At 63.5% G+C, this 115343-nt stretch carries 107 protein-coding genes, 2 tRNA genes and 2 pseudogenes (1 of these 111 running past the window's edge); 52 read left to right on the top strand and 59 right to left on the bottom strand.

Translation table 11 applies throughout. The annotated features are described in order from the left end of the window. From C476_RS10035 to C476_RS10025, 3 genes are all read right to left on the bottom strand, one after another. Positions 1–2104: the 5' portion of a UvrD-helicase domain-containing protein gene (locus C476_RS10035; protein ID WP_008012472.1), read on the bottom strand. 590 nt of this gene lie to the left of the window's left edge; 2104 of the gene's 2694 nt are visible here — the first part of the coding sequence; it begins with the start codon at positions 2102–2104; its stop codon lies off the left edge, out of view. A 542-nt stretch (positions 2105–2646) separates the two neighbouring features. Further along, positions 2647–2721, bottom strand: a tRNA-Glu gene (locus C476_RS10030). A gap of 115 nt (positions 2722–2836) precedes the next feature. Beyond that, a complete protein-coding gene (locus C476_RS10025; RefSeq protein WP_008012470.1) occupies positions 2837–4033 on the bottom strand; it encodes a helix-turn-helix transcriptional regulator in 1197 nt (398 codons plus the stop codon). A gap of 176 nt (positions 4034–4209) precedes the next feature. On the opposite strand from C476_RS10025, the gene C476_RS10020 reads away from it, so the two are divergent. After that, the gene (locus C476_RS10020) at positions 4210–4788 is read left to right on the top strand and encodes an MBL fold metallo-hydrolase (protein WP_008012469.1); all 579 of its coding nucleotides are present in this window, start codon (positions 4210–4212) and stop codon (positions 4786–4788) included. A 32-nt stretch (positions 4789–4820) separates the two neighbouring features. Here the strand turns inward: C476_RS10020 and C476_RS10015 are convergent, their stop codons facing one another. From C476_RS10015 to C476_RS10005, 3 genes are all read right to left on the bottom strand, one after another. Then, positions 4821–5651, bottom strand: coding sequence for a hypothetical protein (locus tag C476_RS10015; RefSeq protein ID WP_008012467.1), 831 nt, complete (start codon positions 5649–5651; stop codon positions 4821–4823). Continuing rightward, a complete protein-coding gene (locus C476_RS10010; RefSeq protein WP_008012466.1) occupies positions 5648–5914 on the bottom strand; it encodes a DUF5827 family protein in 267 nt (88 codons plus the stop codon). Before C476_RS10010 ends, C476_RS10015 begins: the two co-directional genes overlap by 4 nt. Before the next feature lie 70 nt (positions 5915–5984). Then, positions 5985–7115: an RNA ligase gene (locus tag C476_RS10005; protein WP_008012464.1), complete on the bottom strand. Its 1131-nt coding sequence runs from the start codon at positions 7113–7115 to the stop codon at positions 5985–5987. A 112-nt stretch (positions 7116–7227) separates the two neighbouring features. Here C476_RS10005 and C476_RS10000 point away from each other — a divergent pair, with 112 nt between their 5' ends. Further along, entirely contained in the window at positions 7228–7914 is a 687-nt protein-coding gene (locus tag C476_RS10000) for an RNA ligase partner protein (RefSeq protein ID WP_008012463.1), read from the top strand. Positions 7915–7926: 12 nt separating this feature from the next. Here C476_RS10000 and C476_RS09995 read toward each other — a convergent pair whose 3' ends face one another. Further along, complete coding sequence (locus C476_RS09995) at positions 7927–8760, bottom strand: UbiA family prenyltransferase (RefSeq protein ID WP_008012460.1); 834 nt, start codon at positions 8758–8760, stop codon at positions 7927–7929. Between the two features lie 264 nt (positions 8761–9024). Here C476_RS09995 and sucC point away from each other — a divergent pair, with 264 nt between their 5' ends. The 3 genes from sucC to C476_RS18950 all read left to right on the top strand — a co-directional run bounded on the left by sucC (position 9025) and on the right by C476_RS18950 (position 11362). Then, positions 9025–10173 carry an ADP-forming succinate--CoA ligase subunit beta gene (gene sucC / locus C476_RS09990; protein WP_008012458.1) on the top strand — a complete coding sequence of 383 codons (1149 nt, stop codon included), beginning with the start codon at positions 9025–9027 and terminating at the stop codon, positions 10171–10173. Continuing rightward, on the top strand, positions 10173–11045 hold the full coding sequence (sucD, locus tag C476_RS09985; RefSeq protein ID WP_008012457.1) for a succinate--CoA ligase subunit alpha: 873 nt from the start codon (positions 10173–10175) through the stop codon (positions 11043–11045). Before sucC ends, sucD begins: the two co-directional genes overlap by 1 nt. A gap of 164 nt (positions 11046–11209) precedes the next feature. Continuing rightward, entirely contained in the window at positions 11210–11362 is a 153-nt protein-coding gene (locus C476_RS18950; RefSeq protein WP_008012456.1) for a hypothetical protein, read from the top strand. A 46-nt stretch (positions 11363–11408) separates the two neighbouring features. On the opposite strand, the gene C476_RS09980 is transcribed toward C476_RS18950, so the two are convergent. Further along, entirely contained in the window at positions 11409–12407 is a 999-nt protein-coding gene (locus tag C476_RS09980; protein WP_008012455.1) for a midas domain-containing protein, read from the bottom strand. Positions 12408–12675: 268 nt separating this feature from the next. Between C476_RS09980 and rbcL the strand changes: the two genes are divergently transcribed. The 7 genes and pseudogenes from rbcL to bioD all read left to right on the top strand — a co-directional run bounded on the left by rbcL (position 12676) and on the right by bioD (position 20418). Beyond that, positions 12676–13926: a type III ribulose-bisphosphate carboxylase gene (gene rbcL, locus C476_RS09975; protein ID WP_049911711.1), complete on the top strand. Its 1251-nt coding sequence runs from the start codon at positions 12676–12678 to the stop codon at positions 13924–13926. Between the two features lie 110 nt (positions 13927–14036). Next, complete coding sequence (locus C476_RS09970; protein ID WP_241430483.1) at positions 14037–14534, top strand: hypothetical protein; 498 nt, start codon at positions 14037–14039, stop codon at positions 14532–14534. 112 nt (positions 14535–14646) lie between these two features. Continuing rightward, positions 14647–16173, top strand: a complete 1527-nt coding sequence (locus C476_RS09965) for an amidase (RefSeq protein WP_008012452.1) — start codon at positions 14647–14649, stop codon at positions 16171–16173. Positions 16174–16240: 67 nt separating this feature from the next. Next, a pseudogene (locus tag C476_RS09960) lies at positions 16241–17255 on the top strand (biotin synthase BioB). A gap of 27 nt (positions 17256–17282) precedes the next feature. Further along, positions 17283–18341, top strand: a complete 1059-nt coding sequence (locus C476_RS09955; protein ID WP_008012451.1) for a hypothetical protein — start codon at positions 17283–17285, stop codon at positions 18339–18341. 158 nt (positions 18342–18499) lie between these two features. After that, positions 18500–19723, top strand: a complete 1224-nt coding sequence (locus tag C476_RS09950) for an aminotransferase class I/II-fold pyridoxal phosphate-dependent enzyme (protein WP_049911706.1) — start codon at positions 18500–18502, stop codon at positions 19721–19723. Further along, complete coding sequence (gene bioD, locus C476_RS09945) at positions 19720–20418, top strand: dethiobiotin synthase (RefSeq protein WP_008012449.1); 699 nt, start codon at positions 19720–19722, stop codon at positions 20416–20418. Before C476_RS09950 ends, bioD begins: the two co-directional genes overlap by 4 nt. Positions 20419–20429: 11 nt before the next feature. On the opposite strand, the gene C476_RS09940 is transcribed toward bioD, so the two are convergent. From C476_RS09940 to C476_RS09925, 4 genes are all read right to left on the bottom strand, one after another. Beyond that, positions 20430–20627: a hypothetical protein gene (locus C476_RS09940; protein ID WP_008012448.1), complete on the bottom strand. Its 198-nt coding sequence runs from the start codon at positions 20625–20627 to the stop codon at positions 20430–20432. Between the two features lie 206 nt (positions 20628–20833). After that, positions 20834–22315 carry a replication factor C large subunit gene (locus C476_RS09935; protein WP_008012446.1) on the bottom strand — a complete coding sequence of 494 codons (1482 nt, stop codon included), beginning with the start codon at positions 22313–22315 and terminating at the stop codon, positions 20834–20836. Between the two features lie 43 nt (positions 22316–22358). Further along, positions 22359–22739 carry a type II toxin-antitoxin system VapC family toxin gene (locus tag C476_RS09930; RefSeq protein ID WP_008012444.1) on the bottom strand — a complete coding sequence of 127 codons (381 nt, stop codon included), beginning with the start codon at positions 22737–22739 and terminating at the stop codon, positions 22359–22361. After that, entirely contained in the window at positions 22740–22970 is a 231-nt protein-coding gene (locus C476_RS09925; RefSeq protein WP_008012443.1) for an AbrB/MazE/SpoVT family DNA-binding domain-containing protein, read from the bottom strand. A gap of 375 nt (positions 22971–23345) precedes the next feature. Between C476_RS09925 and C476_RS09920 the strand changes: the two genes are divergently transcribed. Beyond that, positions 23346–24860 (top strand): hypothetical protein, encoded by a 1515-nt coding sequence (locus C476_RS09920; RefSeq protein ID WP_008012440.1) that lies wholly within the window; start codon positions 23346–23348, stop codon positions 24858–24860. A gap of 936 nt (positions 24861–25796) precedes the next feature. Here the strand turns inward: C476_RS09920 and C476_RS09910 are convergent. The 3 genes from C476_RS09910 to C476_RS09900 all read right to left on the bottom strand — a co-directional run bounded on the left by C476_RS09910 (position 25797) and on the right by C476_RS09900 (position 29646). Beyond that, complete coding sequence (locus C476_RS09910) at positions 25797–27140, bottom strand: hemolysin family protein (RefSeq protein WP_008012437.1); 1344 nt, start codon at positions 27138–27140, stop codon at positions 25797–25799. A 228-nt stretch (positions 27141–27368) separates the two neighbouring features. Continuing rightward, a complete protein-coding gene (locus C476_RS09905; RefSeq protein ID WP_008012435.1) occupies positions 27369–28004 on the bottom strand; it encodes a metal-dependent hydrolase in 636 nt (211 codons plus the stop codon). A gap of 73 nt (positions 28005–28077) precedes the next feature. After that, positions 28078–29646, bottom strand: a complete 1569-nt coding sequence (locus C476_RS09900; RefSeq protein ID WP_008012432.1) for an ABC1 kinase family protein — start codon at positions 29644–29646, stop codon at positions 28078–28080. Between the two features lie 185 nt (positions 29647–29831). On the opposite strand from C476_RS09900, the gene C476_RS09895 reads away from it, so the two are divergent. Next, positions 29832–30542, top strand: coding sequence for a helix-turn-helix domain-containing protein (locus C476_RS09895; protein WP_008012429.1), 711 nt, complete (start codon positions 29832–29834; stop codon positions 30540–30542). A gap of 186 nt (positions 30543–30728) precedes the next feature. Here the strand turns inward: C476_RS09895 and C476_RS09890 are convergent, their stop codons facing one another. Then, a complete protein-coding gene (locus tag C476_RS09890; RefSeq protein WP_008012426.1) occupies positions 30729–31592 on the bottom strand; it encodes a 2-oxoacid:ferredoxin oxidoreductase subunit beta in 864 nt (287 codons plus the stop codon). Continuing rightward, positions 31589–33346 (bottom strand): 2-oxoacid:acceptor oxidoreductase subunit alpha, encoded by a 1758-nt coding sequence (locus C476_RS09885; protein ID WP_008012424.1) that lies wholly within the window; start codon positions 33344–33346, stop codon positions 31589–31591. The genes C476_RS09890 and C476_RS09885 overlap by 4 nt, the downstream gene beginning before the upstream one ends. A gap of 262 nt (positions 33347–33608) precedes the next feature. On the opposite strand from C476_RS09885, the gene C476_RS09880 reads away from it, so the two are divergent. Both C476_RS09880 and C476_RS09875 read left to right on the top strand, forming a co-directional pair. Beyond that, positions 33609–34247 (top strand): ferredoxin--NADP reductase, encoded by a 639-nt coding sequence (locus tag C476_RS09880; protein WP_008012422.1) that lies wholly within the window; start codon positions 33609–33611, stop codon positions 34245–34247. Between the two features lie 162 nt (positions 34248–34409). After that, positions 34410–35279: a hypothetical protein gene (locus tag C476_RS09875; RefSeq protein ID WP_008012421.1), complete on the top strand. Its 870-nt coding sequence runs from the start codon at positions 34410–34412 to the stop codon at positions 35277–35279. A gap of 27 nt (positions 35280–35306) precedes the next feature. Here the strand turns inward: C476_RS09875 and mce are convergent, their stop codons facing one another. The 9 genes from mce to C476_RS09820 form a co-directional block, all read right to left on the bottom strand. Beyond that, positions 35307–35693, bottom strand: coding sequence for a methylmalonyl-CoA epimerase (gene mce / locus C476_RS09870; RefSeq protein ID WP_008012419.1), 387 nt, complete (start codon positions 35691–35693; stop codon positions 35307–35309). A gap of 184 nt (positions 35694–35877) precedes the next feature. Continuing rightward, complete coding sequence (locus tag C476_RS09865) at positions 35878–36273, bottom strand: hypothetical protein (RefSeq protein ID WP_049911705.1); 396 nt, start codon at positions 36271–36273, stop codon at positions 35878–35880. Between the two features lie 274 nt (positions 36274–36547). Continuing rightward, positions 36548–38233: an acyl-CoA mutase large subunit family protein gene (locus C476_RS09855; RefSeq protein ID WP_008012414.1), complete on the bottom strand. Its 1686-nt coding sequence runs from the start codon at positions 38231–38233 to the stop codon at positions 36548–36550. Between the two features lie 88 nt (positions 38234–38321). After that, positions 38322–38651, bottom strand: coding sequence for a hypothetical protein (locus tag C476_RS09850; protein WP_008012412.1), 330 nt, complete (start codon positions 38649–38651; stop codon positions 38322–38324). Between the two features lie 91 nt (positions 38652–38742). Then, positions 38743–39327 (bottom strand): GNAT family N-acetyltransferase, encoded by a 585-nt coding sequence (locus C476_RS09845; protein WP_008012409.1) that lies wholly within the window; start codon positions 39325–39327, stop codon positions 38743–38745. 416 nt (positions 39328–39743) lie between these two features. Next, positions 39744–39947: a hypothetical protein gene (locus C476_RS18715; protein ID WP_008012408.1), complete on the bottom strand. Its 204-nt coding sequence runs from the start codon at positions 39945–39947 to the stop codon at positions 39744–39746. Beyond that, on the bottom strand, positions 39944–40876 hold the full coding sequence (locus C476_RS09830) for a M48 family metallopeptidase (RefSeq protein ID WP_008012407.1): 933 nt from the start codon (positions 40874–40876) through the stop codon (positions 39944–39946). The genes C476_RS18715 and C476_RS09830 overlap by 4 nt, the downstream gene beginning before the upstream one ends. Positions 40877–40993: 117 nt before the next feature. Continuing rightward, a complete protein-coding gene (locus C476_RS09825; protein ID WP_008012406.1) occupies positions 40994–41920 on the bottom strand; it encodes a hypothetical protein in 927 nt (308 codons plus the stop codon). Positions 41921–42060: 140 nt separating this feature from the next. Beyond that, positions 42061–42714: an HAD family hydrolase gene (locus C476_RS09820; protein WP_008012405.1), complete on the bottom strand. Its 654-nt coding sequence runs from the start codon at positions 42712–42714 to the stop codon at positions 42061–42063. A gap of 208 nt (positions 42715–42922) precedes the next feature. Between C476_RS09820 and C476_RS09815 the strand changes: the two genes are divergently transcribed. Next, entirely contained in the window at positions 42923–44110 is a 1188-nt protein-coding gene (locus tag C476_RS09815; protein ID WP_049911702.1) for an MFS transporter, read from the top strand. Positions 44111–44179: 69 nt separating this feature from the next. Here C476_RS09815 and C476_RS09810 read toward each other — a convergent pair whose 3' ends face one another. The 5 genes from C476_RS09810 to grpE all read right to left on the bottom strand — a co-directional run bounded on the left by C476_RS09810 (position 44180) and on the right by grpE (position 50582). Continuing rightward, positions 44180–44923, bottom strand: coding sequence for a hypothetical protein (locus C476_RS09810; RefSeq protein WP_008012403.1), 744 nt, complete (start codon positions 44921–44923; stop codon positions 44180–44182). Between the two features lie 91 nt (positions 44924–45014). After that, the gene (locus C476_RS09805) at positions 45015–45848 is read right to left on the bottom strand and encodes a ZIP family metal transporter (protein ID WP_008012402.1); all 834 of its coding nucleotides are present in this window, start codon (positions 45846–45848) and stop codon (positions 45015–45017) included. A gap of 164 nt (positions 45849–46012) precedes the next feature. Continuing rightward, a complete protein-coding gene (dnaJ, locus tag C476_RS09800; protein ID WP_008012401.1) occupies positions 46013–47191 on the bottom strand; it encodes a molecular chaperone DnaJ in 1179 nt (392 codons plus the stop codon). A gap of 108 nt (positions 47192–47299) precedes the next feature. Continuing rightward, complete coding sequence (gene dnaK / locus C476_RS09795) at positions 47300–49240, bottom strand: molecular chaperone DnaK (protein ID WP_008012400.1); 1941 nt, start codon at positions 49238–49240, stop codon at positions 47300–47302. A 337-nt stretch (positions 49241–49577) separates the two neighbouring features. Further along, on the bottom strand, positions 49578–50582 hold the full coding sequence (grpE, locus tag C476_RS09790; protein ID WP_008012399.1) for a nucleotide exchange factor GrpE: 1005 nt from the start codon (positions 50580–50582) through the stop codon (positions 49578–49580). A gap of 242 nt (positions 50583–50824) precedes the next feature. Here grpE and C476_RS09785 point away from each other — a divergent pair, with 242 nt between their 5' ends. Then, a complete protein-coding gene (locus C476_RS09785) occupies positions 50825–52261 on the top strand; it encodes a DEAD/DEAH box helicase family protein (protein ID WP_008012398.1) in 1437 nt (478 codons plus the stop codon). Between the two features lie 39 nt (positions 52262–52300). Here the strand turns inward: C476_RS09785 and C476_RS09780 are convergent, their stop codons facing one another. After that, positions 52301–52873, bottom strand: coding sequence for a diadenylate cyclase (locus C476_RS09780; protein ID WP_008012396.1), 573 nt, complete (start codon positions 52871–52873; stop codon positions 52301–52303). 201 nt (positions 52874–53074) lie between these two features. Between C476_RS09780 and C476_RS09775 the strand changes: the two genes are divergently transcribed. Together C476_RS09775 and C476_RS09770 are read left to right on the top strand one after the other, a co-directional pair. Continuing rightward, the gene (locus C476_RS09775) at positions 53075–54646 is read left to right on the top strand and encodes a DUF790 family protein (protein WP_008012395.1); all 1572 of its coding nucleotides are present in this window, start codon (positions 53075–53077) and stop codon (positions 54644–54646) included. A 110-nt stretch (positions 54647–54756) separates the two neighbouring features. Further along, positions 54757–55209, top strand: a complete 453-nt coding sequence (locus C476_RS09770) for a response regulator (protein ID WP_008012394.1) — start codon at positions 54757–54759, stop codon at positions 55207–55209. A gap of 34 nt (positions 55210–55243) precedes the next feature. On the opposite strand, the gene C476_RS09765 is transcribed toward C476_RS09770, so the two are convergent. Continuing rightward, the gene (locus C476_RS09765; protein WP_008012393.1) at positions 55244–55471 is read right to left on the bottom strand and encodes a DUF5795 family protein; all 228 of its coding nucleotides are present in this window, start codon (positions 55469–55471) and stop codon (positions 55244–55246) included. Positions 55472–55729: 258 nt separating this feature from the next. Further along, on the bottom strand, positions 55730–56527 hold the full coding sequence (locus C476_RS09760) for a helix-turn-helix transcriptional regulator (protein WP_008012392.1): 798 nt from the start codon (positions 56525–56527) through the stop codon (positions 55730–55732). Between the two features lie 144 nt (positions 56528–56671). Here C476_RS09760 and C476_RS09755 point away from each other — a divergent pair, with 144 nt between their 5' ends. After that, positions 56672–57001, top strand: a complete 330-nt coding sequence (locus C476_RS09755) for a hypothetical protein (protein WP_008012391.1) — start codon at positions 56672–56674, stop codon at positions 56999–57001. Positions 57002–57114: 113 nt separating this feature from the next. Here the strand turns inward: C476_RS09755 and C476_RS09750 are convergent, their stop codons facing one another. Next, positions 57115–57897, bottom strand: a complete 783-nt coding sequence (locus C476_RS09750) for an MOSC domain-containing protein (protein WP_008012390.1) — start codon at positions 57895–57897, stop codon at positions 57115–57117. Between the two features lie 226 nt (positions 57898–58123). Beyond that, positions 58124–58378, bottom strand: a complete 255-nt coding sequence (locus C476_RS09745) for a HalOD1 output domain-containing protein (protein ID WP_008012389.1) — start codon at positions 58376–58378, stop codon at positions 58124–58126. 386 nt (positions 58379–58764) lie between these two features. Between C476_RS09745 and C476_RS09740 the strand changes: the two genes are divergently transcribed. After that, positions 58765–60867 (top strand): PQQ-dependent sugar dehydrogenase, encoded by a 2103-nt coding sequence (locus tag C476_RS09740; protein WP_008012387.1) that lies wholly within the window; start codon positions 58765–58767, stop codon positions 60865–60867. Between the two features lie 17 nt (positions 60868–60884). Here the strand turns inward: C476_RS09740 and lrp are convergent, their stop codons facing one another. Next, positions 60885–61340, bottom strand: coding sequence for an HTH-type transcriptional regulator Lrp (gene lrp, locus C476_RS09735; protein WP_008012385.1), 456 nt, complete (start codon positions 61338–61340; stop codon positions 60885–60887). 415 nt (positions 61341–61755) lie between these two features. Then, positions 61756–61830 (bottom strand) — tRNA-Glu (locus C476_RS09730). A gap of 339 nt (positions 61831–62169) precedes the next feature. On the opposite strand from C476_RS09730, the gene C476_RS09725 reads away from it, so the two are divergent. Together C476_RS09725 and C476_RS09720 are read left to right on the top strand one after the other, a co-directional pair. Further along, complete coding sequence (locus C476_RS09725; protein WP_008012384.1) at positions 62170–62907, top strand: fumarylacetoacetate hydrolase family protein; 738 nt, start codon at positions 62170–62172, stop codon at positions 62905–62907. Positions 62908–63000: 93 nt separating this feature from the next. Further along, on the top strand, positions 63001–63705 hold the full coding sequence (locus tag C476_RS09720; protein WP_008012382.1) for an MBL fold metallo-hydrolase: 705 nt from the start codon (positions 63001–63003) through the stop codon (positions 63703–63705). A 26-nt stretch (positions 63706–63731) separates the two neighbouring features. On the opposite strand, the gene C476_RS09715 is transcribed toward C476_RS09720, so the two are convergent. The 7 genes and pseudogenes from C476_RS09715 to C476_RS09685 form a co-directional block, all read right to left on the bottom strand. Next, positions 63732–64040, bottom strand: a complete 309-nt coding sequence (locus C476_RS09715) for a hypothetical protein (RefSeq protein WP_008012380.1) — start codon at positions 64038–64040, stop codon at positions 63732–63734. 142 nt (positions 64041–64182) lie between these two features. Next, positions 64183–65274 carry a DNA topoisomerase IV subunit A gene (locus C476_RS09710; RefSeq protein WP_008012378.1) on the bottom strand — a complete coding sequence of 364 codons (1092 nt, stop codon included), beginning with the start codon at positions 65272–65274 and terminating at the stop codon, positions 64183–64185. Next, a complete protein-coding gene (locus C476_RS09705) occupies positions 65271–67724 on the bottom strand; it encodes a DNA topoisomerase VI subunit B (protein WP_008012376.1) in 2454 nt (817 codons plus the stop codon). Before C476_RS09705 ends, C476_RS09710 begins: the two co-directional genes overlap by 4 nt. A gap of 118 nt (positions 67725–67842) precedes the next feature. Further along, positions 67843–68246 (bottom strand): annotated as a pseudogene (locus C476_RS09700) (DsrE family protein). Between the two features lie 78 nt (positions 68247–68324). Next, entirely contained in the window at positions 68325–69767 is a 1443-nt protein-coding gene (locus tag C476_RS09695; RefSeq protein WP_049911710.1) for a dihydrolipoyl dehydrogenase, read from the bottom strand. Positions 69768–69874: 107 nt separating this feature from the next. Next, complete coding sequence (locus tag C476_RS09690) at positions 69875–70879, bottom strand: hypothetical protein (protein ID WP_008012370.1); 1005 nt, start codon at positions 70877–70879, stop codon at positions 69875–69877. Then, on the bottom strand, positions 70876–71202 hold the full coding sequence (locus C476_RS09685) for a hypothetical protein (protein ID WP_160162898.1): 327 nt from the start codon (positions 71200–71202) through the stop codon (positions 70876–70878). Before C476_RS09685 ends, C476_RS09690 begins: the two co-directional genes overlap by 4 nt. Positions 71203–71304: 102 nt before the next feature. On the opposite strand from C476_RS09685, the gene psmA reads away from it, so the two are divergent. The 4 genes from psmA to gyrA all read left to right on the top strand — a co-directional run bounded on the left by psmA (position 71305) and on the right by gyrA (position 77269). Then, positions 71305–72045, top strand: coding sequence for an archaeal proteasome endopeptidase complex subunit alpha (gene psmA, locus C476_RS09680; RefSeq protein WP_008012366.1), 741 nt, complete (start codon positions 71305–71307; stop codon positions 72043–72045). Then, positions 72038–72733 (top strand): archaeal proteasome endopeptidase complex subunit beta, encoded by a 696-nt coding sequence (gene psmB, locus C476_RS09675; protein ID WP_008012364.1) that lies wholly within the window; start codon positions 72038–72040, stop codon positions 72731–72733. The genes psmA and psmB overlap by 8 nt, the downstream gene beginning before the upstream one ends. Before the next feature lie 110 nt (positions 72734–72843). After that, positions 72844–74775: a DNA topoisomerase (ATP-hydrolyzing) subunit B gene (gene gyrB, locus C476_RS09670; protein WP_008012362.1), complete on the top strand. Its 1932-nt coding sequence runs from the start codon at positions 72844–72846 to the stop codon at positions 74773–74775. Positions 74776–74782: 7 nt separating this feature from the next. After that, complete coding sequence (gene gyrA / locus C476_RS09665) at positions 74783–77269, top strand: DNA gyrase subunit A (RefSeq protein WP_008012361.1); 2487 nt, start codon at positions 74783–74785, stop codon at positions 77267–77269. A 112-nt stretch (positions 77270–77381) separates the two neighbouring features. Here gyrA and C476_RS09660 read toward each other — a convergent pair whose 3' ends face one another. Next, positions 77382–77915 (bottom strand): Rrf2 family transcriptional regulator, encoded by a 534-nt coding sequence (locus C476_RS09660; RefSeq protein ID WP_008012358.1) that lies wholly within the window; start codon positions 77913–77915, stop codon positions 77382–77384. Positions 77916–78166: 251 nt separating this feature from the next. Beyond that, positions 78167–78853: a metal-dependent transcriptional regulator gene (locus C476_RS09655; RefSeq protein ID WP_008012356.1), complete on the bottom strand. Its 687-nt coding sequence runs from the start codon at positions 78851–78853 to the stop codon at positions 78167–78169. A 132-nt stretch (positions 78854–78985) separates the two neighbouring features. Here C476_RS09655 and rocF point away from each other — a divergent pair, with 132 nt between their 5' ends. Beyond that, positions 78986–79906, top strand: coding sequence for an arginase (gene rocF, locus C476_RS09650; RefSeq protein WP_008012355.1), 921 nt, complete (start codon positions 78986–78988; stop codon positions 79904–79906). 109 nt (positions 79907–80015) lie between these two features. Beyond that, complete coding sequence (locus C476_RS09645; RefSeq protein ID WP_008012354.1) at positions 80016–81185, top strand: NAD(P)/FAD-dependent oxidoreductase; 1170 nt, start codon at positions 80016–80018, stop codon at positions 81183–81185. Positions 81186–81202: 17 nt separating this feature from the next. Here the strand turns inward: C476_RS09645 and C476_RS09640 are convergent, their stop codons facing one another. After that, positions 81203–81739 (bottom strand): acyltransferase, encoded by a 537-nt coding sequence (locus C476_RS09640; protein ID WP_008012352.1) that lies wholly within the window; start codon positions 81737–81739, stop codon positions 81203–81205. Positions 81740–81871: 132 nt separating this feature from the next. Here C476_RS09640 and C476_RS09635 point away from each other — a divergent pair, with 132 nt between their 5' ends. Then, on the top strand, positions 81872–82210 hold the full coding sequence (locus C476_RS09635) for a DUF7344 domain-containing protein (protein ID WP_008012351.1): 339 nt from the start codon (positions 81872–81874) through the stop codon (positions 82208–82210). Positions 82211–82217: 7 nt separating this feature from the next. Here C476_RS09635 and C476_RS09630 read toward each other — a convergent pair whose 3' ends face one another. Beyond that, entirely contained in the window at positions 82218–83012 is a 795-nt protein-coding gene (locus C476_RS09630; RefSeq protein WP_008012348.1) for an Nmad3 family putative nucleotide modification protein, read from the bottom strand. Between the two features lie 196 nt (positions 83013–83208). Between C476_RS09630 and C476_RS09625 the strand changes: the two genes are divergently transcribed. From C476_RS09625 to C476_RS09615, 3 genes are all read left to right on the top strand, one after another. Then, on the top strand, positions 83209–83943 hold the full coding sequence (locus C476_RS09625) for an MBL fold metallo-hydrolase (protein ID WP_008012347.1): 735 nt from the start codon (positions 83209–83211) through the stop codon (positions 83941–83943). 297 nt (positions 83944–84240) lie between these two features. Beyond that, a complete protein-coding gene (locus C476_RS09620) occupies positions 84241–87573 on the top strand; it encodes an MMPL family transporter (RefSeq protein WP_049911709.1) in 3333 nt (1110 codons plus the stop codon). Further along, a complete protein-coding gene (locus C476_RS09615; RefSeq protein ID WP_008012341.1) occupies positions 87570–88349 on the top strand; it encodes a TrmB family transcriptional regulator in 780 nt (259 codons plus the stop codon). Before C476_RS09620 ends, C476_RS09615 begins: the two co-directional genes overlap by 4 nt. 23 nt (positions 88350–88372) lie before the next feature. Here C476_RS09615 and C476_RS09610 read toward each other — a convergent pair whose 3' ends face one another. Further along, complete coding sequence (locus C476_RS09610) at positions 88373–89440, bottom strand: mRNA surveillance protein pelota (protein ID WP_008012339.1); 1068 nt, start codon at positions 89438–89440, stop codon at positions 88373–88375. A 196-nt stretch (positions 89441–89636) separates the two neighbouring features. Here C476_RS09610 and C476_RS09605 point away from each other — a divergent pair, with 196 nt between their 5' ends. The 3 genes from C476_RS09605 (at position 89637) to C476_RS09595 (ending at position 92476) form a co-directional block, all read left to right on the top strand. Further along, positions 89637–90872, top strand: coding sequence for an MFS transporter (locus C476_RS09605; RefSeq protein WP_008012337.1), 1236 nt, complete (start codon positions 89637–89639; stop codon positions 90870–90872). A 146-nt stretch (positions 90873–91018) separates the two neighbouring features. Beyond that, positions 91019–91645, top strand: a complete 627-nt coding sequence (locus C476_RS09600) for a hypothetical protein (RefSeq protein WP_008012334.1) — start codon at positions 91019–91021, stop codon at positions 91643–91645. Positions 91646–91912: 267 nt separating this feature from the next. Further along, a complete protein-coding gene (locus tag C476_RS09595; protein WP_008012332.1) occupies positions 91913–92476 on the top strand; it encodes an HTH domain-containing protein in 564 nt (187 codons plus the stop codon). A gap of 160 nt (positions 92477–92636) precedes the next feature. Here the strand turns inward: C476_RS09595 and rqcH are convergent, their stop codons facing one another. Further along, the gene (rqcH, locus tag C476_RS09590; RefSeq protein ID WP_008012330.1) at positions 92637–94805 is read right to left on the bottom strand and encodes a ribosome rescue protein RqcH; all 2169 of its coding nucleotides are present in this window, start codon (positions 94803–94805) and stop codon (positions 92637–92639) included. A gap of 198 nt (positions 94806–95003) precedes the next feature. Between rqcH and C476_RS09585 the strand changes: the two genes are divergently transcribed. Both C476_RS09585 and C476_RS09580 read left to right on the top strand, forming a co-directional pair. Then, on the top strand, positions 95004–95645 hold the full coding sequence (locus C476_RS09585; RefSeq protein WP_008012329.1) for a hypothetical protein: 642 nt from the start codon (positions 95004–95006) through the stop codon (positions 95643–95645). Positions 95646–95816: 171 nt separating this feature from the next. Further along, on the top strand, positions 95817–96362 hold the full coding sequence (locus C476_RS09580; RefSeq protein ID WP_008012327.1) for a hypothetical protein: 546 nt from the start codon (positions 95817–95819) through the stop codon (positions 96360–96362). Between the two features lie 21 nt (positions 96363–96383). Here the strand turns inward: C476_RS09580 and C476_RS09575 are convergent, their stop codons facing one another. Further along, complete coding sequence (locus C476_RS09575; protein WP_008012325.1) at positions 96384–98045, bottom strand: tRNA uridine(34) 5-carboxymethylaminomethyl modification radical SAM/GNAT enzyme Elp3; 1662 nt, start codon at positions 98043–98045, stop codon at positions 96384–96386. A 173-nt stretch (positions 98046–98218) separates the two neighbouring features. Between C476_RS09575 and mbhE the strand changes: the two genes are divergently transcribed. From mbhE to mnhG, 7 genes are read left to right on the top strand one after another with little or no spacing between them, the layout of a single operon-like run. After that, on the top strand, positions 98219–100648 hold the full coding sequence (gene mbhE / locus C476_RS09570; protein ID WP_008012323.1) for a hydrogen gas-evolving membrane-bound hydrogenase subunit E: 2430 nt from the start codon (positions 98219–98221) through the stop codon (positions 100646–100648). After that, positions 100645–101109: an MnhB domain-containing protein gene (locus C476_RS09565; protein WP_008012321.1), complete on the top strand. Its 465-nt coding sequence runs from the start codon at positions 100645–100647 to the stop codon at positions 101107–101109. Before mbhE ends, C476_RS09565 begins: the two co-directional genes overlap by 4 nt. Continuing rightward, positions 101106–101459: a sodium:proton antiporter gene (locus C476_RS09560; RefSeq protein ID WP_008012318.1), complete on the top strand. Its 354-nt coding sequence runs from the start codon at positions 101106–101108 to the stop codon at positions 101457–101459. Before C476_RS09565 ends, C476_RS09560 begins: the two co-directional genes overlap by 4 nt. After that, entirely contained in the window at positions 101456–103105 is a 1650-nt protein-coding gene (locus C476_RS09555) for a Na+/H+ antiporter subunit D (protein ID WP_008012316.1), read from the top strand. Before C476_RS09560 ends, C476_RS09555 begins: the two co-directional genes overlap by 4 nt. Then, the gene (locus C476_RS09550; RefSeq protein ID WP_008012313.1) at positions 103105–103710 is read left to right on the top strand and encodes a Na+/H+ antiporter subunit E; all 606 of its coding nucleotides are present in this window, start codon (positions 103105–103107) and stop codon (positions 103708–103710) included. Before C476_RS09555 ends, C476_RS09550 begins: the two co-directional genes overlap by 1 nt. After that, positions 103703–103993, top strand: a complete 291-nt coding sequence (locus tag C476_RS09545) for a monovalent cation/H+ antiporter complex subunit F (protein ID WP_008012310.1) — start codon at positions 103703–103705, stop codon at positions 103991–103993. The genes C476_RS09550 and C476_RS09545 overlap by 8 nt, the downstream gene beginning before the upstream one ends. Further along, on the top strand, positions 103990–104364 hold the full coding sequence (gene mnhG / locus C476_RS09540) for a monovalent cation/H(+) antiporter subunit G (RefSeq protein WP_008012309.1): 375 nt from the start codon (positions 103990–103992) through the stop codon (positions 104362–104364). Before C476_RS09545 ends, mnhG begins: the two co-directional genes overlap by 4 nt. A gap of 6 nt (positions 104365–104370) precedes the next feature. Here the strand turns inward: mnhG and C476_RS09535 are convergent, their stop codons facing one another. The 3 genes from C476_RS09535 to C476_RS09520 all read right to left on the bottom strand — a co-directional run bounded on the left by C476_RS09535 (position 104371) and on the right by C476_RS09520 (position 107793). Then, positions 104371–104841, bottom strand: coding sequence for an SHOCT domain-containing protein (locus tag C476_RS09535; protein WP_008012308.1), 471 nt, complete (start codon positions 104839–104841; stop codon positions 104371–104373). 474 nt (positions 104842–105315) lie between these two features. Then, positions 105316–107439 (bottom strand): DHH family phosphoesterase, encoded by a 2124-nt coding sequence (locus C476_RS09525; protein WP_008012306.1) that lies wholly within the window; start codon positions 107437–107439, stop codon positions 105316–105318. A gap of 90 nt (positions 107440–107529) precedes the next feature. Beyond that, the gene (locus C476_RS09520) at positions 107530–107793 is read right to left on the bottom strand and encodes a hypothetical protein (protein WP_008012305.1); all 264 of its coding nucleotides are present in this window, start codon (positions 107791–107793) and stop codon (positions 107530–107532) included. A gap of 112 nt (positions 107794–107905) precedes the next feature. On the opposite strand from C476_RS09520, the gene C476_RS09515 reads away from it, so the two are divergent. The 5 genes from C476_RS09515 to C476_RS09495 all read left to right on the top strand — a co-directional run bounded on the left by C476_RS09515 (position 107906) and on the right by C476_RS09495 (position 111379). After that, a complete protein-coding gene (locus C476_RS09515; protein ID WP_008012304.1) occupies positions 107906–108634 on the top strand; it encodes a metal-dependent hydrolase in 729 nt (242 codons plus the stop codon). 107 nt (positions 108635–108741) lie between these two features. Beyond that, positions 108742–109137, top strand: coding sequence for an OsmC family protein (locus tag C476_RS09510; RefSeq protein WP_008012303.1), 396 nt, complete (start codon positions 108742–108744; stop codon positions 109135–109137). Between the two features lie 107 nt (positions 109138–109244). Further along, positions 109245–110324, top strand: a complete 1080-nt coding sequence (locus tag C476_RS09505; RefSeq protein WP_008012300.1) for a ComEC/Rec2 family competence protein — start codon at positions 109245–109247, stop codon at positions 110322–110324. Then, the gene (locus C476_RS09500; RefSeq protein ID WP_008012298.1) at positions 110321–110608 is read left to right on the top strand and encodes a DUF3006 domain-containing protein; all 288 of its coding nucleotides are present in this window, start codon (positions 110321–110323) and stop codon (positions 110606–110608) included. Before C476_RS09505 ends, C476_RS09500 begins: the two co-directional genes overlap by 4 nt. 231 nt (positions 110609–110839) lie before the next feature. Next, on the top strand, positions 110840–111379 hold the full coding sequence (locus tag C476_RS09495; RefSeq protein WP_008012297.1) for a gamma carbonic anhydrase family protein: 540 nt from the start codon (positions 110840–110842) through the stop codon (positions 111377–111379). A gap of 4 nt (positions 111380–111383) precedes the next feature. On the opposite strand, the gene C476_RS09490 is transcribed toward C476_RS09495, so the two are convergent. Further along, entirely contained in the window at positions 111384–112406 is a 1023-nt protein-coding gene (locus C476_RS09490; RefSeq protein WP_008012296.1) for an amidohydrolase family protein, read from the bottom strand. A 128-nt stretch (positions 112407–112534) separates the two neighbouring features. Next, the gene (locus C476_RS09485) at positions 112535–113767 is read right to left on the bottom strand and encodes an HD domain-containing protein (protein WP_008012295.1); all 1233 of its coding nucleotides are present in this window, start codon (positions 113765–113767) and stop codon (positions 112535–112537) included. 109 nt (positions 113768–113876) lie between these two features. Here C476_RS09485 and C476_RS09480 point away from each other — a divergent pair, with 109 nt between their 5' ends. Beyond that, entirely contained in the window at positions 113877–114092 is a 216-nt protein-coding gene (locus tag C476_RS09480) for a hypothetical protein (RefSeq protein ID WP_008012294.1), read from the top strand. Here C476_RS09480 and C476_RS09475 read toward each other — a convergent pair. Next, on the bottom strand, positions 114065–114826 hold the full coding sequence (locus tag C476_RS09475; protein WP_008012293.1) for a tRNA-dihydrouridine synthase: 762 nt from the start codon (positions 114824–114826) through the stop codon (positions 114065–114067). The two genes, C476_RS09480 and C476_RS09475, sit on opposite strands and share 28 nt — an antisense overlap. A gap of 1 nt (position 114827) precedes the next feature. Further along, the coding region (locus C476_RS09470) for a 2-phospho-L-lactate transferase CofD family protein (protein WP_193788159.1) at positions 114828–115343 on the bottom strand (516 nt) is incomplete at its 5' end.

The raw sequence follows: 115343 nt of genomic DNA, 5'->3' as shown, positions 1-115343 counted from the left end.
CGTGAGCGGTACGTATGTCAACACTATCTGGAAGCGATTTTTTGAGGGAGTAGTAGAATGATGGGTCAGCATCTTTCTGTCGGAGAAGTACTTGCGTTTCTTCAGGTGAATACGGGGATTCCTGAATTAACGACCTTATCTTACGCTCCATTGACTGATTAAGTTTGTGCTCAAATGTGTCACAACCCAAGTGGTGGATCTGAACGGGATCACCACCCGGTAGACCGGATGGTTCTTTTTCAGTTCGGATATCGTTATTCTTGATCAGGGCGTTGCTCGCATCGACAACTGATTCAGGACATCGGTAATTATTTTCGAGTCGAGTATCTTCGAAAGCGTCAAAATCTGCTAATAGTGGGTTGTCGTCTGTAAAGATTTCTTCAGGTGTTATATCAATCTCATCGTATTTACCGGCATCAAGCTCGTCTCCGAAGTTGATAAATAGATCCGGCCGGGCACCTTGGAACCCGAAGATACTCTGCCAGTCGTCGCCAACACCGAAAGTCCTTACATCCTGTCGTTGTTTGGCGAGTTCCTTGACTACGCCGAACTGCACTCGGTTCAAATCCTGCATCTCGTCGACGAAGAGATACGAATACAAGTTGTTCTCGTCAACATCCCCCTCTCGAAGGAGGTCTCTAGTAAGTACTACTGACCCATGGAAATCAGTCTTCGTCCTATTATCAAACACTTCATTGAATTTCCTGTAGGCTGCAATCGAGAGTCGCGCAAATTCCTCAACACCCTCGTCCAAATCTTCGCCTTCTTCTTTGAGATATGATTCAACCTCATTTTTTGTCTGAACGGGGTTCCACTCACGAACTCGAGCTTGGTTGATGAACTCAGAGACCTTCTCTACAATATCGTGGTAGAGAACCTTCCTGTCGTATACGTAGTCTTTGAGGTTGCGGCCACTCAAGCGATTGGAAAGGTCAACACCCACCTGTTGAAGTTCATTTTCGAGGGTTGTTTGGACAGCATTAGCAAACCGAGCCTTGGTTTGTTTTCGCTTCCAATTTAAATCATCGCTTGGGCGATGAAGAAGGTTTTCGCCGTCAAGAACAATGACTGTCTTGCCTTCAGGATCATTATCCAGTTTCGGATTCGAGGAGAAGAGTTGGCGTATCGTCTCGGGTCGTTCACTGTGAATATTCCGATACTGAGGTCGATCTTCACGGGTCTCTTCAGAAGTGCAGTACTGAATATAGAGACGCTCTCCCTGCACAGGTTCGACAAGTTCAAAGTCTAAAATAGATCCACCAGATGGAGATGAAGCCCATTCGATATGCGTTTGATAGTCGTACTCTAATCCGAGCGTCGTAAGAAGTTGTGCAATCGACTTATGGGCAATCCCTTCCTCAGGAATGGTGTCTAACTGAACCTCTTCTCCTTGTATCGTTACTGTTGATTTCGCCGCATGTGACTCATAGACTCCGTCCACAACATCGATGTCGTTCGGATCATATCGATCATCCTTCCACGTACTCATGAAGGATTCGTAGGTTGCTTCGAGTTCCTCGTCGTCTTGTATATCGCGCCATATCCGGGCAATCTCAGTAGTTTTGGCTTCTCCAACGACAAATTCCAAATCGCTGTACTGGTTCTCAGCTATCGACTTGCTGTATGAATTGATCGTCCTCACATCGACACCCGTAATATCGAACGTCTCCTCAAGTTCCTTCTGCATCTCGTCACGTCCATTGCGAGTGAAAGTGAACGCTAATAGATCACTCGCAGATACGTCGTTAAATTCAGAGAGAATAAAGTGAACTCGGCGGCCGAATGTGGTTGTCTTCCCGGTTCCTGCAGCCGCATTCACTCGGTTAAAGTTGTCATTTGCAAAGATTGCCCGAAACTGTTGATGTGTATGGGAGTGGGCCGGATCATCGAAGAAGTCATTGAGTTCAGACCCGTGCTTCTTTTTCATGTGATCAATCCACTCTGCGTTGTACGTGGAACGACGTTCTATGAACTCCAATACCGCTTGAAGATCCTCCTCTAGTGTCTTTGCTGCATCAAGAACCTGTTCTTCGTAGCACCCACTTTCATCCAACAACGGTTCCAATCGCGCTAATGCTTCAGACGCAGTCTCGTATTTGTTCAAAGCTTCGTAAATCGTGAGGTAGTCCGTATACTCCTCAGTGTATTGTTTCTTCCATTCGATCAGCTTATTTGTCGTTTCAATGATTCCTGTTTCCCTATACCCTGAAGAACTACTTCTGGATCGATTGATCCAGTCGTAGAACTTGAAGAGAACAACCCACGGATAAACGCCAAAACCCGGTTCATCGATACGTTGCCCGACGAATCTTCAGGCAATAAGCATTTTCAAACCAGAATATATTCGAGGGGTTGGATATCGTATCACAGATACAGAACGGTATCCCCAGCTGATTATTTTATTTATCTATATTATTAAAATAGAGTATGAACAGATGACAGCACTAGCGGATGCAACACTGCTACAGCACTCTCGAGCAGCGTCTAGCAGTGGAAATTGAGGGGATAGCGAGGTTATACAAGAGATAGTAAACGGTCGCTATCGGTACGATCCGACGATGATAAACGATGTTTATTTCACACCGTGACAAATAATTCAAGTAGCGGTGAACGAGTTTAGCCGATAGAAGGGCCGTAAATGAGGAATGCTCCGACAGGGATTCGAACCCTGGTCATTGCCGTGAGAGGGCAATATGATTGGCCGGACTACACCATCGGAGCGGGCTTCGTCTTCACTCAATCGTAGAGCGGTGTTATGTTTAAGGATTCCGTTTCAATCCTACAGTGGGAGGGGGTCGCATGAGATAACGTATCAGCGCTAGTATATTGTCGGTTGTCACTCCTCGAACGGTGACTTCGTGGCCTCGGGCTCGAAGCCCTCGAGGCTGATGATGTTTTCGCGGCCGACGCGGAGTTTGCTGATGGTGCCCTCATCTTCCATATCCGAGAGCAGCATGCTGACCTTGGATTTCGACCAGCCGGTTTCCTCGACGATGTTGACCTGTTTCATCCGCCCGCCGTTCTCGCGGATGAGTTTGACGACGCGGTCTTCGTCCGTCAGGAGTTCCTCGTCGGCGATCGAGTCGGTTTCCTCGGGGGGTTCGCCGGCCGCGTCGGCGGCAGCTGGTGCGGGCTGTGCTGAGTCGGGTGGTGACTCTCCGGTGGCGGGTTTGCCAGCGCCGGGCCCGTACCGTCGATACCAGATTACGGCTGCGGCGGCGAGGCCGAGACCGAAGAGGGCTCCGAGGAGAGGCAAACCGGGACCGCCGCCTATAGCTGTAATCAGTCCCGTGTCGGTACTCCCAGGACGGTCGAACACGGCACGGGGACGGCCGTCGATGAATCCCCGTTGACCGCTCCACTGAACGGACTCCGCGTCTTCAATCGAGTCCCCGGCGTACTGCCCGTCGGCAGGTTCGATCGATTGGAACGTGAGATCACCGCCGGCCTCGATGACGATTTCCTGATTCGACTCGAGAAAGACATCGTTGAAGACGTCACCGACGATAATTCGGTCCGCGTCGACGGCTGCGAACCGCTCCCACGTAAAAGACATTTCGACGACACCCATCGTCGTGAATCGCTCTTCGACCTGCGCGGAACGGCGGAAATTCGTCGCTTCCATCTCCCGGCCGGTTTCCCGTTGTCCGGACTCGACCATCAGACGCGACTGGTTGGTAAATCGGTCGTAGAAGTCCGTCTCGTTGGCCTCGAACTCCTCGGCGAAGGCTTCGAAGTTCTCTCTGGCAGCGGTCGCGTTGTCTTCGTTTGCGAACACCTGTTCGTACCGGAAGGTCCACGTCGCGCTGCCGTTTTCGTGAACAGTGATCTCGAACGTCGTCTTGTCGAAATCCTGGGCTTCCTGGGCGGCGAACTGGTCGCCATCCGGTGGGGTCGCCATCGCCGCGGGGTGTGTCTCCGCGGTTGGCGAAGTGATCGGTCCAGTGTCGGCCACCGCGATCGGTGCGCTGACCCCGGCGACGAGCGTAAGGACGACGAGAACGACGAATCCGACGGAGGCCGGCCGATTCATTCGTCTACTCACTACGTGTCGGAGCTAAAAATGCTTGTGAATAGCGAGATGGCTGGTAGAAACGGTCGATACTAGCTGTACACGTACGATGAGTGTCGCCTCGCTCGCTTGCGGCGGTTCCCGACACTCCGACCTGTGTCGATACCCACAAATCGATCGACTGTGTAGCAGGCCTCATGATCTCGAATCTCGCACAGGGTGTGCAGGCGTTTACTAGCAACGTCTTTCTCGTTACCGGTGACCGGCCCGTCCTCGTCGATACGGGCGCGAACTTCGACGCCGTTGCAGCCGTCTCCGATCGCGTCGACGACCTCGAGGCAGTCATCCTGACCCACACCCATCGCGACCACGTCGGGAACCTCGCGGCAGTCAAGGAGGCATTCGACGTCGACGCGTGGGGGTACGACACCGCGGTCGACGGCGTCGACCACGCAATCGCGGACGAGGAGACGGTCCAGTTGGGCGATCACGACTACGTCGCGCTGCACACGCCCGGACACAAAAACGACCACCTCTGCTTTTACTCGGCGGAGGCGAGCGTGCTGTTCGCGGGCGATCTGATCTTCCAGAACGGGAGCTTTGGTCGCACCGACCTTGAGGAAGGCGACCGACCGACGCTGATCGAGAGTATCGACCGCGTACTCGAGTGGATCGATCCCGACCTCGAAGAGATGCACACGGGCCACGGGCCAAGCGTGACCAACGACCCCTACGGCCACGTCGAACTCTCGGCGCAGATGGCACGCCAGACGTAGGCGCGTCGCCCGACAGAGAGACTGTCCAGCAATCAGACCTGTCTGGCGGCGTCGAGAAACGTATCGTACGCGTCCGCGTACGCGCGAGCGATCCGTATGGGATCGTCCCGCTGTTCTTTGCCAAGGGGCGGTAATCGCACGCGCTCGAGCGGGTCGAGATAGTCGAGGACGTCGGGGACGCGCTTCTCGATGGCCCCGTCTCTCGGGCTCGAGCTGGCAATCTCGCAGGCTCGACAGTAGCGGTCGCCGTCGTAGACGCGCACGCGGCCGGGTTCGACGGCTGCGACGGCGGCGATCTGCGCTGGATCGAGCGACGACAGCGGAAGCGCGATATCGCTGTAGGACTCGACGACGGCGACGTCCGTGTCCTCGATCTCGGTAGCCAGACGGTCGAACGCGGGGACGTACTCCCGCTCGGCGAGGTCGTTGAACTCCGCGACGGCCTCGACGGGAACGGCGTCGGAAAGGGGGAGCGCGTCGGCAACTGCGTCCGGAACCTCGGCGGTTGCATTGCGGACGAACAACGCATCCTCTGGGTCGCGGCCGATCCGGTCGACGACGAACTCTCGGTCGGTCCGGCCGAGCAGGCCGCTGCCGCCGCCGGGGCTAGGCTGCCAAAGTCGGTGGACAGGGTTGAGCCGCTCTGGCGATCGGCCGCGGCCGTCGGCCGCCGAGAGCCGCGCCGCGTCTTTCCCGTAGAGTCGCCCGTCGGCGAGGGCACGTCGGCAGTCGTCGTGGTCGAACCAGAAGTCGTTGCCGGCGCGGGGTTTGTAGCCAACCGCGCCGGTGCGCTCGAGCAGGCCGGCCGAAAACGTCGTCTTGCCGGCGTCGACGCGGTCGGCACCGACCACGAGGAGGATCATTCTTTCAGGCCGTAGTAGCCGGGTTCGTCCTCGTCACGGGGTTCGGCGACCACGAGGTCGTCGGCGTTGGTCATGATCCACGGGATCGCCCAGTCGAGCAGGATGTCCTCGGTCTCGCGGTCGATGTCGGCGTCTGGCTCGAGACCCTGGAGCAGTCGTGCGATCTCGTAGACGGTGTACATCTGGTCGTCCTCGAGCAGTTCCGCCGGCGTGTAGAAGTCACACGGCGGGAGGTTTTCGAACTCGGATTTGGGAACGGGCATACACGTCCGTACCGGCGGCCGGTGCCTAAAGGGTTCGTTCGCGCTCGAGGGCGAGTGGTGTGACCCACCGTCACTCGTCTCGCGTCCCGCCCTCGAGATAATGGGCGATGCGGTCCCGACTTGATTCGGCTACCTTGACGAACTCGACGACGCGCTGGCCGTCTTCACGACGATCTGACTCGAGCTCGATCGTCATCGACTGGTCGTGTAGATGGTCGAACAGCGCGTCGATCGAGTCGGCGTCGCCCCTGACCGTGTGTCGGTGGCCGATCGTCTCGCCGTCGTCGACGTCCTGAATGGCCTCGACCATTGGAACGAGGATCGACTCACCGAGGTCGTGTGCGCGCTCCTGGAGTCGAGCCTCGTCTTCGTCGAACTCGGCGGCCTGAAACGCCTCACGGATGAGCCGCGAGAAGACGAAATCCCGGCCGTGGTCGAACGGCAGCGAGAAGGCGTAGGCGAGTTCGTCGTGGTGCTGGGCTTCGGTCGTATACTTGACCATCGCGTCACCGGGTTCCGATTTCATCACGACGCCCTCCCGACCCGCCGCGTCGAGTTCATCGATGGCGTCGCGGACCAGCTCGGCGGCGGCGGTATCCGGCGGTGCCCGTCCGAACAGTCGCGGCTGGTTGAAGTCGTACGTTTCACAGATCGCGCGGCGATCGACCACGGATAGCGGGTTGCCCGACTCGCGGTCGCGAACGCCGAAAACGCGGAAGTCGTGGGTATCTACCCCCTCGTAGTCGGTGGTCGTGTAGGGTGTTTCCGGCCCGATGAGTTCGGCACAGAGGGTCTTCTCCGGATGCTCGTCGAAAAACCCCTCGAGCGACAGCAGCTTGCGCGCCCGCGCGGTCGTGTACGGACAGACGTAGCCGCTTCTGGTAAACGCAAGCGGCTCGCCGACGTCGGCGATTCGGACGTTGAACCCGTCAAGTTTCTCCTCGACGGCGACGGTCTCGGCGTCCTCGAAAAACGACGGAACGCCCGGCTCGAGCACGAGCAGTCGCGGGATGCTCGGATACCCCCTGATAACGGTCTCGGCGTCCTCGACGATGACGGTCCCGCGCTCGAGGCCGTGGCGTGCGTCCGTCAGGACGTGGTAGGTCCGACCGTCGAACGACCGTTGCTCGAAGTGCTCGAAGAGGTCGGCCGGCTCGTCGGTCGTGGCCCCGAGGCGCTCGAGGTACGCGTCGTGGTCCATATATCGACTCTCGCCGTTCATCGGCAAAAACACCGGGCCGGCCCCCGCTCGGATCGGCGGCTGCCGTCCGCACGGGGTGAGGTCTATGTGGCTCACCGTCCAATCGAGACGTATGCCCGGCGACCTCCCGCGCCAGCGGTTCGTCCTTGACACCTCGCTGTTTATCACCGAGGAGATCCGCCGCGACGACGAGTCGCTCGAGGCGGCCGTGCTCCGCCTGCTCGATCTCGTCTCGACCGCGCGCCTCGAGCTCAATATCTCCTGTTACGTACCGCCGTCGATCCATGACGAACTAGGGACGATGTTGCGCGAGCGCGACGTCGACGACGCCGTGTTCTCGCGGCTCGACACCTGGGTCGTCCGCAAGAGCCCCGACCGCTACGGCGTCACGATTCCCGCGAACGTCGTCTACAACTTCATCGACGAGATGAGCGATCGGGTCGACCGCGGCTTGCGGGTCTCGGAAGAGGCCATCCGCGAGGTCGAACAGCTCGATCCGGCTGATCTTACGCGTGACACCGATGACGGCGAACGGGAGGCCTACATGACCGAAGCTGATCGCGTCCTGTCGAATCTGCGTGATAAGTACCGCCGAGCGCTCCGACAGGGCGTGCTCGACTCCCGCGAGGATTTCGACTTGCTCATTCTCGCGCGCGAGCTCGACGCCGGCGTCGTCACGGAGGACCGGGGCATCATCTCGTGGGCCGACGAGTTCGGCCTGCGCTACGTCCGCGGCGGGCAGTTCCCGACGCTGCTCGAGGAGTACCTGCGGGCGACTGGCGTCGCAGACGACGACTAAGCGGGAGCAGCGTCACCAGACGAGCCACTCGAGTGCGAGCACGACCGCGGCGAGGAAGACGTGTTCGCCGTCGACGACGAACCCGTAGTACAGCGGGCCGCGGTCGGGGGTCGCAAACGGGATGTATGCGCAAACGTAGGCGTTCATCGCGAGCACGGCGAGAAACCGTCGCGGGATCGTCCCCGTCACCACGAGTGCGACGACCACCGTGGCGACGACGATGGTCGCACCCAGCGACCAGACGCGCGTCGCGTGCGGGCCGAACTGATTCGGGACCGTCGGAATGTCCTCTTCGCGGTCGCCCTCGATGTCTTTGATGTCGAAGATCACCGCGGCGATGGTGATCATGACCGTCACGTAGGCGAACATGAACAGGACCGAAAGCGACCAGAGCTGATCGTAGTAGTAGCCGATGCCAAGGGGGAGTGCACCCCACGCGAGGCCGACGAAGAGGTTCTTCACGAGGAAGACCTGTTTGATGCCACCGACGGAGTACAGCAGTGCAACCGCAAGGGGGAGCAAGAGATACGCCGCTCCCGAAAGCCCGAGCGCGACGGCGATCCCAATCGCGGCGACGTAGAGTGTGATCCCGGCCGTCAGCCAGACACGGCCGTACCGCTTCGTAAACGCCGCGCGATCCGGGACGTTTTGTTCGTCTTCCGCGAGGTCAGTAAACCGGTTGACGGTGTAGACGAACATCGTGGCCGCGAAGACGATAAACAGCGGCAGGGCTTCGAGTGGCAGGTCCGCGAGGACGGCGGTGGTGACGACGACGCTGAGCGTGGCCAGCGAGATAAAGAGGTTGCTGTGGACCAGAAACCGGAGCACGGTCGTGATCGACGACATCCACCCCGAGGGTCGACAGGTTGCGGTAGGGTTTGTCACGGGGGAGCCCCGAGTGGCCCTAGGGGAAGCCGAACTTTGAATGCTGTGACAGACCGGCCCATATCAGTGCTACCCCGTTCGTGGACCGGACTGTATGGATGGCACGCGCAGGCGATCGTGGATGGTAAATCGTGAACGATCCACGGGAAGAGCCCCCGAATGCGTGTCAGTGGCGAGCGGAAACTGGCAGGATTTAAGCAAGGGCGGAACGGCCCTTCGAATGGTATGAAATTACACGAGTACCAGGCGAAGCAGGTCTTCGCCGATGCCGGGGTACCGACGCCGGACTCGCAACTCGCGTCCGACGTCGACGGCGTCGTCACCGCGGCCGAGGAGATCGGCTATCCAGTCGCGGTCAAGGCGCAGGTACAGGTCGGTGGTCGAGGGAAAGCCGGCGGGATCAAACTCGCCGACGACGAAGACGAAGCCCGCGAGGCAGCCGAATCCATTCTCGGAATGGACCTCAAAGGCTACCACGTGGACCGCGTCCTCGTCGAGGAAGCGGTTGACTTCACCGACGAACTCTACGTCGGGATCACGATGGACCGCGGCGAGGGCAAGCCCGTCGCGATGGTTTCGACGAAAGGCGGTGTCAACATCGAAGAGGTCGCCGAGGAAGATCCCGACGCGATCGCCCGCGAGCACATCGATCCCGCCTTCGGGATGCACCCCTACCAGGCCCGCAAGGCCGTCTACGACGCCGGTGTCGACCAGTCGGTCGCCCGTGACGTCTCGAGCGTCCTCACCACGCTCTACCAGCTCTGGGACGACAAGGACGGCGCAGACGCCGAGATCAACCCGCTGATGGTCACGAGCGATGACGACGTCATCGCGGCCGACGCCGTGATGAACATCGACGAGGACGCGCTGTTCCGCCAGCCCGAACTCGCCGAGATGGAAGAGGAAGCCGCCGGTGGCGACGAACTCGAGCAGAAGGCAGACGAGTACGGCTTCGACTATGTCCGCCTCGAAGGCAACACGGGGATCATCGGCAACGGTGCCGGCCTCGTGATGACGACGCTGGACCTCGTCGACTACTACGGCGGCGAGCCCGCCAACTTCCTCGACGTCGGTGGCGGCGCGAAAGCCGACCGGATCGCGAACGCACTCGACATGGTCTTCTCCGACGACAACGTCGAGAGCGTCGTCTTCAACATCTTCGGCGGTATCACCCGCGGCGACGAGGTCGCCAAAGGGATCAACGAAGCGCTCGAGCAGTTCGACGAGATCCCCAAGCCAGTCGTCGTGCGGCTGGCCGGCACCAACTGGGAGGAAGGTATGGAAATTCTCAACGAGGACCTCGTGACGGTCGAACAGACCCTCGAGGATGCAGTTCAGCGTGCTGTCGAGTACGCTGAGGAGGTGAGCGAATAATGAGCGTACTAGTCGACGACGACACGCGCGTCGTGGTACAGGGCATCACCGGTGGGGAAGGGAAGTTCCACACCGAACAGATGATGGAGTACGGCACCAACGTCGTTGCCGGTGCGGTCCCCGGCAAGGGCGGTCAGGAAGTCAGCGGCGTGCCAGTTTACGACACGGTCCACGAAGCAGTCGAGGAGGAAAACGCCGACACCTCGGTCATCTTCGTCCCGCCGGCCTTTGCCGGCGACGCAATCTTCGAATCGCTCGACTCCGGACTCGACCTCGCGGTCGCGATCACGGAAGGCATCCCGACCCAGGACATGGCCCGTGTCAACAAGCGCCTGACCGAAACCGACACGCGGCTCATCGGCCCGAACTGTCCCGGCCTCATCACCCCCGGCGAGGCCAAACTCGGCATTCTCCCTGGTAACATCTTCTCGGAGGGGAACGTCGGTCTCGTCTCCCGCTCGGGCACCCTGACCTACCAGGTCGTCGACAATCTGACCAACCGCGGCATCGGGCAGACGACCGCCATCGGCATCGGCGGCGACCCGATTATCGGCACCAACTTCGTCGACGCCCTCGAACTGTTCGAGAACGACCCCGACACCGACGCGATCGTTATGTGCGGTGAGATCGGTGGCGAAGACGAGGAAGAAGCCGCCGCGTTCATCGACGAGCACGTCGACACGCCGGTCGCCGGCTTCATCGCCGGCCGCACCGCACCGCCAGGCAAGCGCATGGGCCACGCCGGCGCGATCGTCTCCGGCTCCGGTACCGGCACCGCCGAGAGCAAGATCTCGGCGCTCAACGACGCCGGCGTCCCCGTCGGCGACACCCCCGAGGAAGTCGCCGACCACATCGAAGAGTTCCTCGCGTAACAGAGCCGATCCACTCGAGGCGGTCCGTACGCGACGGTTCTGACTGATCGCCTCTCGTTTCTCTCTGTTTGACACCATTCACAAGCCACAGCGTCTGAACACAACGACGACCCGTCGCTCGCCCGCAGGGCGATTCATAACTGTGTCAGCCGTCAGTATTGGCTATGCCCGTCTGGCTCGAGTGTGACACCTGCGGCGACGAACAGACGATTCCAGACCGGGACGACACACCCGGCGGCGGTACGCGCTGTCCCGTGTGTGGCGAGCGACCGTTTACCGTTCGGCGAAAGGGACTTGCGTGGCATCCAGATCCATGATCGGCGAGAAGAGCACGGGCGAATGTCGGGTGTGTGGGCAGGTCGGCTAGAACAGTCCGCCGAGCGTCTCGCGGAGTTTCGAGAGCGGGCCGGCGGAGTCGTCAGATCGCTTCGGGTCGGTTTCGGTCGCCGGGTCGTCGGTATCGGATTCGGACGCGGTGTCGTCTTCGTGTTCGAGTTCTGCGTCGTCATCCTCGAGTTCGAGCGCTGTATCGTCGTCTGCCTCGGCTTCGACGGGTTCGTCCTTGTCGGTCTCGACGAGTCCATCCTCCTCGTCTTCACCAGCTGTGTCGGACTCGACGCCTTCGTCCTCGACGGCCTCGTCACTCGAGTCGATATCAACGGGTTCGTCCTCGACGGACTCCTCGCTCGAGTTCCGTTTCTGCTCGAGAGTGTCGTCGGAACCCGAATCTGACGTCGATGGAGGAGACTCGATCTGTGTATTGTCAGTAGCTGTTTCCACAGCATCGGGAGCGGACGCCGTCACAGCGTCGTCGGCTTCGGTCTCGCTGTCAGTTATGGGGTCAGCGTCGGTCTCGCTCGAGTCCGGTCGGTCGTCGGTGTCGCTTGTGGCCGACTCGTCCGTCTCGAGAACGTCGTCGTCCGCATCGATATCGCTGTCGGGCTCGGCTTCTTCCGCATCATCCGCGTCGGGATCGACCCAGAGAAACTCACTGTCGCCGTCTTTCGAGCGACCGGTAAGCAAGAGAGCAGCGAGTTCGTCGTCGTCAGCCAGCAGGTCGTCGTCGACCACCTCGTCGGGCTCGGGGTCGGGTTCGTCTGCACTCGCGATGATGTCGTCCGGGCTCTCGTCAGCGAGGATATCGTCGGTCCCGTCCTCGTCGCCAACGTCGGTCTGAAGCTGGTCGAAGACGTCGGCTGCCGTTTGCTCGTCACCGACATCGGATTCGTCCCCCTCGGCGGTCTCGGTCTTCGTATCGTCCCCTGACTCGCTATTCGATTCGATCTCCCCGAAGAGGTCCGCGCTCGAGCCCACGTCGAACCCAGAATCGCCCGCCTGTGTGTCTATCGTACTATCTGTCATGCGCTCGCTCTATAGTAGTGGATTATCACGAGTATTTAATTTTTGGAATTTTTCCAGTCCGATCAAATTATATCGATGACGTATTAGTCTACTGGCCGCCAGCGGGGGAGAGCGGGAGCGGAGGTTGACAAACGCCCAGCAGAACGGCATCGCAGCAGTCGATCCAGCGAATCAGCCGTCGTGTGTGCGAGCCGCCGTCGACCGACCCCAGCCGACTGACGATCGGCACAAGCCCTATTAGTCGACGCGGTGAATGCGATTCGGTACCATGACTGGAATCGAGTACGACGACTTTCTAGACCTCGAGTACGAGCCTGCGGCGACGGACCTGACTTGTGAGTTTACGATCGATCCGGCCGCGGACATGTCGATGGAAGCCGCAGCGAGTCGGGTCGCTTCCGAGTCCTCGAACGGCACCTGGGCAGCGCTCCACGTCGACGAGGACGAACTGAAGGATCTCGGTGCGGTGGCCTGCGAGATCGACGGCTCCGAGATCACCGTCGCCTATCCAGCGGCGCTGTTCGAGGCCGGCAGCATGCCCCAGATCCTCTCGTGTATCGCCGGAAACATTCTGGGGATGAAAGCCGTCGACTCGATTCGGCTCGAGGATTGCCACTGGCCAGAATCGATCGTTAGTGGCTTCCTGGGGCCGCAGTTCGGGACGAGCGTCGCCAACGAAAAACTCGATGCCGGTGAGCGACCGGTACTGGCGACGGTCCCGAAACCAAAAGTCGGCCTCTCGACTGCAGCCCACGCCGAGATCGGCGAAGAGGCGTGGCTGGGTGGTGTCGACTTGCTGAAAGATGACGAGAATCTCACCGATCAGGAGTTTAACCCCTTCGAGGACCGCCTGACGGAGAGCCTCGCGGCCCGCGACCGCGCACAGGAGGCCACCGGCGAGCGCAAGGACTACCTCGTGAACGTGACCGCCGAGACCACCGAGATGTTAGAGCGCGTCGACCTCGTGGCCGAACACGGCGGCGGCTTCGTCATGGTCGACGTGATCACCGCCGGCTGGGCGGCCGTCCAGAGCGTCCGCAAGCGATGTGAGGAGCACGGACTGGCGATTCACGCCCATCGCGCGATGCACGCCGCCTTCGATCGGCTCGAGCACCACGGCGTCTCGATGCGGGTCATCGCCCAGATCGCCCGCCTCTGTGGCGTCGATCACATCCACACCGGGACTGCGGGGCTTGGGAAACTCGCAAACGAGGACACGCCGGGGATCAACGAGTGGCTCACCGGCGAGTGCCACGGGCTAACGCCCGTGTTGCCGGTCGCGTCCGGCGGACTCCATCCCGGCGTCGTCGACCAGCTGCTCGAGGCGCTCGGCACCGACATCATCGTCCAGGCCGGCGGTGGAATCCACGGCCACCCCGACGGCACCCACGCGGGCGCGAAAGCGCTCCGCCAGTCCGTCGACGCGTCGATGGCGGGCGAGTCACTCGAGGACTACGCCGACGACCACCCGGAACTGGCGACGGCCCTCGAGAAGTGGGGTGCGGAGACGCCGCGGTGATGCCGTCGGAGTGGCTGAAACGCCCGGCTGCCGGCCAGTAACACTCACGTAACTAGACATTCGTCTAGAATTTAGATAAATACATATAAATATGGCTGAGAGATACTGTAATGGCATATAGACAGTCACAGCGTGGTGGGAGTCCGTCGCCGACGACGGTCCTTACGACGGTGACGGCTGCCCTGATTGCCGGGGCGGCGCTCGGTGGTGTGTTACACGCGACCGGCAGTCTCCGATCGGTGGCCGGCGTCTACGGCCTCGAGGGGGTGGTAAACGAGTGGACGCTGGTCTTCTGTCACAGCCTCGTCGCGGGTGGTCCGTTCGTCGCGCTCGTCACCCGGCTTTCGCGAGGCCGCTACGTCCCGCGACCGCTCGCCGAGAGCTATCGAAATCCGTTTCTCGGGGCCTGTCTGGGCCTTTCCTACGGCGTCGTCCTCTGGGTGGCCGTCGTCGCCTACGGTGGCCCGCTTCTGCTCGGGGTCGCTACGGCACGTCCGTATCCGGTTCCTGTCGAGCACTGGGGGAGTTTCGTCGGACTGTCGACGTTCGGGGCCGTCTTCGGCGCGTGGTATCCGCTGCTCCAGACGTTCTTCGACGAGGGACGCTGATTGCGGTCGCCGGTTGGTGTGTATTTCACTCTCAGCGGGTGATCCGATCAACCCTCGAGCGTCGACAGTCCGGCGAACCTTTTTGTCCATTGTTATCGATCACCGTGATCGTATGTCAGAATCGCCACCGAACGTCCAGCCGCCGACGCCGGCGGAGATCCGCGAGTACGCACGACGCCATCACATCGACCTGACCGACCAGGAGGTCGAAGACTTCGAAGCCGCCATCGCCGAGACGCTATTGGGCTACGAGCGATTGGATCAACTTCCTGACTATCGACCCCGTGTCGAATACACCGACCGCGATCCCGGCTACCGGCCGGGACCCGACGAAGATCCGCTCAACGCCTTCGTCACGAAGTGCGAAGTAACGGGCGCAGACGACGGCCCGCTCGCGGGCTACGAGGTTGGGCTCAAAGACAACGTCAATCTGGCCGGCGTTGAACTGACGGTCGGGTCGAAGCTCTTCGAGGGCTACGTTCCGTCGACCGACGCGACGATCGTCACGCGACTACTCGACGCCGGTGCGACCATTACCGGGAAACTCAACATGGAAGACATGGCGTTTTCCGGGAGCGGCGAACTCTCCGCGACCGGGCCGGTACTGAATCCCGTCGATTCGGACTACATCGCGGGTGGGTCGTCGTCGGGGTCGGCAGCGGCCGTCGGCAACGGCGATGTCGACGTTGCCATCGGCGGCGATCAGGGCGGCTCGATTCGAATCCCCGCCGCGTGGAGCGGCCTCGTCGGCCACAAGCCCACGCACAGTCTGGTTCCGTACACTGGAATCGTTGGTCTCGGTCGCTCGTTCGACCACGCCGGGCCGATCTGCTCGACGGTCGACGACTGCGCACGAGTGCTAGACGTGATCGCCGGGAACGACGGTCTCGACCCACGACAGGGCGTCGTCCCGACCGACGACTACAGAGAGGTGCTCTCGGACGATCCGTCGGACGTGACCGTCGGCGTTATTAAGGAGGGGTTCGGACACGAGGTCAGTGAGTCGGGCGTCGACGACACCGTTCGCGACGCGCTCACCGCGTTCGAGGACGCCGGCGCGACGGTGACGGAGGTCTCCGTGCCGATGCACCTCGATGGGCTCACCATCTGGAACGCCATCGCACTCGAGGAGACGGCCGCGACGGTCGACAGTGAGGGCGTCGGCCACTACGGGAAGGGCTTTTACGATACACAACTGGCCGACGCGTTTGGGCGAGCACGGCGGTCGGATGCCGACGACTATATTACGACGTTGAAACTCACGCTCGTTCTCGGGGAGTACCTCGCAGACGAATACCGCGGCCACTACTACGCGAAAGCGCAGAATCTCAGCAGAAAACTGGCCGAGGAGTACGACGACGCGCTCGCGGATGTCGACGTCCTCGCGATGCCGACGACGCCACAGACTGCCCACGCGGTCGACGAGTCGATCTCGCGCCTCGAGGCCATCGACCGTGCGCTCAACATGCTCCACAATACGGCACCATTCGACGTGACTGGTCATCCGGCGACGTCGGTGCCCGCCGGGACGGCGGACGGACTACCAGTCGGACTCATGCTAATCGGGGAACGCTTCGACGATGCGACGGTGCTCTCGAGCGCGTATGCGTTCGAACAGCACATCGAAACCGGCCTGTAAGCGGCGAACGATCACGGGATCGTGACCGTCCAAAAACATTATATACTCGTTAACCGCCATTCTGAGTGTGGTTTACGAGACTGGAAACGAGACGGTCGACGACGCACTCGAGCGGGTCGTGGCCGGCGAGCGACTCGATCGGACCGACGGGCTGGCGCTGATGGCCCAGCCGGTCGACGTCCTCGCCGAAGCCGGCGCAGCCGTGCGCGATCACTTCGGTGACGGCACGGTCGACGCCTGCTCGATCGTCAACGCGAAAGCGGGCAACTGCGCCGAAGACTGTGGGTTCTGTGCGCAGTCGGTCCACTTCGACACCGGCATCGAGACCTACGGCTTCCTCGGCCCGGAGAAGGTCCTCGAGGCCGCGAAACGCGCCGAACGCGACGGTGCACAGCGCTTCGGGATCGTCGTCGCGGAGAAAGGCGTCTCGAAAGAACACCGGCCCGAGGAATGGGCGGAGGCTGTCTCTTATACACATCTCTGATGGCGCGNCAGAGATGTGTATAAGAGACAGCTACTTCCCCGAGATCGTCGACACCCACAGTTTCGAAGACCGGGTGCAGACCCTCGAGGTCGCCAAGGAGGCCGGCATGGACCTCTGTGCCGGCGTCATCCTCGGGATGGGCGAGACCCCGACCGACCGTGTCGAGGCTGCGATCGCGTTACAGGACATCGGCATCTCCTCGCTGCCAGTGAACGTCCTCAACCCGGTCGAGGGAACGCCGCTGTACGAGCAAGGTGTTAGCATCTCGACCGAGGAGATCGTGAAGACGGTCGCGGTGTACAAACTCCTCCATCCCGAGTCACGGGTCCGCCTGACCGGCGGCCGCGAGGTCAACCTTGCACCCGACGAGCAGCACCTGCCGCTGGAAGCCGGCGCGGATGGCCTGCTCACCGGCGACTACCTCACGACCGAGGGGCAGTCGCCCGGCGAGGACATCGAGATCATCGAACGCGCAGGACTCGAGCCCAACCAGGAGACCAACGACTTCGATCCCGACGAGGTGAAGGCTCGCCACAGCGACGCCGCGGAGTCGACCGAGCCAGCAGCGAGTACAGGCGCAGAACCGAGCGACGACTGATTCAATAGACGACATACCACGATAATCATGGACGAAGTTACGTTTGCGGTACTCGGAACCGGCGGTATCGGCCGACGAGCACTCGAAGTGAGCCAGCACAAAGACGCCCTGACGCCCGTCGCGGCGTGTGACCGCCACGGGGTCGCGATCGATTTCGACGGCCTCGACGTCGACGAACTGCTCGAGGCAACCGAGGGCAACATTGATAATGAGGTTGCAACTGACGGCGGAGCGGACGCGACGGCCGCCGAAGGCGGCGTCAAACAACACGGCGAAGAGCTCGGTGTCGTCGCCTCCGAGCAGGCCCGTCCCAGCGCGGATTCGATTCAGGACGTCATCGATCACGGCGACGAGATCGACGCCGTCCTGCTTGCGCTGCCCAACTACGAACACGACTTCATCCCACGGACCGCCGAGCGGTTCATCGAGGGAGACTACTCCGGGGTCATGATCGACGTGCTCAAGCGCTCGCGCGTGATCGACATGCTCGACGACCGCCGTGAGGCGTTCGAAGACGCCGGCATCACCTTCATCTGTGGCGCGGGCGCGACGCCCGGCCTGCTGACCGGCGCGGCGGCGCTGGCCGCCCAGTCGTTCGTCGAGGTCACCGACGTCGACATCCACTGGGGTGTCGGCCTCAAATCCGGCTACGAGGACAATCGCGGCACCGTCCGCGAGGACATCGCCCACCTCCCCGACTACGACATCGAGACCGCTCGGGAACTCTCCGAGGAGGAGATCGAAGCGATCATCGACGACCACGACGGCGTCATCGAGTTCGAGGACATGGAACACGCCGACGACGTGCTCCTCGAGCGTGCGGGCGTCTGCGACGCCGAAGACGTCACGGTCGGTGGCGTCCTCGACGTGTACAACGACGAGAAGCCGACGACGACTACCGTGCGTGTTACTGGCCGGACATTCGATGGCGAGACCGCGACGAACACCTTCCAGCTCGGTGATGAGACGAGCATGGAAGCGAACGTCAACGGGCCTGCGCTGGGCTATCTGAAAGCCGGCGTGCGACGGAACCGTGCCGGAGAGTACGGCGTCTTCGGCCCCGCCGAACTGATGCCCGGCTTCTGACGACACCGCGACGAGCTTTTCGATCGCTTCGATGAGACGAATACACATGCTGACATGGAACCGTCGCGTCCCGGCGACGAGCCGACCGAACCGAGCCGAACCAGTCGATCGATCCGAATCGTGAGAGTCAAACCGTGGCGCTGAGTCCGTTTAGCCGAATGGCCGACCGTGGGTTCGACCTCGAGGAGCGACTCGAGACCCTCGAGGAAAACGATCTGAAACGCTCGCTCTCGCCCGTCGATCGGGTCGCCGAGCGCGGCTACTTCGCCGAGCCCTCGGGCGGCGACCTGCCCGTGCTCGATTCGGCGGAGGCGCTTGTGTTTGCCTCGAACAACTATCTGGGGCTGACGGACGACCAGCGGGTCCAAGACGCCGCTCGGCAGGCTGCCGCGACCGTCGGTACGGGTGCCGGGGCGAGCCGGCTCGTTACGGGCGATACGATGGTCCACCGGGACCTAGAGCGGCTGCTCGCCGAGACGAAAGGAACCGAGCGCGCGCTTGCCTTTTCCTCCGGCTACGCCGCGAACGTCGGAACGATCACGGCGCTCGAGCCCGATGTCGTCTTCTCCGATAAATTGAATCACGCGAGCATCATCGATGGCTGTCGACTGTCGGGTGCCGAGACCGTCGTCTACGACCACTGCGACGCGGCGAGTCTCCGGTCGAAGCTCGCGGAGCGAACCGACCAAGCAAGACGGGACGGCCGCGATCCGGCCGACGAAGCTTGGCTGATCGTCACCGATTCGGTGTTCAGCATGGACGGCACCGTCGCTCCGCTCACGGCGATCTGTGATGCTGCCGAGGAATACGGCGCGTGGGTGATGGTCGACGAGGCCCACGCGACCGGCCTCTACGCGAACGGTGGCGGCGTCGTCCAGGCCGAAGGCCTCGAGGACCGGGTCCAGATCCAGCTGGGGACGCTCTCGAAGGCGCTGGCCAGTCAGGGCGGCTATGTCGCCGGCAGTACCGAACTGATCGAGTTACTGATCAACGATGCGCGCTCGTTCGTCTTCTCGACCGGGCTCGCGCCGCCGGCGGCCGCCGCCGCAAGCGAGGCATTGCATATCGCTCGCCACAGTGACGTTCGCGAGCGCCTCTGGGAGAACGTCGCACATCTTCGCGACGGGCTGGAGTCCATGGGCTTTGAGGTATTGGGCTCCTCGCAGATCCTGCCCGTGCTCGTCGGCGACCGACAGGATGCACTCGCGCTCGCGGACGGTATCCGCGAACGAGACGTCGTCGCGCCGGCGATTCGGCCGCCGACGGTCCCCGAGGGAACCAGTCGAATTCGCGTCGTCCCGATGGCAACGCACGATCAGGACGACGTCATCGGCTGTCTCGAGGCGTTCCGTGCGGCTGGCGAGGAGGTCGGGGTGCTGTGACCGCGACCCAACCGATCGCCGTCGTCGGCACCGGCACTGGCGTCGGAAAGACAGTCATCACGGCCGGGCTCACGCGCTTGCTTCGCGAGGCTTGCCATGATGCGCGGGCGATCAAGCCGGCCCAGACGGGTCATCCACCCGACGACGATGCGGAATTCGTCGCCACGGCCTGTGACGATCCCGATGCTGCGACCTGCCCCCGCTATCTCGAGCCGGCGCTCGCTCCACGGGTTGCAGCTGAGGTTGCCGACGAATCTCTCTCTTACGAGACGATCCGCGCGGCGTGCGAACGCGAAATCGACGCGACTGCAGTCCCGATCATCGAGGGCATCGGCGGCCTGCGGGTACCACTGGCCGGCGACCACGAGGTGATCGACCTCGTCGCCGATCTCGAGGCCGCGGCGGTCGTCGTCACTCGGTCGGGGCTGGGGACGCTCAACCACACCGCGCTTTCGATCGACGCCCTCGAGGCTCGCGGGATCGATATTGTCGGCATCGTCTGCAACGAGTACGCCGGCGAGACGGTCGCAGAGCGGACTAACCCCGCCGAACTCGAGCGGATGACCGGCTACGCGGTCGAGACGGTGCCGCCGCTGGCTGATGGCGGCACTGCGGATCCACGTACGATGGCTATCGGCGTTGGAGAGGCACTGTTGCCGGCGTTCCGTGAGTTACTCCCGGTAGAAACCAACTGATGGGTCCACCCTCAGGCCGACGGCGCTGGTCGCTCTTCGTCGACTGTCGACTGCTCGCTCTCCGATGGCAGTGGCCTGTCCTCGACGTGGCCGTCGACGAGGTGTGACACTACTTCGGACTTCCGATGCTCGACCTCGAGGTGAACCCGGAGGTCGGTTCGGTCGGTGTACGTTTCCGTACAAAGCGGGCAGCGACGTGGTTCTGTCATTCAGGCGGTCACCAACAGCCACTCTCACCGTTCACCGATGTAATAGTGTCGATTGGTAAGGAATCATTTACTTTCGCACCGAATATAATCGGAAATCGTGCCCTACTCGGAACTGTCAGACACCACGGTCACAGATCGATCGAACGCGAGAGACATGCGCCCACACGGACTGTTTGAGTATCCAGAGTCTCGATAGAACCGCTGGCTCACATGAAGTCGCCCAGTCCGGATTGATCGCCATCCGGTTCGTCGGGTGCTGTTGCGTCTGCAGACGCCGCCGATTCATCTGCCGGCGTATCGTCCGCCGATGTAGCAACCGTCCGCTGTCCACTATCGTCATCGTCGGTCGAGTCGTCGGTATCCCCACTCGAGCGTTCGGTCTCGAAGAAGGCGTTGCCCGAGTGTTCGACTGCCTGCTCGGCTTTCAGATCGGCGGCGTCCTCGACGATCGACGCGACCTTGTTGGTGTCTTTCCCGCTGCCGGTAATAAACGAGACCTCGGCTTCGTCGAGGTCGTAGGCCGCCGCCATCCGGACGGTCAGGTCGCGGTTCCGACAGTGGTGGGTCATCGTCGACAGGAACGGAAGGATCTCGCGGCGGACGGTGGCGACGCTTGCGCCTTCGCGCTCGGCGATGCGTTCGGCGATCGAATCACGGGTATTCCGGGTTCCCTTGGTGCGGCCGAGTTTCGACCAGTAACTCGGTGGGCCGTAGCGTGTCCAGCCGCCTTTGGAGCCGCGTCTCGAGGCGGCGACGCCGGCGGTCATGTTGTCCGTTGCGTATCGCCAAAACGAGTAGTCCTGTGTCGCTCGGACCCGACCAAGCCAGCGGTCGGCGTTCGAGAGGAACTCGTAGGCGTCGGCCAGCTCCGCGCCCTCGTAGTCTTTCGGGACGTTGTCCTCGATCCAGTTGAGCATCTCGTCGGGCGTTTCGTCGACATCATACGAGGCCCGCAGCGCGCCCTCGGCGTCTTTCTCCTTGATCAGGTCGTCGAGGAAGTCGAAGATCCCCTCGGTGGTGTCACGCTCGCTCGTAACCACGTCCTCGACGGTCAACCGCTCGGTTTCCTCGGCGACTGCCTGCAGGTCGTTGACCGCCGAGCGAAGGTCGCCGCTGGTCGACTCGGCGATCTTCGCTAAGGCTTCCTCTTCGAACTCGATATCCTCACGCCGACAGATATCTCGCAGGACGGGCACGATCGAGCGCTTCGAAACGTCGCGAAACTCGATCGTCTCACAGGCGTTTCGCAGCGATTGGCTCATGTCGTAGAACTCGTTTGCCACGAGCACGATCGGCTGATTGGCGTTCTTGACGACACGGGTCACCTCCCGCGAGCCGCCGTAGTCGGCGTTCCCGTGAAAATTGTCCGCCTCATCGAGGATGACCAGCCGCCGGCCCGCCTCGCCGCCAGTCAACGTGCCGCTTTTGGCGGCCTCGCCGGCGATCCGCTCGATGACGTCCGCCCCGCGGCTGTCGCTGGCGTTGAGCTCCATCACGGGCCAGCCCATGTCAGCGGCCAGCGCGTGGGCAGCGGAGGTCTTCCCGACGCCGGGGCTGCCGTGGACGATCACCGACTGCCGGTGGTCGTCCCAGGTTTCGGCCCACTCTTTCAGCTGGTCGCGGGCCTTGTTGTTGCCGCGTACCTCCGACAGCGTCGTCGGTCGGTACTTCTCCGTCCAGTCGGTCATTGCATCGTGGTAGGGATGAGCCGCGTTTAGTGGTTGCGGAGCCTCACTCCTCGTGCTCGTCGACCGTCTTCAGGTCCAGACGGGATGTGACATCCTCGTACGTCTCGTCGCTTGAGACGATGGTCTCTCCATTCGATTCAACGAGGTGAAGTGCGTCGAACGGTGTGAACCCGTGGTCTTCCACATATGTCGCCGCCGTAACGACCGTCTCCACATCACCACGTACCTCAACGAGGTTGGCAGCGTTCGAAACGACGCGTTCGGTATCACGTTCCTCGCGGTAGGCGACCATCAGGAGTTCGATGAGCGTAAACTGCGATGTCCATAACTCGTCGCGGTGCTCTCGGTATATCGACTCGGCAGCGTCGCCGAGCCAGTCATCGTCCTTAATCAGCGCGAGAAGGAAATCGGTTTCCGCATACATCTATCGTCCGGCCTCATCGAGCGCTGCTTCACGTGCTTCTTTACGAAGTTCGCCGGCCGACTTCTCGACGTCCGCGAATTCGTCCCTGAGTGCCTCGAGCGGGTCGTCGGCGACAGGAATCAATTTGAGCCCATCAGGAAGCTGCACGACGTGATATCGGTCCCCGTATCGCTCTCGGACCTCCTTTGGGAGCGTGAGACGACCACGGTCGTCCAGCGCTACGTCTGACATACCTTGATGTTCGGTGGGCGAAAATAAAAACATTCCCCTAATTTATCGGGATACCCATCAGTGGGTGCAGCTACCGAGCTCGTCCACTCGTTCGCAAATAGCGATTACCACACTCGGTACATCGAATCGACATCATATTCTATTGACTTTTCCGTCCAGTCGGTCATTGCACCGTAGTTGGTGTGTTCGGCGTTTAGGGATTGTGGAGCGTCACTCCTCGCCGACCGTTCTCGAGTCGAGGCGAGGGCTGACCCTGCCGCTGGCCAGTCGTTTCGTGCGCCACTGTCAGAGCGCACCGAGGTCGTAGCGGCGGGCACCGCACGCGGCGTGATCGCACCCTACTTCTAAGCGACTGGGGCGGCTTTGTACAAGCTGATGGCGGATCGCATCGAGCTCGTCAGGCGCTCGCTTCGGGACGCGACGCGGAGCGAGTTCGACCAACGCGTCGACGAGCAAGCCGCTCGTCTCACCGATGCCCTCCGCGCGGGTCGGCTCGACAACCCCAGCTTCGCTCTCGGGTTCGAGCTCGAGGCGTACGCCGTCGACGACGATCGGCGGCTGGCTCGCGTGCCCGATTCCGTCTTCGAGGGACCCGGTGAGAAGGAACTCGGTGTGCACAACGTCGAACTCAATACCAGTCCGTCCCGGTTCGACGGGACGGGAGCGCTCGCCCAGGCCGCCCAGCTCCGGCGCCAATATCGACACATTCAGCAGGCGGCCGAGCGGGCGGACGCGGAGATCGTTTTAGACGCTATGTGGACGATCCCACCCCAGGGCGGAACACAGGCGTACCTCGGGGCGGTCCGCGAGCGTGAGAAGGTCACGATCGCCGAAAACATGACGCCCTCGCCTCGCTACTACGCGATCGACAATGACGTTCTAGAGCGAACCGAGGGGGCGATCACGCTGACCGTACCGGGAGCCGAGCGTCAGCTCCCATCGATCCTCTTCGAGTCGCTGACGAGTTCGATCCAGCCCCACGTCCAGATTCCTCACGCCGAATCGTTCTCCGACTATCACAATATCGCCGTTCGGACGCTCGGCCCAGTGCTTGCGTTAGCGACGAACTCGCCGCTCCTGCCGCCAGATCTGTACGATGTCGCGGACCCGTACCACCTGCTCGAGGAGACGTATCACGAACTCCGGATCCCGGTGTTCGAACAGTCGATCAACCAGGCCTGGAAGAAGGTTCGCTTCCCCGAGGAGATTGGGAGCGCAGTCGACACGATCGACAAACTCGTTGCCGATCCGACGTGTGCACCGTTTCTCCGCGAGTGGCTCGAAGCCGGCGACCGCGAGACGTTCCCGGATCGGTTCTGGGAACTCAACCACAAGCGGGGGACTTACTGGCGGTGGCTCCGCGCCGTCGTCGGGGGCCAGCCGGTCGGTCAGGGCGACCACTGGTCGATCCGCATCGAATACCGGCCCCTGCCCACGCAGCCGACGATCGTCGAAAACGTCGGATTGCAGTGGCTCGTCGCCGGCCTCGTTCGGGGCCTGTGTGTGGCCGACCACCCGCTCGCGAGCCTCGATCGCGACGCGGCCGAACGGAGCTTCTACAGTGCCGTCGAAAACGGGCTCGACGCCGACCTCGCCTGGATCACCGCTAACGGCGATCGAACCACCGATCGAACCGTGATCTATGAGGAGGTCTTCGAGTTCGCTCGTCGCGGCCTCCGTGAGCAGGGCGTTCCCGACGACGCACTCGAGGCGTATCTCGCCCCGCTCGAGACGCGCTGGACCGACCGGTTAACTCCGAGTCGGTGGAAGCTAACCCGCGTCGCCGACCACCTCGACGCTGGGATGCAGTTTACCGACGCCGTCCACGAGATGCAGACCGAATACATCCGTCGGTCGGGGGTCGGTGACCCGATCGGAGAGTGGCCTTGAGCGCGATCCCGTCAGCGACGGATTTGAAGCACGTCGACTCGTCGCCAGTGCTCGGCGTGTGCCCGCCTCTCGAGGATCCTACCGAGGGCGAGGAGCGTGTACGCCTTACCCGTCGTCGGGCGCGAGGTCACTGAGACAGTCGCTGGCGTGTGGGTTTTCGTGTGTCGGAGTAACTCGCTCGTAGTCAGCTCGCCGGGTCGTCAGCGACGAGATGACCGTTCCGTCGCTGCCGTATTCCGATATTTCGACGACGATCTCGCCGTCGCGCTCCCGGACGGTCGAGCCATCGGCGATCTCGAAGACGACCGTTCCCGAAAACGGGGCGTCGACATCCGTTCCGAAGACAACACCGTCCTCGAGGAGGGTATTGCCGTAGAGCCCATCATCGTAAAATCCTGTACTCGCCAGGGCGACGTCGCCGTCCTCGAACGACCCGGTTACCGTGGCTCGAGTACAGGAGTCGAACGCCACGTCCCGTTTCGAATCGGAGGTCCCATCACCGGGATCATCCGACTCGTCGGTTTCCGCGTCGGTCTTGCTCCTGTCTCTTATACACATCTCTGANGGATCATCCGACTCGTCGGTTTCCGCGTCGGTCTTGCTCGAACCGTCGGAACTCCCATCAGTGTCGCTCGAGTCGGTGGTCCCTACACGACGCTCGTCAGAATCGGTCGCTGCATCAGTCGAATCTCGCGGTTTGGTGGCGTCGCCCGTCCCGTTCCCGCCGCTCGAGTCGGTGCGATTCGTGTCGAGACAGCCTGTCAATCCGACGCCGATACCTGTCGCGCCGATGAACGTCCGGCGATCCATATCCCGTCCAGTCCGCCTTGCACCATAAAATGTCTGGGAAGTGTTACTTTCGATTACAGTCATCAGATCGGACGTGACTGTCCAGGGTGTCAACCAATCGACTCGAGCCGTCGATCACGGGCTGGCTCAGTCCGACGACTCCTCGGCCTCGGCCGTCGCCTCGTCGACGATCACGCTCGCGATGCGGGTTCCCTCGACGGCGTCGATGGTCAGCTCGTAGCCGTCGGCTTCGATCGCGTCACCGATCTCAGGGGCGCGACCGAGGCGGCTCAACACCAGTCCGCCGATCGTGTCGAACGCGTCGCTCTCGAAGGTCGTCTCGAGTTCCTCGTTGACATCGGTCAGCGAAACGCTGCCGTCGACGGCGTAGCGGCCGTCCCCGAGGTCGTCGATCGAGGGCTCCATCTCGGCGACGTCGAACTCGTCTTGGATCTCGCCGATAACGACCTCGACGACGTCTTCGCTCGTCAGGATCCCCTCGAAGGCACCCCACTCGTCGATGACGACGGCCAGTTGCACGTTCCGCCGGCGAAACTCCGTCAGGACCTCGTCGATCCGGCGGGTTTCCGGGACGAAGATGACGTCTCGAGCGAGGTCCCGCGCGGTCGGCTCGGCCTCGGTGTCGTCGGCCGTTTCGATCGCGTGGAGCACGTCTTTCGCGTGGACGAAGCCGATCACCGGGTCGTCGGCGTCCTCGTCGACGATGGGAAACCGGGTGTAGCTCCCGCTTGCGGCGACGGCTCGTAGCTCCGAGAGGGGCATATCGGCGCCGACGGTGACGACGTCGGGGCGGGGAACCATCACCTCGCGGGCGGGCGTCTCGCCCAGGTCGAAGACCGACTCGATCATCTTGACTTCGTCCATGTCGACGGCCCCCTGCTGGCCCGACTGCGAGACGATGCGGATTATCTCCTCGGGACTGTGGCTTTCGTCGCGCTCGGAGGCCGGCGCGACGCCGATCAGTCGTGTAAAGAAGTTTGCCGTACCGTTGAAGACGACGATCCCCGGGATGAAGATGTAGTAGAAGAACTTCATCGGCGCGGCGACGAGCAGCGCGATCCGCTCGGCATCTGCGATCGCAAGCGTCTTCGGCGCGAGCTCTCCGAAGACGACGTGCAGGAAGGTGATAACGCTGAATCCGATTGCGATCGAAACGAGATGGAGCGAGCTCGCGGGAAGGAGCGAGCCGAGCACGGGTTCGAGCAGCGAGGCGATGGCCGGTTCGCCGACCCAGCCAAGCCCCAGCGAGGCGATCGTGATCCCGAGCTGGGTCGTCGCGAGGTAGTCGTCTAAGTTCTCCTCGGCTTCTTGGACGAGCTTTGCCGACGACCGCCCCTCCTCGACGAGCGTTTCGATCTGTGTCGATCGAATGCGGACGTATGCGAACTCCGCGGCGACGAAAAAGCCGTTCAGGAAGACCAGAAAGAGCGCAAAGAGGAGCCGCCCGACCGAGAAGGCGAGGTCTACCATCGTCCGATCACCGTCGGTCGTATACGTCCTGATACCATCGCTGGGTCGGTCGCGAGCCGTATTCCGTGCTCGAGCCGCTGGCTTCGACTATCCGATTCGACAGCGCGAGAGACAACAGTCGGCGGCGAGGCAGACACAGTCGCCCGTGCGCCGGCAGACGCAATCATACGCGCACTTGGCACACCACTTACAAAACGGTAGCGCTGACAGTTGGCGACCGCACGCCGGTTATCGGTTTTCGACGATGCGGACGAGAACCGCCGCGAAGCCAGCAACAGTGAGGACGAACCGTTCGCCGGTTGCTGCGATCGGGAAGATTCGCTCGACACCGGTCGCAGGCTCATCACGGGTCGGATCGAATCCCGTCCGGTAGTGTGTGTTCTCGGTCGTCCCGCGGACCGTCGACTCGGCGACGCCGCCGGACTCGAGTTCGACGAACGTCTGGACGAGTCCGCGCTGGTCGGTCACGAGCAGCGTCCCGGAGAGGTCGTAAAACCGGTCGTGAAGCGGCCAGAAGAGGTTGACGCCGTTGAAAAAGGCGTCGAACAGGACGTGTGCGAACAGCAGCGCCGCCAGCGTGACCCACGCGACGCGCGGGGCGGCGTCACCCCACCGCCTTCGGACGAGCGACTCCTCGCGGATCACACCGTCCCACAGCAAGAGAGCAGCGGGGACGAGGACGATCCAGACGTTATGCAACGCCGCCCGATGCGTTCCGGGAACGACGATCCCGAGTAGCGTATCGAGATCGAGGAGCGCGCTCGAGCCCATCACGAACAGAATCGCACGGGTATCGAACGCGTCGGCGAGCAACGCAGCCCCGAGCAGTCCGGCGAACGCGACGTGGACGACGGTCGATGGCACGTGCAGGCGACTCGAACCACGAGGGCTTGACTGTTGGGGCGGCGGCACGTGACCGAGAGCTGGCGTCTGACAGTCAGCGATGGCGTCGCTTGCGGACGTACTGGCCGAGAAACAGGAATCCGAGCAGTCCGGCCGCGATCGCGAGCGATCCCTCGTGGAGGGTCAACACGGACGCGGTGACGAACAGCGCCCCGGCGACGATGGCGTAGCCAACAGCCGGATCACCGCCGCTGGTCGGCTCAACGGGGTCGGTCCGGACGACGAGGTCACCGCGCTCGAGTTGGCCGAAGACGGTGTCGAAGCGGGCCGGTGCCCGCGCGATGACGGGCAGTGACTCGCGCAGATCGCCGCGTACGTCCGACAGCAGCGTCTCGAGTTCGCTCTCGATAAAGCCGTGATCGACGAGAAACGAGCGTGTGACCTCGAGAAAGTCGAAGTCGGGATCGAGGGTGCGACAGACGCCCTCGCCGACCGTGCCGACGCGCATGAGCAACATCACGTTCGGCGGAATGCGAAATGGGAACTCGTGGAGTCGTGCAAACAGTTCGGTGATGATCTGTCGCCAGGTGATCTCCGAGCGACCCTCGAGACTCTCGATGACCAGCTCGAGCACCCGTCGGACCTGAACCCGATCGACCGCCGGGTCGAGCACCTCGAGCGCGATGAGCGTGTTCAGGAGGCTATCGACGTCGCGACGGACGAGGGCCCGGTAGAGCGCCGTGATATCGGCTTGTTCGTTAGCCGTGAGCCGCTGGCTCATGCCGTAGTCGTAGATGACGAGCCGGCCGTCGCCAGTCACCGAGAGGTTGCCGGGGTGGGGGTCCGCGTGGAAGACGCCGTCGACGAGTCCCATCTTCAGGTAGGTGCGGGCGATCAGCGTCGCCATCTCGGTGGGGCCGGTACCGGCATTGGCCAGCGCGCGCTCGTCGGTGATCTTCTTGCCCTCGACGTACTCCATCGCGACGACGCGCTCCGAACACAGGTCGGGATAGGTGTCGGGGACGACGATCCGATCGTCGTCGGCGAAGTTGTCGTCGATCTCCGCCATGATCGACGACTCCCGCGCGAAGTCGAGTTCCTCGAGAATGATGTCCTCGAAGTCACCGGCGAGGTTCTCGATCGAGTAGCGCTGGCGCTCGTCGGCGAGCAACAGAAGCAACGGGACGAATCCCCTGATGACCCGCAGATCGCGCTCGATCATCGGAACGATCCCCGGCCGCCGGACTTTCAGGGCGATCCGCTCGCCCTCGTATTCGGCGGTGTAGACGAACGCCAGCGAGCCGCCGGCGACCGGCTCGAGCGTCTCGAGATCGATGACGTCCTCGAGTTCGGCTTCGACGACAGTCATCGGATCGCCGCCTGCCTCCTCTGGGACCTCGTCCTGTAGCGTCGCGAATTCCTCGACGTACGTCGGCGGCACGATGTCCGGTCGCGTCGACAGCACCTGGCCGACTTTGATGAACGCCGGCCCGAGATCCAGCATCGTCTCTGTGAGTTGCTGGGCGCGATCCCGGTGGACTGCGGTTGAGACCTGCCGGGATGGCCCGAACAACAGAAACCGCCGTCTGTCCCTGAGAAACGCGATCGCGAGGGGAAAGAACCGAAGGAGAACCTGAACGTACCGAAGATAGTAGCCCCTCATCGGTCGTCGAATCCGGCCACCTCGATCGGACGCTCGTCCATACGTCGTGTTCGAACACTAGATACAAATACGTCAGTGCTCCGGCGGGTGATACCGTCGGGGCGATCAGTCGCCGCGATGGCGGCAGGTATTGGACCGCAACCAGTCTCCGGTAGCTACTTGAGTCGACCGGATGACCGACGGGTATGAGCGGGCGTGGACCGAAACGGGAGCTCGCGGAGAAGATTGCCGGGGAGATCACGCTAAGTGACGACCCCGGCGCGACGCTGCGCAAATGGCGCACCGACTTCGACATCTCACAGACCGATCTCGCGGCCGAACTCGACGTCTCGTCGTCGGTCATCTCCGACTACGAGAGCGGTCGCCGGGAAAGCCCCGGCATCGGCGTCGTCGGCCGACTCGTTGAGGGATTGCTCACAATTGACGAGCGACGTGGCGGCGAACGCATTCGACAGTACGGCCGCGTTCTCTCTGCCGGTTTCGAGAGTGACGTCGTCTACGACCTCCGAGAGTACGCCACCTCGATCCCCCTCACACGACTGTACGACGACCTCGAGGCCACCGAAGTCGCCGCGGGCAGCACCGATCGCGTCAGCGGCCATACCGTCATCGACAGCATCGAGGCGATCACCCGCCTCTCGAGCGAGGAGTTCTTCCGCCTCTACGGGCAGAGCACGAACCGCGTGCTGGTGTTTACCGGCGTGACCCGTGGAGAGTCGCCGCTCGTGGCGCTGCGGGTCGTCAATCCGACGCCCAACGCGGTCATCCTGCATGGCATCGAGGAAGCCGACCTCTGGGATCACGCGGCCGACCTCGCGCGGATCGACGGCTACTCGCTTGCCGTCACGAACGCGCCGCTCGACGACATGCTCGAGTATCTCGTCAGCCTCGAGTAGTCACGGGGCACCGCGAGACATTGGTTTTGAAGTCTGGATCGATGGGCCCGAGTGTGCAGTGACAGTAACCGGCAGTAGCGACACGCTGTCGGTCGACCACTGGACGAGCGACTGGCTGTCGTCGACTCGAGTACGTCGCGAAAAAACGGCTGAACGAGTCAGTACCGACGGACGCGACCGGTCGCCTCAGTAGAACTCGCGGACGAGGTCCATCGCGTCTTCGGGCGCACCGTCGGGGATTTCGGACATGTCCTCGGTGACGCCGTGTTTCTCGTGGTACGGGACGGAGTTTTCGTCCTGGTACATGACGCCCTGGTACTCCTTGTCGCTGTCGAGGATGACTTCCTTGGCGGCCTCGTAGTCGGTCGGGTCGTGGTCTTCGTCCTCGAGGTCGACTAAGTTGTCGCGGAAGTAGTCGTAGGTGTCGACGTCGTTGAACGTGACACACGGGCTAAAGACGTTGACGAAGCCGAAGCCGTCGTGTTCGATGGCCTTCTGGACGATTTCGGCGTGGCGCATCGCGTCAGAGCTGAAGGACTGGGCAATAAAGGACGCGCCGGAGGCAAGCGCCAGTGCAAGCGGGTTGACCGGCGGCTGTTTGGTGCCTTCGGGGGTCGTCGAGGTCTCGAAGTCGGACCGCGAGGTCGGCGAGGCCTGTCCCTTCGTCAGCCCGTAGATGCGGTTGTCCATGACACAGTAGGTCATGTCGACGTTCCGGCGGACGGCGTGAACGAAGTGCCCGGCACCGATCGAGTAGCCGTCACCGTCACCACCGGCGACCATCACTTCGATGTCGGGGCGGGCCATCTTGACGCCAGTGCCGACCGGGAGCGCACGGCCGTGGACCCCGTGGAGGGCGTAGCTGTGCATGTAGGTCCCGATCTTACCGGAACAGCCGATCCCGGCCACCACGAAGGTGTTGTCGGGGTCGTTGCCGGTGTTCGCGAGGGCTTTCATCATGCCGTTCATCGTCCCGAAGTCGCCGCATCCAGGACACCAGGTCGGCTGCTTGTCGGATTTGAAGTCGGTGAATCGTACGTCGGAGCTCATTGTGCTGGCACCTCTTCGGAGAGTTTCGCGGTAATCTCGTCTGCGAGTTCGTCCGCCTTGAAGCGGACGCCGGTGTATTTGTTAATGCGTTTCACGCGGGTAAGCACGTCGTGTTCGATCAGGTCGGCGAACTGGCCCGTCGCGTTACACTCGACGACGATCGTCTCGTCGGCGGCTTCGATCTCGTCGGACAGGTCCGGTCGCGGGAAGATGTAGGGCACCGAGATGACGCGGACGTCGATGCCGTCCTCCTCGAGATACTCGAGCGCTTCGGCGAGTGCGCCCTCGTTGGAGCCCCAGGAGATGACGAGGTTGTCGGCGTCCTCGTCGCCGAACTCGCGGTAGTCCCAGTCCTCTCGTTCGCGGGCCGTCTCGACCTTGCGGTTGCGCTTGTCGACTTGCTGGACGCGCTCGTCTTCGTCTTCGGTGCGGCGACCGAGTTCGTCGTGCTCGAGGCCCGTGCTCATGTGGGCGCCGTCGGTCATGCCGGGGATGGCACGCGGGCTGATGCCGTCGTCGGTGACGGCGTGGGCGCGGAAGTGGCCCTGTGCGTCGAGCCACTCGTCGACCTCGTCGTCGTCGACGAGTTTGCCGCGGTCGATCTCGACTGCGTCCATGTCGAAGGCCTCCGGCGGGAACGTCTGTTCGGTGACGGACATCGCCAGATCGGAGACCAGGAACACGGGCGTCTGGTACTTCTCAGCGAGGTTGAACGCCTCGACGGTTTTCCAGAAACACTCGTCGATCGACGTCGGCGCGACGACGAAGCGCGGCACCTCGCCGTGGCCACCGTACAGGGCCATGTTGAGGTCGCCCTGTTCCTGTTTCGTCGGCATCCCCGTCGAGGGGCCAGAACGCTGGACGTCAGCGATAACAAGCGGCGTCTCGCTCTGTGCGACCAGTCCGAACGTCTCGGTCATGAGGTCGATCCCTGCGCCCGACGTCGCGGTCATCGCTCGAGCGCCGGCGCGGGCACCACCGAGGGCCATGTTGATCGCCGAGAGTTCGTCTTCGGCCTGGACGACGTGGCCGCCATACTCCTCGATCCGGCCGGTCAGATACTCCATGATGGAGGTCGCGGGCGTGATCGGATAGCCAGCGTAGAACCGACAGCCGGCGGCGAGTGCCCCCATGCCGACTGCCTCGTTGCCGTTGAGAAGGACGTAGTCGTTGTCCGTCGTTTCGAGGTCATAGCCGAGGTGAGAGAGGTCGTAGTTCTCCTGGACGTACTCCTGACCTGCCCGAGCGGCTTTCTTGTTGTTCTCGACGATCTTCGAGCCCTTGCCGCCGAAGCGCTTCTCGAGGGCTTCGTCTAAGTACTCGACGTCGAAGCCGGTGATCTCACACGCAGCACCGAGCGCGACGATGTTGCGCATGATCGCGCCGCCGGCCTCCTCGGCCAGCGACTTCAGCGGGACGTCGACCGCTGTCATCTCGTCGGGAATCTCGGCCTCCCACGAACGCTCGCCGTCGTAGATGATGGCGCTGCCCTCGTGAAGTTCGTCGAGGTTCTCGTCGATGGTACGCTGTGTCAGCGCGACGAGGATGTCGAGACGGTCGACGACGCTTTGCACCTGGTCGACCGACGTGCGAATCTTGTAGGCGGTGTAGCCGCCCCGAATTCTCGATGCGAAGTCTTTCGACGTGAATACGTGCCGTCCTGCTCGGGCAAGTGCCTGAGCGAAGATTTTCCCGGTGGAATCGATACCGTCTCCGGCTTCGCCACCGACCGCCCAGTTGAGATCCTCAGCCATGTTATCCTGAGCCTTACCCCCCATAAATGAAAAGGCTTCTGAAACCCTAGGCGTACCTCCGCAACAGTGGAAGGTTTATTTTATAACTACCGTATTTATAATTGATAATTGCCGTTCCTGATCAGGGCCGACTCCAGCAACGACTGGCGACCAGGCCCCTATCAGTCTCGCCTGCCGCGTCCGGCGCGTCCCTGCCACTGACGTGGCGTAGACATCCTGCCGAAACGGAACGCCTTTTCAATCGGCAGCCAAACCGGCTCGCATGGAGGGGACGCCAGTCACCGTCACATCGGTCAGCGAAGTCGGTCCCGGCACCGTCGCACTCGAGCTCGAAACACCAGCGGACTTCGACGCCCAGCCAGGGCAGTTCGTCTTACTCCGAGCGACACCCGACGACGAGGAGATCTCGCGTCACTACACGCTTTCCTCACCGTCCGTCGAGGACACGTTCGAACTGACCGTCGGTATCGATCCTGACGGCGATCTCTCGCCGTGGCTCGCCGACCTCGAGGGTGGCGAGACCGTCGCTATCGAGGGGCCGTTCGGTCGAAGTACCTACGATGGCGACGATGACGTCGTGGCGGTCGCCGGCGGTCCCGGCGTCGGCGCGGCGGTCGCGATCGCCGAAGCGGCCCAAGAGGCGGGCAACGACGCCGTCGTGATCTACCAGGACGACGAGCCCGCACACGAAGCCCGGCTCGAGGCACTCGAAGACGCAGGCGCGACGGTCACCGTTCTCGAGGCCGATGCGGACGCGAAGCTGGCAGACGCCGTCGCGACCCACCGCGAGGATGGCCAGGTGTATGTGTTCGGGTTCGACGACTTCGTGACGTTCGTCGCCGACACGATCGAGCGAGATGGCGGCGACCCAGATGAGGCTCTGATCGAGAACTTCGGGTAACCACGCCCCTGGCGGTCGCTCGGCCGGCTCGCGGAGCAGCTTATAATTCATCGCTCGCGATTCGGCTGTGATCGTCGATACCTCGAGCAACGAACGTCACTCTCAGAAACCAATCAACAATGCTGACAAAGATGTTTAGGTCACATCGTGGTGGCGTCGACTATGCGACGGCGTCATCTGTTCGTCGGCACGGCCGGCGTGCTCGGCGGGCTAGCTGGCTGTGTTGATTCGGCGCTCGAGCGCCGTAGGACGGACCGAACGGGAAGCTCGGGCGGCGGACCCGACTCCGGATCGGACGAGCCGATCACCGTGGGCGATCCCGACGCCGTTCCGTTCCCGTCCGCACAGCCGCCACACGAACTCGCGCTTCGCAACGACGGCGACACAAAGCGTACAGCTGCCGTCGAGATCACGGCCGATGAGAGCGAGTCGCTTCTCGAGCGCGACATCACGGTGTCCGCGGACGAGACGGTCACGTTCGTCCTCGTCGAGCCACGTTCGTACACCATCTCGATAACGACGAGCGACCCGGACGGTCGCAGCGAATCGAGTACGACTGTCGGTGTCGATCGCGAGCCGTTCGACTGTACGCGGTCACAAACGACGGTGACACTGCGCGAGAACGGAACCAGTACGGACTCGACTTCGCGATCGACGTCATGTCCCGAACCAGCGGTTACGGACACGTCACTCGAGCGCAAAGCGCAGGACTGTGCAAGTGGAACGGACGGAACTGCGACCGTCGCGTTCACGGACGAGGCCGTCGTCGTGACCGGACGGATCCCGACGCCGACGCCGTGTTACGAGCCGTCGCTCGCCGACGTCGCGTACGATGACGGCCGCGACGTGCTCACAGTGGTCGTCGACAGCGGCGAGCAGACGGCCGACAGCTGTACCGACTGTCTTGGCATCGTCGACTACGAGGCCACGATCGACCTCGATGGCCGATACCCCGGCCGCGTCGCGGTGCGCCACGAAACGCGGGGCGAGCGTCGGCAGGTAGCTACGGCTACGTCTACTGCCTCCGAGTAACAACCCGAACCGGCCGAGCGATGGCCGTCAGTGTTCGACGAGTTCGACCAGAATGCCGCCGGTGTCTTTCGGATGGAGGAATGCGACCGAGTGACCCCACGCGCCCGGCCGTGGTTCCTCATCGATAAGCGTCACGTCGTGGTCGCGAACCGTCTCGAGGGCGGCCTCGATGTCGTCGGTCGCGAGCGCGAGATGGTGGATACCCGCACCGCCGTCCTCGAGATAGCGGGCGATCGTCCCGTCGTCCTCGAGGGGTTCGAGTAACTCGAAATAGCCGTCACCACACTCGAGGAAGACGACGCGCATGCCGTCGAACTCCTCTTCGTGGGCGACCTCGAGACCGAAGAGGTCGCCGTACAGTCCCGCGAGTGCCTGTGCGTCGTCGGTCGCGATGCCGGCGTGATCGAAGTGCATCAGGCTGAGTTCCTCGCGGCGACCGCGTTATTGTTGTGATTTGTTCTCGAACAGCCGACGGCAAGCATCGCAGAGTATATTCATTGAATCCGCGCGCTCGCGAACGTGACAGATGATGAGAGATCGTCGTGAGATGGGGATACGAGCGAGTATGGTGGCCGCAGTTGGGCGGCCCGTCACGACGTCATTGATAGTCCGGATCGATCTCGTCGACGAGCCAGTCGACGGCCTGCTGATGCCAGTCGTCGGTCGTCCCAGCGTTGAGATATCGCTCCCAGTCGTAAATTCCCGATTCCTTGGCGAGTCGGCGAAACTGCAGCGTCAGAATCGCCGAGTCGAGAATGACGCTCGAGCGGACCATACCCGCGTCCTGATAGTGTTGCTGTCCGTCTCGCATGAGTTGCTGTTCGTCGTCGTTGAGCAGTTTTAGGTCCCGCATGTCGACGAGGACGCCGAACTCGTCGGGCGAGTCCTGAAGTGTCGCTTGCGAGTCGTCGATCCACTCGTGAAGTTCCTCCTCGTCCATCTTCCCGGCAAAGGTAATTTGATATCCGAAATCCGTCCGTTCAATTGTATACATTAGTGAACTATATTGGCGTGACGAAATATCACGGTATTACCGTTGCGGTATCCGCGACGACATGTTCGATGCCCTATAGAACAGCGGTTGGCGAGAGCGTCGTCGTGGGTCCCGATGGAATCGGATTCGACAGCGACCGATACCGTCAGACGACGGTCCGTAAAAGATGTGCGTGCGTCTCGCGTGCGATCAGCGGCGATCTGTGGTTTCCGACCGGACAGCCGCCGACCGGGGTCAGTACCGATTCGGACTGTGGGTGCTCGAGTGTGTCCCGTTAGACCGCGCTGCCGGGCTGGTACTCGCCGAACTCGTCGCGTAGGACGTTACAGATCTCGCCGACCGTCGCGTAGGTCTTGACGGCGTCGATGATGTACGGCATCAGGTTCTGGTCGCTCTGGGCGGCGTCCCGCAGGGCCTCGAGTGCTGCATCGACGTCCTCGTCGTCGCGGTTTGCGCGGGTCTCCTCGAGGCCGTCGATCTTCCGTTGCTGGTCTTCCTGAGTGACCTCTTCGACGTCCATCTCGGGCTCTTCGTCCTCGATTTCGAACTCGTTGACACCGACGATGATTCGGTCTTTCTCTTCGATCTCGCGCTGTCGGTCGAAGGCCGTATCCTGGATCTGACGCTGGACCCACTGTTGCTCGACGGCCTCGAGCATGCCGCCGCGCTCTTCGACTTCGTCCAGAATTTCGTAGGCTTCCTCTTCGACCTCGTCGGTCAGGGATTCGACGTAGTAGCTGCCGGCAAGCGGGTCGATGGTGTCGGCTGCACCGGATTCGTGGGCAAGGATCTGCTGGGTGCGCAGCGCCGTGCGGACGGATTCCTCGGTCGGCAGGGCAAGTGCCTCGTCCTTGCCGTTGGTGTGCAGCGACTGGGTGCCACCGAGGACGGCCGCAAGCGCCTGGTAAGCGACGCGGACGACGTTGTTCTCGATCTGCTGGGCAGTCAGCATCGAGCCGGCAGTCTGGGTGTGGAACTTGAGCTGCTTGGACTTGGGGTCGTCGGGGTCGAAGCGCTCCTCGATGATGTCGTGCCACATCCGACGGGCCGCGCGGAACTTCGCGACCTCCTCGAAGATGTTGTTGTGGCCGTTGAAGAAGAACGACAGCTGGGGTGCGAAGTCGTCGACGTCGAGGCCGGCCTCGATCGCCGTCTCGACGTACTCGATGCCGTCCCCGAGCGTAAACGCCAGTTCCTGAGCGGCTGTCGAGCCGGCCTCGCGGATGTGATAGCCCGAGATCGAGATCGTGTTGAACTTCGGCGTCTCCTCGGCACAGAACTCGAAGATGTCCGTGATGATCCGCATCGACGATTCCGGCGGATAGATGTAGGTGTTGCGTGCGATGTATTCTTTCAGAATGTCGTTCTGGATCGTCCCTCGGAGTTCCTCGCGGTCGACGCCCTGCTGGTCGCCGACGGCGATGTACATCGCCAGCAGCACCGACGCCGGCGCGTTGATCGTCATCGAGGTCGAAACCTCGTCGAGCGGGATGCCGTCGAAGACGGTTTCCATGTCCTCGAGCGAGTCGATCGCGACGCCGGCCTTGCCGACTTCGCCGGCGGCCATGTCGGCGTCGGAGTCGTAGCCCATCTGGGTCGGCAGGTCAAACGCCATCGAGAGGCCGGTCTGGCCCTGATCGAGCAGGTAGTGATAGCGCTCGTTGGTGTCTTCCGGCGTCGAGAAGCCGGCGTACTGGCGCATCGTCCAGAGCCGCCCGCGGTAGCCCGTGGAGTAGACACCGCGCGTGTACGGCGCCTCGCCGGGATTCCCAAGGTCCTCCTCGTAGTCGAGGTCACTGACGTCCGCTGGGGTGTAGAGGCGATCGACTTCCTGGCCGCCCGTATCGGTCGTAAACGTTTCCTTGCGTTCGCCGAAGCGGTCGAGGACGGGTTCTACTTCCTCTTCGTGCCACTCCTCCTTGCTGGCACGGATCTCCTCGAGTTCGTCGGGATCGAACATTATCAAAAGCGTGGACGGCACGGGGCTTGAACTTTGATGAACACGCTCAGGGGCCCCCTATCGTGTCACTGGGCCGACCGGTGCACGTTTAGACGTTGTCGTCCGGTTCGTGTCGGGCGGCCATCCGTGAGGCTTCCTCGGCATAGCGAGCCTGCGTGTCCGGGTCGTCGACGGTCCCGAGCGACTCGGGCGGGACGCACAACCCGGCTTTGGTCTCGCGTTTCGGGCCCGTAAAACTGGTCAGCGCTCGCTCCCGGCGGTGATAGCGCCGGCCGTCTTCGGTCGCGTACACGAGGATAACGATGTTGAGTTCATCGTCCCCGTACGTTCGCTCGACGAGCCAGACGCGAACGTCGTCCGCGTCGTCGCGATCGGCGTGTTCGGTCTCGGTCGTTCCCTCGGATCCGTTCGCAGTCATGACTGTTGACTCACCGTCTGCATCTGGGTATGGATTTCGGCGTTCGACGACCCATTCACAAGTCCAGCATCGCTGTCGGTGTGTGCCACCGTCACTGGCCCGTATCGTACTTGTATGTCGCCGAGTCGGGATCGATGCCGAAGTCCTCGGGCGACTCCTTGCTGTCCGCGTCTTCGCGGCCTTCCGGCGCGCGCTTGAACGCCTCGCGGAGCCGTTCGGGCATCTGGAACTCATCGACGTCGATCCATAGCGGGACCGCGTCCGGATCGGACCCCTCGCGTTTGGCCTCGAGTCGATCCTGGAGCACGGTCGGTAGATCCGACTCCGAGATCCGCTGAAAGCCGAACTGGGCGAGATAGGCACCTTCGCCGGTCAGAGCGTAGACGGTATCGAACCCCTCGTCGCCGGCGTACTCTACGAGCCGTTCGATAACGTGGGCCCCGACGCCCTGTCCGCGCCAGTTCTCGAGGACGCCGATGCTAGTTAACTCACAGACATCGTCCGAGTCATCGGGTTTGTGGACGCGGATCCGGCCGAAGCCGGCTTTTTCGCCGGATGCCTCGTCGATAGCAACGACGTAGTCGCGAGAGCGAAACGCCGTCTCATCGAGTCCCATCGCCTCGATGTGATCCAGCAACCAGACTTCCTCTCTGTTTTTCGCGTCCCGAACGTACATGATTCGACGTAGGCGACGTGCAGCCAAAAGGGTTTGTGGGTTGCCATACCGTCGATCACGGTCCGTGTCCCTTGTGTCGGCTGGCGGGCCGGTCGTTCGACAGCTCGACGACGCTGATCGCACGGCCCTGTTCCAGATCCGACGTCCATTCGCAGCACAACAGGATTTGACATATATTGTATTCTGGATGCAGTCAAATTATGAACGGTGGGTAATACACCGAAACTAGGTCTGATACATCCGAATGATGTGGATGTGTGACACATCTGGCAAAGACTTATACTGGGCCATGACAACGAATAGCATACCATGGTGGAGTGTGAACACTGTGGCGATAACGTCTCCCGGCTTTTCACGCATCGACACCGGTCCGACACCATGACCCACCGCCGAACGCGAGAGGTCTGTGCGACCTGTCATCCGTCCGTCCCGAAGGCAGTCTGATCCGATCGTTCCGTCGAGAGATCCATCGCCGGCGGCGGGACGCACGCCGCGTGTCCGATCTGCTCGGGGGCCACGATTGTCGCCGATGACTCGCCGACGTGTGTCGACTGGGGGTGGACCGGCAAACAGTAGTCGTGCTCCAGCCCCGGAACCGGTTCGACCGGGTCAGCCGTCACTGAACCGTGACCGGTATTCGCGTCCGCTCGTCGCGTTCCCGTGCCCGCTCGAGCAGTCGTTCGATCCGATCGTCGGTCGAGGGATGCGTCGACAGCAGCCGAGTCATCGCGTCCTCGTCGGACTCAGTGTGGACGTACAGCGTCGAGAGCAGTCCACGCGGAGGCTCCGCCGCCCGCTGGATCGTCCGCAGTGCGCGGGCGAGTGCGACCGGCTTCCCGGTGACATCGGCAGCTCGCTCGTCGGCGGCGTACTCCCGCCGGCGCGAGTGAGCCCGAACAGCCAGCGTCACGAGCAGCAAGGCAGCCACCACGCCGCTCTCGACGAGTTCCAGCAGGCGGCCGAAGACCGTCCGCGACCACGACCGGGGGTCACCACGGAGCCACGCGAGCGCTCGTGCTGTGCCCACGATCGGTAGCAGAACCGGCGTCAACACCACGAAGACGACGCTGGCGAACGTTCGGAAGACGCTGTACGCGAGCGTCTGGACGAACGCGTCGTATCCCTCGAGATGAGCGAGTTCGTGAGCGACCAGCGTCTCGAGTCCGTCGAGCGACAGCAGCCGAAAGAGCGACCGATCGAGCACGATCACGCCGTCACGACCACCCCCCAGCGCGAAGGCGTTCGGGGCTGGCAACCGCGCGATCAGAATCGTCGGTGAGTCGACATCCATGCGCGCCTCGAGCCGATCGAGTCGCCGGTAGAACGCAGGTGCGTGCGATCGCGGCAGTTCGACTGCATCGATGCTCGAGAGCAACTGTTTCGTTCCGAACCGGTAGCTCAGATAGCCGCCGATCAAGCCGCCCCCGACGAGCACGAGCAGTGTCGTCCCGAGGCCGGGTGCCGACGTTCGAAGCACCGACAGCGCCCAGACGCTGACAGCTGCGAGGGAGAGATACCACAGCAACAGCAGGAACCCGATCAGGGCCATCAGGAGACGGGGCCCCGTCCCCGCTCGACGAGCATGCATCGTTCTCGTGGCGAACTAGGAACGGCTGATTGAAACGGATGTCGCCTCTCGAGACGGACGACGTACTCCTCGTCGCGGCTAGCCGTTCGACAGCGCTTCATCGAGTCGCTTCTCGATGTTGGCCAGTTCCTCGCGCAGGGCTTCCCCCTCGGTATCGTCGAGGTCGTCGATCCGGTCTGCGAGTCCCTGCAGCCGCGAGTACTTTTCGTCCTCGTCGACGCCTGTCTTCTGGATGTAGACGTCTTCGTCGACGTCGTAGACCTCGTCTTCTTCCAGTTCAGTCACCGCGAGGACGACGTCCAGTTTGTCCCGGTCGATGCCGGTGATCCACTCGCGGGGGATACCGCGGTCGTCGAGCGCGGCGAACACGGTTTCGGCATCCTTCGGCCGGCGACGCTCCCGCGTCGTCCGCCGGACGGTTCCGTATCGCCCGTGGCGTTGCTGGTCCGGCCCCAGCCGCTCGAGCAGCGGTTCGCGCGCCGAGCGACGCAGTCGATCGGTGCCGTGCTGGACATCGGATGTGAGGACGTACAGATCAGTCAGGGAGTCGGTCTCGAGTGCTGTGAACTCGTCCGTCTCGAGCCGTTCGAGCAGCGCCGCCAGAAGCAACGCGTCGTCGTGGACGCGTTCGCGCGGGGCCCGTGCGTCCGCCGCAGAAATGAGAAACGGACTCTCCCCGGCGACGGCATCGGGGTCAGAGCTGATCGTCCCGTCGTCGACCGCATACTCGTCGGTGAGGGTCACGACGCTTGCATACGGTTCGACCCCCGGCTGCAGTCGCTCGATAGCGATCGCCTCCTCCTCGAGTCGCTCGAGGACGACGACGAACTGTTCGCGCCAGAGCGACTGTCGCTCGCCGCTGTCCCCGAACCGCACGACGATCCGATCTGCTGCGGTTCGCTCGATGCCGAACGGCCGCTCGGAGACCGGTGTGATCAGTTCCGCACCCGGCTCGAGGGCTTCACACTGCTTCCGGAGGCTCGTCCAGGTGTCGTCGGGACCCATACGTCGTGTACGGCATGGAGGCGCAAAAAGCGCGGCCACGAATCTGCATCGATCCGGCGCTCGTCGGTTCCCGGCTGAGGCTCACGTCCGCTCGAGGCGGCGATCCGGAATCCGGAGGCCGTGGATCGAGAAGCAGGCCACTACCGGAGCGCAGCCGGAAGCTGCGACAGCGACGAGAGCTGATAGGTCGGCGTCGCATCTAAATCGGGCTCGTCGGCTTCGGGCCGCGAGATGAGCACCGAATCGATACCGGCGTTGTCGGCCGCGTGGACGTCGACGGCCCGGTCACCGACGTACAGCGCGGTCTCGGCCTCGAGATCGGCGATCGCGGCCTCGATGTTCGTCGGATCGGGTTTGCGTCGGGACAGTCCGTCGGGGGTCAGCGGACAGCCGTAGACGGTCTCGAACAGCGATCGGAGCCCGAATCGATCGAGCAGCGTCGAGACGACGGTCGGATGGTTGTCGCTGACGATTCCAAGGGGTGCCTCGAGCGACCGCATCGCGGCGACGTCGTCGTAGGCAGAGCGAAGCCCACGTTCGACTTCCTCACGCTGGACCTGGACCATCTCCCGGGCGGCCTGGGCACAGAACGAGTCCGTTTTGATGTCGAGGCTGTGACACCGCTGGGCGAGCGACTCGAAGTCGCCACGCATGAGTTCCTGAAACGTTTCGGAAGCCGGCCCAGAGCGACCGAATTTTTCGTAGGTTCGGCCGAGCGCGTCGTAGAGTCGCTGGGACGAGGGGTTCTCGACCACGACCCCGTCGAAGTCGAACAGGACCGCGTCGTATTGCATTGCTACCGGGTCGTATCGACTCCGAGGCTATAACCCTATCTGATGCTCTCGACTCGCGTGACGACTGTCCGCCACATCCAGTGGACCCTGCGCTCCGGCCCTGCTTCCGGAATCACAAACGCGCTACTGAATATTCCGATAGTTTGGAGCGGCTCGAACCGCCGGCTGACCGCAATCCTGTTGTGACTCGTCTGCCGAAGAAAGCGCAGTGGCAACCTCGAGACGGCTTCGACGAACGCTTTGGGTACTGGTGGCGGCAGCGACGCTGACAGTCATGGCGGGGGCAGTTCTCGGCCCGGTCGTGCCCCGGATTCAGCGCGAACTCGGCGTCTCCGGGCTCGCAGCCGGACTCGTTATCACGACTCACGGTGGCGTCATCGTCCTCGCGAGCCCGCTTACGGGGTCGCTCGTCGATCGGATCGGAGCCCGTCGGCCCTTCGTGGGCGGACTCGTCGTCTACGGCCTCGGCGGCGGTGCGGGGCTGTTCGTCGACTCGTTGTATCCGCTATTGGCCTCTCGGATCGTCCTCGGACTCGGCACCGCCGCGGTTTACACGTCGGTGACCGTGCTCATCTACGATCTCTACGACGGGCAGGCGATGGAACGGGCGCTGGGGTATCGCAGCAGTGCGAACAGTGCTGGCGCGGCAGTCTGGCCGCTGGTTGGCGGTGCGGCCGGGGCAGTCGCGTGGAACCTGCCGTTTGGCATCTATCTCATCGCGGTGCCGCTTGGCGTCGTCGCTGCCCTGACGATCCCCGAGATCGATTCGGCCGACGACACTCGTGACGGGGCCGCAGACGAGACCGGCGACGTCGCAGCGGTGCTTTCCGTGTTTCGCGACCGGCCGGCGCTCCCGCTCGTGTACCTGCTGTACTTCGGTGCGAACGCGTTGCTGTACGTGATCGTCGTGTTCTATCCACAGTTTCTGGCCGGTATCGACGTGACAGACTCCCTGAAGATCAGCCTCTATCTCGCAGCCAACGGCGCTGCCGGTGGTCTCTCGGCAATCACGTACGACCGCCTACTGCGGTACGTCGACCGATCGGCGCTCGTGCTGGCGGCGCTCGTCCTCTGGACCGTCGGATTCGGGATCGCAACCGCCGTCGGAACTCCCACGGGCGCGGTGATACCGGTGGTCCTGTTCGGACTCGGCGTCGGGCTGGTCTTCCCCTCGACGTTCGCATGGGTCGAAGCGTTCGCCCCGCCGGCACGGCAGGGCCAGTTCAGTTCGTACATCGCTTCCTTCGGCTACACTGGGCAGTTCCTCTCGCCGGTCCTGTTCGGGGCGCTCGTGCCGTTTGCAGGCGTCAGAGGCGTCTTCGTTGCCGCCGGTGTCGTCGCCGGCCTCGCCGCCGTCGGCCTCGGCACGAGCCGACTCCGGGGAGCGGCGACCTGAGCCGATCGGCCTCAGGTCCCGGTGCGGTCTGTGCTCCGAACACGGCGGGCCGAGCCCGGTGCGAACTCTCTACAGTGCGACAGAATCGAGATCGATACGGGTCGGTTCCGGCACCGACGCGGTCGACTCGCTCACGACGGCGTACGTCCCCCGTTCGGTCGGCTCCTCGTCCCCAGTAGGCAACACGATCACGCCTCTGGCCAGCAACGGCGCGATCACGCCGGCCGTGACGGTCCGTGGGTCCGACAGCGGTGCGCGGATGACCACGCGGTCACCGGCCTCGAGTCCAGCATCGTCGACGACCGCGTCTGCAGCCTCGAGGACCTCCTCGTGGGTCACCGTTTGCTCGCCGTCGGTCAGGATCGCCGTGTCGGGGTCGATCGATAGCGGCGGGAACGACGGGTTCTCGGTCCAGACGCCGGCATCGAAGTGGTGGACGTCCGGCGCGTCGGGCTTGTCGCCGTAGCCGACCCGCTGTGCGCCCCGTGGCAGGTCGTAGTCGTCGAGTTCGGTGACGGGTGCAACGAGCGCCTGGAACTCCTCGGCCTCGGCGAGGTCGGTCGGCGGCTCGAAGTGGGTCGTCCCCTCGAGCAGTGTCGTCCCCAAAAAGGCGAGTAGGGCCAGTGGGCCGTCACCGACGACGCCGACGGTGACACCCTCGCGAACGCCCGCGTGGCGCAGGAAGTTCCCGGATTTCCAGGCGGTGGTACACAGCCAGTGGTAGTCGTACTCCCGGCCCGTCACGTCGACGAGCCCGGTTCGGTCGTCGCGGAGTTCCCGGGTAAGTAGGTCGTCGACCGTCGCGGCGTTCATACTCGAACGTGGGAAGCGCGGGGAAAAAAGCGCGCCGACTCAGTTTTCCGGTACTGCCATCGAACGCCGTCATACGGCGGGCCGACCCTCGTTAGCCTAAGCTGATATCGAGATACAGCATCACGATCACGCCGGCCATCACGCCGAGCGTGGCGATCCGCTCGTAGCCGCGGGTGTGTGTTTCGGGAATGATCTCGTCGGAGATCACGAACAGCATCGCCCCCGCAGCGAAGCCCATCGCGTAGGGAAGTAATGGCTCGACGACGCTGACTGCCAGCGCACCGAGCACCGCTAGCGGAATCTCGACGACCCCGGACCGGATCCCGGCGAATACCGCGTAGAAGCGCCGATCCAGTCCGGCGTTGATCGCCGCCACCGAGACGGCGAGGCCCTCCGGGATGTTCTGGATACCGATCGCGAGCATGAGCGCGACCCCGTTCTCGACGTCACCGGAGCCGAATGCGACGCCGACGGCCAACCCCTCGGGCATGTTGTGGAGCGTGATCGCCAGGATGAACAGGACGACGGGAACCAGGCGCTCGTTGTCCAGGGGCAGCGACGTGCTCGGATCGGCTTCGTCCGTCCGCCGGCGGCCAGTCAGGAGATAGTGTGCGTGCGGGACGAGCACGTCGGCCCGATCGAGAAAGAGCGCACCCAGTGCGACGCCCACGAGCGTCGGGATCGGGTCACCACCGGAATACTGCTCGATTCCGGGGATGATGAGACTCGTAAACGCCGCGGCGAGCATGACGCCGGCCGCGAACCCGAGCGCGCCGTCGAGCGCCCGCTTCGAGGGGTCACGCCAGACGAGCACCAACAATGCGCCGAACAGATTCAGCGTCGCGATGACGATTCCGCCGACGAACCCCTGTATCACTGGATTGCTGCCGGCCACCTGCACGAACAGCTCGACGATCGACGTCATGTCGTCCCTCGAGTCACAGCACCACCCCGTCGCTCACTGACACACATTCGTTCGTGTGTACCAATGTCGTACATATAAAGTCACCAGCAGCTGATTCGACTGACAGCAGACCGTATGAGAAGCGACGACGAGACTAAAACGCGGATATGGATCCCAAAACCGCTCTAGAACGCCCGTTTGATCTTCTCGAAGAAGCCTTCCTTAATTTCGATCTCGTCGCCACCGGCCTCGGCGAATTCCTCGAGCGCCTCGCGTTGGTCCTCGTTCAAGCTCTCGGGGGTGACGACCTGCACTTTCACGTAGAGGTCGCCGTGGCCGCGGCCGCGCAGGCGGGGCATGCCCTTGCCCTCGAGGCGGAAGGTCTCGCCGCTCTGGGTTCCCTCGGGGATTTCGAACTCGACGGCACCGTCGAGCGTCGGCACGGAGACGGTATCGCCGAAGGTCGCCTGCGGGAACGAGATCGGCAGCCGATACCGAAGGTCGTCGCCTTCGCGTTCGAACTCCTCGTGCTCGCGGATCGAGACGTCGATTAGCAAGTCACCGTGGCTGCCACCGTCGGGGCTCGGCGCACCCTCGCCTTCCATCCGGAGCGTCTGCCCGTCCTGAATGCCCGGCGGGACCTCGACAGTTAGGGTCGCCTCGCTACGGACGTAGCCCTCCCCGCGACACTCATCGCAGGTCTCGGAGTAGATCGTCCCCTCGCCCTCACACCGGGGACAGGTCGTCGTCTGCTGGACGCGCCCCAGCGGCGTCTGCTGGACCTGTGTCACCTGGCCGCGGCCCTGACACTCCTGACAGGTCTCGGCGTCGGCCTCCGGCGGATGGCCCGCCCCGTCACAGACCGCACACTCTTCGGGCCGTTCGACCGTGAACTGCTTTTCGGCCCCCTCATATGCCTCCTCTAAGTCGATCTCGAGTTCGGTGCGCAGATCGCGTCCTTTGCGGGGGCGACGGCGGCCGCGGCCACCGCCACCGCCGCCGAAGACCTGTTCGAAGAGGTCCCCGAGGCCGCCACCGCCCATACCACCACCGCCCATGCCGCCACCCATGCCGCCGAAGGGGCCGCCGCCCATGCCACCGGCACCGCCAGCCTCGCTGGCGTCGAAGCCGTGTTTCTCGGCCTGTTCGTAGCGGTCGTGGCCCATCTGGTCGTAGGCCTGGCGCTTTTCCTCGTCGGTCAGGACTTGCTTTGCCTTCTGGATCTTCTTGAACTTCTCCTCGGCGTCAGGGTCGTCGCTGACGTCGGGATGATACTCGGTGGCCTTCGTCCGATACGCCTGTTTGATTTCCTCGGCAGACGCGTCGGGGCTCACGCCGAGAACGTCGTAGAAGTCCTCGCTCATTCGTTGTTCCACCGATACTCGGTTGAGACACTTGAAACGAACGTTCCCGCGAGCGCCCGTCTAGAATAGGAAATAGCGGGTCACGGAACCGCCGGCGAGCCGTTCTCGTTACTTGTCGTCTTCGTCCTCGTCGAAGCTGACGTCCTCGAAGTCGGCGTCGACGAACTCCTCGTCCTCATCGTCGGCAGCGCCCGCACCGGCGTCGGGACCGGGGTTCGGGCCGCCGCCCATGCCGCCCATGCCTGCACCGCCAGCGCCTGCGCCTGCCGCGCCGCCGGCAGCGCCGCCAGCACCCGCGGCACCGGCTTCCTGGTAGATCTGCTTGCCGATCTCCTGAAGCTGCGTGCTCAGCTCTTCGGTCGCCGTCTCGATGGCCTCGGCGTCGGCATCGTCGTCGTCGATCGTCTCCTCTAGGTCCTCGATCGCGGCCTCGATGTCGGCACGGAGGTCGTCGTCGACCTGCTCGTCGTTCTCCTCGAGCAGCGTTTCGGCGCGCTGGATCGTAGCCTCGGCGGTGTTGCGGGCCTCGATACGCTGGCGCTTCTGCTGGTCTTCTTCGGCGTGTTGCTCGGCCTCGCGTTGCATCTGCTCGATCTCCTCGTCGGAGAGGCCAGCACCGCCCTCGATGGTGATCTCTTCGCTGGTCCCGCTGCCTTTGTCCTCGGCAGAGACGTTAACGATGCCGTTCTCGTCGATCGAGAACGTCACTTCGATCTGTGGCGTCCCTGCAGGGGCCGGCGGGATGCCGGTCAGGTGGAACTCGCCGAGCAGTTCGTTTTCGGCGGCCAGCTCGCGCTCACCCTGGAAGACGCGGACCTGCACCGTCGTCTGGTTGTCCGCCGCGGTGGTGAAGATCTTCGACTCCTCGGTCGGGATCGTCGTGTTCTTCTCGATGAGCCGCTCGAAGAGCCCACCTTTGACCTCGATCCCCAGCGACAGCGGCGTGACGTCGAGCAGGACGATGTCGTCGACCTCGCCGCCGAGGACGCCACCCTGAATCGCCGCGCCCAGCGCGACGGCCTCGTCGGGGTTGACGTTCTTCTGGGGCTCTTCGCCGATGAGTTCCTCGACCTTTTCGGAGACCTGTGGCATGCGGGTCGAGCCACCGACCAGCAGGACCTCGTCGATATCGTCTTTGCTGTAACCAGCGTCCTCGAGCGCCTGCTCGGTCGGGTCGACCGTGCGGTCGATCAGGTCCTGGGTCAGCGACTCGAACTTGGCGCGGGTGAGCGATTCCTCGAGGTGGATCGGGCCGTCGTCGGTCGCCGTAATGAAGGGCAGGTTGATCTCGGTTTCCTTGCGCGAGGAGAGTTCGATCTTGGCCTCCTCGGCAGCGTCTTTGAGCCGCTGGAGGGCCTGGCGGTCCTCGCGGAGGTCGATGCCGTGTTCCTCCTCGAAGTTGTCGGCGAGCCAGTCGATGATGGCCTCGTCCCAGTCGTCGCCACCGAGGTCGTTGTCACCGTTGGTTGCGACGACCTCGTAGACGCCCCCACCGAGATCGAGAATGGAGACGTCGAACGTGCCACCACCGAGGTCGTAGACGAGCACGGTCTGGTCGGAGTCATCGTCGAGGCCGTAGGCCATCGACGCAGCCGTCGGTTCGTTGATGATGCGCTCGACCTCGAAGCCGGCGATCTCGCCGGCGTCTTTGGTCGCCTGGCGCTGTCGGTCCGAGAAATATGCGGGGACCGTGATGACGGCTTTCTCGACCTCGTCGCCCAGATAGTCTTCGGCGTCGCGTTTGATCTTCTGGAGGATCTTCGCCGAGATCTCTTCGGGCGTGTACTCTTCGCCTTCGATCTCGACTGTATAGTCGTCCTCGCCGATGTGGCGCTTGATCGAGGCGATCGTCTTTTCGGGGTTCTGGATCGCCTGATTCTTCGCCGGTTTGCCGACGAGCCGTTCGTCGTCGTCGGTAAACGCGACGACCGAGGGCGTCGTCCGTTCGCCCTCCGCGTTGACGATGATCTCCGGATCGCCACCTTCCATTACCGCGAACGCGCTGTTCGTCGTCCCAAGGTCGATTCCGAGAATCTTGTTGCTCGCCATTCTGGACGGGTATTGTGCGCACTTTGTTTTAAAGGTTACTAGGGACGAGTGGGCTGCGAATAAAACGTGGCTGTAGCCACTCACACGTCGAATTCCCGTAGTTTGGCTGCGGTAAAAACGGCCACCACGACCGGACAGGGACTCGAGCGATCGGCTCCGGGGATGGTGGATTATAGTAGCAACTAAAACGATTCACACACCGATCGCACAGCCCTCGTGCGATCGGGTGTGCATTGACTTTCAGTGGTTACTATCGGAGTCGTCCGAGTCGGCCGCATCGTCAGCGGCAACGTCGCCGCCGAGTTCGATCNTCGTGCGATCGGGTGTGCATTGACTTTCAGTGGTTACTATCGGAGTCGTCCGAGTCGGCCGCATCGTCAGCGGCAACGTCGCCGCCGAGTTCGATCGTGTCGTCAGCGTCGTCTTCGTCCGTGGCTGTAGCGTCGGCGTCGTCGGTCGGCGTGTCAGCGTCAGCGTCGCTCTCGTCGTCTCTCTCGAGTTCGCCGTTCGAGACGGTCACTTGTGCGTTCTGAATGACCTTCTCGCCCATCTCGTAGCCGGGCGTGTAGACATCGGCGATGGTTCCTTCGGGATGGGCGCTGTCGATTTTCATCATGACCTCGTGGCGCTGTGGATCGGTCTCGGTGCCGGGGTCGGGATCGATCTCGGAGACGTTCTCGTCCTCGAGGATGCGGTCGAACTCCCGCAGCGTCATCTCGACGCCCTGCTGGAGGCTCTCGGCGTCGCCGCTTTCCTCCTCGAGAGCGCGTTTCAGATTGTCGCGGACGCCGATAAGTCGCTCGACGAGGTCCTCGGTGGCGCGGTCTTTGATCTGCTGTTGGCGCTTTTTGGCGCGTTTCTTGTAGTTCTGGAAGTCCGCCTGCTTGCGTTTGAGCCGACTTTTCAGATCCTCGATCTCGGCTTCGTACTCGTCGATCGTCGCTTCGGCGTCCTCGAGTTTGGCCTGCAGTTGATCGATCGTCTCGGCCTGGGACTCGATGCGTTCCGTGAGATCCTCGAGTTCCTCGCGCTGGTGGGTCACGGTCTCGTTGAGGTCGCGGGTCTCGTCGACGATCGAAGTGACCTCGTGGGCGAGGTCGTCGTCGAACTCGGTGATGCGATCGAGGATGTGCTGGACGTCCTCGGTCGTTTCGGGAGCCTCGCCAGCCGCGTCGTCAATCGTTTCGGCCGCATTCGAGTCCGAGTCGACCGGTTCGGCTGCCGCTTCCGACGCCCCGGTAGTCGCCGTCTCAGGATCGGCGTCGGCCGTCTCGCCGTCGTCGGATTGCTCCTCGGACGGGACACCCTGGGCTGACGCGTTCGTTCCCTCGTCTTCGCTCATATGGCAGTCAACGAACAGCGGTAATAAAAGGGTTGAGGTACCCGATTACCGTATTCCATCTAGGCCTAAACGCCGTTATTCTATTAGTACGAGCCGGGATAATACTGACCGCAGGCGAGTTCTACCCGACAGCATCGGTTTGAGACCGGCCCCGCTGGAACACACCCTGTGTGCCCGCGGGACGGCACAGCGTTCCACCGAACACCCGACCGTATATGTGCATGCTGTCCCGACTATAGACCGTGACACGGGTCTCGGCGGACGACGCCACGGCGATCGACCTCCGCTACGAGGACGGCACGATCCGACTCGACGGCCTCGAGCAGTCGCCGCTCTCGCCGTCGTCGCTGCAGACGACCCTGCCCGATTTCGAGGCGGACCCGCGAACTGACAGCTGGCGGCTCCCCGCCGGTCAGTATGCCGCCCTGCGGGCTGTACTGGACGGAACAGCCGTCGCGATCGACGATCGCGTCCTCGAACTCGAGTCAGTGGCTCCCCTCGCGTCGGCGTACGAACTCCGCGACTATCAGCAGACGGCGCTCGAGACGTGGCTCGAGACTGACCGCTGGGTCGACGGGCCGACCCTCGAATCGATCGGGCGAGCGCCCGCAGGCGTCCTCGAACTGCCGACCGGCAGTGGCAAGACCGTCATCGCGCTGAAAGCGATCGAACGGCTTGCGGTCCCGACGCTGGTCGTCGTGCCGACGATCGACCTCCTCGAGCAGTGGCAGCGCGAACTCGAACGCGAATTTGGAGGACAGATCGGTCGTTTCGGCGGCGGCGAACAGCGCCTCGAGGCGATCACCGTTTCGACGTACGACTCGGCGTACCTCAAGGCAGATTCCGTGGGCGATCGCTTCGGCTGCGTGGTCTTCGACGAAGTCCATCACCTCGGCGGCGAAGGCTACCGCGAAATCGCACGCCTGCTGGCCGCACCGGCACGGCTGGGGCTGACCGCGACGTTCGAGCGCCCCGACGGCGCACACGAGGTGATCGAGGACCTCGTCGGCCCGCTCGTCCACCGCGTCGACGTCGACGCCCTCGCCGGCGACCACCTTGCCGACTACGACATCAAGCGACTCGAGGTGACACTGACGGCCGACGAGCGCGAAGAATACGAGCGCAATCAGGACGTGTTCACGAGCTACCTCGCGAAGTCGGGTATCGACATGCGCAGCGGCTCGGACTATCAAGAACTCGTCAAACGGTCCGGGAACGATCCCGAAGCCCGGAAAGCGCTACTCGCGCGCCAGCGTGCGCGTGAGATCATGCTTGGGAGCGAAGCCAAACTCGAGGCGCTCACCGAGGTCCTCGACGAGCACCGCGACGAGCGGATCATCGTCTTTACGGCACACAACGATCTCGCGTACGACGTCAGCGAGCGGTTCCTGATCCCGACGATCACTCACCAAACTGGAGCGGCGGAACGCCGGGAGATCTTGGAGCGCTTCCGCGAGGGGACGTATACCCGGATCGCGACCTCGAACGTCCTCGATGAGGGCGTCGACGTGCCAGACGCGAACGTCGCGGTCGTCCTCTCGGGCAGCGGCAGCGAACGGGAATTCACCCAGCGACTTGGGCGGATCCTGCGGCCAACGGCGGACGGAAACCGTGCGCTGCTCTATGAAGTTGTGAGCGAGGGGACCGGGGAAGAGCGCGTCGCTGAGAGGCGACGCTAATGCGGCGTTTCTCGAGCGTTCCGTGACGTGACCGGAGTACTAGTCGTATCCCTCCACGTTCCACTCACTGCCGAGGGCCGGCCGTTCGGACGTCTGAAAGGACCCACACTGGAAGCACGTCACGCGACCGGTCTCCTCGCTGAGCGTCACCGTCGCAACCACGTTCTGTCGCCGTGAGGTGTCCAGCGCGCTCATGTGGCGCGCCCCCATCCAGCCTTCGTACTCGGCCGACTCGGCCGCGTCCGCGAGCTCGTCGGGGGCGAGGTCGCGAAATCGGACTAGCTGTTCCTGGACGACGCCATCGACACTGATCACGACCGCACCGTCGCGGGTCATCGCCACCTCTCGAGCCGTCTCGAAGAAGCTGTCTGAATCTCGATGGACCTCCCGACAGCGGTCCGTCGGCCAACGGTTGTGGCCCATCGGATCCGCGAAGTCGGCGACCGACGGACCGGTGACGACGGCGAGGTACAGGCCGGGACCGCTGACGTACTCCTCGTCCCACCGGTCGAACGCAAGGCTGATGCCCTCGAGCGTGTAGACGAGCCGTCCGATCAGCTCCCGAACGCCGTCGTGGGTTTCGTACGTGATCCGAAGGCCCGAATCGTCCATACCGAGCCGTTATACCGGAGCCCCCGTAATCCCGGCGACCGAGGCGCGTCCCTGATACGGTCTGCTGTAAGTCATTTCCGGAGTGACCGCGAGCCGTCCTGCGGTCCCTCCGGTAAACAGTTACAGCAAACCGTATGAGACCCGGCTGCGAGACGCCGCCGTTCGGGTCACTTTTGCCGTCGCCGCCCCGACTCGAGACTGATGCTGACGAAGGACCTGCTGCGCGTCTCGCGGGCCGGCGGGGGGTATCATCCCCAGTTTGCCGACCGGAGCCATCGGCCACTCGCCGCCCGCGTCATCGGCACCTATCAGGGTCACGTCGGCGAGCCGCGGGCAGCGCTGGAAGACGCACTCACGGGGCTCGAACGCGGGACGCCACGTGTCCCGGATGACTCGAGCGGGCAACCGCGAGAGCGCGAGGCCGACGATTTCAAACTCGCTCGTGGCCTCGCGGCGCTGGTCGAACGGGAGGCGACGTTCGAAACCGACGCGGCGATCGAGCCCGACCGTGCCCGCCGGGTCGCCTTCGAGGCCGCTGAAGCGGTCGGCGTCGTCACCGAAGACGAGCGCGCGATGGCACTCATTCGTGCGAGCGAATCGCTCGACGTGTCGGCCGATGACCTCGAGACGGCGCTCTACGCCGATCTCGAGGAGCGCCAGGTCCTGACCGCAGTCGAACCCCGCTGGGATCCCGACGGGCTGGTCGCCCAGTACAACCTCTCGCTGGCCCAGACGGCGTTGTTCGACGCGACCGAGGTGCGCGTGCGCTCGAGCGATCCCAAAGCGCTGCTTTCGGCGATCAAGCGCCTGCGTTTGATGTACGAGATTCGCCGGCTCGAGGACGAGAGGACGGACCGGCTCTCCGAACGCGAGGTCATCGTCACCGGTCCGACACACCTCTTTCGGGCGACCCGGCGGTATGGCACCCGCTTTGCACGGCTCCTGCGGACCGTCGCGAGTGCCAACGCGTGGCAGCTCGAGGCAACGATCGACGACCGGGGCACAGAGCGAACGCTGACACTCTCCGACGCGGACCCGATTCGGGTTCCCGACGCTGAGCCGGTCGCCGACGTCTCCTTCGACAGCGGCGTCGAAGCTGATTTCGCCGCTCGCTTTTCGACGCTCGATCTCGACTGGGACCTCGTCCGCGAACCCGAACCGCTCGCGACGGGCACGCGGGTGATGATCCCGGATTTCGCCTTCGAGTACGCCCACGGTGACTTCCGCATTTACTTCGAGATTATGGGCTTTTGGACGCCCGAGTACGTCCAGAAGAAGCTCTCCCAGCTCGCCGATCTCGAGGACGTCGCCATGCTTGTCGCCGTCGACGACTCACTGGGTGTCGGCGAGGAGATCGCCGCCCGTGACCACCGGGCGATCCCCTACTCGGGGACGGTACGGGTCAAAGACGTCGCCGATGTCCTCCGAGAGTACGAACGACAGCTGGTTGCCGAGGATGCAGCACAGCTTCCCGACACGTTGCAGCCGGACGACGACGTCATCACGCTCGAGGCGCTCGCCGAACGCCACGGCGTGAGCGCGGCTGCCCTCGCGGACAAAGCCACGCCCGACCACGAACGGGTCGGTCGGACGCTGGTGCGGCCTGCCGTCCTCGAGTCGATCAAGGGCGACCTCGAGGCCGGGATGGCGCTCGAAAACGCCGAGGCGGTGCTCGAGGCAGACGGCCTCTCCGATGCGAGCGCAATCCTTTCGCGACTCGGCTACCGCGTCGAGTGGGACGGATTAGCCGGTGGGACGATCGTCGAGCGGTAGCAGATGACCGCAGCAATGATCATCGATCACTGACGCAGCCGGTATGATCCCAACATGCTTTGTACGTAGCCTTAAGCCTGCAGCTTCCTTTCACTCGAGCGAGCAGACCCGTGTCTCAACAGTCCGACTCCGAGTCCGTGTCTATCTTGCTCGTTGAGGACAACCCCGGCGACGTTCGCCTGATACAGGAAGCGTTCGGAGCGACAGGGTTCGAGCCGACGTTTTACACGGTCGTCGACGGCGACGCAGCCCTCGAGTTCCTGCGGGAGCACGTTTGCGATACGTCCGGCCCCAGCATCGACTTGGTGCTACTCGATCTGAACCTCCCCAGAACTGACGGTTTCGCTGTTCTCGAGGCCATCAAAGACGAACAGGAACTGACGGCCTTGCCGGTCATCGTGCTGACGAGTTCGAAAGCGACCGAAGACATCCGCAAAAGCTACAAGCTGTGTGCGAACGCGTATCTCACGAAACCGAGCGATCCGGCTGAGTTCGCTGCACTCGGCCGGGCGGTCGAGGCGTTCTGGATCGACGAAGCGACGCTACCGTCCGTGTTCTCGTGAGTTCTCGGCGGAGATAGAGCGGTCTTGACGCAGATTAGTTCCGGTCGGTCTCACTCCAATCGCAGTCCTGACACTTACGGCCTGTGACGAGTTCGGTCACGGATGGCATGTACGTCACTGTCAAGACGGACCCGCCACACGCCGGACACTCCTGATCGGCCTCTTCGATCGAGTCGACTTCCATCACGGAGTCACCTTCGACGATCTCGGCAAGCTTTCTTGCAGTCACCATTCGCCCTTCGACGACGCGATTTTCACTCATGCTCGCAGTGTGGAACTGGACGCTCAAAGCGTTTCCTGACACCGGTGAGAAAGACTGATCCGGTCGGACCGGGCCGAGGTCGAAACAGTCGGATGCGGCCCGCCGAGAAGTCTCCATCCAGCGCCTGCGAGGGGACGCTGCTGTGCGGCCATCGACCCACCACCTGCCGCATCCAGTACGGCGAACCGAGACGATATCAGTGTGCCCCACACAGCGTGTGCACGGCGTGCACACCGCGGCTCTTCGAGAATTACTGACTTACGCCTCGCGCTCGAACGGCATCGCTCGTCGCTGGAACGCGTCGAACCGATCGATCGCCCAGTTCTTGACTCGGTCGTCAGTCGACTCGAGTAGCGCCGCCGGGACGCCGCTTTCGTCGTGGACGCCGATCTGGACAGTATTGTCGACGATCCCGAGATAGAATTCGATCTCCGCCGGAGCGACAGAGACTGAGAGTCCGTCGCTGTCGACGACGGCCATGAACTGCTCTGCGATCGGTGATGCCGTCCGAAGCGTCTCTGCGATCGACGTCGTGACGACCAGTTCGACAGTCGCGCCCGTCTCGAGTGCGTCCTGTGTCGTCTCGATCGGCGTGGTTCCGACCGCCGGCAGCAGCAGTCGGGCGTGTTTCGCGTCGGCGAGGCTCGCCGCGTGGCGCTCGACCGGTGCGTAGGGAGTGGCCGTCGTGGATTCGACCACGGTCGCGTCGGCGAGCCGCTCGATGTCGAAGTCGAACGTCTCCGCCGGGAGCCGCTCGAGAACCGGCTTGAGACGCGTCGCCGCCTCGACTCGCTCGAGCGCCGCTGACAGGCCACTCGTGACGAGCGCGCCGGCAGCTGTCAGCTCGTACTGTCGGTTCCGTTCACGAATCAGCCCTCGATCGGTCAGTCCCTGCAGACTTCGTTGGAGCGTCGTCCGGACGACGTCGACTTCGGCGGCCAGCGAGTCTCTCGATGCGATACCGTCCTCTGCGAGCGTTTCGAGGATCGAAACGCGACTCGGAGATCGGGCCACGAACTCGAGCGTCCCGATCGCCTCCCCCCTTCGATCGGCCATCACACATTGACTCTCCGAGCGAATCCACTTTATCGCTCTGGCCCCACAGGCTAGCAACGGAGCGTCGGAACCGCGTCCTCGGCGCGCGGTCGGCATGTGCATGCGGGCACAATCATATAGCTGCGCGTGTCCGACTACTGATGCATGGAGACGCGATGGGCGACCGTCGACGGCGTCAGCCTCGAGCTACCGGTTAACTGTACCGCCGGCGAACTCCGGGCAGCCCTGTCCAAGCCAGACGACGCCGTCTTGATCGCGGTGACGGGGGATCTCGTTTCGATCGTCAACGATCAGGAGCGGCCGCTCTCGGAGCTAATCGCCGGCTGTGCACACACGTATTACTTCCGACGGCCATGCGAGCCGGCACGGAACGAATTGTTAGCAACGCTGGACCTCGAGATGGTCCTCTCGGGGTCAGACGACGAGCAATCGGGGGCCGAGACAACGTTCGAGCGTCCCGGAATCGACCACTGAGACGGACTGCTGTCACGGGTTTCCGGCGCATCCAGACGGCGGGTCGCGGGTGCGGCGGCACTGACTGACAGCAGACCGTCTGACAGCAGCCCGCACGAACCGGCGGCCAACCGCTATTGGATTCCGTTCGTCACGACATCGACCGGATCGTCCACGCAAAGCGTCTCGCCGCGGTCGCGGTCGGGGACGCGGGTAAGGATCGTCAGCGAATAGTAGTGATCGAACGCGTCGGCGTCCGCCCAGTCGGGAAACGTCGCTTCGCGACGCCGAACGAACCGCTCCCGAAAGCCCGGTGTTACCTCACCAGTGTCGGGGTCGCGCTGGGGAACGATACACCGGGCACACGGTTTGACACCCTCGAACCGGACGCCGCCGATCTCGAACGCCGGCGCGTCCGCGCCGACGAACTGATCCTCCCAGAACGGCTCGACGCCGCCGATCTCGATGTTCGTCCGGAGTCGCCGGCGCACGTCGTCGACCGTTGTCTCGTCGAACCAGTCGGCGACGGTACGAAGCGTCGCCGTGCTGACCACCGACGGCCCCATCTCGCGTCGGTCGACGAATCCCAGCGACCGATCCCGCTCGAGCGAAAGCTCCACGTCGAACCACTCGCTGAACCAGGCCGTCGCGGTCTCGGGCTCGTTCTCGAGGTCGAACCGTCGGTGCTCACCATCAGGCGTCACAACCGTGAGCACAGCCGTCTCCGGATCGAACCCAGTCTCGAGATCGTGGACACGGGCAGTTCGTTTCCCGTTGATCACCTCGCCGTCGGCGTCGACCAACGCGAACTCTCGGTCGTGTTCGATGGTCCCTCCGTCGAGGACGGCCGCTCGCTCGAGGTCGATACCGTCGAGTGATTTTACCGGATAGGCCCTGAGCCGCTCGAGTCGTGCCATTGATTGCTCGTATCGACTGCTGTCGCATTACAGTAGCGACTGCACCGAGGTCCGGTACTGGTCTCTCGCGACCGAGTCACTCACGAACAGACGCAGAGGAAAATAGAGAGCAGCAAACAGGGTGGGTAGATGCCGTCTCCCACTCATACGGTCTGCTGTACCGATGTACCGGTGCAACCGCAGTGCGGGTCGCGGTTGTACCGGAAATGACTGACAGTAGTCCGTCTCAATCGATCGTCACGACAGTGTCCCCGGTTTCGTCAAAGGAAATATGAATCTGGTGGCCCGCGTACGTGAATTCGACGGTGCCAGAACGACGTCTCCCGGACGCAGTCGTCTCGAAAACCGTCGCAAGTGCGTCCGGATCGATCGCATCGAACAACGGGGGTAACTCTACCGGTTCGGTTCCCTCGAGTGCTGCGACGCCAGTGACGACTCGTTCGTACACCTCGTCAGTGTCGACGGCAAGCGTTTGCACCATTGCCAGCTATCGCCACATCTCTCCATTAGTAGCTTTCGGAACATTTATTATAAACAACCATTATGAAATGGCGCTAACACCCGAATACGGGCCGCAGCCAGGCCAAACAAGGCTTGTGTATCCGGCAACCGACACACTCGGATGGCGGCTGTCATGGCCAAAGCCCACGTTTACTTCTCAGTTTGTGAGACGATATCGCGTGGGGGTGAGCAAATTCCGCTGATCGAAAACAGTTATTAGGGTTTGATAAAACCGAATTACGGAATTCGAATTCGAACACGATCGATTTATCCAAGGAACGATCAATTCAGCTTATTCCACTATGTCAGTAGATCTCAGACGCGGGGCGAGAGAGACACGATCCAGCACGGCGGCTTACTGCTACCATGACACGAAACGACGATTCCACACCGGCGGTTTCGAGGCGGACGGTTCTTCGTTCATCCGCAGCGCTCTCCGCGGCGGGGCTTGCACTACCGGTACTCGGTCAGCAAGACGCGATTACCGGCGAGATCAGACTGGGCGGGCAGATCAGCGGGTGGGTCGGACAGGAACCCGAACCGATCGCGGACGAACGAAACCCGACGCTTCGGCTCGTGGAGGGCCGAGACTATACGCTCATCTGGGAGAACGTAGACGGTGCGGGACACAACTTCGTCATCGAAAACGAGGCAGGCGATGAGGAGTTCGTCTCGACGGATATCCTCGCGATGGAAGGCGAGACCCAGACTGTCGAGTTCACCGCACAGGAGGGAATGGCAGCGTACTACTGTCAACCCCACACCAGTACGATGCGCGGCGAAATCGAGCTCGTCGGCGAGGAGGGCAACGGCGATATGGCCGCAGCACCCGACCAGGTGATCGGTCAGGGACCGACCGTCGGCATCGAGACGGTCGCAGAAGGGCTGACTGCCCCGACGAGTCTCACGGTCGCCGACGAAGACGCCGACCGACGGTTCATCACCGATCAGACGGGACAGATCTACGTCCACGGACCTGACGGCCTCGAGGACGAGCCGTTCCTCGACATCTCGGACCAGCTCGTCGAGTTCATGGAGTTCGACGAGCGCGGGCTGCTCGGCCTCGCGTTCCATCCCGAGTTCGCCGACAACGGTCAGTTCTACGTCCGGTACAGCTCGCCACCACGGGACGGAACGCCCGAGGAGTACGATCATACGTTCGTCCTCTCGGAGTTCCAGACGGCAAGCGACGACAACGCAACGGCCGACCCGGACTCCGAGCGAGTAATCCTCGAGATTCCGGAGCCGCAGTTCAATCACAACTCGGGGAACATCTGCTTCGGTCCCGACGGCTACCTCTACGTGGGAACCGGTGATGGCGGCGGTGCGAACGACACAGGAACCGGCCACGTCGACGACTGGTACGACGAGAACGACGGCGGCAACGGGCAGGACACTCAGGAGAACCTCCTCGGCGCAATCCTCCGGATCGACGTCGACCAAGAAGGAGAAACGACGCCGTACGCGATTCCGGATGACAATCCACTGGTCGATCAGGAGGGCGAACTCGGCGAACACTACGCCTGGGGCTTCCGGAACCCGTGGGGGATGTCCTTTACCGACGGCGGCGAACTCCTCGCTGCAGACGTCGGACAAAACCTCTTCGAGAGCGTCAACCACGTCCAGCGGGGCGGCAACTACAGCTGGAACGTCAAGGAAGGAACCCACTGCTTTAGCACAGAGATGCCCAGTGAGCCACCGCAGAACTGTCCCCAGCGCACGCCAGAGGACGTTCGCGGTGGCGAACCCCTCCTCGATCCAGTGATCGAGTATCCCCACGAAGTCAGCGTCCTCGAGCCAGAACTCGGTGCCGAAAACGGTGGCGGCAACGAGACCGACGCCGGAAACGAAACCACGAGCGGCACCGAGACTGCGGCCGGCAATGAAACCGCTAGCGGAACCGGCGTTGGCGGTGAAGGGGTCAGCGGCGGTCAGATCGGCGTCTCCGTCACCGGTGGCTCCCTCTACGAGGGCGGCGAAATCAGCGACCTCGAGGGAACGTACGTCTTTGGCGACTGGAGTATCGACGGCCAGAACCCGGGCACCGTGTTCCTTGCCCGCCCGCCTGAAGGCTGGCAGGACGCCAGCGGCGACAGAGGGGAGACGGAACCCGGGCCATCGACGGACGACGCGGAGGGTAACGAAACAGTCGATAACGAAACGGCAATCGGTAACGAAACGGACAGCAACGGGACCGGGACGGCAGCTGAGGGAGAAGCCACACAGGAATCCGGCCAGGATGGACTGTGGCCCATCGAGCAGATTCAACTCGAGGGCGAGGCGGCCGAGAACGGTCGCCCGACCGGCTTCGTCTACGCCTTCGGCGAGGGGGCCGATGGCGAGATCTACGTCCTCACGACCAGTACGTCGACGGTCGAGGGCGAAGGAGCTGTCCACCGCCTTGTCCCGGCCGATGGCGATGGTGGTGAGGAACCGGCAGAGCTGAGACGACAGCCACAGTCGGTATGATCTCGTTCGGCCGTCGATTACGCCGTCTCGAGTTCGAACTGTTCGTTCTCGGAGACGATGTTGAGCACGATGCTCGTGTTCGACTGCTTGATATCTGGGTCGGTGATCAGGGACTTGATCTCGTCGTTCATGTCATCCGTATCTTTGAACTTCCCGATCGCGATGACGTCGTAGTCTCCCGTCACTTCGTAGACGGAGATCATCTGCCGGTGGTCTTTGAGCGTCTGTGTGATTTCGGGTAGCGCACTCCCTTCGGCTTTCAGTTGCATGATCGCCGTGACGTCGTAGCCGAGTGCGTCGTAGTCGACCTGTGGCGTGTAGCCTTCGATCACACCCTCGTCCTCGAGATCCGAGAGGTGGTTCGAGACCGTCGTGACGGAGACATCGAGCGTTTCAGCCAGACTTCGGAGACTGGCCCGACCATCACCAAGAAGTTCGTTTACCAGATCTGCATCCAGATGCTCGTAGGTCATTAGCTGGCCCAACGTACGCCACGTACTAGAGGTTTACGAACATCCAGTTCTAGCCAGAGTCAGTGAGGTGATGTCATATGGTAGACGGCAGTCTCTTGCATAGCGGTAGATTAGTTGGACCGATGCCAGCGTTCGTATCTGTCAGGAGGATCGTGTCACTGTCTCTCAGTTTTCGATCGTCACCGGGGACGCTGTCGCCAGTCGTGCTCGAGTCGACTGCTGACTCGTCGGTGGACGCCGATCCGGACATCGTCACCGGCTGCCGGAATTGACGGCCATCGAATCGTGAAAGCTCGGTAGAAGTGCTCTGTCTGGGATTTGAACCACGCGAAACGCTCGCTACCGCGTGCGTTCCTCTACTTCAAATCCCAGAGCGTGCGCTTCCTTCTTTACTCACGTCGTTCGTTCAGAAGAGTGCTCCGTCTGGGATTTGAACCCAGGTCATCGGCTCGAAAGGCCGAAATGATTGGCCGGACTACACCAACGGAGCGATCACGCTGTTCTCGCACCGAGGCTCGCTTCACTGCGTTCAGCGACCCAACGGAGCGATCCGTCACACACCTCGTGTGCAATTCATCGTTGCCGGGGGCTAGTAAAAAGCGTTCCGTTCCGTGCCGACGATGGCACGCTCTCACGCACCCATCACGACACCAGTCACTGTCGGGATAGTGACATTCTGCTGAGTCCCATCCAGAGATCACGCTCGGTTTCCAACAGACTGGATCGGGCCGAGCCGATCGCGGGGGCGGGGCGCACGAGATGTATTGCTGTCACCGCACACTGGCCGCCTCCTCAACGCTTTTGATCCCCGGTGCCCATTCCACCGAGCATGAAATACGTCCGCTTTCGCGATCCAGCCGGCGCAGTCCGCCGTGGCGAGTACGAGAACGGAACCGTTCACTTCGCAACCGAGAGCTACGACCTCGAGAGTGACGAGATCGATATCCTCCCGCCGTCGGAGCCCTCAAAGATCGTCTGTATCGGGAAGAACTACGCCAAACACGCCGCCGAACTCGATTCGGAGGTCCCCGATCGGCCGATGCTCTTTCTCAAGCCGCCGAATACGCTCGCGGCCCACGGCGATACCGTCACCCTGCCGGCGGGGAAAGACCGCATCGACCACGAGGCCGAGCTCGGCGTCGTCATCGGCGAGCAGTGTCGTCACGTCTCCGAAGCCGATGCGATGGACGTCGTGGCGGGCTTTACCTGCGTTAACGACCTCTCGAACCGAGACGACCAGCGCCAGGAACAAAACTGGATCCGCGGCAAGGCCTTCGACGGTGCTGCGCCGATGGGGCCGGTGCTTGCGACCCCCGACGAAGTCCCCGCCGATGCCGCTGTCCGAACCCGCGTCAACGGCGAGCTCAAACAGGACGGCTCCCGCGAGAACCTCATCTTCCCCATTCCGGAGCTGATCGCCGAGATCACGACCTACCTCACCCTCGAACCCGGCGACGTGATCGCGACCGGCACGCCCGAGGGCGTCGGTCCGCTCGCCGACGGCGACGAGATCGAAATCGAAGTCGAGGGTGTCGGGACGCTCGAGCACTCGGTCCGAATCCCCTGATACGGCCTGCTGTCCCGATGTCCCGGTGGGACCGCGACGGTCGCGGTCCCACCGGAACTGACTTACAGTCGTCCGTCTGACGCCGAGACGAGCATGACCGTCCACTTCGACGCCGTGACCGTCGACTGGTTCGGCCTCGCGACCGTCCGGCTCGAGGGCCAGACAGGCGCGGTCGTCTACATCGATCCCGGCCCCGAGGAGTACGGCGTGTTAGACGGCCTCGAGCCCCGCGACGGGGACCTGATCCTCGTCAGCCACGCCCATCATTACGACCCCGATTCGATCCGACGGGTCGCCCGGGAAGACGCGCTGGTCGTCGTCCACGAGTCGATCGACACAAGCGAGAGCGCCCGCGTCGACGAGGATCCCGACGGCCTGCCGTTCGACGTGGAACGCGTCGGCGCGGACGAAGCGTTCGCGCTTGGGCCGCTCGATTTGTTCACGACGCCAGCATACAACGATCCCGACGGACCACACGTCGACGACGACGGTCGACCCTACCATCTCGAGGGACAAGGGTGTGGCTTCGGCGTCACTGTCGACGGCGTCACGGCGTTTTGGCCCGGCGATACCGACGTGCTGCCTATCCACGAGGACGTTCCGGTCGATTGCTTCCTCCCACCGATCGGTGGCACGGTCACGATGGATCGTCACGACGCGGCAGCGCTGGCTGCCCGGCTCGAGCCGGATGTCGTGCTCCCAGTCCACTACGATACGTTCGCGGCGATCGAAACCGACACCGACGCGTTCGTCGTCGACGTTGCACGCCGCGGTGTTCCGGTTGTCCTCGACGAGTAACGGATCGTCCAACGCCGACGCTGCGCTCAGACGCCGACACGAGACCAGACGAACGCCCCGAGAACGACGAGCGCGAGGACGCCGACCACGAGCCACTGACCCAGTGCGCTGTCGATGAACAATCCGAAGACATCGATTGCGGAGCCAGTCGCCTGCAGGAGTCCCAGTGCCAGCACGAGAACGAGTGCGATCGAGATCAAGCCGATCGTGACGCCCTCTTTCATCATCCACGCGGTCTCGTCGGCCTCCTGCGTGCCGGACGTCGTTGGTTCGTCGATCGCCTCCTTGTCTGGGTCGCTGTGTATCGGCCGTTGGCCGTCCTTTTCATCCGTCATAGCACCGTTCTAGACGGAGACTGGCGATGTGGCCGGGAACCGGTTGCACCTGCAGACAGAGGCCATCGCTGAACAGGTAAGTCAGAACGTGTCGGAAAACAGCAGTGAACGCGCGCCTCGAGAGAGGACTCGATGCGACGCTCTAGAAGACGCCCATCTCGGTGAGCCGTTCGGGAAGATACGTCTCCGTCACAAAATCAAGCCCGTGTGACGCCAGTGCCTGCTGTTCGGACTTCTTCCCGAGGTCGAGTTGCAGTTCGATCTGTTCCTCCCAGTAGTCGGTCTGGAAGCGCGGGTCCTCGAGTTCGCTCTCCAAGGCGTTGATGTCCGAATCAGAGAGCGGGTCGGTCGGCAGGTCGTACTCGACGATGTCGGCGGGCTGGATGCCGATGAACTGCGCCTCGGGGGTCGCTAAGTACTCCGAGAGGTGGGCGGACTTAATCGAGCCGTAGGCGACCGAGCCGTAGATGCGGTACGACCACGGATCACCGTCTGTAAAGACGGTAACGGGAAGGTCGAGTTCGTCGTGGAGTCGCTTCGTGATCCGGCGAGTCGCCCGCGCAGGCTGACCCTTGAGGTGGACGATCAGGGCGTTGTACTCATCGTCGAAGCCGTTCTCGACGAGTCGGTCGCGCATCCCACCGGTCTCCACTGCGAGGATGAAGTCGGCGTCACAATCGAGGAAGTCGATCGTGTCGGGGTTGTTCGGGATCTGATAGCCGCCCTCGCCGACGTCTTTCTGACAGTGGATCTCGCGTTCGCCGCGGCGGGTCTGTTCGCGGAGGTGCAGCGGTCCCATGAGCGTCGCGCCCGACTCCTCGGGGCGCATGTGGAAGTCCTCGCGGGTGACCCCAGAGACGATCTCTAAGTCCTCGATGAGCCCGTTCGATTCGTCCTGATCCGAGAACTGGGCTTCCTCGTTGTCCCAGCTCTCCGAGAGGTAGTAGAGTTCACGCAGGGTCGAAGAGCGATCCGCCTCGAGTTGGTCGGCGAGGAACTCGATGGTGTAGACCGCCTTCAGGAGTTTTCGCGCCCCTCGAACCGAGTTCGCCGATCGAGTCGACTCGCGGTCGCCATAAACCCAGACGGCTTTCTCCTCGTCGTACTCGATGTTGTTCTTCGTCCGCGTCGGAACGGACATGTGCGGGATCTCGCCCAGTTCGAACTGGTCGTAGAACTGCGCTGCGAGATCGATCAGCTGCTCTCGTGCCTGCTGGTCGTTGTCTGCACTCATTGTTTCACGGTAAGTTTCTCGCTTTCGACACCTTTCACGTCCAGATCGAACGTCGCGTCATCCGGGACCTCGTACTCGAGCGTGGCCTCGTCGTCGCTTCCCACCTCGGGTTCCCACTTGACGAACCACTCGCCATCCATCTCGACGACGGTCGCGCCGTCCGAGAGGTTCGTCGGTTCGGCCGAGACGATGTCGGTGATCTCGAGCGATTCGTTCGTACTCGAGTTGTTCTCGACGACGACGGAGACGGCCTGACCGTCACCGTTCGCTTTGGTCTGGCGCTCGACGAGCACGTTGTTCATGATGCGGGCGATCGCGTCGTCGATGTCGGGTTCATCACGGCCGGTGACTTCGGCGACCTTCGTGGCCATCTCGGGGAGGATCTTCCCGAGGACGTTCTGTTTCTTCCGGCGCTTTTGCATCGACCGGCGCTTGTTCAGATAGCTCTTGAGCTCGCGTGCCGCTTCCCGAATGGCGAGTTCGATCTCGTCTTCGATCTCGGGAACGTTGGCGATGGCGTCTTTCGACTCGCTGGTGAAGGGCACGTTCGTCGAGGCGACGTGGATCATGATCACGACCGGCCCGTTCGGTAGGCCGGAGCCACCGGGCTGGTCGAGCCCGTAGTTGCGCCAGCCGATCGTCTTGACCACGTCAGTCGTCGCACAGGCCCCACGCTGGTAGACCAGCGGAACGCGGTTTGCAAAGCGCATGACCTCTGCGGTCCCTTCGGCCGGTAGCTCCCCACCGTAGGCGATGCCAGCCTCGACGATGAACGGATCGCCGCCGGAGACGCCAGCGTCACGCGTCGCGGAGGCATAGAAGTCGGCGTCGAACTCCTTCTCTAAGCCGGCGGTGATGAGGTCTTCTGAGATCGGGGAGAGACACCGCGTCGGCGGAGCCATAATATCGGTCGCGCGCATCGCGTCGACGAGGTCGCTGGTGGCGTCACGGTCGCCATTGAGTTCGCGGACGAGCGGCGGGTCGTCGGGAACCGTCGCCATGACGTCCCAGACGGCCTCGACGACGTTTTCGCGAGCCGTCTCGCCGAAGGAGACCTCGTCGTACTCCTCGGTCAAGTCTGCGGCTCGGTCGACGAACTCCCGAAGCGTTGCGCGTGTGAGTCGGTGGCGATCGTCCTCGAGGTCCTCGAATTTCCCTGCGAGCCGGTCTGCGAAGGCGTGGATCGTCTCGTCGTCTTTCCGCGTGCTCGTCGCGTCGTCTGCGAGGTCGTAGAGGTCGGCGACCAGCCGCGAGTCGCCGTCTTCGCCGGTGGCTGCGTTAGCATCGTCCGCCCCAGAAGCGTCGATAACCTCGAGCCAGATGGCCTCGGCGACGTTTTCCTGAACGGTGTCGCCGAACGTTTCGTCGTGTTCCTGTTCACATTCCTGTGCGCTTTCGTTGACGATATCGAGGAGCTGATGGTGTGCGATTCGATCTTTATCCGCTACCTTCGAGGCGATTTTGTCCGAAAACGCGCCCGTCGCAGCGACGCTCTTGTTTGCCGTTGCGTTGCTTGCGACGCCTTTGATATCGATATCGTCGAGCCCGCGCGGAGTTCGCCAGCACATCTCGCGGCCGTAATATCGATCCCGGAACGCGTCGATGATCGAGTCGGCGGTCTTTTTCCCAACACGCGTAAACTCCTCCTGGACGAAGCCGGAGACCGTCTGGGAGTCGGTCGCCGCCAACATCTTCATCACGGTGCCGAGTTCGACGCCGTGTGGGTGTGGGCGGATCTCCTCGGTCTCCGCCGGAAGCTGATCGGTTGCGCGCTCGAATTTGAAGTGTTCCTGGGGCTCGCGCAGCTCGAGGCGGGCGTGGGGGTTGACGACCGCCGTGTGCTTGATGTAGTCGTGGAGCTGCCCGCGGGCACGCATGTTGGCCTCCATCTCGAGTTCGATGCGGGTGCCATGGGGCCGATCCCACGTGGTCGTCTCCTCGACGCTGATCTCGGGCTCGTTGTTGTCGGTGTCGACGATGAGTTCGAAGTACTGTGCCTCGCTCGAGCCCTGGGTTCGGCTGGTGATCTTGGCGGGTTTCCCGCTGGTCAGTTGCGAGTAGAGGACGGCGGCAGAGATCCCGATCCCCTGCTGGCCACGAGACTGTTCGCGTGCGTGAAAGCGAGAACCGTAGAGAAGCTTCCCGAACACCTTGGGGAGGGAGTCTTTCGTGAGCCCGGGCCCGTTGTCCTCGACGATCAGGCGGTAGTAGTCGCCGGCTTCCTGAATCTCGACGTAGATATCCGGGAGAATACCGGCCTCCTCGGCGGCGTCTAAGGCGTTGTCAACGGCCTCCTTGACGGCCGTGACGAGGCCTCGAGCGCCGCTGTCGAAGCCGAGCATGTGCTTGTTCTTCTCGAAGAACTCGGCGATGGAGATCGACTGCTGGCTTTCTGCCAGCTCCTCGGCGATCCCCGGCTCGTCACCGAGTGTCGACTGGAACGACGTCATCGTCTCCCTGTACTAACGGCGGGGCTAAAAGCTGTGTGCTACCGGAGTGAAAGTGAATCGCACGGGGTTTCGTGGTGGTTCGGGACGTAGTGGGGCCAGCAGGGACCCCGTTGCTGTCTCAGAACGTGATAATCTCGGAGTCGTCGTCGACCAGCGAGCGAATGCTGGGATGGCCGCCGTTCTCGGCGGCGGTGATGATATCAGCAGCGTCGACGATGTCGTCGACCCCGAAGGCGTTGGCACAGTAGTCACAGACGACCACTTCGTTGCGTATCGACCGATAGAGAGTGTGATAGTCGTGACTCTCGTCTTCGAGTTCCGGAATCCACTGCGTTCCGGCACCGTCGAATATCAACTCTACAGATGAGCAAGGCGAGTGCCTCGGGACGTGACCCCGAGGCAGTTCACCCCGTCGTTGGGATTGTCGGCGAATCCCGCGGCCGTCTCGAGGCCGTTGACGAGTCGGCCGAGGTCGGCGTGTGATGCCATCCCTGCCAAGATCACGATCGCTGCGGTTGCCATTGTAGCCGGCACTGCGGTCCGGGACGAGAAAAGCCGATATCGGTCGTGTACTGCGTGTGCAGATCCGGCGACGATGTACTAGCTGTGGTCGTGATCGTGGCCGTGTTCGTGGCCACCTCGAGTGAACTGCCCTGCGAACGCGCGCTGGACGACCTCCGAGAGCGCCGGGTGGATGTGAACCGACTCTCGGATATCGGAGATCGTCCCGGATCCGGCCGTCATCGCCACGACGACTTCTTCGATCAGGGTCGAGGCGTCGGGGCCGATGATGTGACAGCCCAGAATTTCGCCCTCGAGGTCGATGAGCGGCTTGACGAACCCCTCGGCGTGCATCGCGCTCCCGCGAGCAGTCTCCTCGTATCGATACGTTTGTTTCGCGTACTCGCGGTCCGCGGCGCGCAGTTCCTGTTCGGTCAGCCCGACGCCGGCGACCTCCGGCGAGGCGAAGACGGCAAACGGCATCGCCGTGTAATCGACCGGCTCGAGGTCCTCGCCGAACAGATTGCGCATGACGGCCTGGGCTTCGTGGTTCGCGTTGTGTTTCAACAGGTACTCGCCGACGATATCGCCGAGCGCCCAGACGCCGTCAGCGGTCGTCCGCAGGTACTCGTCGGTCTGTACGAACCCGTCGCGGTCGGTTTCGATACCGGCGGCCGCGACGTTCAGCGTGTCGGTGTTGGGAACGCGACCGGTCGCGACGAGCAGTTCGTCGCCGGTAACGGAAATGGTATCCCCCGGGCGTGGCCCGCCGCCATCATCGTAGGTGTAGGGACGCGCCTCGACGGTGATCGGGTCCTCGCCCTGCAGGACCGCAGTAGCCTCGTAGCCGGAATAGACGTCGAATCGGTCCGCGTAGCGCTCGGTGAATTCCGCAGCGACGTCCTCGTCAGCCTCGGGAAGCAGGTTCGGCCGCCGACTGATGATGGACACGTCGCTGCCGAACGTCCCGAAGAACTGGCCCAGTTCGGCGGCGATGTAGCCGCCGCCGACGATCACGAGGTGGTCCGGCGGGCTCTCTAACTGCAGTGCCTCGGTGCTGGTGAGGAAGTCGACGGTTTCGATGCCGTCGATCGGCGGAATCGCCGGACGCGTCCCCGCTGCGACGAGGACGGTGTCCGCGCCGAGGCGCTCACCGTCGTGGCTCCCGCCGTCGAGTTCGATCGTCCGTTCGTCGACGAACCGACCTTCCGCCTCGTACAGGTCGATCCGATCCGACGAGTGCAGGCCGCGCCGGATCGCGTCCGAACTGCCGTGGACGTCCTCGGTGACCTCGCGGACGATGTCCGCGAACTGAACGTCGTTCACCGTGGCGTCGATGTTGAACTCGCCGGCGCGCTCGATCGTCTCCATTACGTCGGCGTGATATAACAGCTTCTTCGACGGGATACAACCGCGGTTGAGACAAGTCCCGCCGAGTCGCCCTTTCTCGACGACCGCGACCGATTGTCCCTGGTTCGCCGCTACGTTTGCCACGTCGAGCCCGGAGCCGGAACCGATAACGAGGAAATCGTACTCCTCCATACCGCCCGACACAACCCGCAGCGCAATGAAGCCCAGTCCGGGATGTTCCGGGACGCGGACGAATTCCATCGAGATACACTCGAGAGTCCCGAACCGGCCAGCTCACGTCACTCCTCGAGCGGCGGCCATTCCCACGCATCCGCCTTGACCACGCCGAGCAACCGGCGGCGGCGATCGGTCAACTCCGCGAGGGTGTCGGCGAACGCCGGATCCGAGACAGTCGGAATGTCGTCCGCACGAAGCCGCTCGAGGTTCGGCGATCGGGGGACCGCTGGCTCGGGCTCGATAAAGGACTCGTCGAGCGTCTCGAGGTAGCTCTCGGCGCTCGAGCGCGCGCTCTCGACGACCGCCGGATCGGGGCTGGCGTCGTCCGGGATCCCGTGTCGAAAGAGGGTGAGCGACTCGTCAAAGATGGGGACGGCCACGGCCGAGGCGCGTTCGCCCTTCTCGCTGTGGTAGTAGTGCAAGATTGGATACGATTTGTGCTGTTCGGCCAGCGTGCTCAGCTCCGAGCCGAGCGTCTCGAGGGTCAACTCGAGGCCGTCGAAATTCTGGCCGTTCCAGCCCGCGCGGACGAACGCCTCGCTCCGGCCGCCAAGTCCCGTGACGGTACTGGCGAAGGCTCGCTTGTCGGAGACGGCCCCGAGCACGGTGAGGACGTAGGAGACGCCGAGCGTGACGAAGGCCATGCCCGTGGCCGTCGTGAACGCGCTGGCAACTTCCCAGATGTCGCCGCCGTACAGCGGGGTGTAATCGCCGTTCCCCTCGGTGAACATCGTGTAGGCGACGTAGTAGAACCGCCCCCACCAGTCGGCGGTCCCGCCGGTGCGCGTGTCGACCAACGCGGTCGGATCGCTGGCGAAAATAAACGTCCAACCGATCCAGATGAGGCCGATCCACAGCACGAGCGTCAGGGTGAGAATGAGCGGGCCGGCGAGACTGAGCGCCCGGTCGTGATCTCGCGTCACGAGACGGAGGCCTCTCCAGACACCTGTCGTGAGCCGGCCGGAGATCGGTCCCGAGCCGCCGTCGACCCACAGCGTCGTCCAGAGGATGTCGACGATCCCACCGACGAGCAACGCGATGCCGACGAGAAGATAGAGCGAAGTCATTCGATGACCGTCCGCTGCTCAACGATGTCGGCCAGTCCGTCAACGATCGTCGCGTGTCGCTGCAAGCACGTCTCGACCGATAGCTCACAGCCGTCGAACGAGCCGAATACTGTCGCTCGCGCTCGAGACATACGCCGGGGACTCGAGTGATCCCGCTCGAGCAGCCGAGACGGGACAAGCGTGAGTCTCACTCCGCGACCGACGAGGGCGATCACGATCGCGACGACCGGCAGCATCGCCCCATCGTACCGGAACGACGGGAAAGGGAGTTGTGCTGGAAGATGCCAGTTCCGGATCACCCGGTCATCCCGGGAACGCGACACGGCAGTTCCCACCCCGTCTCGAGCGTGCCACTGCAGCGGAAGTTGCCTTCAGACCAAGACCTATATATTTCTATCCATTACCCGAGGTGAAGACCTCTGCCAATGCAAGGACAATCTCAGCAGCAGGCCTACGACCGGGGAATCACCATTTTCTCCCCTGACGGACGTCTCTATCAGGTCGAGTACGCACGCGAGGCAGTCAAACGCGGCACCGCGAGCGTCGGTCTCCGCACACCTGACGGCGTCGTCCTCGCCGCCAACCGACGGGTCAGCTCGCCGCTTATGGAACGCTCGAGCGTCGAGAAGATCCACAAGGCCGACGACCACGTCGGCGTCGCAAGCGCCGGCCACGTTGCCGACGCCCGCCAGCTCGTCGATCTCGCACGGCGGCGCGCACAGGGCGAACAGCTTCGCTACGGCCAGCAGATCGGTGTCGAGACGCTGACGCGGTCGATCACGGACCACATTCAGGAGTACACCCAGACCGGTGGCGCACGCCCCTTCGGCGTCGCCTTGCTCGTCGGCGGCATCGAGGACGGCGAGCCGAAACTGTTCGAAACCGATCCCTCGGGGACGGACTACGAGTGGCAGGCGGCCGCCATCGGCGGCAACCGCGACGTCATCCAGGGCTATCTCGAGGACAACTACCACGATGAACTCGACGTCGACGGCGGCATCGAACTCGCCGTCAGCGCGCTCAGCGAACCCGAAGACGAGGTCGTCGCCGCCGAGGAGGTCGACGTCGCGACGATCACGACCGACGATGAGACGTTCAGTTCGGTCTCGGTCGACCGCCTCGAGTCGATCATCGAAGAGATCGATCAGGAGGAGATGGATGAGTAACTGGACACAGGGGACCGACCCGTCGCCGTACGAGCCCGAACTCGGCTCACTTCCAAACGGCAGTCAGACCGGCGACGAGGACACCGTCAACAAGACCGGGACGACGACTATCGGCATCGCGACCGACGAGGGCGTCGTCATCGCGACGGATATGCGCGCTAGCCTCGGCGGCCGGTTCGTCTCGAACAAGAACGTCCAGAAGGTCGAGCAGATCCACCCGACCGCCGCGTTAACGCTCGTCGGTTCGGTCGGCGGTGCCCAGTCGTTCATCCGGACGCTGCGCTCGGAGGTCGACCTCTACGAGGCCCGGCGTGGCGAGGGCATGAACATCGAGGCACTGGCGACGCTGGCCGGCAACTTCGCCCGTGGCGGCCCGTTCCGGGCGATCAATCCCATCCTCGGCGGCGTCGACGACGAAGGCAGCCACGTCTACAGCATCGATCCCGCCGGCGGCGTCATGGAAGACGACTACACCGTCACCGGCTCCGGGATGCAACTGGCCTACGGCCTGCTCGAGCAGGAGTATACCGAAGACCTCTCGCTCGAGGACGCCAAGTCCATCGCGGCCCGCGCGATCAAGTCGGCTGTCGAGCGCGACACCGGCTCGGGCAACGGTGTCTTCCTCGCAGAGATCACCGACGAAGGCGTCGAGATTCAGGGCCACAACGCGTTCGACGCGCTCCTGTAGCGGGTTCGCTGTCGGAGGCCTTCTTGTAGGCCGTCGTATGACGGCTCGCGCTCGCGCGCGTACACGTGACTTTTATTAGGGCCGGTCCACTACCCGAAAGCAGGTTTTACATGTCCCAGGAAAGCGAGTACGGAGCCGGGCAGATACAGGTCTTAGAGGGTCTGGAAGCTGTGCGAAAGCGACCGGCGATGTACATCGGCTCTACCGATTCTCGAGGGCTGCACCACCTCGTCTACGAAGTGGTCGACAACTCGATCGACGAGGCGTTGGCCGGCTACTGCGACGACATCACCGTCACCATCCACGAGGACAACTCGGTGAGCGTCGCAGACGACGGCCGCGGCATCCCCGTCGACACACACGAGGAGTACGACCGCCCCGCACTCGAGGTCATTCTGACTGTCCTCCACGCCGGCGGCAAGTTCGACAACAAGTCCTACCAGGTCTCCGGCGGCCTCCACGGCGTCGGCGTCTCGGTCGTCAACGCCCTCTCCGAACGACTCGAGGCCGAGGTCAAACGTAACGGCGGCGTCTTCCGCCACGCCTTCGAAGCGGGCGAGCCCGTCGGCGACATGGAGCGGGTCCGCGATATGGAGCCCGACGATGAGACCGGCACCGAAATCAGGTTCTGGCCCGACACGGGCATCTTCGAGACGGGCGAGTTCGCGTTCTCGACGCTCTCGAACCGGCTGCGCGAGCTGGCGTTCCTCAACTCGGGCGTCCGCATCACGCTCCGCGACGAGCGCGAGGAAAAAAGCGACGACGGTCCCGTCGCCGAAACCTACGAGTACGACGGCGGCATCCGCGAGTTCGTCGAGTATCTGAACGAGACGCGCTCGGCGATGCACGACGACGTCATCTACTTCGACGACGAAGACCAGAACATCCAGGTCGAAGTGGCGATGCAGGCCACCGAGGAACTGCAGGGCTCGATCCACGCCTTCGCGAACAACATCAACACCCGCGAGGGCGGCAGCCACCTCACCGGGTTCAAGACCGCGCTGACGCGGACGGTCAACGACTACGCCAACGAGAACGACCTCCTTTCGGACCTCGAGGACAATCTCAAAGGCGAGGACATCCGCGAGGGGCTCACAGCAGTCATCTCGATCAAACACCCCGATCCCCAGTTCGAGGGGCAGACGAAGACGAAACTCGGCAACTCGGAAGTCCGAGGGATCGTCGAGAGCGCCATGCACGAGGGCCTTGGCACCTACTTCGAGGAACACCCTGACACCGCCGAGGCGATCGTTACCAAGGCCGTCGAAGCCGCGAAAGCCCGGATGGCAGCTCAGAAGGCAGAGGAACTCACGCGGCGCAAATCCGCCCTCGAGTCTACCTCCCTCCCGGGCAAACTTGCTGACTGCCAGACGAAAGACCCCGAGGAGGCCGAACTGTTCATCGCGGAGGGTGACTCCGCAGGTGGCAGCGCGAAACAGGCCCGCAACCCCGAGTTCCAGGCAGTTCTCCCCATCAAGGGGAAGATTCTGAACGTCGAGAAACACCGGCTCGATCGAATCTTAGAGAACGACGAAATCCGGAACATGATCACCGCGATCGGCGCGGGGATCGGCGACGAGTTCGACGTCGAGGACGTCCGCTACAAGAAGATCATCATGGCGACCGACGCCGACGTCGACGGCGCACACATTCGGACGTTGCTGTTGACGTTCTTCTACCGGCACATGCGCCCGCTGCTCGAGGGTGGCTACGTCTACGCGACTCAGCCGCCGCTCTATCGCATCCGGTATCGCGGCGAGACCTACGACGCGATGACCGACGCCGAACGCGACCGGATCGTCGAGGAGAAATGCGACGGCAATCCCTCGCAGGTCCAGCGGTTCAAAGGGCTGGGCGAGATGAACCCCGAACAGCTCTGGGAGACGACGATGAACCCCGACAACCGTATCCTCAAGCAGATCACGATCGAGGACGCGGCGGCGGCGGACAAAATGTTCTCCGTCCTGATGGGCGACGCTGTCGAACCTCGCAAGCAGTTCATCAAAGACCACGCACCGGAAGCCGAGTGGATCGATATATAATTTATACATGAGTTCAGACGTACCCGATCCGACGGACGTAGAGGCCAGAGCGGTCGAAAACGTCCGCATCGAAGACGAGATGGAGCAGAGTTACATCGACTACGCGATGAGTGTCATCGCAGGTCGGGCCCTTCCCGACGTCCGCGACGGGCTCAAACCCGTCCACCGGCGCATCCTGTATGCGATGCACGAGATGGGCGTCTCGAGTGGCTCTTCCCACCGCAAGTCCTCCTCGATCGTCGGGGAGACGATGGGGGATTACCACCCACACGGTGACAGCGCGATCTACGACACCCTGGTCCGGATGGCCCAGGACTTCTCGATGCGCTATCCGCTCGTCGACGGCCAGGGGAACTTCGGCTCGATGGACGGCGACCCGGCTGCCGCGCCCCGATACACCGAGGCTCGGATGGCCTCCGTCGCCGAGGAGCTACTCGAGGACATCGATAAGGATACGGTCGATTTCTCCTCGAACTACGACGACCGCTTGCAGGAACCCGACGTGCTCCCGGCAGCGTTCCCGAACCTGCTGGTCAACGGCTCGTCGGGGATCGCCGTCGGGATGTCGACGAACATCCCGCCGCATAACCTGAGCGAAGTCATCGACGCGACCATCGAGCTGATCGACGACCCCGACGCGACCGTCGACGACCTGATGGACCACGTCAAAGGCCCGGATTTCCCGACGGGCGCGAACATCGTCGGCCGCGACGCCATCTACTCGGCATACAAGACCGGCCGCGGCCGCATCCGCGTCCGCGCCGAATACGAGGTCGAGGAGTGGAAGTCGGGCCGCGAGCGTATCGTCATCACCGAACTCCCCTTCCAGGCCAACAAAGCCCGCCTCGTCGAGCGCATCGCCGAGGACGTCAACGAGGGCGAGATCGATGGCATCTCCGACTTGCGTGACGAGTCCGACCGCGACGGCGTCCGCATCGTTATCGAACTCAAGCGCGGCGCCAACGCGGATGTCGTCGAGAACAAACTGCTCGAGAACCACTTAGAGCGAACCTTCGGCGTCATCAACCTCGCGCTGGTCGACGGTCAGCCCCGGGTGCTCTCGCTCAAGGAAACGCTCGAGGAGTACGTCGCCCATCGCCGCGAGGTCGTTCGCCGACGCAGCGAGTACGATCTCGCGGAGGCCGAGGATCGCGCGCACATTCTCGAGGGGCGGCTGACGGCCGTCGAGAACGCCGAAGACGTCGTCGAGCTGATCCGCGACAGCGAGGACCGCTCGGCTGCGAAAGCGGCGCTACAAGACGCCTACGACTTCTCGGAGGACCAGGCAACCCACATCGTCCGGATGCAACTGGGCAGTCTCACCTCGATGGAGGCCGCCGAGATCGAAGCCGAGTACGAGGAGGTCCAGGCCGAGATCGAGCGCCTGACGACCATCCTCGAGAGCGAAGACGAGTTACTCAGCGTCATCAAGGACGAACTCCGCGAGATCAAAGCCGAGTACGGCGACGAGCGTCGGACCTCGATTATCGAAGATCAGGGCACGGTCACCCACGAGGACCTCATCCCCGAGGAGGAGGTGTTCGTGGTCATGACCGAAGACGACTACGTCAAGCGGATGCCGATCGACCAGTTCGACCCACAGGGTCGCGGCGGCAAGGGCATCATCGGCGCGGACGTCAAGGAAGACGACCGCGTCGCGACGGTCTTCCGGGCCAACACCCACGACTATCTGCTGTGCTTTACCAATCAGGGTGAGGTATACCGGCTCAAGACCTACGAGATCCCCGAGATGGGCCGGACGGCCCGCGGCAAATCCGCGGTCAACATCCTCGACCTCGACCCCGGTGAGGACATTACGGCCATCGTCGATACCGACGCCTTCGACGACGACGAGTTCGTGACGATGGCCACCCGCAACGGCTACGTCAAGCGGACCGCCGGCGCGGAGTTCGACAACATCCTCTCGACGGGGATCATCGCGGCCGACCTAGAGGAGGGTGACGAACTCGTCGACGTCGAAGTCACCGACGGCTCGCAGGATCTCGTCATCGCGACCGAAGGCGGCATGACGATTCGCTTCGACGAAGACGAGGTCCGCCCGATGGGCCGCAACGCCCGCGGTGTCAACGGCATCAAACTGCAAGCTGGCGACGCCGTAGCTGGACTAGTCGCGACCGACGAGGACGACGGGCAGGCGCTGTTGACCGTAACCGAGAACGGCTACGGCAAGCGGACGCCGCTGGCCGAATACAGCACGCAGTCACGGTACGGCAAGGGCCTGATCGACATCAAGACCGGCGACCGAAACGGTCCTGTGACGGCCGTCAAGGCGGTCGATCCGGACGATGGACTCGTGATGATGAGCGAGCGTGGCCAGATCGTCCGGACGCGTGTCGACGAGATCTCGACCGTCGGCCGCAACACGATGGGTGTGATCGTGATGGACGTCGACGACGGCGACGCGGTCGCAAGCGTCGACGTGATTCCGGCTGCGACCGCTGATGGGGACGCAGACACCGACGCGCTCGAGTAAATCTCGCCGCAGTTCGCCCACCGTCTCGACTCGAAACCAGTTTTTGCCGATCGGTCACCGACCGAGCGCAGACGCTAGCAGAAGAAGCGAGGTGAGAGCCGCCGATCGCCGCTCAGTGGGACGGCTCTTCGGTCGGTGCGACCATATCGTCGATCCGGAGAATGAGGATGTTGTTCGTGTCGTCTTTGCCGTCGACAGTGCCATCGATGACGAGTTTCGAGAGCGGTGTCGGACCGACGGTGACGGAATCGCCCTCGTGAATGTCGCTGAGTCGTCCCTGCACGTGGATCTCTGCGCGACAGAGTTCCGGGTGGTGGACACTCGAGAGATCGATTTCCTCGATGATCGTGTCGCTGACGGGTTCGCCCTCGTGTTGCAGCGGAACCGATGCGGGCTCGTCCATCTGCTGAATCTCGAGTGCTTCGTAGGCGGCGGCGGTCGGTTTGTAGCCGCCTTTCGGTCCCGGTACACCCTCTACCAGTTGGAGGGCTTTGAGACTCTGCATCTGATTGCGGATCGTCCCGGGGTTGCGGTCGACCTGCTCGGCGATATCCTCGCCTTTGATGGCGTCTTCGGACTTCTTGTGGAGGTTCGTCAGGGCGCGGAGTATTTTCTTCTGACTGGGGGTGAGTTCGATGGATGACATAGTGTTTTATTCGTATTTGGTTTCCTTAAACCCGGCGGGTGGGCCGGCTATTTTGCCAACGTTGTGATGGTTACACCGGGAATGTGAGGGCTTTCGTATCGTCTGCCCACGGGGATACGGTTTCTAGTCACTGGGTACCGGTGTGCCCGCGGGACGGTCACGGGTGCACCGGCACTGATTGACAGCAGACCGTATGAGGCGGGCATCCGTAGGCCACAGTACCATTGCGATCGCCACGGCATCTCCGGCAGCTACGACGACGGCTGGGGTTCGGTAGGCGGTGCAACCCGGACGTGTCTGGCGACGGATTCGGGTAGCGAGACCGGTTCGTCGGCCTCGCTCGAGCACGCCGTCACCATTCCGAACGGCGCGATCTCGATGATCTCGAGGTCGACACCGGGTTCGACGCCGTGGTCGGCGAGATACGAGAGCACCTCGGGGTCGTGGTCGGCGACCTCGGCGACGGTCACGACGGTTCCTTCCTCGAATTCGGTGATGGCTTCGCCGTCGGGGCGTTCCGGTGGCTCGAGGTCGGCACTCGGGATCGGTGAGCCGTGGGGATCGACCGTCGGCTCGCCGAGTGCGTCGGCGACGCGTGCCTCGAAATTCTCGCTGATGTGGTGTTCGAGGCGGTCGGCTTCCGCGTGGACTTCCGACCAGTCGTAATCTAAGTGTTCGGTGAGGTAGGCCTCGAGCAGTCGGTGATGGCGGACGATTTCGAGGGCGACGGTCTCGCCTTCGTCGGTCAGCGTGACGCCGCGATACTTCTCGCGGTCGACGAGGTCTCGCTCCTCGAGTTTGTCGAGCATGCTAGTAACGGTCGGCGACGTGACGTCCAACTCCGCCGCGATCTCGGAGGTCTTGATCCGCTCGTCGGTCTCGCGCTGGAGTTGATAGATCGCTTTGAGGTAGTCCTCCATCACGTCGCTCAGCATCATGCTGTCCCGAGTTTCGGCCGGTCTAACCCTAAAGCTGTCGCCACCGAATCTATTCGACGTCGATTGGCACGCGTCCGAGCAGCGGCTGTGACTGACCACCACGACCAAACCGATCGGCGATGTAGTGAACGCATGGACCGGACCGTCAGGATCATCGGAGCGCCGATGGACTACGGGGCGAACCGTCGCGGCGTCGATATGGGGCCGTCGGCGATCCGCTATGCGGGGCTGGCAGACGGCCTCGAGCGGGCAGACGTCGAGCCGATCGACGACGGCGACCTGTCGATGCCCCGGGCCGAAGAGCGTGATCCGGACGCCGACCAGCCCCACGGCGGGAACGCGAAGTTCCTCCGCGAGATCGAGGGGGTCTGTCGGCGGCTGCGCGATCGCGTCGCGGCAACGCGTGCCGACGGCGAGTTCCCGCTCGTGCTGGGTGGCGACCACTCGGTCGCGATCGGTTCCCTTACTGGCTCGGCTCGGGACGTTGACCTCGGCGTGATCTGGTTCGACGCCCACGCCGACCTGAACACGCCCGAAACGTCGCCAACCGGCAACGTCCATGGCATGCCACTGGCTGCGGTCCTCGGCCACGGCGCGTTCGGCGAAATGGATTGGGCTCCCGCCCCCGGACTCCGTGAGTCGTCGGTCGCCTACGTCGGTCTCCGGAGCATCGACGACCGCGAGCGCGACTTGCTTCAAGAGAGTTCACTGACGGCCTACACGATGTCCGACATCGACCAGCGGGGCGTCTCTGCCGTCGTCGAAGACGCCCTCGCGGTCGCGACCGACGGCACCGACGGCGTCCACGTCAGCCTCGACCTGGACTGGCTCGATCCCAAAACGGCCCCCGGCGTCGGCACGCCCGTCCGCGGCGGCGTCACCTACCGGGAAGCCCACGCCGCACTCGAGACGCTCTCTCGACGTGACGAAGCTGACGGCGTCCTCCGGTCGATGGACGTCGTCGAAGTGAATCCGATCTTAGACGAGGCAAACGAGACGGCAACGCTGGCGGCCGAACTGACCGCAAGCACGTTCGGGAAACGGATTCTCTAGGTCCCAGCCCGCCTCGACGCCTCACTGATCGAACATGAGTCGTGCGAGCCGTGACCACACCGATACCGGTTCCAACAGCTTTGTATCATAGTGCTTCCCATTGTGCTGTATGACTGAGAACGTTGTCGTGCTCGGAGCTGGCTATGCTGGCACCGGCGCGATCAAAAAGCTCCAATCGGAGCTTGGCGGCAACGTACGGCTGACCTGGATCGCCGACGTCGATTATCACCTCGTGTTGCACGAATCACACCGCGTGATCCGCGACCCCAGCGTCCGCTCGGACATTACCTTCCCGGTCGACCAGATCGCGGACCCGGCGACCCGATTCATCCAGGACGAGGTCACGGGCTTAGACGTCGACGAACAGGTCGTCGAACTCGCAGACAGCGAGGATGTCGAGTACGACTACGTCCTCGTCGCGCTGGGCAGCCAGACCGCCTACTACGGCATCCCCGGCCTCGAGGACCACTCCCTGACGCTCAAAAGTCTCGACGATGCCCTCGAGATCCACGACGCCGTCAAGGAAGCCAGTCAGGACGCGACCCGCAGTGAGCCCGCACAGGTCGTCATCGGCGGTGCCGGCCTCTCCGGTATCCAGACCGCCGGCGAGATCGCCGAGTTCCGCGACCAACACCGCGCCCCCATCGAGATCCACCTCGTCGAGGCACTCGAGGAGATCTTCCCGGGCAACGATCCGGAGTGCCAGCAGGCCCTGCGCGACCTGTTAGAGGAAGCCGGCGTCCGCATTCATACGGACGACCCGATCACCGAGGCCACCGCAGATCACATCGAATTCGACGAGGGCGAGCCGCTCGAGCATGACGTCCTCGTCTGGACCGGCGGCATCACGGGTCGGGACGCGATGGACGACGTCGACCTCGAGAACGAGCACAACCGCGTGACCACCCGCGCGAACTTCCAGACCACCAACGAGCGCGTGTTCGCGGTCGGTGACTCGGCGATCATCGACCAAGGCGACCAGCCCGCGCCGCCGACGGCACAGGCCGCCTGGCAGGCCGCCGAGGTCGCCGGCGAGAACATCGCTCGCGCGATCGCCAACCGTCCACTGAAGACCTGGGAACACGAGGACAAAGGGACCGTCATCTCGGTCGGCGACAAGGCTATCGCCCACGACGTCAAGCCGGCAAAGGGGATCTCCTTGCCCGTCGATACCTTCGGCGGCCTCCCAGCAGAGAACTTGAAGAAGCTGATCGCCGCCCGCTGGATCGCCGACATCACGTCCTGGAACGAAGCCCGCAAGTCCTGGTCGTCGCTGTAAGCGGTTTCGCGATACTGTTATTCTGCAGCCGTCCTGTCCTCACCCGGTCCACCCATCGGCTCCGCCGGCACGCCCGCGACCGTCGCCCCCGGCGGCACGTCACGAGTCACGAGTGAGTTCGCCGCGACGCTCGCATCCGCTCCGATCTTGACACCAGGTAAGATGATCGCGCCCGCCCCGATCATCGCTCGTTCGCCGACGACGACCTCGCCGGTTCGGTACTCGTCCTGTAAGAACTCGTGACAGAGAATCGTCGCGTCGTAGCCGACGACTGCGTTCGCCTCGAGCGTGATCAGGTCCGGCCAGAAGACGTCGGGCGTGGCCTCGAGCCCCCACGAGACGCCAGCTCCGACCGTGACGCCGATGCGACGTAACAGCCAGCGCTTGAGCCGGAGGCTGGGCGAGATCCGCACGAGCCAGACGGCGATGTAGTTGATCGCAACCCGGAGCGGGGAGCGAGCGGTGGTCCAGTGGGCCAGCGAGTTGCGCGGGCCGGGCGTCGCGTGGCGTGTGACGCGCTCGTGTCGTGGCGTCGTGTCATCGGAAGCCGTCACTGCCACACGCTTTGATGGATCGATACATGAAACCGATCGATCGTCGGGCGGGATGCCGTCGACACGAGTTGGCAGATGATACCCAACTAGTAAGGGGGTAGCCATGTCCCGGCTCGTACCGGTAAGCCAACTGTGCCTCGATCCCAGTCAACCACCCTCGACATCGAGACGATTCATACCCTCCTCTCAAGTGAGACGGTCAGGGCCGTTCTGGAGAGCCTTCGTACGGTCGATCGCACGACACCCACAGAACTGAGCCGTCGGTTCGCCTCGTCGGAGTACAGCTATGGGACGGCCGACGCCGGTCCCACGACTCGACAGTCGATCACCGTCGCGTTGGTCCACAATCACCTCCCGCGACTCGATGCACACGACGTCGTCGACTATTGCCACCAGGATGGCGTTGTCACGCCCGGTGCAAACTTCGACGACCTCGAGTCGTTCCTCGAGCGACTCGAGCATCGCGAATGACGACCACCTACGCGACTTCCCGGTCGCCCGGCAGCCCGACCCGCTCCCGGAACGCGGCCCCCGAAAGGTCACAGCGGTAGGCCGGCTTGAACATCATGTTCGATCCACCGGCCTGGACGTTCCACGCCGATTCGATCTCGTCGCGCAGGTAATACTGGGGGCGTTCGTTGCCCTCAGCGACGTAGTAGTCGCTGAGACGGATCGGGTCACGCTCGAAGAGGCCACCGGGCTCGCGCCCGTCGACGATGACGACCGGTTTCTCGAGGTAGAGGTCGCCGTCCTGTGCGCGTTTGGTGTGGGCGTTTTCGGGATGCGAAGCGAGGATTGCCTCGCGCTCTGATCGGGACATGTCGGGACTGACGACGGCCACGTCCGCAACGGTAACGTAGCCGATCAGGTAGCGGTGGGCGCGGTCCCCGTCCGGTCGGCGCAGGCCAGCGTAGAACCCGACGACGTCGCCGGGCTCGAGCGCGCGCAGTCGCGAAACGTAGCCGCTGGTCCGGTGTTCGCCGTAGGTCAGCGCCTCGAAGTTGGGATCGCGATGGAGTGGCCACGATGCGAGGGTGTCGCCGGTGACGGTTTCGGCCCCGTCACCGACCGGCTGGGGTGTGATCCGGGTCGTGAGATCGGCGGCGACGCCGTCGTCGGCCCGGAGCTCCCACGACCCGAGCGTCTCCGTTTCTGTCGTCTCGCGGGTCTTCTCCGGGATCGGGACGTACTCGAATCGGCCATCGTCGTACAGCGGTGCCAGCGCGCCGACGTTCGTGCTGTCGGCACCGACGCCGGCGAGAACGACTGTCATGTTCGGTCGTCCGACGGATCGACGCGATGGAGCGATAAACCCGCCGAAAGCGATCCCAACGAACTGAGACCCATGCTGGTCGGTCAAGCCACAGGCACGCCGTGTCACCTCTCACGCCTCAACGCCGCTCGTCTGGCACGGAATGGGAACAGCCTCGAGAGGTACCCTTATCGGGCCAGGGGTTCCACACCCGCCTATGCGTATTACCTTTCTCGGAACGGGCAGCGCCATGCCCACGGGCGAACGCTTTCAGACGGGAATCCTCGTTCAGGAAGACGGTCGCACGCTACTGATCGACTGCGGTGCCGGTGTTCTTCAGCGACTCCAGCAGTCCGGCGTCGGCTACGAGAACGTCTCGACGGTCCTCCTGACCCACCATCACTTAGATCACGTCGCCGATCTGTTGCCGCTGATGAAAGCCCGCTGGCTCGCCGGCGAGGACCACATCGAAATCGTCGGCCCGCAGGGCACCAAGGCGCTGGTCGACGACCTCCTCGATGTCTACGAGTACATGCAGGACAAACTCGAGGTACAGGTTCGAGAGGTCGTGCCCGGCGAATTCACCGTCGCTGGCTTCGACGTCTCGGCCTACGAGACGCGCCACTCGGTGCCGTGTCTGGCCTATCGCTTCGGTGATCTCTTCACGTTCAGCGGCGACAGCGAAGCCTTCGCTGGACTGGCGAACTTCGCGGAGGGATCGGCGATTTTCGCCCACGATTGCTCGTTCCCCGACGATGTCGACGTCTCGAACCATCCGACGCCCGACGCACTCGGCCGCGAACTCGCCGGTCGGGAGCTCGGCCGGGTCTATCTCACCCACCTCTATCCCCACACTGACGGCAACCACGACGAGATGCTCGAGTCGATCGCCGCCCATTACGACGGTGACGTCCGGTTTGCCGAGGACCTCCAGACGGTCTCGGTCAAGTGACCGAGCGGCCGTCCGACACGACCGATCGGCGTTCCTGAGTGTCACGAGACGGTGACGAAACAACCCGGTTTGTCGGTGATAGACGACGGGTAGCACGTGGATAACACTGTTTTGCTGAACGTTTAGTCAGAAATGGGCCGATCATCGCTGTTTCGGGGCTGTCGCTCGCGACCGTCGTATTCCAAGTCGTGACTGTTAGTGTAAAAATAACAACAGCTGTATACCGGCTCCGTTAGTAGGATACTCACAACAGATGAGAGCGAGCGCCGAGCCGAGCGACACGTGGGGTGTGTGGCCGTGAGTCGTGCCGACCGGATCGCCGACGGAATCACGACACACTCGGCGATCGTCTTGGTCGTGCTCTTGCTCGTGACCGCCATGGTCGGTGCGGGCGCGACGATGGTCGACGACGAGTCGTCGCTCGAGCAGTACGAGACCGACTCTCCGGAAGGGAACGCCCTCGAGTTCGCGACGGAAAACTTCGCAAGTGAGGATCAGGAAAACACGACAGCTGTCCAGGTGATCGTCAGGGGTGACGACGTCCTCTCGAAGGAGTCGCTGCGCTCCTCGCTCGAGTTCCAGCAAGAACTCCGCAACGACGAGTCGATAAACTCGACGCTGGTCGAAGAAGAAGCGATCGTCGGCGTCGAGAACGTCGTGGCGACGACCGCGATCCGCGAGGAGCAGGCTGACGACCTCTCCGAACGCGCATCCGAACTCGAAGACCGAAGCGAGGAACTCAACGAAACCGCAGACGAACTCGAACAGCGCAGGGCCGACCTCAACGAGACCGCAGCCGAACTCGAAACCCGGAGTGCGGAACTCAACGCGACCGCCGACGACCTCGAGGCGGCGCTGAACGAAACCGTCGCGCTCGAGACGGAGTACGCAGAGCTGAACGCCTCCTACCAAGCCGGCGAGCTCTCCGAGGCAGAATACGAGCAGCGTTCGGCCGCGCTCGAGGGCCAGCTCGACGCGGTGTACGCGGAGGCAACAGCCGATCTCAACGAGGAGCAGTCGGCACGCTTCGCCACAGCCATGACGAACGCGCGGGAGATTCAGTCGTCTCTCGTCGACCTCGAGCGGGCGAACGAGGCCGGCAATCTCTCCGACGCAGAATACGAGCAGCAGTCGAGTGAACTCGAGGGCCAGCTCGAGGACGTCTACGCCCAAGGCACACGGGGCGTTCTCGAAGCGGACTTCGCGCAGCTGGCGGAAGATCGCGAACAGCTTCAGGAGGACTTCGAGGATCTCGAAGACGACAGCGAACAGCTCCAAGACGACTTCGAAGAACTCGAGGATGACTTCGAGGACCTCGAAGACGATCGCGAAGACCTCGAAGCGGCCGGCCAGCCGCCACTGGACGAGCAGATCGAACAACTCGACTCGATGAGCGAGTCCGAGTACGAGGAGACGCTTACGGACGTCCTCTCGGAAGATAGCGACCGGGGCGGTGGCTTTGCCCTGCGTCTGATGCCGACATCCTACGAGCCAGAGTCGACCGAGGCCGACGCACGAATGCTGGTCGTGACGCAGTCGACTGCCAGCGGGGACTTCCAGGGCCCTGGATCGGTCGACGAAAGGATTTCCGACAGTCAACTCGAGCTTCGCGACCTCGCTGACGATCGCGACCAGGAGATGCTCGTCTTCGGGTCGGGGGTCATCACCGACGAGATCGACCGCTCGATGGGCGACAGCTTAGCGATCGTCTCGCCGCTTGCCCTGCTGTTCGTCGTTGTCGCGCTGGTGATCGCCTACCGCGATCCGCTCGACATCGTTCTCGGGATCGCAGGCATCGCAGCGGTGTTGCTCTGGACGTTCGGCTTCATGGGCTGGACTGATATCGCGTTCAACCAGATGTTCGTCGCCATTCCCGTGCTTCTGATCGGGCTCTCGATCGACTACGCGATTCACGTCTTTATGCGCCATCGGGAGCAACGCGAGACGCCACGCGTCTCGGATGAGCGAACGGAGACCGGAGGGGGCCGTGAGCAACGCGAGACGCCACGCGACGCCGACGAGCACGCAGGCAGCGAGCCGACTGACGTGCGCGGTTCGATGTCCGTCGCCCTCGCTGGCGTCGGCGTCGCGCTCGTCTGGGTGACGGCAACGACCATCATCGGCTTCCTCTCGAACCTCGTCAGTCCGATCGGCCCGATCCGCGAGTTCGGCATCGTGAGCGCGTTCGGTATCCTCGCCGCGATGGTCGTCTTCGGCGCGTTGGTCCCCGCGGCGAAAGTCGAGGTCGATTCCCGACTCGAGGCGTACGGGATCGACCGGCGCAAGCGGGCGTTCGGCACTGGCGGCGGTCGACTCGCAGACGTACTTTCCGTCGGGGCGACCATCGCCCGGAAAGCCCCGCTGGTGTTGCTCCTCGTGACGCTGGTGGTGACCGCAGGTGGTGTCTACGGTGCGACCCAGGTCGACACCAGCTTCGACCAGGACGACTTCCTCGCCGACAGCCCGCCCGCCTGGACGCAGGATCTGCCCGAACCGTTCCAGCCCGGCGAGTACAGCGCGAAGTCCGACCTCGAGTACGTCAACGAGAACTTCCAGCGCCAGGACTCTCAGGCGCAACTGCTCGTCAGGGGTGATATAACCCACGACGAGACGCTCGAACGGGTAGAAGACGCCCAGGACGCCGCCACCGACAGCGACGTGGCATACGAGCTGGCAAGCGGCGAGGCCGACGTTCGCAGCCCACTGTCGACCATGGAGCAGGTCGCGGCCGAGAACGAAACGTTCGACGAGTCGTTCGACGAGTCGGACACCGACGATGACGGCGTTCCCGACGAGAACCTCGAGGCGCTGTACGACGACCTCTACGAGGCCGATTCCGAAGCCGCAAGCAACGTGCTCTACCGTTCCGATGGCGAGTACGAGGCCCTCCGGCTGGTCGTCTCGATCGAGGGCGACGCCTCGACCGGCGAGACGACCGAGGAAATGCGCGCGATTGCAGCGGACTTCGACGACGGCGGCGATCGCTGGTCCGTGGTGGCGACCGGCGATCCGATCGTCAACCACGTCGTCGAGCAGGACCTGCTCGATACCGTCCTCGAGAGCCTGTTGATCACGCTCGTGGCCGTCTTCGTCTTCCTGACGGTTGCCTACTGGCTGACCGGCAACAGCGCGACCCTGGGCGCGGTGACCCTGCTCCCAGTGGCGCTTGCGGTCAGCTGGATCCTCGGGACGATGTATCTGATCGGGATGCCCTTTAACGTCCTGACGGGGATGATCACCAGCCTGACGATCGGGCTCGGCGTCGCCTACAGTATCCACGTCAGCGCCCGGTACACGCTCGAGCTCGAGCGCCAGGGCTCGGTCTGGGACGCCATGCACACCACGGTAACGGGCACCGGCGGCGCGTTGCTCGGCAGCGCGGCGACCACTGTCGGCGGGTTCGGCGTCCTCGCGTTTGCCATCCTGCCCGTCCTCGAGCAGTTCGGGATCATCACCGCGCTGACGATCATCTACGCGTTCGTCGCGAGCGTGCTCGTCCTGCCGACCCTGCTCGTCCTCTGGACGCGGTACTTCGGCCCCGACGTCCCCTTCGAGTCGCCCGCGGCCACGGGCGCGTCCCCCGCCAGCGACGGCGGCCGCCCCGACGACGGTACTGGTGACGAACAATGACCGACGACGAGGACGAAGACGAGAGTGAAGGCGAGGGCGAGGCCCTCGCGGCCTTCGAACGGCTCGGGCTCACGGCCTACGAGGCAAAGGTGTTCATCGGCCTCCACCGCATCGGCTCGGGTACCGCCCGGGACGTCTCACAGGTCGTCGACGTCCCACGATCGCAGGTATACGGCGTCGCCGAGCGCCTCGAGGACCGGGGCTTACTCGAGGTCCAGCAGTCGAACCCGATCCGATACCGGCCGGTCAGCACCGACGAGGCACGCGAGCTGCTTCGTGACCGGTTCGAACGCGAACAGGACCGGGCCTTCGAGTACGTCGAAACCGTCAAACACGAGTCGACAGGCGAGGAAACCCAGGAGGACATCTGGACGGTTCGCGGCCGCGACCAGGTCGACGATCGCACCGTCGATATCCTCTCGCAAGCGGACGAGCGGATCGTCTTCGGCACGCGGCTCCCGGAGCTCGTCACCGATACGATCGAGCGAACCCTTACAGAGCGCGCCGCAGCCGGCGTCACGGTCGTCGTCGTGAGCCGGACGGCGGCAGTCCGAGACCGATTTGCCGAGCTCGATGTCGTGACCGTCGAGAACCTCCCCACCCAGCGGACGGACGACCAACGGTCGGGTCGGATCGTCATCGCCGACGACGATAGCATCCTCCTGAGTGTCATCGGCGACGAGGGCAGCGAGACCGCAATCTGGAGTTCAGGCTCGCTGTTCGCGTCCGTCCTGATCCAGCTGCTCGAGGCCAGCGACGAACTGCAGGTCGAGTAGCCGAAAGCGCCGGGGGCAGCGGGCTACTCGAGGCGATAGCGCAACAGCGCCGCGATCCCGCCGAGATTGGCGAGTTGCTGACCCGGTGGGAACTCGCTCGAGAAGACCGTCACCTCGCCGCCTTTCTGCTCGGTCGTCCGAACAATCTGGTCGATGTCGATGTCCCACTCGCCGTCTGGCCCGCGTTCTTTCCGGAGGCGGTCGTCGAGGACCAGCAGGCGATCGATCGCGCCGAACTCGGCGGCCTTCTCGACTTGCTCGGGACCGTAGGCTGCCTTCGCGCCCTCGGCCATCCGCTTCGTGAGTTCGTCGATATACTCGGCCTCGCTCTCGATGCGGGTCTCCTCCTGCACGTCGGCGACGGCCCCGCGTTTCAGGACTTCGTGGACGCCGCGGTCGCCGACGGCTGCCGTGTCGACCATCGTGATCAGCTCGGCGACCTCGGGTTCGTTGTCCTCGAGATATTTGTAGGCGTCCTGTTTCGTAAAGCCGGGGCCGGCGAGGATGATCGCGTCGACCTCGAGGCGTTTGAGGACCTCGCCGAGTTCCGCGAACAACTCCGAGCGCTCGCGGGCGTACTCGCCTTTCCCGGTGGGGCCGGTAAACGCCGCTCGCTCTTCGGTGCCGTACTGGGCGACCGTGTGGACGTGGGCCTGCCCTTCCTCGACGGTCGCGATCGCGACGTCGGGGTTTTCCGTGGCTTCCTCGGCTTCCTCGAGGCGAGCCTCCTGATCGGGCTTGAACCGCTTCTCGATGGAGAGCTCCTCGCGCGTTTCGACGTTCAACGTGTGATGAAAGCCCAGTTGGTCCTCGCGCGAGCAGGCGACGATCTCGCCGCCGACCCGCAGCCGGTTGGCGAACTTGTGAAACTCGATGTCCTCGACGGCGATCGCGACCCACATGTGTTCGCGCTCGCCGCCGGTATCGCGCATCTGGTCGTCGTTGCGCTGGATCCGCCGGGTCGTATCGCCTGCGACGCGGTCGCCGGGCTCTAAGACGTACTGCAGGTGCCAGAGATCGTCGACGCTCTCGGGGACGACAGTGATCCGCTCGCGGCCGCCCTCGACCTGCTCCCGGTCTTTGATCTGCATGGCCGTGGGTTTGCGCGGCCGCGGTAAGTGGACTGCGATCGGTGGTCCACGGGTTCGGGGCGGGCTGTCGGCAGTCGTCAAATATGTCGATCACGGGGCCACTGGACGCGTTCGATTCCCGTGCCAGCAGCGTATTACGATCTCGAACTATCGAACTAACGAAACGTAATTGAACACGCTCGCCAATCCCGATGTAATGGCTCGGCTCGCTTCGGCCCGATGGCGCGATTCCGTCCCTCGAAGCGTCCTGAAATACTATCTCTACAAATCGACCAAAGCGGTCGAGTTCTATCGGCCGATCATGTACCTCTTCTTTCTTGCGCAGGGACTCTCCTTCACCCAGATCGCCGTCCTCGAGGCGATCTACAACCTGACGACACTGGTCGGCGAGATTCCGACCGGGTACATCGGCGACCGCGTCGGTCGCCGAAACAGCCTCCTCATCGGGACCACACTGATCGCCGTGACACTGCTCGGAATCGGCCTCTCTGAGTCGTTCCTCGCGTTAGCCGTCCTCTACGTCTGCTGGTCGCTAGGGTACAATTTCCGATCGGGGAGCGAGGATGCGTGGCTCTACGATACGCTCACCGACGACCTCTCGGAAAGCGAGTTCGCCACCGTCCGCGGGCGGGGTGAATCTGCCGCGCTGGCTGTCGGTGCTGGTGCAGCCATCGTTGGTGGGTATCTCGGCAGTATCGATCTCTCGTACCCATGGTTCGTCGCGGCCGCCGTTACCGGACTCGGCGCGGTCGTTTTGCTGACCCTCGAGGAACCAGCGGCGTACACGCAGACGGACACCGACGAGTTAAGCCTCCGTCGGACCGTCGGCATCGTCAGGGACGCCCTCTCCCAACGGAATCTCAGGGCGTTCATTCTCTACTATTACGTTCTCTACGCCGCTGTCACGTATCTCGTGTTTGTCTTTCTTCAGCCGATATTCGAGACCGTCGTTGTTGATCTCGGTGTCTCCCCGTCGCGAGTCGAATCGCTACTCGGCTGGTTCTACGCTGCGTACAGCCTCGTCGGGGCAGTGCTCAGCTATTTCACTGGCGCAATCAAGGACTATCTCGGCGTCCGAACGTGGTTCCTCGTACTGCCGTTTCTCGTTGGGACGGCACTGGTCGGGATGTACTTCGTCCCTGTCCTCGCGCTTCCGACGTTCCTGGTCGCTCGAGGGCTCTCCGATGTGACGCGCTCGTTCGCTGGACAGTACGTCAACGACCGAATCGGCTCGCTCGGCCGGGCCACCGTCCTGAGCGCGATGGCGATGGTCAGCGGGCTGGCTGTCGTTCCGTTCCAACTCGGCAGTGGCGTCATCTCCGATTCCGTGTCACCGCTCTTTGCGTTGGCCATCGCAGGAATCGCGCTCATCGGTGGCTCAGCCGCGATCCTTGTCTGGGAAATTCCAGTGACGACTGCCGAGGTGCAGTGAGACTGATCGCGCTTCGCTGCTGCGCCCTGTCCGCCGGCGTTCGGTCACTCGAGCACTCGGTCATCGATCCACGACAGTCACGTTGTTTGCAAATTATTGACATAGGTAGGGCATGACACTATTGACGTCGCACGCGTCCGTCAAGTATGAACGCTGGATACACAGCGCGGCTCGAAGACTTCGGTACGCGCTCGCTCGTCACACACGCCATCATGGCACTGGCGTTTGTCGGGGCCATGATCGCGGGGCTGTTCGTCGACGGTCAACTCGGCCTCGTCTCGTTCGTCGCACTTCTCAACTTCACCGCCGGTGTGTGGATCTCACAGTCGGTTCACTCCCTCGGGAACGCACAAACCGACGATTCGTACACCGGCATCTTGGGCGTCCTGGCAGTACTGACTGATACGAGCGGCGAGAAGCGCTACCACGGGCTCAATACTGGCCGGCTCGCCCGCTTGCTCACGCTGATCGCGCTCGTGACGTCGGTTTCGCTGTTCGTCGCCGGGGAGGTCCTCTCCGGCGTCCTAGCTCCAGTCGGGACCGTCGCGATCGCCGCTGTCGCCCTCGTGACCGCGATGGTCGGGTTCCTGATCGCCATGAGCTCGGCGTACGATGAGTCCGAGCGCGAACGGACCCAAGGGATCGACCGCGAGCGCGACCGCATCGAGACTGGCGAGCCCGGACAGCCGACCATCGAACTCGAGGACGGCACCGACATCGAAATTTCGGTTCGAGAGTCGCACGTCGACGAACCGGCGACCGAGTCCCGGTAGCCGACAGGGGGGACACTCAACGCCGTCGCTCGAGCGAGCCGGTTCGGAACGCGGTCCGAACCGAGGTATCCGTTCGAGCGACACTCGAGTGCGCTGGTGAACTCGGCCGATACCGCGGCCCCGCCATCGGTTCGATCGCCGAGACGTCGGCGTAGAGCAGCGATGTGGCGTGGTGCCTGAGAGTCGATTCCGCCCGGAGATTGCTAGCTTTATAATCGTGACCGATGCCTCGGATACGTGAGGCCCGAACCGAGGCCGAAACACACAATGACAGACTCGAGCACGGAGTTCACAGCGCCAATCCGGATCGAGGTGTTCGTCCACGCCCACACGTCCGCAGCTGTCGTGGAGCCGCTCACAGACCTCGTTGCGCGCGCACGCCGGCTCGAGGACGCGATCGGCGCTGCCGTCCACATCGAGACCTGGACAGCGGTGCGACCCGCACTCGAAGAACTCAGCGATTCCGGGCCGTCGATAACGGGAACCGTCGAGGCGTTCCAGTCGTGGGCCGACCAGGAAGGCTACGACCTCGAGCCGGCGTTCGACTGGCGTGAAACGCCCTCAGTGATCGGTCATCGGGCTGCCGAAGTTCGCGTCCCAACCGCGTGCGTCGCCGTCTACGCCGACGGCGACCTCCAGTGTGTCGCCCCCTGTACCGACGGCGACCGCAGCTACACCGTCATGGACTGTCTCGCCAGACTCGAGGAGGGCGTCATCGAGCCCGAGCCGTTCGACACGCGAGAGCGAAACGACGGCTCGCGTGGCGCATCCGACAGCGACGAGTCCACCGAGAACGCCGAGCGATACGCTCACTCTGAGGAACTCGAGTAGCCGTCGTGTTCGAACGCCGTCTCGAGCCGTCAGTGGGAGCCGGACTCGGTCGGTGCGTCCGATCGTTCCTCTGTGCCGGCGTCGCGACCGTCGCCGTCGATCGGCGTCACTGTCGATCCCCACAGAGTACCCACGATCGATCCCGGGAGAGCACCGCGTCTCAGTCGCCCTTGATCCGGCTCCCGCCCGGCGGCATGAAGTGTTGAATTCGATCGGGGCTGGCGATCTTGCGGACGAACGACTCATCCTCGAATCGCTCGCGGAACCGGCGATAGAGCCGTTTAGCCGTATCGGCCTGTGCGTATCGGCCAGGCTCGAGTTCGATCATCGCCTCGACACGATCCTCGATGGCCGACGGCGGGCCACCGATCACGCGAGTGTACGGCTCACACTGGATGCCGACGGCCGCGCCAACCGGCGTATCCCGGTAGTAGGTCCGATCGCCGCGGATCGCGAACCCGCCCTTCTCCAAGTATTCGCCACTCTCGGGGGTCTTCGTGACCTGATCGGCGTCGACGGCGTAGACGTCGCCCGCGTAGCGGCCGTCCTTCCAGACCGACGAGTAGGAGACGGCGAACTGGGCAGCTTCTTCGATGCTCGAGTCGGGGAGTTCGATGTCGCTCGAGGACGCCTCGCTTGGATCGGTCGCTTTCAGGACGGTGACAGGGCCGCCGTGGGCCTGCGTGTGGAGAACTTTGTCACCGGGCTCTAAGTATTTCTTGACGAGTTCCTCGTTCTGGTCGGCGTTTCGCCCGCCGATCACGAGGTAGCCGTCGCTGGTGTGGAACCAGCGGAAGCGATCGAACCAGGGTTCGTTCTCGCGGATCGGAATCGAGGGCTCGGCGAGCCAGTCGCGTTGTTCGGCCTCGTCCGCCTCGTCTTCGCCGTCCTCGCTCGTGTCCTCGCGCTCGGTTGCCTCCCACTCGTCGCGGCGGCGCTTGGCGTCTTCTAAGTCCTCGCGAGTGTCCTCGATGGCCGCAAGCGCGCCCTCCTTTTTCTCCTCGACGCGTTTCGCCTCCGTGTAGAGTCGGTCGGCGTTCTGTTCGACGCCCTGCTCGACGACGAGGTCGATCCGCTCGCCGTCGAGGTCCACTGTCACCGTCCCCTCGCTGCCGTCGACATCGACGACCGCCTCGGCGGCCTCGATGCCCTGCTCGGCACCGGCCTCGAATCGCTCGCGGATCTCGTCCCACGGCCGGTCCTGCACGCGGGCGTCCTGGATCGTCGAGAGGATCTCGTCGACCAGTCCGTACTCGGCGTAGAGCAGTTCGGCCTGCTCGCGCAACGCATCGGCTTCCTGCTCGAACCCCTCGATCGCGCCCTGCTGTTGCTCGATGATGCGCTCGTATTTCGCGATCTCCGAGTCGAAGTCCGGCCGCTGCTCGGTCGGCTCCGGCTCTTCGTCCTCGCCGAGCTCGAGCTGGAAGAAGTAGTCGTCAAGCGCCTCGAGGAACGTCTCGTAGGGCTCGCTGTCGAGATCTGTGTGTTCCTCGAGCGGGAACGGGGTCACGTCGACGACCTGGCCCTCGCTTGCCTCGCCGTCCGTGTCATCCCCGTCGTCCGTTCCGTCCGCATCGTCGCGCTCGCGGTAGAGTCGCGGCTCGAAGTTCCCGTTTCGAATGTCGAGTGCCAGCCGTTCGATGGCCTCGTAGACACGGTCGTACACCGCCTCGTCGGCGTCGGCGATATCGAGTCCCTTCTCGACGCCAGCGCGGGTACAGACCTCCTCGGCGTAGAGCCCGCCGAAGTTGAGCTGGGTCGCAAGCGTCCGGACGACGTCCGTATCGGAGTCGTCCATTTCGTGGTCGAACGCCTCTCGGGAGACCGTCAGCGGATTGATCCGGGACTCGGGGAACTCATAGCGCGAGCCCGGCACGACGGTCCGGGATTTCAGCCGGACGGTCTCGAGACAGTCGATCACTTCGTACTCGCCGTCAGTGACCGCAATGTTGCCCTGCCCGAACAGTTCGACGATAATCCGGGTCGTCCCGTCCTCGCGCTCGAAGACGAACTCGAGGATGCGATCGAACTCGTACTGTTCGACGCCGGCGAAATCAGCGCCCGACAGGCGGTTGCGCAACATCATCGCGAATTGCGGCGGTCGGCCGGGGGCGTCGGGCACCCGCTCTGGGGCGACCGTGTGGGCGCGTTTGACCTCGCCGACCTCGAGGATGAGCTCGATGCGACCCCGGTCGAAATCGCGCATCTTGAGCCGGACGAGATCGTCGCCGTAGAGATAGGCCTTGTCGACCTTCGCGCCCTCGTAGGCACCGAATTCCCCGACGAGAGCGGCGAGGTCGACGCTAGTGAGTTCCCGCTTTGGATCCATACTTTACACTGCCCGGCCCGGTCAAAAAGGCGTGTCGCTCCAGCCCCCGCCGTCGGAGGTCGGAACGCCTAATCCGTGCCGGCACGCAGTCTGTGATATGACCCACGCCGTCGGTGGACAGCCACACGATCTCGCTGCTGCGGTATCGCGTGCCGGGGATTGGAACCGATCGCGCTCCGCTCGAGGAGGTGCCCTCGTATGAGCGGGGAGGAACAGCCCTGGACGGACGTCTCGCGATTCCCTGACTTCCTCGACCATCTCGACGCCCAGGGCGGGGCGACCGTCCACGGGATCGTCGACCGGATCGAGGCCGACATCGACATGGACGGGATCGCATACCACGATCGCGGCATCCGCGTGCCGGGCTACGACGCCACGTTCGTCCCGGAACCGGAGGGGTCGCAGGTCGTCCCCGCGTTCAGCGTCGAGGTCCAGACGATCGGCCCGCGAAGCGTCTGGGCAGTGTTCGACGCGACGCTCTCCTGGGACTTCTATCTCCTCCAGGCCGACGACATCGCGGCGATCGCCTGGGTGAGCGACGAGGAGTTCAACGCCGAAGAGGCCGGGATGTTCATGTCGAAACACGACGCACTCGCCGCGGGTCGGTTCTCCTTTGGGACGTTCATCTACGCCGGCGAGGAGTGGAACGAACAGCGCGAGCTGATCGAGGGCACCGACACACCGGCGTTCCTCCAGCGCGACGACGGCAGCGTTCTGGTCCCACCCGATCAGGCCGATTTCTACAACGTCGTCAACGCCACTCCACAGGAGTTCCGCCAAAACGGCGGCGGTGCCCCCTCGCATCTCGGCTTGCTCGAGCTCGAGGTCACGATCGACTGAGACGGTTTGCTGTAACTGTTTACCGGAGGGACCGCAGGACGGCTCGTGGTCCCGCCAGAAATGACTGACAGCAGACTGTATGATCCGTCGGCGTCGTCCGGCCACCGAATCACACTGGTTAGCTGTCATTACTATGCTTACTTTTCTTGCCCTAGACGGACAACGACCAATATGGCCAGTGACGGCGACGGCGAGGGCACATCGGCGGCATCGAACGCGAGCGTCGGCCCGGCTGGCGACCCCTCGACGGTCGGCGATACTGACACGACACGCGCGGACGGGTCGGGCACGAGCGACGGCGTCGTCCCGGCACCCGTCGAGGACGCCAGCGGCTACGGACTCTCGCTGACCCTGCTCGGCGGCGTGTTGCTCGCGCTGGCGTACTACGGCTACATCGCGGTGACCGGCCCACAGACGCTCGGGCAGGCGATTCCCGGCCCGTTCTATCTCCTCGTGTTCGCGCTGCTGTTCGTCCTCGAGTTGTTCCAGAGCCGCGAGCGCGGGGCGATCGCGGTGGTTCGGGCGACTGCGCTGGCGCTTTTTTATGGTGGGCTGACCGCCTTCGCCATCGAGGGCAGCGTCTATCTCTGGCGCAATCCCAGCGTCGCACTCGATGGCTACGTCGGCGTGACCGTGCTGGCCGTGTCGCTGGTCGTCGCGGCGCTGGCGTACTTTCTCTATCTCGCCGCACTCGAGTCGAGCACGGCAGGAAAGTAGAATTAGCTCAGTCGGACCTGTTCAGAGCCGTTTGCTTACGTACGGCCCGTCCTGATGGTAGCCCAGTTTGTTCCGATAGTACTCGCGAGCGCCAATGCCCGAAATCACGCTGACCTTGTCGTAGCCGGCGTCGGCGGCGAGGGCCTCGGCACGCTCCATCAGTCGGCGGCCGTAGCCCTGATGTTGGTGCTGGTCGGTTTCGCTTTCGTTCCCGACTGCGACCTCAGAGCCGTAGACGTGGAGTTCGCGGATTAGGGCCGTGTTCTCGAGTTCCGGACGGACCGGATCGTTCGGGAACCGAAGCCGGCAGAAGCCCACGAGGAGGTCTTTCTCGAAGTCCTCGAACGAGATGAAGTGTTCAGTGCCGCCGCAGGCGTCGTAGGTCATCACATCGAGTTCGACGTTGTCGGGGTCCTCGTCGTTCATCCCGGCCTCGCGACAGCGGATACACTCACACTCCCAGCCGTGCTCGTCCATGCGCTGGCGGGCGAGCTGTCGGAGGTTTGATTTCCAGACGCCGGCGTCGATGAAGTCCGCCGGAATGTCCCGCTGGACGCGCTGGAGGCGCGTATAGCGGGGGATCATGTCTTTGATCTCTGCGACCAGTTCGGCGGCCTCGTCGTTGTCGAGTGGGTCGTACTTGCCTTTGTGCCACCAGTCGTAGGTTGCCGTTCCGCGGACGATCAGCGTCGGATAGATCTTCAGGTAATCGGGCTTCCACTGCTCCTGTTCGAAGAGCCGCCGGAAGTCCTCGAGACACATCTCCTTCGACATACCCGGCTGGCCGGGCATCATGTGGAAGCCGACCTTGAACGCCGAGTCCCGTAGCCGCTGGTTGGCGTCGATCGACTCCTGGACGCCGTGGCCCCGGTGCATCTCCCGGTTGATCCGCTCGTAGGTGGTCTGGACGCCGACCTCGACTTTCGTCCCGCCGAGGTCGAGCATCCGGTCGATCTGTTCAGGATCGCACCAGTCGGGTTTGGTCTCGAAGGTCGTCCCGATGTTGCGGATATCGGCGGTCTCGTTTTCTGCGATGACGTCCTCGACGTACTTCCACTCGTACTCGTCGGGATCCTGTGCGAAGCTGACGCCCTCGGCTGGTTCGGGCTCCTTGTCGACGTCGTAATCGTTCATCGCCTCGAGCGCGCGCTTGACGAACCATTCCTGATAGTCGTGTGACCGGGCGGTCATCGTCCCGCCCATCAGGATGAGTTCGACCTTGTCGACAGGGTGGCCGATCTGGCGGAGTTGCTCGAGGCGCAGCGTCACCTGCCCGTAGGGATCGTAGTCGTTCTGGACGCCGCGGGCGGCGGCGGGTTCCTCGCCCGTATAGCTCTGTGATGATGAGAATTCGGAGTCGGGACCGCCGGGACAGTAGAGACACTTCCCGTGGGGACACCGCTCAGGCGAGGTCATGATCGCGACCGGCGAGACGCCCGACGCCGTGCGAACCGGTTTGCGCTGGAGCACGGTCTCGAGCGTCTCGCGGTGCTCCTCGGGCGCGTAGTCGAGCAGCTCGGAGTTTTTCGGCACTTTCGGCGCAGAGTGTTCCGAACAGGCCTCGAGTTTGGCCTTCTCGACCTCGTCGCGCTCGATCTCGCCGTTCAAGATCCGCTCGACGAGCGTCTCACAGACCCGCTCGAACGCTTCGGTTTCGGTCGGTTCGGGCGTCTCGGTACTCACTACACGTGTTTCGTCGCCGTTCGCGAATAAGCGTGTCGGACTCTGCGACTGCCCAGCCCATGCTGGTCGAGCGGGCTCTCGTCGTCTGGCGATCGTCCGCGACCTGCGGTCTGTCGTCAAGTGTCCAAAAGGTAATTCTTTAAGGATGGTCTCATCCTATTCCCGATAACTGAATGTCTCCCGACCTTGCGGTGGTCGTCGCCGCGGTCGCCGTGCCGTTCGTCGCCGCAGCACTCACGCCGCTGTTCTTTCGCGTTCTCGGAGAGGAAACGGGGTTCGCGGGGACTGTCGTCGCGCTGGCCTCGTTCAGCCTGCTGGCCACCCAATACGGGAGCGAGGGGACCGTCGCGCTCGAGTGGATTCCGGCGCTCAACGTCGCGTTGCGGTTTTACGTCGACGGCTGGGCGCTGTTGTTCGCGTTGCTGGCAAGCGGCATCGGCGCGCTCATTTTTACCTACTCACCGGCGTACATGCACGGTCAGTCGGGGCTCGTTCGATACTACGCCGCCTTGTTCGCGTTCATGGGCTCGATCATCGGTGTTGCACTCGCGGCTGATCTGATCGCGATCTTTCTGTTCTGGGAACTTACCAGTCTCGCCTCGTTCGTCCTGATCGGCTTCTACACCGCTGACGACTCCTCGCAATACGCTGCCCGGATGGCCATGTTCATCACCGTCGGCGGCGGGCTCTTCTTGCTCGTTGGTTTCCTCATGTTGTCGGTCGTCGCGGCTGATATCCTCGGCTCCGGCGCTGCGTTCGATCTCGCTGCGATGCTCGAGGAGTCGGACGCGATGGCCACAGCCCTGCGAGATCGGGGGCTGTTTCTCCCCGTATTAGGGCTGCTCGCGATCGGCGCGGGAACCAAGTCTGCACAGGTTCCGCTGCACTTCTGGCTACCCAACGCGATGGCCGCACCCACGCCGGTCTCGGCGTTTCTCCACTCAGCGACGATGGTCAAAGTCGGCGTCTACTTCATCGGCCGCGTCCGCCCCATGCTCGTCGGCCCGGAGTGGCTGTTCCTCTTTGCGACACTTGGCCTGACGACGATGACGGTCTGTGCGATCATGGCCGTTGCGGCGACGGATATCAAGGAACTGCTGGCGTACTCGACGGCGAGCCACCTCGGGTTGATGGTCGCCGGCTTTGGGTTTACCTCCGTCTACGGTGCCGAAACGGGTGTCTTCCACCTGCTCAACCACGCTCTGTTCAAGGCCGCGTTGTTTCTGGTCGCCGGGATTATCGCCCACGAAGCAGGGACTCGAGAGATCAACAAACTCGGCGGGCTCCGCCACGATCTCCCGGTGACGGCGGCGATCACCACAGTCGCCGCGCTCAGCATGGCCGGGATACCACCGTTCAACGGCTTCTACTCGAAGGAACTGCTCTTCGAGGCCGCCGTCGAGGCGAGCCACTACCACGACATCGGACTACTCGGCTGGCTCTATCCTGCCGTCGCCGTCTTCGGGAGTATCTTCACCGTCCTCTACTCGCTGCGATTTCTCTCGCTGTTTGTCGGCGACCGTCCCGAGGCACTCGACTACGTGCAAAGCCCGCCCGTGACGATGCTCGTCTCCCCGGCCGTGCTGGCACTGCTCGCAGCGGTCGTCAGCGTCGATCCGCAACTCGCCGTCGACGTCATCGTCCAGTCCGGTCTCGAGGCGACGGCGGTCGATCCCGGCGAGATGCACGTCGGCCTCCCCACGTCGTACTCGACGCCGGTCGGGATGAGCGCGGTCACCATCGCCGTCGGCCTCGCCGCGTTCCCGTTCTACGATCGCCTTCATGACGGCATCCGCGGGGTTGTGGGGCCGACGCCGCCGATCCGCCCGAACTGGTGGTACGACGTCATCATCGAGGGGCTCACCGACGAAGGACGCTGGTTCGCGGAAACGCTTCATAACGGTCTCCTGCGGACGTACGCGACGTGGGTGCTGAGCGGGATCTGTGCGTTCGCGCTCGCCGGCTTCGTCGCGGCTGGTGCTATCGATTCGATCGGCGTCGGCACCGAGGTCACGGTGGCCATGGGATTGGTCTTGCTCGTGGCGGTCGTCGGGGCACTGGCCGTCGTGCTCTCGGATACCCACGTCGCGGGCGTGCTCACGCTCTCGATTCTCGGCTTTATGATCGCTATCTTCTATATCCTCGGGAGCGCGCCCGACCTCGCGTTGACCCAGCTCGTCGTCGAGACGCTGGTGCTCGTCCTCTTCTTGCTCGTGATCGAGGAGATTCCGGCAATCGAGCGGATCGCGGTCGGGACGACAGTCCGCGACGTTGCCCTCTCACTCGTCGTCGGCGTGACCGCGTTTATTACGGTGCTCGTCTCGAGCGGCGCACGTCCCGCCGGCAGCACCGACATCGCCCGCTACTTCGCAGCACAGGCCGTGCCGGAGGGCGGCGGCACCAACATCGTCAACGTGACGCTGGTCGACTTCCGCGGCTTCGATACGCTGGGTGAACTCGCCGTGGTCGCACTCGCCGCGATCTCGATCCTGACGCTGATCGTCATGCGCGGCAGGGGCGACGAGCGATCCGCTGCCCGCAGTGACGACGACGCGATCGAGACGCGAGACACTGACACCACCACAGGAGGGACAGACGAATGACGACGGTCATCATGCGCACGACCGCGCGAGCGATCGTCCCGATCGTGCTGGTCGTCTCGATCTCGCTATTCATCGAGGGGCACAACCTCCCCGGTGGCGGGTTCATCGGCGGCGTGCTGACGACGACGGCGTTCGCGATCATCTACATGGGATTCGGCCTCGACTTCCTGGAGCGAGGCATCCTCGGGCGCGACGTCGACCCTGGCAAGGAACCCTCGCGCGACCGGGTCGTCGTGGCCTACCGCCGGCTGTTCGCCTACGGCTTCGCGATCGCGGTCGTCAGCGGGCTCGCGCCGCTTGCCTTCGGCCAGCCGTTTCTCACGCAGACGTTCGTCATGCTCGAGGGGGTGCCGATCTACGATCACCTCGAGGTCGCAAGCGCGATCGCGTTCGACTTCGGCGTCTACTGTGTGGTCGTCGGCGGCTTACTGACGATCCTCTCGGTGGTGGGGGCAGAATGACGGCGATCGTCCTCGCAACCGCGGTCGGTGCGCTGTTCGCGCTCGGAACCTTCCTGCTCTTGCAGCGAGATCTGATCCGGGTCGTCTGGGGGCTGGCGATCATCAGCCAGGCGGCGAACGTCTACCTGCTGACGATGGGCGGGATCGCGCCGGCGGTCGCCGACTCGGTGCCAATCCTCGCCGGCCACGGTGGAGGCGCTCCGCAGACGGCCGATCCGGTGGTGCAGGCGCTCGTGTTGACAGCCATCGTCATCGGCTTCGGCATGACCGCGTTCGCGCTCGTGCTGTCGTATCGGGTCTACGAAGAACACGGAACGTTAGACGTAACTGAACTCGGTGATCGACGATGACTGCGACGCCCGTTGGAACTGACTCACAGCTCGTGATCGCGCCAATGTTGATCGTCCTCGCTGCGGCCACGGGCACGCTGTTGCTCGGCCGCTATCCGCGGGCTCGAGCCGCGGTGAGCCTGACCAGTGGCATAGCCTACGCGCTCGCGGTTGCAGCCATCGACTGGTATATCGTCCTCGCGCCGGACGCGCCGGGAATCGCGACCTACCAGGTCGGCGGCTGGCCGGCCCCCTTCGGCATTACGCTCGTCGCCGACGGTCTCTCGGCGTTCATGCTGACGATGGTCGCGATCCTCGGCGTTGCGTCGCTGGTCTTCTCGACCCGCCACCTCCCCGGCGGCGAGGGACGGAGTTACTACTTCCCGCTGTTTCACTTCCTCGCGCTGGGCGTGACCGGCGCGTTCCTCACGGGCGACCTGTTCAATCTCTTCGTCTGGTTCGAGGTAATGTTGATGGCCAGTTACGTCTTCGTCGCCTACAGCGGCGGCCCCCAACACACTCGCGCCGCGTTCTGGTATGTCACGCTCAATCTGGTCGGCAGTGCCGTCTTCCTGCTGGGCGTCGGCGGGATCTACGCGACCACGGGGACGCTCAACATGGCCGACCTCGCCCAACGGCTCGCCGAACCGGCGGCCTACGGCCTCGAGCCGGTCCCGGTCGTTGGCCTGTTCGGCCTGCTTCTGTCGGTGTTCGCGCTCAAGGCGGGGCTGGTTCCGTTCCAGTTCTGGATTCCGACGGCCTACCGGGCCGCGCCGCCACAGGTTACCGCCTTGCTCGCTGGCGCGACAAAGAAGGTCGGCATTTACGCCATCATCCGCCTGTCCTTTACCGTCTTCGCCGGGGCCGAGGTCGGCGTCGAGCTCGCGCTGCCAGGGATGCCGATCGCTGGCGACTCCCCGCTGCCGTTCGTCGGCGCGGCACTGTTCGTGATGGCTACTGCCAGCATCCTCGTCGGCGGCATCGGAGCCGTCGGACGGGACTCGCTCGAGGGCGTGTTCGCCTACTCGAGTATCGGCCAGGTCGGCTTTATCGCGATGCCGGTCGCGATCGCGACGACGGCGGCGGCCCCGGGCCTGCGCAAGCTGGCGATCGTTGCCGCGCTAGTGTATGCCCTCAATCACACGCTGGCGAAGGGACTGCTCTTCCTGTCGATCGGCACGATCCGGGCGGCGACGGGGACGAGCCGCTTTGCCGATCTCGGCGGGCTAGCGAAACGATCGCCACCGCTCGCGATCGCGGTGTTCACTGCCTCGCTCGCGCTCGTCGGCATTCCGCCACTGTCGGGCTTTTTCGGCAAGTTCCTCGTCTTCGACGCCGCGGCTCGAGCCCGCGCTGGCCCCGTGCTCGTCGTCTTGCTCGTCGGCTCGCTGCTGACGATCGCCTACACGACTCGGGCATGGAATCGGAGCTTCTGGGGAGCCCAGACGGACGCCGTGGAGACAGCGACGGTCGATCCGGTGCAGGTGGCAGTGCTTGCAGTCCTCGCAGCGACGATCGTCGCGGTCGGCGTTGGCTTCGAGCCTGTCTACGAGTTCGCAGAACTCGCAGCCGACGCGGCCGTCGACACCGAGGGCTACGTGGACGCTGTGGCTCCACAGGAGGCGAGTGACCTGCTTGACTCGAGCGCGAACGGAGGTGACCACTAATGCGCGTTCGGACCTGGCCCGTCGTCGGCGTCGTCTTCGCCATCCTGTGGGTGTTCGTCCGGGGCCTGCCGCTTGCGCCCATCTCGATCGTCCGTGGGCTGCTCGCCGGACTGCTCGTCGGGCTGCCGGTCGCGTTCGTCTTCCGGCGGCTCTACGGCAAGGACCTCGATCTCGGCCGTGTAATGGGAGCGGTGCCCTACGCCGGACTCTATCTGGGTGCGTTCACGTGGGAGCTCCTGCGGGCGAACGTCGACGTCGCCTACCGGGTGCTCTCGCCTGGGATGCCGATCGAACCCGAAGTGATCCTCGTCCCGCTGCGGGTCGAATCCGACATCGCGATCACCGTCATTGCAAACAGCATCACGATCACGCCCGGCACGGTGACCCTCGATTACGACGACGAGACCAACGCGCTGTACGTCCACGGCGTCGACGGCCGCGATCCAGAAGCAATCGCCGACCCGATTCGCACATGGGAAGACTACGCACTCGAGTTGTTCAACGAAGCCGCCTCGCCATCCGACCCGCCGCCGGAGATCGTCGTCTCCGGTGGGGAAAGAGACAGTACCGCCGACGGCCAAGACGAGGGTATCGACGATGACTGAGGCGAATCCGGTCGTGCTCGAGACGGCGATCCACGGCGCGCTAATCCTCGTCAGTGGCCTCTGTGTCCTCTGTGGGTATCGCGTGATTCGGGGGCCGACGAACCCGGATCGGGTGGTCGCACTGGATGCCATCGGGACGAACGTCGTCGCGATCGCCGTGTTGTTCGCGCTCCTGACTGGCCGGGGCCTCTTTATTACGGTGAGTCTCGTGCTCGCGATCATCGGCTTCATCGCCACCGTTGCCGTCGCCAAGTTCGTCACCGACGGCGAGGTGATCGAATGATTCACACTGCCATCGTCATCGCGCTGGTCGTCGTCGGTGCCTTTTTCCTCACCGTCGGCACCATCGGCCTGCTGCGCCTGCCGAACGTCTACAACCGGATGCACGCCACCAGTAAGCCGACGACGCTTGGTGCTGCGGCGATCTTTCTGGCCGGCTTCGTCGAATTCGGCCCCGGCAGCGAGGGATTGACCGCACTCATCGGGATCGCCTTCCTCTTTCTGACCGTTCCTACTGGTTCGCACATGATCGCCCGCGCTGCAGAACGCATTGGGGTCCCCTTCCTCGGCAGCGTCACCTGGCCGGATCCGAACGCGGTCGAGCGGCCGGGAAGTACCGAGCGAGGCGACGACACTGAGCCGAGCGACGATTGAGGGTTCTTAGCGGTCGTACTCGAGGTTCTCTTCTCGCTCGTCCGTTCGCTCTCGGTCCCGTTTTCGAGCCCATTCTTGTGCCTCCTCGAGCGTCTCCGTATCCAGCAGTCGCTCGAGTTTCCGTTCGAACTGCTCGTCGGTCAACTCGCCGGCGGCGTAGCGCTCGCGCAGCGTCTCGAGGGCGTCGGTCGTAGAATCCGTCGCCTCGGATTCGTCCGCCTCTGCGGTGTCCGTGCTGCTGTCGTCGTCGACCCACTCGCGGCGATCGTCCTCGTCGCCGAACAGGATCGCGACCAGCGGGACGACGGCAACGTAGCCGACGAGCAACGCTGCAAGCCACCAGTCCTGGCCGGTGAACATCGCGCCGAGCCAAAACGCCGTCACGAGCAGTGACGTGATCCCGGTCACGTTCTCGCGCAGCCGCGTCACCGGCCCGTCTCCAGCCGTGCCGCGATCGGCTCGCTTGCGTCCGTTCATACGTGTCAATTCAGTCGGGATCGGAAAGACACTGGTGGCTCGAGAGGTCGTCCGCTAGGCCGGTCCTCAAGAGGTGATGACGAGCACAAATGACAATCGGACTGAAAGATTATAACACTCGAGTACAAGCTGGTACTATGCCGTCTGTAGAAGGGCTCAAGACGTGGTTTGACTACGAACTCCTGTTCATAGCACTCGCCATCGGCGTTCTGATCGCTCTCTGGGGACTGAATCAGATCACTAGCTCTCTATCGGGTCTGCCGCTTACGAGTCCACGATTCGCGCTCACGGTCACGGCTCTAGGCCTCGGGACGGTTCTGTTTCTGATCTGGCTGGCCGGTCGATATACTGAACAGTAAGTAGTGATCTGTGCGGACACCTGGCTGATACACTGACACAACCATTCAACCACGATCGGCTATAGCGAACAGCGCTGCCGCTCGAGGTGTGAGCGGACAACGGAGAAGACGGGTCTTACGCGAGCGTCTCGCCGAGCGCCTCGAGTGCGGCGTCACGAACCGCATCGCGTTCGCCGGGCAGGAACTCGACGTGGCCGTCGGCACCGCCGACGACGCTGACACCGCCGTTCGGCACGGCCTCGGCGATCGCGTCGCCAAGGTCGCGGACGTTCACGTCTTCGGTCGCGCGGACGTGGAGTTCGTCGTCGCCGACGCCGAGCGTGACGTGGGTGGCTGCCTGCTCGCGCTCGCTGCGATGGAGCGCGTCCAGCAGGAGGATCGTCGTCGGGAAGTTGTACCGGTGGGTGAAGGCGTCCGTGTCGAGGACGGAGACGGTGACGCCGTCGACGTCTTCCACGGTGAGGTTCTCGCGAGCCGTCTCGAGTTCGGTCTCGAGTTTGTCACGGAACTGCTCGGAGACGTGGGCGGCCAGATCGCCGTTTCGGGGGCGCTCCGAGTCCTCGCCGTCGCCGAACAGCAGGTCGATGATGAGCTCGCGTTTGTCCTTGTAGGACTGGTAGTAGGCCTCGAGGGCGACGGCTTCGCGGCGCTCGGAGACGCCGGTCTCGTCGTAGCCGGCCTCGCGGGCCAGTTCGAGGTATGCTTCGGGCGTGTCCTCCCAGTAGCTGACTGCGGGAAGGTGCTCGAGATCGTCGCGGACGTCGTCGTTGACGTGGGCGGCGACGTTGGTCGCCAGCGCAGTCGAGGTGACGTCGGCAACGTCAGCGCCGGCCAGCGACGGGGCGACGGCAACGGAGACGGCGTCGGTGATCTCGTCGTCGGCGCGGCTGTCGTCGATCACGAGCGCTTCGGCGTCGTACAGCGAGAGCAGGTCGTAGCCGTCGACGGATTCGACGGTCGAGCCAGCGTCGACCAGCACGACCAGCGGGAGCTGCTCGCCGTGGCGGTCGCGGGCCTCGAGCATCGAGGTGACGTCGTTCGTTGCGGCGTCCATGTCGTAGACGCGGCCGTCGAGCGGGCGACGCTCGAAGTAATGGTACTCCGCGTCCTCGCGGGTGTGTTTCTCGCGGATCAGCGGGAGCACGGCGCGTTCGATAGCGGCCCCGGCGACGTAGCCGTCGGCGGTCGCGCCGTGGCGGACGACGACCGGGCGTGCTTCCATGACGGCCCGACGGATCGCGGTCGCCGCGTCGGCGATGCCGTCTTCGACGGCCGCGACCGCGTCGTGGTCGGCCAGCGGCGCGACGTCTTCGGGTCGTGCCTCCTGTTCGAGCGCGCTCTCGAGACGGTCGACGACCGTCTGGCGGGCCTCACCGTCGAGGATCTCGAGAGATTCGGTCTCGACCTGCAGGTCGCCGTTGTGGCGTTCGACTTCGCCTTCGAGGGCGACGATGTCCTCGAGTTCGACAGCAGGATAGGCGCGAACGCCGGCTTCCTTGAACGCCGCACACTCGACGGTCGCGGTTTCGTCGCGCAGTTCGAAGACCGTCGGGCCGCTGGTCTGGCGAACCCCGGTGATCTCGCCCTCGAGGCGGACGACGCTGCCAACCTGATTCTCGATCGCGTCGACTGTGGTTCGCTTGAGCGCGGGCTCTTCCTCGGCGGCGTCGTCAGTCGTCGGCGTCGATGCAGCGGCGGTCTCGGTTGCGACGGAGCCGCTACTCGAGACGGCACCGGCGGGCTCCGCAGCCGCGGTCTCGGTCTCGTTGGCGGCAGCCTGCAACTCGCCGGCCGACGGCGACTCGGCGTCGCTCTCGTCGGACGTCTCCGTTTCGGTATCGTCTTCTTCGTCTTCGAGGTCTTCGGGACGATACTCGCCGTCAGCAGTCTCGATCAGGTGGCCGCGGAACTCGCGTTCGCGCTGGCGGATCGACCAGCCGAGGTCGACGTTACCGTTGTCCCGGACGTCGAGTACCTGGACGAAGACGTCGTCGCCCGGTTCCCAGTCGAGACTTTCGAGTCGGCGGTCGAGTTCGCTTCTGTGCAACAGGCCGGTGACGTGGTCTCCGATGTCGATGAAGACACCGAAGTCAGCGTAGCCGTCGACGGTCCCCCGGTAGTACCGACCGGGCGTGAGCTGCGAGGGAGACGTGCCGCGAAATTCGAAAACAGCATCCTCCTCGTGACTCTCGCAGATCTCGCCGTCAACGGGTGTGCCGCAGATGATACAGTTACCCATCTATTCGGACCAAGCAGTTTCGCCCTAAAACGGTTGTCGAAATGCGTTCGTGCCACGAGGCGCTGTCAGAGCCGCGACACAGCGTTGCCGTCAGTCGAAAACGGCCGACTCGTCCTCGAGCGCGTCGATATCGTCCACGATTTTCTGAACGTCCTCCGGGAACAGCGAGATCTGGATCTCATTCTCGTCTTCGTCCTCGAAGACGAGTTTGACGCGCTTGTCGCCGAACGCTCTGGCTTCGGCTGACTCGACGTCGAACATCTTGGCCGTCACTGCCTTGTTGTTCGGGCCGACGTTCTTGATCGCGCCGTCGTTTAGCTCTACCATGAACTCCTCGAGCGTGAGTGCGAGCATAGTCGCTGTACGAACCGGGGATACAAAACCACACGGCATCGCCAGCGGGCGACGCGAGCCGTGTCGACCCCGCCCACTTTTATAATGGATTCGCACGAACACGTCACCTGCTATGGAACTTACCTGGCATGGCCACTCGACGTGGCACGTCACCGTTGGCGAGACGGACCTGTTGATCGATCCGTTCTTCGACAACCCGAAGACCGACCTCGAGCCGGCTGACGTCGACACACCTGATTACGTGCTGTTGACACACGGCCACGCCGACCACATCGCCGACGCCGGGGCGTTTTCGGAGGCGACCCTGGTCGCGACGCCGGAACTCGTCTCCTACTGCCAGGAGGAGTTCGGCTTCGAGGACGCCGTCGGCGGGATGGGGATGAACCTCGGCGGCACCGTCGAGTGTGGCGACGCCTACGTCACGATGGTCCGAGCCGACCACACCAACGGGATCATGACCGAAAACGACGCCAGCGGCGGGATGCCCGCCGGCTTCGTCGTCTCCGATACGAAGCCAACGCAGGTCGCAGACGAGGACGCGACGACGTTCTACCACGCCGGCGACACCAGCCTCATGACCGAGATGCGCGAGGTCATCGGCCCGTATCTCGAGCCCGACGCCGCCGCGGTGCCGATCGGCGACCACTTCACCATGGGACCATGGCAGGCCGCCGTCGCTGTCGACTGGCTCGACGTCGATTACGCCTTCCCACAGCACTACGATACGTTCCCGCCGATCGAACAGGACCCCGAGGACTTCGCCACGGAAGTGCGCGCGACCGGCGGCATCGCCGAGGTCCACACGCTCGCAGCCGACGAGCCGTTCGAACTCGAGCCCTGAGCGCCGCTTCGACCGCTCGACCCTCACACCGTTTTTGTTCGGCAGATCGGATCGTCGTTCCTGCGAGAACAACGTTTACAGCACCGGCTGTGGACGTCTCGAGTGCCATGGCGAAAACAGTCACAACCGTCTCCGAGGAAGGGTACAGCGCCACCAACGAGATCCGCGAGTTCGAGACCACGATCGACGCCAACGGCGAGGACGCACCCGACACGCTCGAGGCACTGCTGGCGGCGTATGGCTCCTGTTACGTGCCGGCGCTGCGCGTCGGCGGCCAGCAACGCGGGGCCGACGATCTCGGCAAGATCGAGATCGACATCACGGGCGAACTCAACGACGACGACAAACTCGAGTCGATTCATTTCGACATCAGTGTCGAGGGCGACGTCGACGACGACACCGGCGAGGAAGTAATCGAACGCGCCTTCGAACTCTGTAAGGTCCACGACGCGCTGAAAGACAGCCTCCACGCCGACACGACTTTCGAGGGCGACGCGTTCTAACGGCGGGCCGGCCTGCCGACACGGTCTTTCGTTCGTATTCGTGACAGCCAGATGTTCGAACCGGTCCGAACACACATCCCTCCCGAGTGCGTCGGCTCGACACACGAATGCGCCGAGAACTGTTGGTCGTTGCCGTCGCGGGAGTGCTCGTCTTCGCCGGCTGTAGTAGCGCGATCGATAACAGCGACGGCACCGAGCGTGCTGGGGCAGTCGACGTCAGTGGCTCCCTCGAGCTCCACCACATCGACGTCGGACAGGCCGATTCGACGCTCATCGTGACGCCATCGAACGAGACGATCCTGATCGATACGGGCGACTATCGCGACGACGGACAGACGGTTATCGACTATCTCGAGGCCCACGACATCGACCGCATCGATCACCTGGTCACAACTCACGGCCACGCCGACCACATCGGCGGCCATCCCGAACTCATCGAACACTTCGAAGAAGACGGTGACGGGATCGGCGCAGTCTACGACTCCGGCGTCGTCCACCCGACCGCGACCTACGAGCGCTACCTCGACGTCGTCGAGGCGCACAATGTCTCGATCTACGAGGTCGCAGCGGGCGATCGGCTGTCACTGGCCGGCGACGGCCTCGAGGCCACCGTCCTGAACCCACCTGACGGCGACGCGAGCGGTGACATCGACACCAACGGCATCGTTCTCTCACTTGCCTTCGGCGACTTCTCGTATCTGACGACCGGCGATCTCGACGCCAGTGGGGAACGGCGACTCGTCGAGACGTCCGGCGACGACCTCGCGGCCGATGTCTACCAGGCAGGCCACCACGGTTCGTCGACCTCCTCGAGCGCGCCGTTTCTCGACCGGGTCGATCCCGACGTCGCGATCGTCTCGAGCGCGGTCGACTCCCGCTACGGCCACCCACACGATGAAGTGCTCGCGGCCTTCGCCGACCGCGGGATCGAGACCTACTGGACTGGCGTTCACGGCGATATCGTCATGACGACCAACGGGACGGCCGTCTCGGTCGCCACGGAACGGAACGCATCGACCGACCCGGCGACGCTGCTCGAGCGCAAACACGCGGTCCAGTCGGCACTCGTCGCGCCGCTGACACGGAGCGGGCCCCACGCTGAGATCGGACTCTGGCTGCCGACGACCGACAGCGGTCGGCCATCGGTTTACGGCACTGTCGCTCGTACTGCGGGGGTAGCAAGATGAGCGAGACCTATACTGCCGTCCTCGATCGCATCGTCGACGAGGGGACGGCAGTGCTCTTGCTCGAGAGCGACGGTGACGTCGTCGACGACCTCGCCGTTGCGCTCGAGGCGCTGCCGGTGGCCGGCCGCCACGAGGGTGCCGTCTTCTCCGTGACCGTCGACCGCGAGAAGGGGCGGCTGCTCGAGGCGACGTATCGGGCCGAGGCCGAACGGAAGCGACAGGAGTCCATTCAGGACCGGTTCGACCGGCTCTCCGAGCGGCTGTCGGATCGGGACGAGAAGTAGCGGTGCAGGAACGAACGGAAGGAGTCCGAACCGGCTGGTTCGGTGGGACTGGCGCGGCGGCAGGATGCTGTTGTCTGGACCATAGTGTGCCGCCACCCAGCATGTTTTGCGACGACTGCCGTAACTATGATACCAAAATATGCTGGTTTTATAATAGCGTATCCTATAACAAGTTGCCGACATACGGACGGAACCGCGCCCCCGTCGAATCCGACACGCCGCCCGGCCGTGATGGGCAGGTTCAAGACGGTTCTCGAGACAGGACCCCACATGCTACGTTCGTTCAATGGGACCGAACCGCAGGTCGCCGACTCCGCGTACGTCGACGAGGCCGCCGTCGTTATCGGCGACGTCGTCATCGAAGACGATGCGAGCGTCTGGCCGAACACCACGCTCCGCGGCGATCACGGCCGGATCGTCGTCGGCGAGGGAGCTAACGTTCAGGACAACGCCGTTCTCCACGAGGACGCAGAATTAAAGCCCTACTCGACGGTCGGCCACAGCGCCATCGTCCACGATGCGACCGTCGCCGAACGTGCACTGGTCGGCATGAACGCCGTCGTCCTCGACGGCGCTCACGTCGGCGAAGGAGCCGTCGTCGCCGCCGGCAGCGTCGTTACAGAGGGGACCGAGATTCCGCCGTCGACGCTCGTTGCCGGGACACCGGCCGAACCGAAAACCGAGATCGACGACCCGCATCTCGAGGCGACCGCCGATCGGTACGTCGAACTCGCGAACGAACACGCCGAGACGTCCGAGCGACTCGACTGACGGACTAACCGAAGACGACTTCCCGAACGTCGTCGACGCCGGCACGCCGGACGACGGCCCGCACCGGGTCGCGCGCGCCGGCGAGATTGTCCGAGTCGCCATCGAGGACCAGCAGCCGGGCCTCCCGTCCAGGCTCTACAAGTCCGTACTCGAGGCCGGCGATCTCCGCCCCGTTTATCGTCGCCATCCGGAGGATTTCGGTGGCCGGCAGCGCCGAGAGTTTCGCGAGGAACTCCATCTCGCGGAACATCGACGGCGAGTTGAGCATCACGTTGTCCGTTCCGAGCGCGAGCGTCGTGCGCTCGTGTAACTCCTCGTAGGGCGATAGGCCGACGCCGGTGACGAGATTCGAGCGGGGGCAGACGACGACCGGAATCTCGCTGTCGGCGAGCCGATCGAGGTGGAGCGGTTCGGGATGGACCATGTGGACCAGAAAGTCCGGCTCGAGGTCCAGCGCAGGGTTGATGTCGCTTGCGTCGACCTCGCCGGCGTGGATGCCGAAGGGTTTGTCCGCCTCGCGGGTCGCCCGCCGCTCCTGGTCGAAATTCGCATCGTTCGTCCCGCTGGCACCGAAGCCATCGCCGGCATGCATCGCGTCGACGGAGCCACGGGCAAACGACAGCGCATCGATCTCGAGGTCGGCTGCGGCGTCTGCGAGCATCCGAACGCCCTCGACGTCGCCCTCACGAAAGTCCAGACAGGCCGCCGTCCCGGCCTGCTGCATGAACGACAGCGATCGCGCCATCGCGCTCACCAGGTCGTCGCGGGAGGCCGCCCGGAGCAGCCGGTGTTTCAGTCCGTCCGGTGGGGCGACCAGTTCCTCGAGCGAGAGGTCGCTTCCGCCGGCCTCTTTGGCGATCGAGTCGCCGATGTGGGTGTGGGCGTTGACGAAGGCCGGGAGGATGATGTCGTCGCTCTCGACCGACGTTTCCTCGATGGCCTCGATACGACCGTCGTCGTCGATGACGACCCGTCCCTCGATGGGGTCGAACTCGCGGCCGCGGAGAATCGTTCCCGTTCGTTCCATACGGGTCAGTTCGCCGTCAGCGTCTTCAACGGTTCGACCCCGAAACCGTGCTCATACTACTGGACAGAAGTCAATACGAAGCCAGCCGCGAATTTGCGGCCGGCTTCATGTCGTTCTGTCCAGCAGTATCAGTCGACGAACTGATCAAGCGTCGTGTCCAGTCCATCCCGGACCTCGCTGACGAGCGCGCCGTCGATGTCCAGTCCGAGCACGTCGACGGCAGCCCGACCGACCCGATCCCGCAACTCGGGCGGCGAGTAGACGCCGAGTCGCCACTGAGAATACTGGGCAGTCCGGAGCGCCGCGACCAGCGGCGACTGCTGGCCTAGCTGTCGGATCTCGCCGTTGACCATCACGCGAGTCGTCGACTCCGTCATCGACGGTCGACTCGGCACATCAAGGATGACACCAGCAGGATCAACGTCCGCCCGTTCGCCGATCTCACACTCGAGGTCGCGGATCGTCTCGTGATCGGACTCGATGATCCCGTCAGGCACGTCGTCGAGTTCGGCCCAGACCGCCCGCTTGTACAGGTCGCGGTGATCCAGTCGCCTCGAGAGCGCCGCCGTCCGCTCACACGAGCGTAGCGCCACGATCAGGTCGTGATCGTCCATCCGCTGGAGGGTCGCCGCGTCGACATCAGTGTCGGGCGTATTCAGGAGGCGTTCGGCGGCCCGTCGGAGCATCGCCTTGCTAATTCGGGCGACGCTGTGGTTGTAGACCGTCGGGTTCATCAGCGCCCGGGCGACCAGCAGGCTTTCGGCCGTCTGGACGTTTCCCTCGTCGAGGACGAGTTCACCGTCGACGAAGGTCAGTTCCCGGACCAGTCGGCCGTGGTCGATCGTCCCATAGGGAACGCCGGTGTGGTGGGCGTCCCGCACCAGATAATCCATCCGGTCGACGTCGAGTTCGCCCGAGACCACCTGTCCGAAGCGTCCCTCTCCGGCAACCAGATCGGCGACCCGGTCGGGCTCGAGGCCGTGGTCGCGCAACACCTCGCCGACCGCCCCGTCCGCGAGCAACTCGTGGACATCGTCGTGATACCGGCCAGTGCGACGGTGGGTCAGCGACTCGAGGTTGTGGCTAAAGGGTCCGTGGCCGACGTCGTGGAGCAAGGCGGCAGCGTGGACCCGTTCGGCTTGTCGTCCCTCGATAGCGAGGTGCTCGAGGGCTTCACAGGCGAGGTGGTAGACGCCGAGGCTGTGTTCGAAGCGAGTGTGATTGGCCGAGGGATACACGAGCGAGACGGTCCCGAGCTGGCTGATATGCCGAAGCCGCTGGACCTCGGGGGTGTCAAGCAGGTCGCGGGCGACGCCGTCGACCTGAATGTGGTCGTGGACGCTGTCCTTGATGACCTTCATCAGTCGCCTTTCGGCCGGTTCGTACAAAAACGGTCGTCCGAACTAGGTTCAGGCTGCGAATACCGGCTCAACGATTACCCCCCTGTCGCCACGTTCTGTCCCGACAGCCATGACCGACTTGACAGTTCCACCCGACGCCAACACGAAGCGGATCAAAGTACTCGTCCAGAATCACGTCGAACTCGGCGACACCGTCGAGGTTCGCAGCGAGGAGTGGACGGAAGATCGAATGATGGACGTCACCGGCGAGGTAACGGGCCTCGAGTCGGCGTCGTCGCAGCTGTTCTGGCCAGCACGCTATCGGTCTGCCTTGAGCCCGAACTGACGGTCGACAGCCGCGCGAACGCGCTCGAGCACCACGGGGTTGTCGCTGGGGCGGCCGACGCTGACCGCGTCGGCCCCGTAGTCGGCGTACTCGCGGACGGTCGCGTCGTCGCGGACGCCGTTGTTGGCGATCACGAACAGGTCGGTCGCATCGACCACGTCCGCGATAACCGACTCGGAGTCCATCGCGTCGACGTGGACGAAGTCGGCCCCCGAGCGCTCGAGATCGCGAGCCAGCGCTGGCAGGTCGACGCCGGGGATCTCGGCCCGAACTTTTACGCCGACGATCGCGCCAGTCTCGGCCGCCTGGGTGACGTACTCCGCGAGCCGATCGCCGTCCCGAAGCAGCGTCTCGCCACAGCCGACGGCACAGAGTTCGTCCTGCCGACAGTGGGCATTTATCTCGAGGAAGGCGTCCCGATCGCGACAGACGCGGGCCGCATCGGCGATCGGCTCGACGGTCGCACTTCGGACGTTGAACGCCGGCTGGAGAGGGACGTCTTCGAGGGCTGCAAGCTGTCGGTCGATGAAAGCGAGTGGATCGTCGGGCAGGAACTCGGATCGGTCGCGAGCGACGAGATCGCGCGCGGCAGCCCGCGAGTCGGCGTCGATGGCGATCCCGCCGAGGAACGCCGCGCCAGCGTAGTCAGCGCCGGCTCGCGCCCAGTCGGCGTCGGCTTCGCCGCTGAGGCTGGCGAGCGCGAGCGGCGGGGTAAACGAGACTGGTTCGGTCATGTTAGCGGACACGTTCGATCGCGTCGTCGACGGCCCGGGTCACGCGCGCGGCGTCCTCGGCGTCGTCGATCCGGATGTCGGTCCGGACCGTCGGCCGGTCGAAATCAGCGTCGTCGTCCGCGTCGATCACGAAGGCGTCGACGAACGGGTACACGGAGGCCAGCCCTTCGGTGCTCGGCTCCGCATCGACTGCGGCCATGAGATCGCCCGCGGGCCCGGAGAAGGCGTCGTCGCCGAGAAACGGCGAGACAGCGACGACCGTCGTCTCCGCGAGCGCCTTTGCCACGCCCGGCAGCGCGAGCATCGGCCCGATGCTGGTGACTGGGTTCGAGGGGCCGATGACGACGGTGTCTGAGAGCGCCTCGAGAACGCCCGGTGCGGGCTCGGCGTTCGAGGAGCCGCGGAACTCGACGGTCTCGACGGCTGGCTCGCCGCGGTTGGCGACCCAGTACTCCTGGAAGTGCATCATCCCCTCATCGGTGTGGACGCTGTCTCTTATACACATCTCTGATGGCGC

The organism is Natrinema limicola JCM 13563 (assembly GCF_000337475.1).
Lineage (GTDB): Archaea > Halobacteriota > Halobacteria > Halobacteriales > Natrialbaceae > Natrinema > Natrinema limicola.
Note: the sequence above shows the minus strand (reverse complement) of the source record. Positions and strands in the feature narration are given on the sequence as shown.

Coding starts and splice junctions, on each gene's coding strand:
- C476_RS09965 (WP_008012452.1), top strand. CDS start 14,647: ATGTCAGAATCGCCACCGAACGTCCAGCCGCCGACGCCGGCGGAGATC.
- C476_RS09535 (WP_008012308.1), bottom strand. CDS start 104,841: ATGAACGGACGCAAGCGAGCCGATCGCGGCACGGCTGGAGACGGGCCG.
- C476_RS09645 (WP_008012354.1), top strand. CDS start 80,016: ATGACTGAGAACGTTGTCGTGCTCGGAGCTGGCTATGCTGGCACCGGC.
- C476_RS09920 (WP_008012440.1), top strand. CDS start 23,346: ATGGCGGATCGCATCGAGCTCGTCAGGCGCTCGCTTCGGGACGCGACG.
- C476_RS09525 (WP_008012306.1), bottom strand. CDS start 107,439: ATGGGTAACTGTATCATCTGCGGCACACCCGTTGACGGCGAGATCTGC.
- C476_RS09825 (WP_008012406.1), bottom strand. CDS start 41,920: ATGGGTCCCGACGACACCTGGACGAGCCTCCGGAAGCAGTGTGAAGCC.
- C476_RS09850 (WP_008012412.1), bottom strand. CDS start 38,651: ATGACTGCGAACGGATCCGAGGGAACGACCGAGACCGAACACGCCGAT.
- C476_RS09605 (WP_008012337.1), top strand. CDS start 89,637: ATGGCTCGGCTCGCTTCGGCCCGATGGCGCGATTCCGTCCCTCGAAGC.
- C476_RS09600 (WP_008012334.1), top strand. CDS start 91,019: ATGAACGCTGGATACACAGCGCGGCTCGAAGACTTCGGTACGCGCTCG.
- psmA (WP_008012366.1), top strand. CDS start 71,305: ATGCAAGGACAATCTCAGCAGCAGGCCTACGACCGGGGAATCACCATT.
- C476_RS09865 (WP_049911705.1), bottom strand. CDS start 36,273: ATGTATACAATTGAACGGACGGATTTCGGATATCAAATTACCTTTGCC.
- psmB (WP_008012364.1), top strand. CDS start 72,038: ATGAGTAACTGGACACAGGGGACCGACCCGTCGCCGTACGAGCCCGAA.
- C476_RS09500 (WP_008012298.1), top strand. CDS start 110,321: ATGAGCGAGACCTATACTGCCGTCCTCGATCGCATCGTCGACGAGGGG.
- C476_RS09505 (WP_008012300.1), top strand. CDS start 109,245: ATGCGCCGAGAACTGTTGGTCGTTGCCGTCGCGGGAGTGCTCGTCTTC.
- C476_RS09490 (WP_008012296.1), bottom strand. CDS start 112,406: ATGGAACGAACGGGAACGATTCTCCGCGGCCGCGAGTTCGACCCCATC.
- C476_RS09895 (WP_008012429.1), top strand. CDS start 29,832: ATGAGCGGGCGTGGACCGAAACGGGAGCTCGCGGAGAAGATTGCCGGG.
- C476_RS09760 (WP_008012392.1), bottom strand. CDS start 56,527: ATGGCCGATCGAAGGGGGGAGGCGATCGGGACGCTCGAGTTCGTGGCC.
- C476_RS09875 (WP_008012421.1), top strand. CDS start 34,410: ATGCGACGGCGTCATCTGTTCGTCGGCACGGCCGGCGTGCTCGGCGGG.
- C476_RS09615 (WP_008012341.1), top strand. CDS start 87,570: ATGACCGACGACGAGGACGAAGACGAGAGTGAAGGCGAGGGCGAGGCC.
- C476_RS09830 (WP_008012407.1), bottom strand. CDS start 40,876: ATGGCCCTGATCGGGTTCCTGCTGTTGCTGTGGTATCTCTCCCTCGCA.
- C476_RS09890 (WP_008012426.1), bottom strand. CDS start 31,592: ATGAGCTCCGACGTACGATTCACCGACTTCAAATCCGACAAGCAGCCG.
- C476_RS09660 (WP_008012358.1), bottom strand. CDS start 77,915: ATGTCATCCATCGAACTCACCCCCAGTCAGAAGAAAATACTCCGCGCC.
- C476_RS09995 (WP_008012460.1), bottom strand. CDS start 8,760: ATGTCGTCGATCACGACCGTGCTCCGGTTTCTGGTCCACAGCAACCTC.
- C476_RS09765 (WP_008012393.1), bottom strand. CDS start 55,471: ATGAGTGAAAATCGCGTCGTCGAAGGGCGAATGGTGACTGCAAGAAAG.
- C476_RS09910 (WP_008012437.1), bottom strand. CDS start 27,140: ATGGTAGACCTCGCCTTCTCGGTCGGGCGGCTCCTCTTTGCGCTCTTT.
- C476_RS09845 (WP_008012409.1), bottom strand. CDS start 39,327: ATGTACGTTCGGGACGCGAAAAACAGAGAGGAAGTCTGGTTGCTGGAT.
- C476_RS09775 (WP_008012395.1), top strand. CDS start 53,075: ATGCTGACGAAGGACCTGCTGCGCGTCTCGCGGGCCGGCGGGGGGTAT.
- C476_RS09520 (WP_008012305.1), bottom strand. CDS start 107,793: ATGCTCGCACTCACGCTCGAGGAGTTCATGGTAGAGCTAAACGACGGC.
- C476_RS10020 (WP_008012469.1), top strand. CDS start 4,210: ATGATCTCGAATCTCGCACAGGGTGTGCAGGCGTTTACTAGCAACGTC.
- C476_RS09480 (WP_008012294.1), top strand. CDS start 113,877: ATGACCGACTTGACAGTTCCACCCGACGCCAACACGAAGCGGATCAAA.
- C476_RS09955 (WP_008012451.1), top strand. CDS start 17,283: ATGGACGAAGTTACGTTTGCGGTACTCGGAACCGGCGGTATCGGCCGA.
- C476_RS09950 (WP_049911706.1), top strand. CDS start 18,500: ATGGCCGACCGTGGGTTCGACCTCGAGGAGCGACTCGAGACCCTCGAG.
- C476_RS10005 (WP_008012464.1), bottom strand. CDS start 7,115: ATGGACCACGACGCGTACCTCGAGCGCCTCGGGGCCACGACCGACGAG.
- C476_RS09515 (WP_008012304.1), top strand. CDS start 107,906: ATGGAACTTACCTGGCATGGCCACTCGACGTGGCACGTCACCGTTGGC.
- C476_RS09550 (WP_008012313.1), top strand. CDS start 103,105: ATGCGCGTTCGGACCTGGCCCGTCGTCGGCGTCGTCTTCGCCATCCTG.
- C476_RS09715 (WP_008012380.1), bottom strand. CDS start 64,040: ATGACGGATGAAAAGGACGGCCAACGGCCGATACACAGCGACCCAGAC.
- C476_RS18950 (WP_008012456.1), top strand. CDS start 11,210: ATGCCCGTCTGGCTCGAGTGTGACACCTGCGGCGACGAACAGACGATT.
- C476_RS09560 (WP_008012318.1), top strand. CDS start 101,106: ATGACGGCGATCGTCCTCGCAACCGCGGTCGGTGCGCTGTTCGCGCTC.
- C476_RS09695 (WP_049911710.1), bottom strand. CDS start 69,767: ATGGAGGAGTACGATTTCCTCGTTATCGGTTCCGGCTCCGGGCTCGAC.
- C476_RS09655 (WP_008012356.1), bottom strand. CDS start 78,853: ATGATGCTGAGCGACGTGATGGAGGACTACCTCAAAGCGATCTATCAA.
- dnaK (WP_008012400.1), bottom strand. CDS start 49,240: ATGGCGAGCAACAAGATTCTCGGAATCGACCTTGGGACGACGAACAGC.
- grpE (WP_008012399.1), bottom strand. CDS start 50,582: ATGAGCGAAGACGAGGGAACGAACGCGTCAGCCCAGGGTGTCCCGTCC.
- C476_RS09485 (WP_008012295.1), bottom strand. CDS start 113,767: ATGAAGGTCATCAAGGACAGCGTCCACGACCACATTCAGGTCGACGGC.
- dnaJ (WP_008012401.1), bottom strand. CDS start 47,191: ATGAGCGAGGACTTCTACGACGTTCTCGGCGTGAGCCCCGACGCGTCT.
- mnhG (WP_008012309.1), top strand. CDS start 103,990: ATGATTCACACTGCCATCGTCATCGCGCTGGTCGTCGTCGGTGCCTTT.
- C476_RS09585 (WP_008012329.1), top strand. CDS start 95,004: ATGAGCGGGGAGGAACAGCCCTGGACGGACGTCTCGCGATTCCCTGAC.
- rqcH (WP_008012330.1), bottom strand. CDS start 94,805: ATGGATCCAAAGCGGGAACTCACTAGCGTCGACCTCGCCGCTCTCGTC.
- C476_RS09885 (WP_008012424.1), bottom strand. CDS start 33,346: ATGGCTGAGGATCTCAACTGGGCGGTCGGTGGCGAAGCCGGAGACGGT.
- C476_RS09720 (WP_008012382.1), top strand. CDS start 63,001: ATGACCGTCCACTTCGACGCCGTGACCGTCGACTGGTTCGGCCTCGCG.
- C476_RS09935 (WP_008012446.1), bottom strand. CDS start 22,315: ATGACCGACTGGACGGAGAAGTACCGACCGACGACGCTGTCGGAGGTA.
- rbcL (WP_049911711.1), top strand. CDS start 12,676: ATGACTGGAATCGAGTACGACGACTTTCTAGACCTCGAGTACGAGCCT.
- C476_RS09805 (WP_008012402.1), bottom strand. CDS start 45,848: ATGACGTCGATCGTCGAGCTGTTCGTGCAGGTGGCCGGCAGCAATCCA.
- C476_RS09880 (WP_008012422.1), top strand. CDS start 33,609: ATGGAGGGGACGCCAGTCACCGTCACATCGGTCAGCGAAGTCGGTCCC.
- sucD (WP_008012457.1), top strand. CDS start 10,173: ATGAGCGTACTAGTCGACGACGACACGCGCGTCGTGGTACAGGGCATC.
- C476_RS09580 (WP_008012327.1), top strand. CDS start 95,817: ATGGCCAGTGACGGCGACGGCGAGGGCACATCGGCGGCATCGAACGCG.
- C476_RS09625 (WP_008012347.1), top strand. CDS start 83,209: ATGCGTATTACCTTTCTCGGAACGGGCAGCGCCATGCCCACGGGCGAA.
- C476_RS09745 (WP_008012389.1), bottom strand. CDS start 58,378: ATGGTGCAAACGCTTGCCGTCGACACTGACGAGGTGTACGAACGAGTC.
- gyrB (WP_008012362.1), top strand. CDS start 72,844: ATGTCCCAGGAAAGCGAGTACGGAGCCGGGCAGATACAGGTCTTAGAG.
- C476_RS09780 (WP_008012396.1), bottom strand. CDS start 52,873: ATGGACGATTCGGGCCTTCGGATCACGTACGAAACCCACGACGGCGTT.
- rocF (WP_008012355.1), top strand. CDS start 78,986: ATGGACCGGACCGTCAGGATCATCGGAGCGCCGATGGACTACGGGGCG.
- C476_RS09855 (WP_008012414.1), bottom strand. CDS start 38,233: ATGTTCGATCCCGACGAACTCGAGGAGATCCGTGCCAGCAAGGAGGAG.
- C476_RS09565 (WP_008012321.1), top strand. CDS start 100,645: ATGACGACGGTCATCATGCGCACGACCGCGCGAGCGATCGTCCCGATC.
- C476_RS09710 (WP_008012378.1), bottom strand. CDS start 65,274: ATGAGTGCAGACAACGACCAGCAGGCACGAGAGCAGCTGATCGATCTC.
- C476_RS09755 (WP_008012391.1), top strand. CDS start 56,672: ATGGAGACGCGATGGGCGACCGTCGACGGCGTCAGCCTCGAGCTACCG.
- C476_RS09630 (WP_008012348.1), bottom strand. CDS start 83,012: ATGACAGTCGTTCTCGCCGGCGTCGGTGCCGACAGCACGAACGTCGGC.
- mce (WP_008012419.1), bottom strand. CDS start 35,693: ATGCACTTCGATCACGCCGGCATCGCGACCGACGACGCACAGGCACTC.
- C476_RS09930 (WP_008012444.1), bottom strand. CDS start 22,739: ATGTATGCGGAAACCGATTTCCTTCTCGCGCTGATTAAGGACGATGAC.
- C476_RS09750 (WP_008012390.1), bottom strand. CDS start 57,897: ATGGCACGACTCGAGCGGCTCAGGGCCTATCCGGTAAAATCACTCGAC.
- C476_RS09970 (WP_241430483.1), top strand. CDS start 14,037: ATGGCATATAGACAGTCACAGCGTGGTGGGAGTCCGTCGCCGACGACG.
- C476_RS09940 (WP_008012448.1), bottom strand. CDS start 20,627: ATGACAGAACCACGTCGCTGCCCGCTTTGTACGGAAACGTACACCGAC.
- C476_RS09690 (WP_008012370.1), bottom strand. CDS start 70,879: ATGACTTCGCTCTATCTTCTCGTCGGCATCGCGTTGCTCGTCGGTGGG.
- lrp (WP_008012385.1), bottom strand. CDS start 61,340: ATGACCTACGAGCATCTGGATGCAGATCTGGTAAACGAACTTCTTGGT.
- C476_RS09495 (WP_008012297.1), top strand. CDS start 110,840: ATGGGCAGGTTCAAGACGGTTCTCGAGACAGGACCCCACATGCTACGT.
- C476_RS10000 (WP_008012463.1), top strand. CDS start 7,228: ATGCCCGGCGACCTCCCGCGCCAGCGGTTCGTCCTTGACACCTCGCTG.
- sucC (WP_008012458.1), top strand. CDS start 9,025: ATGAAATTACACGAGTACCAGGCGAAGCAGGTCTTCGCCGATGCCGGG.
- C476_RS10025 (WP_008012470.1), bottom strand. CDS start 4,033: ATGAATCGGCCGGCCTCCGTCGGATTCGTCGTTCTCGTCGTCCTTACG.
- C476_RS09475 (WP_008012293.1), bottom strand. CDS start 114,826: ATGACCGAACCAGTCTCGTTTACCCCGCCGCTCGCGCTCGCCAGCCTC.
- C476_RS09810 (WP_008012403.1), bottom strand. CDS start 44,923: ATGAACGCCGCGACGGTCGACGACCTACTTACCCGGGAACTCCGCGAC.
- C476_RS09610 (WP_008012339.1), bottom strand. CDS start 89,440: ATGCAGATCAAAGACCGGGAGCAGGTCGAGGGCGGCCGCGAGCGGATC.
- gyrA (WP_008012361.1), top strand. CDS start 74,783: ATGAGTTCAGACGTACCCGATCCGACGGACGTAGAGGCCAGAGCGGTC.
- C476_RS10010 (WP_008012466.1), bottom strand. CDS start 5,914: ATGCCCGTTCCCAAATCCGAGTTCGAAAACCTCCCGCCGTGTGACTTC.
- C476_RS09725 (WP_008012384.1), top strand. CDS start 62,170: ATGAAATACGTCCGCTTTCGCGATCCAGCCGGCGCAGTCCGCCGTGGC.
- mbhE (WP_008012323.1), top strand. CDS start 98,219: ATGTCTCCCGACCTTGCGGTGGTCGTCGCCGCGGTCGCCGTGCCGTTC.
- C476_RS09545 (WP_008012310.1), top strand. CDS start 103,703: ATGACTGAGGCGAATCCGGTCGTGCTCGAGACGGCGATCCACGGCGCG.
- C476_RS09510 (WP_008012303.1), top strand. CDS start 108,742: ATGGCGAAAACAGTCACAACCGTCTCCGAGGAAGGGTACAGCGCCACC.
- C476_RS09925 (WP_008012443.1), bottom strand. CDS start 22,970: ATGTCAGACGTAGCGCTGGACGACCGTGGTCGTCTCACGCTCCCAAAG.
- C476_RS10015 (WP_008012467.1), bottom strand. CDS start 5,651: ATGATCCTCCTCGTGGTCGGTGCCGACCGCGTCGACGCCGGCAAGACG.
- C476_RS09595 (WP_008012332.1), top strand. CDS start 91,913: ATGACAGACTCGAGCACGGAGTTCACAGCGCCAATCCGGATCGAGGTG.
- C476_RS09820 (WP_008012405.1), bottom strand. CDS start 42,714: ATGCAATACGACGCGGTCCTGTTCGACTTCGACGGGGTCGTGGTCGAG.
- C476_RS09740 (WP_008012387.1), top strand. CDS start 58,765: ATGACACGAAACGACGATTCCACACCGGCGGTTTCGAGGCGGACGGTT.
- C476_RS09980 (WP_008012455.1), bottom strand. CDS start 12,407: ATGACAGATAGTACGATAGACACACAGGCGGGCGATTCTGGGTTCGAC.
- C476_RS09555 (WP_008012316.1), top strand. CDS start 101,456: ATGACTGCGACGCCCGTTGGAACTGACTCACAGCTCGTGATCGCGCCA.
- C476_RS09900 (WP_008012432.1), bottom strand. CDS start 29,646: ATGAGGGGCTACTATCTTCGGTACGTTCAGGTTCTCCTTCGGTTCTTT.
- C476_RS09705 (WP_008012376.1), bottom strand. CDS start 67,724: ATGACGTCGTTCCAGTCGACACTCGGTGACGAGCCGGGGATCGCCGAG.